The sequence below is a fragment of the Thalassospira sp. GB04J01 genome (assembly GCF_000751115.1).
In the GTDB taxonomy this organism is placed as follows: domain Bacteria; phylum Pseudomonadota; class Alphaproteobacteria; order Rhodospirillales; family Thalassospiraceae; genus Thalassospira; species Thalassospira lucentensis.
In genome coordinates this window covers 57,672-173,014 of sequence record NZ_CCDX020000005.1, presented here as the reverse complement: position 1 = coordinate 173,014, position 115,343 = coordinate 57,672, and the positions used below count along the sequence as shown (strand labels likewise).

Below are 115,343 nucleotides of genomic sequence, written 5' to 3'. Positions count from 1 at the left end.
AGATCAAGGCGTTCCTGAACCAGCGGGATGTGGGGAACCCAGCTCGAAAACGCAGCCCCATGCAAAAAGAAAATGGCGCGGACCCTGTTATGGGCTTTGGTGTAATCGTGCATGTCGTTTACGCCTGAATAACGTTAAGGCCGCGATCAGAATAATTGGCGAGGTACCCCGCCGAAAGTTTCCGCCCGGTCACAAGGTATGAAATCGCGTCAATGTCACATACGCGGTAAGGAAGGCTTGTTTCGAGTTTATCGGCCGTTGTGACGGCAATGATTTCAGCAGACTGGTTAATCATTGCGGCCTTGGTCGCGCGTTCTTCGGCCGTGGTGGTCGAAAGACCGGCTTCGGGGTGAAGTGCGCAGGTCCCCAAAAGGGCGATATCGGCATTGTAGTTACGAATTTCGTCAACCGTTGTCGGGCCGCTGACCACCATGTCGTTTTTCAGCAGCAGACCACCAATCATGATGACGTTGGCGTTGGGGTGCTTGGCCAGTTCAACCGCAACCATGGGGTTAACCGTAATGATCGTGCCGCGGCACGATGGTTTTAAATGCCGGGCGACCTCGCAGATGGTCGTGCCGCTGTCAAAAAAGAAAACACCGTGGTCGGGGATAAGGTCGTTTGCGGTTTTTTTTGCGATGGCCGCGCGTTCGGGCTGAAGTTCCTTGGCGCGTTCGTCATAGGTTGCTGTAGCGGTATTGGGCAGGATTGCCCCGCCGTGAATTCGGCGCAGGTGTCCTTCGTCTTCAAGTTGGCGCAAATCACGTCGGATCGTATCAAGGGATGCGTGAAACAAAGCGGCCAGATCATGGATATGGACGGTGCCATGGGCACGGACCAAAGTTTGTATTTCCTGTTGGCGGGTGGTGACGGACATGATCGTTTGCCTGTTGCGTAAATTGCACGTTTTGCATGTTTTGCCGATAATGCGCATTTACGGCGTTTGGGTAACGGGGTCAACAAAAAACCGGCCATGACATTTCATGGCCGGTCATGGTCTGATGCGATTGCTTTATCGTAACCGTGCAGATTGGTCAGGCTTTAGCAAGCGCCTGTGTCAGATCAGCAAGGATATCGTCAATATGCTCGATCCCAATGGAAAGGCGCACGTAGCCATCGGTCACACCCGATGAAAGACGATCTTCTTCTGAGAGCTGACTGTGAGTCGTTGTCGCCGGATGAATGGCGAGTGAGCGTGTGTCACCGATGTTTGCAACATGATAAAGAAGTTCCAGCGCATTGATAAACTTCTCACCGGCTTCCTTGCCGCCCGAAAGTTCAAAGCCCATCAAGGATCCGTAACCGCCCTTAAGATAAGTGTCCGCACGTTTGCGGCTTTCGCCATCTTGCTGGCTGGGATGAATGACCTTTGTGACCTTGGGGTGTTTGGACAGGAAGTCGGCAACCTTATTGGCGTTTTCGCAATGGCGTTCCATGCGTAGAGCCAAGGTTTCCATGCCCTGAATGGTCTGGAACGAATTGAACGGGGAGGCGGCGGCTCCAATGTCACGCAGCACGGTGCAGCGCAGTTTGATAGCATAGGCAACCGGGCCAATCGGTTTGACGGCCTGCGTCCAGACAGCCCCGTGATAACTGGGGTCGGGTTCGTTCAGAAGCGGGAAGCGGGTTGCATGTTTTTCCCAATCAAATTTACCGGAATCAACCACGATCCCGCCAACCGATGTGCCATGGCCAGCAATGAATTTGGTTGTTGAATACATAACAATACTCGCACCATGTTCAATCGGCTTACAGATCACAGGCGCGGCAGTATTATCGACAATCAACGGAATGCCGAGCTCATCGCCGATATTGGCGACATCACGGATCGGGAAAACGTGCAATTTCGGATTAGGCAGGGTTTCGGCGTAATAGGCACGTGTCTTGTCATCGGTCAGGCGGCGGAAGTTTTCAGGGTCAGACGGATCGGCAAAGCGGACCTCGATCCCCATCTGTTTAAAGGTATTGGCAAACAGGTTCCATGTGCCACCATAAAGGTCGGTGGAGCTGACAATATTGTCGCCAGCCTGGGCAATATTCAAAATCGAAAAGGTTGATGCGGCCTGGCCGGACGCCAGCGCCACGGCTGCAACACCACCATCAAGGGCGGCAACGCGTTGTTCAAGCACATCATTGGTCGGGTTCATCAGACGGGTATAGATATTGCCCAACTCTTTGAGCGCAAAAAGGTCCGCTGCGTGTTGTGTGTCACGGAACTGATAACTGGTGGTTTGATAAAGCGGTACGGCAACAGAACCAGTTGTCGGTTCGGCGCGGTATCCAGCATGGAGGACAATGGTTTCCGGTTTCATGGACGTCATGATGTCGTTTTCCCTGATTTATGATTTTTCTCTGAGGCAAAAAAGGTACGCGCACCGATAGGGCGTCAGCAAGAAACATTTGGTGATTTCGACAAATGTTTTGCACGTCGTTGGTGAGGCTGCGATGCATTGTGATAATTCGGTACTGTTATACCGAATGAATTGACAAACAGGCCGTTTCACGTTTACGTAAAGGGAAAATAGAAGAACATCAGAGGCGGCGATCCAATGGAATTCAACCTGACAGACGATCAGCAGGCTTTTGCTGATACTGCCCGCGATTTTGCCCAGAACGAAATGGCGCCAAATGCGGGTGAGTGGGACGCAAAACATATCTTTCCTGAAGAAACCCTACGCAAGGCGGCTGAGCTTGGCTTTGCCGCGATTTATACCCGTGATGAATATGGCGGGTCGGGCCTTGGGCGACATGACGCGGTTGTGATTTTTGAGGAACTGGCAGCGGCATGTCCGTCGACTGCGGCCTATATTTCCATTCACAATATGGCCTGCTGGATGATTGACAGCTTTGGGACGGATGCACAACGTGCCCGGTTCTTACCAAAGCTTGTCACCATGGAGCATTTTGCAAGCTATTGCCTGACCGAACCCGGTGCCGGGTCTGATGCGGGTGCCCTTCGGACCAGTGCGGTACGCGACGGCGACCACTATGTCCTAAATGGTGAGAAGGCGTTTATTTCCGGTGGATCGCGTAGCGATATCTATGTTGTCATGGCGCGTACCGGGGATGATGGTCCGGGCGGGATTTCGACCTTTATTGTCCCAAAGGACGCCGTGGGCCTGTCCTTTGGCAAGCTTGAAGAAAAGATGGGCTGGAACAGTCAGCCGACTTCGGCTGTTATTTTTAGCAATTGTAAGGTTCCAGCCGAAAACCGCCTTGGTGCCGAAGGCGAGGGGTTCAAGTTTGCCATGAAGGGGCTGGATGGCGGGCGCCTTAACATTGCTGCCTGCTCAATCGGTGGGGCGCGTGCCGCGATGGACCATGCGCGTGACCATATGAAAGTCAGAAAGCAATTTGGCCGTAGCCTTGATCAGTTTCAGGCGTTGCAGTTCAAATTTGCAGATATGGTAACCGAACTCGAAGCCGCCCGCTTGATGCTGCATAAAGCCGCATGGAAACTCGACCTTAAGGCCGATGACGCGACACAGTTTTGCGCCATGGCCAAACGGTTTGCGACCGATATCGGATTTCAGGTCTGTAACGAGGCCCTGCAACTGCATGGCGGATACGGCTATATTCGCGAATATCCGATTGAACGGTTGCTGCGCGATTTGCGGGTGCATCAAATTCTGGAAGGCACGAACGAAATCATGCGCCTGATCATATCGCGTGCCGCCCTAAAGGATTGAGAGATGACCAGCGAAAAAAACAACGATCAGAGCCAGCTGTCTGAAGTCCCCGTTTTGTTCAAAATGGACGGACCGGTTGGTCATATCCTGTTGAACCGTCCGCGCGCGCTGAATGCGCTAGATCTCGATATGGTGGACATGATGGCTGCCCAACTGAAATCGTGGGAAAATGATCCTGCGGTCAAGGTTGTTGTCGTCGAGGGGGCTGGCGAGAAGGCATTTTGTGCTGGTGGCGATATTCGCGGTCTTTATGATGCGCGCGCTGTCGATGATGAAGATATGCTCGATGCGTTCTATCGCCGTGAATATCATTTGAACCATGCCATCGCCAATTACCCAAAACCCTATGTCGCGATGATGGATGGCATCACGATGGGGGGCGGTGTCGGGGTTTCCATTCACGGTCGGTTCCGCGTTGTGACGGAACGCACCATGTTTGCAATGCCTGAAACCGGCATTGGCTTTTTCCCGGATGTTGGTGGTGGGTATTTCCTGTCGCGATGCCCCGGAGAAATCGGGATGTACCTTGGTTTGACCGGGGCGCGCCTTAAGGCGGCGGACTGTCTTTATGCAGGTCTTGCGACCCACGGTGTTCATGCCGATCAGGTCGCGGCAGTGAAAGCTGCGTTGGTGCAGGCCGATTACGGTTCGGATGCTTTTGCTGCAGTCACAGAGATTCTGACCGGGTTTCATGCCGACATGGGCGAGGCCAGCCTTGATGCGCAGCGTGATAAGATTGATCAGGCATTTTCTGCTGACAGTGTTGCGGCAATTTTTGATGCGTTGGGGCGTGAGGACACGGCGTTCAACGCAGATTGTCTTAAGACATTAAGTGGCAAGTCGCCAACAGCACTGTGCGTCAGTTTCGATCAAATCCGCCAAGGGCAGGATATGACGTTGGGCGAAGTGTTGAATATGGAGTTTCGCCTGTCACAGCGCATGGTCCGCAAGCCCGATTTGTTTGAAGGGGTGCGTGCCGTGATTATTGACAAGGATCATGCGCCGAAATGGCAGCATGGTGATGTTGGGCAGGTTGATCCGCGTGAAGTGGCCGAATATTTCGCGCCGTTGCCAGCAGATCGGGAACTGAACCTTTAAGTCACAGCGATCTGTGACGAATGTGATGCAAACAAAGTTCCGCAAACGGGACGTCAGAGGAGACTTCAAATGGCGAATATCGGTTTTATCGGCTTGGGTAATATGGGCGGGCCAATGGCGGAAAACCTGCTTAAGGCCGGTCATGCGCTGAAGGTCTATGACCTTTCTGCGGATGCGATCGCTAAGGCGGTGGATGCCGGTGCCACCAAGGCAGATACAGTTGCCCAGGCTGTTAGCAATGTGAACTTTGTTGTCACGGTCCTTCCGGCGGGCAAGCATGTTTTGTCGGTTTATGATGGGCCGGATGGGGTGGTTGCCAATGCGGCACCCGGAACGATCCTGATTGATAGCTCGACGATTGAAGTCGATGCCGCGCGCAAGGCCGCAGACTTGGCAAAGGCCAAGGGGTTTGGCGCTGTTGATGCACCTATATCGGGCGGAACGGCTGGGGCGGCTGCGGGGACGTTGACATTCATGGTTGGTGGCAGCGAAGCCGATTTCGCCAGTGCCGAGTCAATCCTTGATGCGATGGGCAGCAATATCATCCATGCGGGTGACAGTGGGGCCGGGCAGGCAGCCAAGATCTGTAATAACATGGTTCTTGGCGTGAATATGATTGCTGTGTCCGAGGCATTTATGTTGGCCAAGCGTCTTGGTCTTGATGCGCAGAAGCTGTTTGATGTTTCATCAAAGGCGTCAGGCCAGTGCTGGGCCTTGACGAGCTATTGCCCGGTGCCGGGGCCGGTGCCGACGTCACCGGCAAACCGGGACTATCAACCGGGCTTTGCGGTGGACATGATGCTTAAAGATTTGAAGCTGGCCCAGCAAGCATCGGCGGCATCGGGGGCAACAACCCCGATGGGGGCGCTGGCGGAAAGCCTTTATGCGCTTTATTCCAATGGTGGAAATGGCGGTATGGATTTCTCGGCGATTGTCAAAATGCTTGATGGTGAGAAGTAACGCATCATCTTGACGAGTTGTTACAACGGGTCCGGTTCGCCGGGCCCGTTTACGTTATAACTATTGCGTTGTCTGAAAATGCGCGCAAAATAGAGTGGTATTTTATCCCGAGTAAGGTTTTACGTTCGACATGAGCACGCGCCCAACCACGACCCGAGAGATTTATTTCGAACTGCGTCAGGTCGGAACCTATTTGCGGTGCACAGCGATTGACGGACAGACGGGAACAGAAGTGACTGTGGCAGGGCCGGTCAGCCGGAATCCGGAACAGTTGAAGCGGGTTGCTGCACGAAAACTTGAATACGTTCTCAACAAGGGATAATGTATACAATATAAAGAGCGGGTGGCGGTGTCGGTCAGTGTTTTATTCCAATTCCAAATCCGGATTTGGTGATTTCTGCTAAATTCCGAAAGCCGCTTGCAGCCTTTGAACACATGTGTCTAAGGTTTGCGCTCTAATCGCGTTCCCGGACGGAAGAGCCACAAAAAGAATGGCCGTCTCCGGGAGCTAAACGGGGTCCTACCCGATAACAATAAGACGGAGGCTTTGCGGGGTTTGCAAGGGGGCAAGGGGGAGACTATGTCTCATCCAATCAATACATATATCTATGACTTGATGCCTTCTGTTGATCAGGCGAAGACCTTGTTTGTCTGTGCCAAATCTAAGGTTGTGCAATGGATTGGGCTTATTTCCTACAACAATTGATCAACGGTCTGACGCTGGGAGCCATCTATGGTCTGATCGCCATCGGTTACACCATGGTGTATGGCATCATCGGCATGATCAACTTCGCGCACGGCGAGATCTATATGATCGGTGCGTTTCACTCCCTGATCACCTTCCTGATCTGTCAGGCAGCAGGGATTAGCGGTATTTTACCGCTCACACTTCTTTTGATGCTGTTCGTTTCAATGGTTCTGACCTCGATCTATGGTTGGGGCGTTGAACGGGTCGCATACCGGCCGCTGCGCGGATCATTCCGGCTTGCAGCGCTGATTTCTGCCATCGGCATGTCCATCTTCCTGCAGAACTTCGTTCAGATTTCTCAAGGTGCACGCGTTAAGCCGATGCAGCCGCTTATTGAAGGCGGCATCACCATGATGAAAAGTGCGAACTTCGATGTTCAGCTGAGCTATATGCAGATCATCATTATTGTTCTGACCTTTGTGCTGATGGTCGTGTTCTCTACACTGATTGCCAAAACATCACTGGGTCGTGCGCAGCGCGCTTGTGAACAGGATCGCACAATGGCGGGCCTTCTGGGCGTCAATGTCGACCGCACAATTTCGACAACCTTTGTCATGGGTGCTGCCCTGGCATCGGTCGCAGGGATGATGGTGACACTGTATTATGGTGTGATTGATTTCTACATCGGCTTTCTTGCTGGCGTGAAAGCCTTCACCGCCGCTGTTCTGGGCGGTATCGGTTCACTTCCAGGTGCGATGCTCGGCGGGCTCTTGATTGGTCTGATCGAGGCATTCTGGTCGGGGTATCTCACGATTGAATACAAGGACGTTGCGACGTTCGGTATTCTCGTTCTCGTGCTGATCTTCCGCCCTTGGGGTCTGCTTGGTAAGCCTGAGGTGGAGAAAGTCTGATGTCTTCTGCATTTGCTTCATCTCGTACCAGCGGCTCAGAGATCGTCAAGGAACTCGCGTTCTTTGCCGTGATTGCGCTGCTCATGTCGGTCATGATCCTTGGGGTCGAGACCGTTGACCGTCCTACTGGGCTTGAACTGGCTGTACGATGGGACCTTGTCCTGATCGCAATTGGGTCGACGGTTGTTGGCCGTCTTGCCCTGATCATTCGTCGTGAAGGTATTTCACGTCTGGTTCAGGCCCTCATGATTACGCTAGCTGCAGTTTGCGTTTTCGAAATGTTTGTGCGTTTCCGCGACATGGACGACCGTTGGGCATCGCCTGTGGTTCTCGACATGGCGGTTGGCAGCTTCACAAGTATTGTTGTGACGGTCTGTTTCCTCGCGATTGTTTTTGCCATCGCGTACTTCTCGATGAAGGAAAAGAGTGCTGTTGTCGTTGATGAAAGCACGAAAATTTCATCGAAAATTCAGGTTGCCTATCGGTCCAATACCAAAAAAATCGGTTTAATCGGGATTATCTTCTTCTTCATTTTCCCGTTGATCTTTGGTGAAAACCGTTCTGCGATCGACCTTGCAACCCTTGTTATGATTTACATCATGCTCGGTTGGGGGTTGAACATCGTGGTGGGGCTGGCCGGTCTTCTTGATCTTGGCTATGTGGCCTTCTACGCTGTTGGTGCATATTCCTATGCATTGCTGTCGCAGAACTTCGATCTGAGCTTCTGGCTGTGCCTGCCGCTTGCCGGTATCTTTGCCGCAAGCTTTGGCATTATTCTGGGCTTCCCGGTTCTACGGCTTCGGGGTGATTATCTGGCGATTGTGACCTTGGGCTTTGGTGAAATCATCCGTGTTATCTTGATCAACTGGTATGATTTGACCGGTGGCCCGGATGGCATTTCGTCCATTGAACGTCCGAGTTTCTTTGGACTGGCGGAATTTTCGCGCCGTGTTCCCGAAGGCTCCATCGGGTTTGGCGATTTGATGGGTATTGAATACTCATCCATGCATCGCCTGATCTTCCTGTACTACCTGATCCTTATTCTGGCGTTGGTTACGAACTTTGTAACCATGCGCTTGCGTAAATTGCCGATCGGGCGGGCGTGGGAAGCGTTGCGTGAAGACGAAATCGCCTGTCGTTCTCTTGGCATCAATCCAACCAACACCAAGCTGTCTGCATTTGCAATCGGCGCGATGTTTGGTGGTTTTGCTGGCGCGTTCTTTGCAACCCGTCAGGGCTTCATCAGTCCGGAAAGCTTCACCTTCCTTGAATCTGCTGTGATCCTGGCCATCGTTGTGATGGGTGGCATGGGCAGTCAGATTGGTGTGGTGCTTGCCGCGGTCGTGATGATTGGCTTCCCGGAAATGTTCCGTGAGCTTGCCGAGTATCGCATGCTGATCTTCGGGGCTGGTATGGTTGCCATCATGTTGTGGCGCCCACGTGGACTTTTGTCTTTCCGTGACCCGACCATCCTTTTGAATATGAGCAAGAAAGAAAAAGTTGCCGGAGAAGCCAAATGACCGACAACAACGTCCAACTTGAAGTCGAACACCTGACCATGCGCTTTGGCGGTCTGGTCGCCATTGATGATCTTTCTTTCACCGCGCGAAAGGGTGAGATCACGGCAATCATCGGCCCGAACGGGGCAGGGAAGACCACGGTCTTTAACTGTCTTACCGGTTTCTACGTTCCGACCGAAGGTCGTCTGACGCTTTATGCCAATGATGGGCCGCGTCTTTTGGAGCGTAGTGAAGGCTTTCGTATCCCACGCAACAATGGTGTGGCACGTACTTTCCAGAACATTCGCCTGTTTACCGGCATGACTGTTTTGGAAAACCTGATCGTGGCACAGCATAATGCCTTGATGGATGCATCGGCCTTTTCGCTGGCGGGTTTGTTCAATCTTGGTCGCTATGCCAAGGCAGAGAAAGAGGCGCTTGAAACCGCCAAATTCTGGCTGAACAAGGTTGGTCTGTATGATCAGGCCGACTGGAATGCCGGCAACCTGCCGTATGGGTCGCAGCGTCGCCTTGAGATTGCACGTGCGATGTGTGTGAACCCTTCACTGCTGTGTCTTGATGAACCGGCAGCTGGCCTTAACCCTCGAGAGTCTTCGGAGCTTAATGTTCTGTTGCAGAGCATCCGTGATGATCAGGGGATTGGTCTTTTGCTGATTGAACATGACATGAGCGTCGTCATGAAGATTTCCGATCATGTGATCGTGCTTGATTACGGTAAAAAGATCGCCGATGGCGATCCCGATGCCGTCAAGAATGATCCGGCTGTTATTCGTGCTTACCTCGGTGAGGATGAAGACGATGAATTGCCGCCGGAAGTCGCTGCCGACCTTCATCTTGATCCGAAAGCGCAGTGAGGGAGTAGATCGATATGTCCATGCTGAAAATTGAAGGTGTACATACCTTCTATGGCAATATCGAAGCCCTCCGGGGCGTCGATATGGAAGTCAACGAAGGTGAGATCGTTACACTGATCGGTGCCAATGGTGCTGGTAAGACGACTTTGCTGATGACGTGTTGCGGGTCACCGCAGGCCACCAAAGGACGCATTTTGTTCGAAGGTCAGGATATCAGTCGCATGCCAACGCATGAGATTTGCCATCTTGGTATTCAGCAGTCGCCCGAAGGTCGTCGCATTTTCCCGCGCATGTCTGTGCATGAAAACCTGCAGATGGGAGCTAACACCCAAGATCCGAAGTATTTTGAAGACGATCTTGAAATGGTGTTCGATTTGTTCCCGCGTCTGAAGGAACGTATCAACCAGCGTGCCGGGACGATGTCCGGTGGTGAGCAGCAAATGCTGGCGATTGGCCGTGCGCTTATGGGGCGTCCGCGTTTGTTGCTGCTTGATGAACCGTCGCTTGGCATTGCGCCGCTGGTCGTCAAGCAGATCTTTGAAACCATCAAAAAGATCAACCGTGAGAAGAAAGTTACGGTTTTCTTGGTCGAGCAGAACGCGTTCCATGCGCTTAAGCTTGCCCATCGCGGTTATGTGATGGTGAACGGCAACATTACCCTTTCGGGAACAGGTGCCGAACTTCTGGCCAATCCGGAAGTCCGCGCAGCTTATCTCGAGGGTGGCCACTAGGAGGGCGGATATGGAAGCGATTACAGGTACCAGTACTGGTGTCACGATCGGAATGACCGTCATCCTGATGGGGTTCTGTGCGTTCATGACCGGGCAGGCGATTGCCAATACGTGGCGTTCTGTCCATCAGCTCTATGCGTATTCATTGCTGCTGGGGCTGACTGACCGGTTTCTGACCTATGCGTTGTTCGAGGGCGAGTTGCTTTCGCTTTCGGGCTACATTTTTGACACGGTGATCATTTTTGCGATCATGTCGGCAGCCTTCCGCGTGACAAAGGTCAACAAGATGCTGTCGCAATATCCGTGGCTTTATGAGCGGGTCGGGCCGTTTGGGTTCCGCGCACGTGAAGGGGCGGACGTCTGATCATTCGATGGTGGCAGGGTGTTGCCACCATCACGTTGCTAAATTGTTGGCAGCGCATTGCTTTGTACTATTGCACACCAATTTATGGGTGTTAAAGTACACGGAGATGAAACCGGTAATCGGAAGATAAAACGAGCCGGTTTTGTGTCCAGAAAGACGGTTCTGTCATGGTGATGGAACCAACCTTTGGAACAGGGAGACTTCTCTAATGTCGAAAACCAAGCTCGGCCTTCTGGCAACTGCTTCTGCACTTGTACTTTCGATGGGTGTGGCAAAAGCAGACATCGTTATCGCGACCGTTGGTCCGATGACCGGCCCTTATGCCGCCTTTGGCGAACAGATGACCAAGGGCGCCGAGAAAGCTGTGGCGGACCTCAATGCTGCTGGTGGCGTTAACGGCGAAAAAGTCGTTCTCGAAATCGGCGATGACGCATGCGATCCGAAACAGGCTGTGGCTGTTGCCAACCAGCTCGTCAGCAAAAATGTTGCACTTGTTGCTGGCCACTTCTGCTCGGGTTCTTCGATCCCGGCTTCTGAAGTGTACTTCGAAGAAGGCATCGTTCAGATTTCTCCGGCTTCGACCAACCCGCAGCTCACCGAGCGTGACATGGACAACGTATTCCGTGTTTGCGGTCGTGATGACCAGCAGGGTGAAGTTGCTGGTAAATACTTGGCTGAAAACTATGGTGACAAGAAAATTGCCATCGTTCACGACAAGCAGGCTTATTCCAAAGGCCTGGCTGACGAGACCAAGAAAAACATGAACGCTGCTGGCGTTGAAGAAGTCATGTACGAAGCCATCACCCCGGGTGAAAAAGATTACTCGGCACTGGTGACCAAACTGAAATCTGAAGGCGTCGACGTCCTGTATTACGGTGGTTACCACACCGAGCTGGGCCTGATTGTTCGTCAGATGCGCAGCCAGGGCCTTGATACCCTTGCAATCTCCGGTGATGCACTGAACTCGCTTGAGTATTGGTCAATCACGGGTGATGCCGGTAAAGGCACGCTCTTCACCGCAGGTCCGGCTCTTGAAAAAGATCCGCGCAACGCTGAGCTCGTAAAATACTTCGAAGCTCAGAACTACAAGCCTGAAGGTTATACCCTTTACACCTATGGTGCGATCCAGGCTTGGGCACAGGCTGCAACCAAAGCCGGTACCACTGACTCCGAAGCTGTTATCGAAGCTCTGCACAGCGGCGATGCATTCGACACCGTTCTTGGCTCCATCTCGTTTGATGCCAAAGGTGATGTTGCTGCTCCGGGTTATGTTTTCTACGAATGGGAAAACGGTTCGTACGATTACGCAAAATAATCAAATCATCTGATTTGGGAAAAGCCCGGCGTCATGCCGGGCTTTTTTTATGGGTGGTTCAAGCAAAAACGCCGTTCTGAACAAACAGAACGGCGTTTTTGTTTTAGTCGTTTGGTGATCGGGCAGGGCGTGTTACTTCGCCTTGCGACCAAGACCGATTTTCTTGGCAAACTGCGAACGCTGTTTTGCATAGTTCGGCGCAACCATCGGGTAATCAGATGGCAGACCCCATTTCGCACGGTATTCTTCCGGCGTCAGGTTGTAGGTCGTGCGCAGATGGCGTTTCAGCATTTTCAGCTTTTTGCCGTCCTCAAGGCAGATGATGTAATCATCACCAACCGATTTGCGGATCGGAACAGCCGGTTTAAGCGGCTCTTGCTCTGGCTCGCTCTCGTCGGCGCGGATTTCGTCGAGCGAGCCAAAGACGGTCGAAATCAGTTCAGGGATTTGTGCCGCGGCAAGTGCGTTGTTACTCACATATGCAGAAACAATATCTACGGTCATCTGCAAGAGTTCGTCGCGATCAAGCACGCTATTATCGGCGTCAGCCATGAGTGACAGTTTCCTTTAGTTTGAAAATTACATAAAAATTAATGCACTAATTACCCGATATAGTCAAACAACAGAAAAGAGCAAGAGGATTTAATAATAAAATGGTTTAATCAAAGTACATTCGATTACATCAGTGGCACCCAATTGTCTGTTGTCATTAAAAGGCGGTCATGTCCGAAAAACTAATATTGTGGGCTGCGAATAATCGTGCTGGGTGTGCTTAATGGTGTTTCTTTAAGTTCATCACGCTTTGATCATTTGCGCGTATGTGGGGGCAATAATAATATTACAGCGTGTGTGAAGCGTCACAACATGACTGGCGCAACGATTTCTGTTGTTGGGGCGCATATCTGGTCTTCGTAAAACTTGCAGATCAGGGTGTCCTGCACGTTGGCAGTTTGCGTCCTATATGCTACAAGGCGCTCAAATTTAATCACTGACTTCGTTCAAGGGCGCGCCGATGACTGTAAAGACCATTGCCATTGCTGCCGATCATGGTGGCGTCGAACTTAAATCTGCAATTATCAGTGTTCTTAAGGATCGCGGCATTGAAGTTTTCGATTTTGGAACGAATGGCTCCGATTCTGTTGATTATCCGGACTATGCACAAGCCGTTGCCAAATCGATTATTGATGGTCAATCCGAAGCGGGCATTCTTGTATGTGGCTCTGGGATCGGCATGAGCATTGCCGCCAACCGTTTCCCGGAAGTGCGCGCTGCCTTGGCGCATGATCGCCTTTCGGCCGAGCTTTGCCGTCAGCATAACAACGCGAATGTTTTGTGTCTCGGCGCGCGCATCGTGGGTGACGCGAAGGCACTTGATTGCGTGGATGCGTTTATTTCGACCGAGTTTGAAGGCGGTCGGCACGCGCTTCGTGTTGCGAAGATGTCTTAATCCTACCAATTACACCGCCATCTGGCATCAACCAGACCGGGTTGGTTCGCTTCGGTTCGCACCAACCCGTCATATTGCATTGAGAGAGGCCCCAGCATGTCGTTCAAAGGCTTTTTCACGACCAGCTTGTCCGACGCCGATCCGGCATTGTTCAAATCCGTCACCGATGAACAGGATCGTCAGCAAAACCAGATCGAGATGATTGCTTCGGAAAACATTGTTTCCAAAGCCGTGATCGAAGCTCAGGGAACGGTTCTGACGAACAAATATGCCGAAGGTTATCCTTCGCGTCGTTATTACGGCGGGTGCGAATTTGTTGATGTTGCCGAGCAGCTTGCGATTGACCGCGCCAAAGAACTGTTTGGCTGTGAATTTGTCAACGTTCAGCCGCATTCCGGTGCACAGGCGAATGGTGCGGTTATGCTGGCACTGTGCAAGCCGGGCGATACTATTCTGGGGATGTCGCTTGATGCCGGCGGCCATCTGACCCATGGCGCACGTCCGGCCCTGTCAGGGAAATGGTTCAATGCCATCCAGTACGGTGTACGTGAAGATGACCTGACCCTTGATTACGATCAGGTCGAAGCCCTTGCTGTTGAACACAAGCCTGCCTTGATCATTGCAGGTGGTTCTGCCATTCCGCGCCAGATTGATTTCAAACGGTTCCGTGAAATCGCCGATAAAGTCGGTGCTCTTTTGATGGTTGATATGGCGCATTTTGCTGGTCTGGTTGCCGGTGGTGTGCATCCGAGCCCGCTTCCGTATGCTGATGTTGTAACCACCACCACGCATAAAACCCTTCGTGGTCCGCGTGGGGGCATGATCCTGTCGAACAATCTTGATATCGGCAAAAAGATCAACTCGGCTGTGTTCCCAGGCTTGCAGGGTGGTCCGTTGATGCACGTGATCGCCGCAAAAGCTGTTGCCTTTGGCGAAGCATTGCGTCCGGAATTCAAAGATTACACGCAGCAGATCATCGACAATGCCAAAGCGCTGGCAGAAGTTCTGGTGAAACGCGGTTTTGATATCGTGACCGGTGGCACGGATACCCATCTGATGCTGGTTGATCTTCGTCCTAAGGGCCTGAAAGGCAACACAGCAGAAGTCGCACTTGAGCGTGCGGGCATCACGTGCAACAAAAACGGCATTCCGTTTGATACCGAAAAACCAACCATCACCTCGGGTATCCGTCTGGGTACACCAGCCGGTACGACGCGCGGGTTTGGTGTTGAGGAATTCAAACAGATCGGTGAGCTGATCGGTGATGTTCTTGACGCAATGGTCGATAGCCCGGAAGGCAATTCCGAGGTTGAAGCCGCTGCGCGTGCGAAGGTCGAAGACCTTTGCAAACGCTTCCCGATCTATTCCTGATCGCGCCAAGAGCGAGTAAAGAAAATGCGTTGCCCGTTTTGCGGACATACTGACACACAGGTCAAGGATTCCCGTCCGACCGAAGAGCATCATGCTATTCGCCGTCGCCGGTTTTGTCCTGCATGCGGATCACGTTTTACGACATTTGAACGTGTTCAACTGCGTGAACTGATGGTTGTCAAAACCGACGGGCAACGCGAATTGTTCGACCGCGACAAACTGGCGCGGTCGATCTTTCTGGCCTGTCGTAAACGCCCGATCGAGGACGAGCGTGTTGAAAAGGCCTTAAATGGCATTCAACGACGCCTCGAAAGCAGCGGTGAAAGTGACATTACCACTGATACCATCGGTGAAATGGTGATGGAGGCGTTAAACGCACTCGATCAGGTGGCCTATGTGCGCTACGCTTCAGTGTATAAAAACTTCCGCGAAGCCCGTGATTTCGAACAATTCGTGGAAAACATGCAGGACGGGGAAGAAGAGGCGGACGCAGAGTAATGACAGCCCCCGCGTTAACAGAAGACGACCGGCATTTCATGCGGGTCGCGTTAAGCCTGTCTAAACGCGGTTTGGGAAATGTCTGGCCAAACCCGGCTGTTGGGTGCGTTCTTGTTTCTCCTGACGGTGTGGTTGTCGGGCGTGGTCATACCCGACCCGGTGGTCGTCCGCACGCTGAACGTGTTGCACTTGATATGGCAGGCAGCCTCGCAAAGGGGACTACGGCCTATGTCACTCTTGAGCCCTGTAGTCATTTTGGCAAATCTCCACCATGCGTATCAGGTTTGATTGATGCGGGTGTTTCCCGTGTTGTCAGTGCGCTTGAGGACCCCGATGCCCGTGTATCGGGGCGGGGCCACCAAATGCTGCGGGACGCAGGGATAAGTGTTGATGTTGGCCTTCTGGGCGATGAAGCACGCCGCTTGAACGAAGGGTTCTTGTCACGGGTTGAGCGTCATCGTCCTTTCGTGACGCTGAAACTGGCATCTACCCTTGATGCACGTTCGGCGACCGCGCACGGTGAAAGTCAGTGGATCACTGGAACAGAGGCACGCGCGCAGGGGCATCTTCTGCGGGCCAATCATGATGCAATCCTTGTTGGTGCCAGCACCGTTGTTGCCGATGACCCGACCCTGACATGTCGTCTTGCCGGGCGGGAGCATCAATCGCCTGTGCGCGTCATTCTTGATCGCACAGGGGCTGTGCCAGCATCAGCGAAACTTGTTCAAACCGCGAATGAAGTTCCTACCTGGCTTGTCGTATCAGACGATCACTTTGCCGAACTATCGGAAAAATTTGAAAAAACTTCGGTAAAAGTGATCGCTGTGGGATGCGTTGACGATCATTTAAACCTACATGACGTCATGCGAAAGTTGGCTGATCTGGGACTAACGCGTGTTCTGGTCGAAAGTGGCGGGAACCTGGCGGCCGGGCTGATCAAAGCGGACTGTGTTGATCGGGTCGTTCATTTTACGGCCCCGTTGATGATGGGCGATGATGGCAAGGCAATGGTCGCGGCACTGGGTGTCAAACAGCTTTCAGATATGCCACGGTTCGAACGTGTTTCGGTTCGCGAAATAGGTGAAGATATCGTGATAACTTACGACAATAAAACGGATTAAGTGCATGTTTACTGGCATTATCACCGATATTGCAAACGTTCGCGCAATTGAGAAAACGGGCGATACCCGTTTTGAATTCACCACATCATTTGATACGTCCAAGATCGTTTTGGGAGCATCAATTGCGTGCAATGGCGCGTGCATGACCGTGATTGAAACCGGCGACAACTGGTTTGCGATCGAAGCGTCTGCCGAAAGTCTTGACCGGACCACGCTTGGCGATCTGTCGACGGGATCGAAAGTTAATCTTGAACAAGCGACACGTGTTGGCGACGAACTGGGCGGGCATATCGTGTCGGGTCATGTGGACGGTGTCGCGATACTGACCAAACGTGTTCCTGAAGGCGATTCCTTGCGTCTGACCTTTGAAGTGCCGGAAACCTTTGCCAAATATATCGCATCAAAGGGGTCTGTGACCCTTGAAGGTGTATCTTTGACGGTCAATGAGGTTGACGGAAACACTTTCGGTATCAATCTGATACCTCATACACAGATACACACCACGTTGGGTTCGAAGCAGCCGGGTGACCGGATCAATTTCGAAATCGACATGCTTGCACGCTACGTTGCGCGCATGCTGGGCAAGGATTGATCACAGATGCCAAACAATTATCTTTCGCCGATTGAAGACGTCATCGAAGAAGCCCGCAATGGTCGGATGTTTATTCTGGTCGATGATGAAGACCGCGAAAACGAAGGCGACCTTGTCATTCCCGCTCAGATGGCAACTCCGGATGCCATTAACTTCATGGCGACCCACGGGCGCGGGTTGATCTGTTTGACCCTTGAGAACGAGCGGTGCGACGAATTGGGTCTGACAATGATGAGTGCCCATAACGGCACGCGTCACGAAACGGCCTTTACCGTGTCGATTGAGGCAAAAACAGGTGTCACCACCGGGATTTCTGCACCGGACCGTGCGCGTACGGTGGCGGTTGCCATTGATCCGAACGCGGGGCGGCATGATATCGTGACACCAGGCCATGTGTTTCCGCTGCGTGCGCGGGCAGGCGGGGTGCTTGTTCGGGCTGGTCATACCGAGGCATCGGTTGATATTGCGCGTCTTGCCGGATTGAATGCATCGGGCGTGATTTGCGAAATCATGAGCGATTCCGGCGAAATGGCGCGCCTGCCGGAACTTGTTGAATTTGCCAAGAAACACGACCTTAAAATCGCACAGATTGCCGATTTGATCCGGTATCGCCGCAAGCACGAGAAAGTCGTGCAGCGCAAGGCAACGACGAAGATCAAAAGTTCCAATGGCGGCGAGTTTGACCTTCATCTGTATGTCAACAACGTCACCTATGCCGAACATATCGCGCTTGTAAAAGGCGACATCAGCGATGACGCGCCAGTCTTGACCCGTGTGCATGCGCTTAATGTTCTTGATGATGTGTTGGGCGATACCCAGTCGGGTCATCATGGCCATTTGGCAGCCGCAATGCGGCAGATTGGCGATGAGGGACGGGGCGTCGTTGTCCTGATCCGTGAGCCGCGGCCCAACAGCCTGTCTTCTTCTGTTGCAAAACTGATTGAGATGAATGGCGGAGACGGCGAAGCCCTGCGTCAGGAATTGGCACAGGAAACTGGTGAAACAGATTTGCGCGATTATGGTGTTGGCGCGCAAATCTTGCATGACCTGGGCATTCGCGACATGATTCTGCTTTCAAATACCAAACGCCACATTGTAGGACTTGACGGCTTCGGCCTAAATCTGGTTGATCAGCGTCCGCTTGTCGTCTCGGAGGAATAAAACCATGAAAAACGCCCCCCACATTTTGATTGTGGATGCGCCGTATTACACGCATATCGTTGAAGACCTCGTGAAGGGGGCTGCATCTACTTTGGAAGCTGGTGGCGCAACGTGGGACCGTATTTCGGTATCAGGCGCGTTCGAAGTGCCAATTGCCATCCGTTATGCGGTACAATCGATGCAAGAGCTTGCAACTGGTCCACGCTATGACGGGTATCTTGCTCTTGGTTGTGTTATCCGTGGCGAAACGACCCATTACGATCATATCTGCGAAGAAGCCAACCGTGCTCTGATGCAGCTTTGCCTTGATCTTCGACTGGCGATCGGGAACGGTATCCTGACCGTTGAGGATGAGGCACAGGCAATCGCACGCTGTAAGGCCGATCAGAAGAACAAGGGTGGCGAAGCTGCCAAAGCTGTTCTGCGGATGATCGAAGTTCAAAACCATTTTGGAATCCATCACAAGTAATGACTGATAAACCAAAGGCATCTGCCGCACAGCGGCGCAGCGCAGCGCGTTTTTCCGCCATTCAGGCACTTTACCAGGCCGAATTGTCGCAGCTTTCGGCCGGTGACATCGTTCGGGAATATTCCGATTTTCGTCTTGATGGCGAAGGTGGACGTGATCTTGATATCACCAATGACGATTTGATTGATCCGGATCGCGGCTTCTTTGCCGATCTGGTTCAGGGGGTCGCGGCCCGCATGGTTGATATCGATGCCTTGATCGATGGCGCGCTTGAAAAAGGCTGGACAACCAAACGTTTAGAGACGGTTCTGCGCTGCATCATGCGTGCAGGCACCTATGAACTTATGGCGCGTGAAGACGTTCCGATGCGCGTTGTCATCACCGAATATGTCGATGCAGCACATTCATTCTTTGATGAGAATGAACCGAAACTTGTCAATGCGGTGCTTGACCGTATTGGCAAAACGCTGCGTGCCGGTGAAGCCGGGAACAGCTGATATGGCAGCGCGGTCAGGGGAATTTGATCTGATCGCGCGCCATTTTGCGCCTATTGCACTGCGTGATCCTGCGGCATTGTCGCTTAAAGATGATGCCGCAGTCTTTACACCGCCAACCGGCTGTGAAGTTGTCGTCACCACCGACGCGTTGGTTTCCGACGTCCATTTCCGCAATCTTGATGCCCCTGAGTTGATCGCCAAGAAGGTTCTGCGTGTGAACCTTTCGGATCTGGCCGCGATGGGCGCGACCCCGCTTGGCGTGGTTCTGACGGCAGGATATGGCCCCGATGTGTCCGAAGACTGGATAGAATGTTTTGCCAAAGGTTTTGGCGAAGATTGTGCGGCCTATTCGGTTGCGTTGATGGGTGGGGATACGGTCGGAACACCCGGTCCAACATTTTTCAGTCTGACGGCATTCGGATATGTCGCGACGGGCAGGGCTTTGCGACGCGATCAGGCGCGGCCCGGCGACCTTTTGGCCGTTACCGGTACGTTGGGTGACGCGGCGATTGGTTTGGCCGTCCTGGCGGAGGACTGTAATGACCTTGATGACGTGGCGCGCGATCACTTAAAAGACCGCTATTGGTTGCCTCGTCCACGCATTGACATCGCGAAATCCTGCGTTGCATTGGGAAAACGGTTTGCTGCGATGGATATATCGGATGGGTTGGCGGGGGATTGTCGCAAGATTTGTGCTGCATCAAACGTTGGCATGACGATTGATCGAATGAAAATCCCGCTGTCAAATGCCGCGTTGCAAGCCGTTGAGCATGATGAAAACCGATGGCAGAACGTTTTGGCTGGCGGCGACGACTATGAATTGCTGATCGCGGGCGCGCCAGATGACGTGGCCGCATTGGGGGATCAGGTGACGGTTATCGGCACGGTTACCGATAAGGTTGGACAAGTCGAATTGATCGGGCCAGATGGCAAAATGGCCGAACTCGCACCGGGCGGGTTCGACCATTTTCGATAAAGCCTGAATATTTTATCAGGATGCTGTTCTATTTGCCTTCACTGAAACGACCAAGGTTGCCAAACAGCTGTTGCAGAATGGTCATTTCACGACCTTCGGTCGGCGTGACACGATCTGATGGAATAACTGGTTTGCCGTCTTCAAGATCATATTCGCTTAGGATGTCGACACGGTTTGCCTTGTCAAAGCTGATCAGGACCACTTTTTGCTCAACGGTTTCGGGGGCAAAAAAGGCGACGGTTTCCGTCCTGCGCGAAATATAAAGCCATACATTTTCGTCGAACGCGGCGACGGTGGATGGGGAGCCCAAAATATCGGTGACGTCGCCCTTGGTCGATTCTCCGATTGTGATCTGTTCAAGCATTTCTGGTTCCGGCGCGTTACCGCGCGACGCGACCCGGGGACTGCAAGCCGATACATACAGGACGGCCAGTCCTGCCAGCATCATCAGGGGAATGCGTGTAGTTTTATTGTGCATGAAGCTCACCAGAGCGACCCTCTTATTGAAACCAAACCGGAATTGCCTTGAGTTTCTGCGCGATGCGCATGATATTGCCGGGCAATGTTTGGGGCAGATGCGCCCCTGAAGATTTACGGCATTCTGCGTGCCACGACAGGAATGTCAACGAAGGAGTGTTACTGTTGTTTGGATGGCTTAAGAAAAAAGACCGCAACCAGTCGGCTGCGTTCGATCTTTACACCGCAATGGTCACCCAGGCGCGCCAGCCCGTATTCTATTCAAAGCTGGGCGTTGCCGATACGCTGGAGGGCAGATTTGACCTTATTCTGGTCCATGCCTTCATCCTGTTTCGCCGCTTGAAAACCGAAAATGGTGACAAAGATCTGGCGCAGAAGGTATTTGACGTGATGTTTGCTGATCTTGATCAAAACATGCGTGAAATGGGCATTGGCGACGTTGGAATTTTAAAGCGCATTCGTAAAATGTCGGAATCCTACCACGGTCGGATCGTTGCATATGAAGAAGGTGTGCAAAGTGGTGCTGCCGAACTTGCCGCTGCCTTGAGCCGCAATCTTTATGCCGATACCGAAGTCCGTGACGAACAACTGATGGCATTGGTTGGCTATGTGCATGACGCACTGACCATGCTTGAAAAACAGCCAGTCTCAGAAATACAAAACGGCGATGTGCGTTTCCCGGCTGTGCCGGTGCCCGCCGTAACCGCAAACTAATTGAAAAAAGAGTCCACCCATGTCTAAAAAATATACCCCGGAATTTTCCCGCATCGTCAACACTGAAGAACAGGTCAGTAAAAAAGAGAAAATCATCCTTGAAGCCAGCGCACAGGAACGTGCGGCCTTGGCCAAACGGTTTGAGTTGGTCTCGATTGACAGCCTGACGGCTGAACTGACAATCATTGCGGCATCAAATGGCGAAGTAACGGTGCGCGGCCCAATGCATGCGCAGATCGTACAGAGCTGTGTGACGACACTTGAACCTGTGCCTGAAATGGTTGAAGACGAGGTCAAAGTACTGTTCTCACCGCACGTGTCAGAAGAAGACATGCCGTCAAACCCTGATGACCTTGAAGACCTGTCGGAAGATGAACTGATGGCGCTTCTTGATCAGCCAGAACCGCTTGTTGATGGCAAAATTGATGTGGGTGAGGTCGTTTCGCAATTTTTGGCCGTCGCAATGAACCCGTATCCGCGCAAAGATGGCGCAGAACTTCCTGAGGCTGCTTTGATCGAAGAAGAAGCTGATGAAGAACGCCCGAACCCGTTTGCCAAGCTTGCTGGTCTCAAAGAGCAGCTTGAAAAGAAGAAGTAAGCCGGTTTCGGCTTGAAAATTTGACACGATGTGTCAGGTGGGATGCCGGTCTTTACCGGCATTTCACTTTTATGGAATACAGTGCGGGTCGGTTACACTGGTAAGGTTGGTTCGGTTCGTGTGCTTTACCTTGTATCTGGTCGAGAATTCCGGTAATTACGGGCGTTCCGGCCAATAGATGACAGGTGACGGTCCAAAGGGCTACCTGCCGGAAATCCGGTTCAGATGTTTTAGAACAACCATAAGAGAAGACGTTGCCTGAACAGGTTTGCATATCACTTGACGCGATGGGAGGAGACCACGCGCCAGAGATGGTCGTAGCTGGTGCCGAGATCGCACTTAAGAGGCTCCCCCATCTCAAGTTTTTGATGTTTGGCGATGAAGCGCGACTTACGCCGCTGCTTGCCAAATACCCAGCATTGAAAGCGGTGAGCGAGGTTCGCCACGCTTCGCAAGAAGTCACGATGGACGACAAGCCTTCTGTCGCGCTGCGTCAGCGCCGTGACTCCAGCATGCGTCTGGCGATCAATGCGGTCAAAGACGGTAGCGCACAGGGTGTTATATCGGCCGGGAATACCGGCGCGTTGATGGCGATGGCAAAATTCGTTCTGAAAACCGTGCGCGGTATCGATCGTCCCGCCATTGCGACATATATGCCAACCCAGCGTGGCGAAACCGTCATGCTTGATCTTGGTGCCAACATTGAATGTGATGAAAACAATCTGGTGCAGTTCGCCCTGATGGGAGAAGTATTTACCCGCATTCTGTTTGGCCTTGAAAAACCGTCGGTTGGCTTGCTTAACGTTGGCATTGAAGAGCTTAAAGGCAACGAATCGGTCAAGAAGGCTGCGGTGATCCTGCGCGAAATTGATTTGCCGATCCGCTTTGCTGGTTTTGTCGAGGGCGATGATCTTGCAAAAGGTACGGTCGATGTGATCGTCACCGATGGTTTTACCGGCAACGTTGCCCTTAAAACAGCAGAAGGCACAGCACGACTTCTTGTGCATTTTCTGCGTGAAACCTTCAAAAGTTCATTCTTTGCCAAACTTGGCTATCTTCTTGCGCGTCGTTCGCTTCAGCGTTTTCGCGACCGTATGGATCCGCGCCGCTACAACGGTGCGATGTTGCTTGGCCTTAACGGTATAGCTGTTAAAAGCCACGGCGGCACGGATGCTCTTGGGTTCTCAAATGCGATTGGCGTTTGCCATGATCTGATTGTGAATAATCTCAATGACAGCATCAAAAATGAACTTGCTGCCTTTGAACAGGCCATGTCGGGTAAAACAGTAGAAGAAATTGCTGTTTCTGCCGGTCAGGCCGACTGATAAATTCAACAAAATACTAGAAAACTGGCGGTCTTCACATCATGACAGTTCGTTCTCGCATTATTGGTTGCGGCTCCTACCTTCCTGCAAATGTCGTAACCAATGACGAGTTGGCAAAGCGCGTCGATACATCCGATGAATGGATTGTTGCGCGCACAGGTATTCGTCAACGTCACATTGCAGCCGACGACCAGACCACCAGTGATCTGGCGGTTGAGGCGGCAAAAAAGGCGATGGAACATGCCGGTGTTACTGCTGCTGATATTGATCTGATTATTGTTGCGACTGCTACACCTGATAATACATTCCCGGCGACCGCGACCAAGGTTCAACACCGTCTTGGTGTTACCGGCTTTGCCTTTGACGTTCAGGCGGTATGTTCTGGCTTCATCTACGGTTTGACGACAGCTGATATGTATATCCGTAACGGTCAGGCCAAAACCGCCCTTGTGATTGGTGCCGAAACATTTTCGCGTATCCTTGACTGGGAAGACCGCCGGACCTGTGTTCTGTTTGGTGACGGGGCAGGGGCTGTTGTCGTTCAGGGATTTGAAGGTACCGGAACGCTCGAAGATCAGGGCATCCATGCCAGCCGTTTGCATTCAGACGGCAGTAAGTATGAACTTCTTTATGTTGACGGCGGCCCATCTGCCACCCAGACCGTTGGACATCTGCGGATGGAAGGCAAAGAAGTCTTCCGTCATGCCGTAACCAATTTGGCCGGTGTGATTCGTGAAGTTCTTGCTGATACCGGGCTTGAGGCCGCTGACATTGACTGGCTGGTTCCCCATCAGGCGAACCGTCGCATCCTTGACAGTACGGCCAAGAAATTCGGAATTTCGCCAGACAAGGTTGTGGTGACTGTTGATCGTCACGCCAATACGTCGGCTGCGTCGATTCCCCTGGCATTGGCAGAAGCCGTGCATGACGGACGCATTAAACGCGGCGATATCGTTATTCTTGAAGCGATGGGTGGTGGTTTTACCTGGGGTGCGTCGCTCGTTCGCTGGTAAAATGACGGCAGTTATCTTTGCTGTTAGGCAGAAAAGAACGCCATTTCCTTAAAAATCACAACATTCCGCCATAAAGCAGTGTATCCTGTTGATATTGACTGATTTCGCCACCAGATATAGCCTTGTGTATATAGTCCCGAAATAAGGAGGCGGCCTGTTATGTCGGAAACAACGATTACCCGTGCGGATCTCGCTGAAGCCGTTTACCAGGAAGTAGGTCTGTCGCGGAACGAGTCCGCCCAGCTACTTGAAACTGTTCTTGATGAAATTTCGACCGCGTTGATCAAAGACGAAGTGGTGAAGATTTCCTCGTTTGGAAGCTTCTCTGTGCGTCAGAAAGGCCAGCGTATCGGACGGAATCCTAAAACGGGTGACGAAGTGCCCATCTTGCCGCGGAAGGTTCTTGTGTTCCGACCGTCGCAGGTGCTGAAAGCCCGCATTAACGCTTAAGAAAAGAAGTCATGAAAACGAACTTGGGGGCTGCGGCGGGACCATCCCGCCGGACAGCAAAGTCTGATTCTGCCTTTCGCACAATTAGCGAGGCAGCAAAAGAACTTGGTCTTCAACAGCATGTGCTGCGGTTTTGGGAATCCAAGTTTCCTCAGATCCAGCCAATGAAACGGGCTGGCGGGCGGCGCTATTATCGTCCGGAGGATATCGAATTCCTCGCCAGTATTCGAACACTGTTGCATGATCAGGGTTTCACCATCAAAGGTGTCCAGAAGCTGCTTGATCAGAACAAGGGCAAACTTCCCGGTGAAATCACGGTAAATGCCAGTGATGTTGATCAGGGTTCTGTTGGCGGTTTTGCATCAAGTGTTTCAAGCAATACCGGCTTGAATAAAGCTGCGGTTGAGACTGTTCTTGGTGAATTACAGGAACTGCAGGACATCCTTCGTGCCAGCTTGCGGGACATCAAAAAAAATCCATAAAAACCATTTGCGTCTTTGGCGCCGCGCGGCTATTTATCGAGCCGCGCTAAAGAGCGCAAACATACGGTCGGAGCGTGGCGCAGCCTGGTAGCGCACCTGCATGGGGTGCAGGGGGTCGGAGGTTCGAATCCTCTCGCTCCGACCAATTTATTTCCCCTTACAGATAAATCCCACATCAGGTGCCTTGTAATGCGTCAGGTATCAGGCGTCCGACAGTTGTGATGTCGCCATCATCCGTGACACGGATCAGAATAATTTCGCCAGACTGTGGGTAAATCCCGGTCAGTGCTGTGATATTCACCTGATGGGTAACCATTAAGGCCTTCATGCCGGTCGGAAGACTGCCAAGGCGTTCAATCGTCTGATTGGTTTGGCGGTTTTGCAGACCACGGTCCGAGAAAAACGAATTAAGTGCTGGTTCTTCCTGAACGGCCCCCAGATCAAGCAGTGCTGCGGTTTCAAGGCACCGACACCACTGACTGCTTAGCACGATATCAATCGCAATGCCCTGCACGCGGATAAGTGCCCCTGTGGTGCGTGCCTGACTTTTTCCGGTGTCATCAAGATTACGCTGGGTGCTGCAATCGCCCAATTTAAATTCGGCGGGATCACCGGTTCCCGGCGCAATTGCATGGCGCATCAAGGCATGAACGCCCGGTTCGGCCAGTATTTCCCATGAGTCTTGTGGGGATGATTGCGCATTGGCAGGTATTCGTCCGAGCGTTAGTGCAACACAGACAGATACTACTGTGATGAGGATGGATCGCATGACACTTCACTTTCGTCGGTGACAAGGAGGTCTCCTTGATACCCGATGATCTGTCATACGGATCAGTTTGTATGCGTTGTCGCAAGTGAGCAGGATCGTCAGATCACAGGTTTTGCACAACGACTTGCCAGCAAGCAGGCCGTCCTGCGCATTGTAAAGTGCCCTATGGCCTATGCCAAAGGGTCACGCCTTTGCATTAGTCGTAGAAACACGGCGACCTTCGTCGGTCAGTTTGCAGATCAGCCAATCGGGCTTGATCGGATTGTCGAACCAGGGGGCCGCCCAGCCATGATCAATGCAGCTTTGGACTGTCTTGTCGCTGATCTGTTTGCCATTTTTGTCAAACAGTGGCAGTTTTCCGCCCGGTTGGCTCAGGCCCCGACGTAGCCATTCAAGCTGAACGTCGGTTGGTTTTGAATGTTTTTTACCCGTCATCGGTACTCCCTGCACCGTTATGGTATCAGTGATATATTCAACATTGGATGCCATCAGTGTGGCGGATAATCAACTTTGGAGCAATCGCAATGACAGCAGATCACTTTCAGCCAAGCGAAATGTCATTTTTATATGTTACCGTTCCGGATATGGACACGGCGCGTGTGATTGCAGGCGGTGCCATTGGCGAAAAATTGGCCGCATGCGCAAACGTGTTGCCCCAAATGACGGCTATTTACGAATGGGATGGGGATGTCGAAGAGGAAAGCGAACTTATTGTGATCCTTAAGACTGCAAAATCATCCGCATCTGCACTGGCAAAATGGATCGAAGACAATCACCCGTATGAGGTGCCTTGTATTCTTGAAATACCGCTTGGCCGGGGGAACCACGACTATGTCAACTGGTTGCAAAAGCAGATGGGATCAAGATCACGGTTGATGTGATTGCATCGCAGCGATTTGCCCCCTAGGATGGCGCAAATTTAATCCATTAGGTGACGTTTTTTAATGAACCAGTTTACTAAAATGGCCCTTGAAATGGGGCCTTTGATTTTATTCTTTGCCGCCAATGCGACAACCAATCTGATGACGGCAACGGCTGTGTTCGTTGCCGCTACGGTTGTCGCCCTTAGCGTATCTTACATCATCGCGCGCACCATCCCGATTATGCCGCTTATTGGTGGTGCTTTCGTGATCGTGTTTGGTGGATTGACCCTTTATCTTGATGACGATCTGTTTATCAAAATCAAGCCGACGATTGTGAACCTGTTGTTTGCAGCAATCCTGTTTGGTGGCCTGATGGCCGGAAAGCTTTTTCTCAAGCTGGTTTTGGAAAGCGCGTTCAAGGCAACCGATGAAGGTTGGCGTATCCTGACGTGGCGCTGGGCGATCTTTTTCGTTGTTCTTGCGGTGATCAACGAAGTGGTCTGGCGTAACTTTTCGACCGACACATGGGTTGCGTTCAAGGTTTGGGGCATCATGCCGCTCACCATGGTCTTTGGCATGGCGCAAGTGCCGGTGCTGATGAAATATCAGTTACCAGAAGAAGAGGGCGGCCCAGCGGCTTCCTGATCGACCGGACATAAAAATAGACAAAGGGGCAGGATATAAATCCTGCCCCTTTGTTGTTCAGCGAAAGGTGCTACGCGCGAACCCGGATGATTATGTGATCGGGAGTGCGATGCTGGCCGCTGCCTGTGCTGCGATGCCTTCTTCGCGACCGGTAAAGCCAAGTTTTTCGGTGGTGGTGGCTTTGACATTGACCCGGTCGATATCAATCGCAAGGATTTCTGCGACTTTCTGGCGCATCGCGCTTGTATGCGGTCCGATTTTAGGCCGTTCGCAAATCAACGTCAGATCGACATTCACAATCCTGCCGCCGCGTTGACGGACAAGGTCTGCGGCATGCTTAAGAAAGATATCGGACGCCGCACCTTTCCATTTCATATCGCTAGGAGGGAAATGCTGGCCAATATCGCCCGCACCAATCGCACCAAGGATCGCATCGGTTAAGGTATGTAGTCCTACATCGGCATCGGAATGCCCCTCAAGGCGGGCTGTGTGCGGCACTTTAACGCCACACAGGATACAATGGTCGCCCGGCGCAAACCGATGCACGTCAAAGCCGGTTCCCGCACGGTATTCTTCCTGTGGCATTGCCGTATCTTCCATTTTTTTCATTTCAGTGGGGGCGATCCAGTTTTGTGCCCGGCCAAAATCATCGCGCAGGGTGATCTTGTCATTCGCAGTTGCACCTTCGACGCAGACCACGTCCAGACCAAGTTGCTCGAGAAGGGACGCGTCATCGGTCTGTTCTTGACCCTCGAACTGCGAATGGGCATCCAAAATGGTCTTGAAGATAAACCCTTGCGGGGTCTGGGCACGGCGAAGGCTATCGCGCGAAATGGTGCGCAAAATGATGTTGTTTTCATCTGTTTGCTTGATCGTATCCGCGACGGGCAGGGTGGGTATGGCCCCGGCATGGGTTTCAAGGGCATGAAGAACCCGCGAAATAACCGCATCGGAAACTCCCGGCCGGGCGGCGTCATGGATCAAAACAACATCAGGCGATTTGCCCGCCAGTGCCCGCAAACCATTTAAAACGGATTGCTGGCGGGTTTGGCCACCGTTAACCGGTATTGGGATATCGGCCTTGCAGGCAACTTCGGACATCGCATCCTCGTACCAATCCTGATGGATTGGATTATATACGATTTGAATAAGGTCTGCGGATGTATGACCGACAAAGCAATCAACGCAGTGAGCCAGCAGGCTTTTGCCGCCAAGTTGGTGATATTGTTTTGGTAATGGGTCACCAAATCTGCTACCGCTGCCCGCAGCAACGATGACAACCCCGATTTTTTGGGTCATAAATATTGTGCCGTCGCTTGTCTGAATTGCGCCGCAGGCTATCTTTATGCGGAGAATTTGCCAAGTCGGCATTTTGCCTATCGAGATCTTTCGATCAAGACAAACGGATCAACGGACCTTCCTATGCTGGCTGCATACATTCATATCTTGGCGTTGTTACCGCTGACCGCGCAGATTTTGCGTCAGGAGCCGCGTCGCGACATATGGCTGTATGGATCGATTTTCCTGGCCGCGATCGGGACAATGGTTTTGCTTGGCGTGACCGGTGAAGAAGTGCAGTCACGCGGATTTGCCGCAGCCCTGCACTGGTCCGAGCTTACCGTTATTGTGATATTCGGCGGATTGGTGATTTGCAAGGGGCCGCAACAGGTTTGGCGACTGGCGGGCTATATCGGCGGGTATTTGTTGCTGTTTGCGGTGTTGGCGGCTGTTTTCAGTGTGTTGTTGTATCGCCATGAGCCGGCAACTGTTCACGGTCCGGCTTTATATTCTGGCTGGCTGTGGGCGCATATCGGCAGCTCGCTTGTAACCTATGCCCTTGTGACCTTGGCAGCGATTGCGGCAATGGCCTATGTTGTGCAGGAACATGCTCTCAAACATCGAAAGCCGACACGATGGAGCCGTCGCTTGCCACCGCTTCGCGATAGTGAATACATGTTGGTTGGCTTTTTGAAATGGTCGGCATGGGTGTTGGTGATCGGCATTGTATCGGGCTTTGCGCTTCGTTATGTCGAAGGCAGCCCCATTTGGTCGATTGACCATAAAATGCTTTTGACACTTCTGGGTTTTGCCACCATCTGCACGCTTATCTTTATCCATGAAAAGTCTACCTTGCGCGGTAGAATGGCTGTGCGCTTTGTTCTTGGGGCTTGGTTGCTGCTGACGCTGGCATTTCCGGGCGTTCGGTTTGTTACTGGTTATATCGTCGGCTGATCAGTGCGTAATTGCTGATCAGTGTGCGGTGCGATATGTCTTCGCCTTAAGTCGACACCCCTTAAAACATCCCCTGTTTTCAGTATATTCCTGATCGTTTACGTGCTTTCGCACAACGTTATTTCAGATGATACGCTTAGAGTTGTTGCAACTGGGGGCCAGTTTTATTAATCTGCCCAAGTTTTAGGCAATCGGAATTCCTTCATGTCATTGCAGATTGGTTCTGTACACGTGCCAGAGAATGTCATTCTGGCACCCATGTCAGGTGTGACTGACCTTCCATTTCGACAGCAGGTCCGCCAGTTTGGCGGTCACCTTGTTGTGTCTGAAATGATTGCGTCAGACGCCATGATTCGCATCCAGCGCCACGATAAGGAAGTGCGCAAGATGCATGGAGATTGTGCAGCCGAAAGCCCGCTTTCCGTTCAACTGGCCGGGACAGAGCCCGAAGAAATGGCGCAAGCCGCCAAGATGAATGAAGCACGCGGTGCCATGATCATTGATATCAACATGGGCTGCCCGGCAAAGAAAGTGACCAAGGGATACGCGGGTTCGGCCTTGATGCGCGATGAATGCCTTGCAGCTGATATCATCAAGGCCACCGTGGATGCGGTGTCTGTTCCAGTGACGCTTAAAATGCGGTTGGGCTGGGACGATGATTGCCGGAATGCACCGGCTCTTGCCAAAATTGCCGAAGACCTCGGTATTGCGATGCTGACCATTCATGGTCGTACTCGGTGCCAGTTTTACAAAGGCGAAGCGGATTGGGACGCTATTTCGCTGGTCAAGGATACAGTTTCCATTCCTGTTATCGGCAATGGGGACGTTAACAGCGAAGAAGACGCTGCTGAACTTTTGAAACGCTCAGGGGCCGATGGTGTTATGATTGGGCGCGGTGCGCAGGGGCGGCCTTGGTTCCTTGAACAAGTTTCACATTATTTGAAAACCGGCGAGAAGCTGGCTGCACCATCACTGGCAGTCCAGCTTGAAACCATCCTGCGTCACTATGACGCGATGATTGCCCATCATGGTCGTCAGGGTGTCCGGATCGCGCGCAAACATCTGGCCTGGTATTGCAATAGCCTTCGCAACGCGACGGAATTTCGGCGTGTTGTCAATGTATTGGATGATCCAGATAAGGTGAAAGATCAAATCCGCGCTTTTTACGAACCGCTGGTAGAAAACGAAATCAAACTCGATCGGCAAGCAGCCTGATCGTATTATAACAATAAAATGACGATGAAAATCGTTGGGGAAGAATTGAATGAGACTGGGATTTGGAAAAGGCAACGGGGTTGACCCGACGGGCGTATTGAACGCCATTGCGAGTGCCGTCGTCGTTGCCAACCGAGATGGTAATATCCGTTTTGTCAATCAGGCGACGGAACAGCTGTTTAACACCAGTGCAAGTGTTCTGTGCCGCACTAATCTGACGGACTATATCCCCGGTGATAGCCCGGTTTTTTCTTTGATCAGGCAGGCAATTGATGGCGCAACTTTGGTTGCAGACCACAACCTGATGATCGAAAGCCCGAAAATCGGTAAGCACACAGTCAATCTGACTGTCGGTTCGATGCCAGATGAAAGTGACTGTGCTGTTCTGACATTTGAACCGCGCTCTATCGCGCAAAAAATTGACAATCAGCTGCTGAGCCGAAATTCTGCCCGCTCTGTCAGTGCCATGGCGGCCATCCTTGCCCACGAAATCAAAAACCCGCTTTCGGGTATTCGTGGTGCAGCACAACTGCTTGAACAGACAAGCAATGAGGATGACCGGGTTTTGACGCGTCTGATTTGCGATGAAGCCGACCGGATTGTTGACCTTGTCGACCGGATGGAGATTTTCTCTGACAAACCGCTCGAACGTGGGGCTGTGAATATTCATACGGTTCTTGAGCACGTGCGTCGCCTGGCTGAAAATGGTTTTGGTAAACATCTGGTTTTCGAAGAGGTATATGATCCATCCTTGCCGCCGGTGTTTGGCAACCGCGATCAGCTCATTCAGGTGTTTCTCAATCTTTTGAAAAATGCTGGTGAGGCGGTCGATGCCGACGATGGTACGATCATCATTTCTACCCGCTATCAACACGGTGTCCGTCTTGCGGTTGCAGGTGCGGATGCGCGGGTGCATTTGCCGCTTGTCGTGTCGGTCCGCGACAATGGTCCGGGGATTTCGCCAGATATGCGCGAAAGCCTGTTTGACCCATTTGTGACAACAAAACCAACTGGTACGGGGCTTGGCCTTGCACTGGTGGCGAAAATTATTAATGACCATGGCGGCGTGATTGAGGTCAAGGATGTGCCGGGGGGCGGCGCTGAATTCCAGATCATGCTGCCGATATATAACCGTGCGCTGGCCGAAGATGTCGACGAGGGGGAAACAATGAAGAACAGGGGTGAAACCGTATGACCACGCGCCCGGCAAGAATTCTTGTAGCCGATGATGATCGTGCGATCCGTACAGTACTGACACAGGCGTTGTCCCGTCAGGGGCATGAAGTCCGCAGCACCGGCCATGGCCGCACACTTTGGGACTGGATTGCCGATGGGGATGGCGATCTAGTAATCACGGATGTGATGATGCCTGATGAAAACGGGCTGGATATGGTTCCGCGTATTCGCAAACTGCGCCCGGATCTGCGCGTGATTGTTATGAGCGCACAAAACACGCTTATGACTGCGGTTAAAGCCGCCCAGCGTGGTGCGTTTGAATACCTTCCAAAACCATTTGATCTCAATGAGTTGATAAGTATTGTTGATCGGGCACTCGAAACACCGCAGCAAGACGAAAAACGTGCCGCCACAGATGAAGAAGGCGATGACCGACTGCCGTTGATCGGCCGTTCAGCCGCAATGCAGGAAATTTATCGTGCGCTGGCGCGCTTGATGAATACCGACCTAACTGTGATGGTGACCGGTGAAAGTGGGACGGGGAAGGAACTTGTTGCACGCGCGTTGCATGAATACGGCGGGCGCCGTCATGGACCGTTTGTTGCGATTAACATGGCGGCCATTCCGCGTGAATTGATCGAAAGCGAACTGTTTGGGCATGAAAAGGGTGCCTTTACTGGCGCCAACGAACGCAAGGTTGGTCGATTTGAACAGGCCGAGGGTGGGACATTATTCCTTGATGAAATCGGCGACATGCCGCTCGAAGCACAGACCCGGCTTTTGCGTGTTTTGCAGGAAGGCGAATATACCCGTGTGGGTGGTCGTACGCCGATCCGGGTTAACGTGCGCATTGTCGCGGCAACCCACCGTGATTTGCGCAAATTGATCCGCGAAGGGACCTTCCGCGAAGATTTGTTCTATCGCTTGAACGTTGTGCCGATCCGTCTGCCGTCTTTGCGCGAACGTCTGGAAGATATCCCGGAATTGGTTAATCACTTCCTGATGCAAGCCAGCGAAGAGGGACTTCCGCGTAAAACACTGTCATCAGATGCGATGGCAAGGCTTAAGGCGCATCGGTGGCCGGGTAATATTCGTGAACTGGAAAACATGGTTCGCCGTCTTACCGCTCTTTACTCGCATGACGTGATCGGCGTTGATGTGATCGAGACCGAGTTCTCAGAAAACAGCATCAATGACGCGGCACCAAGTGCCGAGCCACAGTCACTGTCGGAATCGATCGAACGCCATGTCCGTGAGTATTTTGATGCCCATGATGAAGACTTGCCGTCTGCCGGGCTGTATGATCGCATCTTGCGCGAAATGGAACGCCCACTTTTGAATATCACCCTTGAAGCGACCCGGGGAAATCAGGTCAAGGCGGCCGAAGTTCTTGGGTTGAACCGTAATACCCTGCGTAAGAAAATTCGTGATCTTGGGCTGGAAGTCGTCAGAGGCACGAAATGAATAATACCGACCGTTCGATCTCCAACCGGTTTTTGCGGTCGGGCTTTGTACGGTTTCTGGGGCGGTTGGGCCAGTCGCGCAGGTTTGCGTTTGGCTTGGTCGCAGCTGCACTCATATCGGTAACTGCAACCTATCTTGCGATGACGGGGACGGCGCCATTCCAGCCCGATCCGCGTTTGATCCTGTTGCTGTTAAATGCCGATCTGGTTCTGGTTTTGCTGCTAGCAACACTGGTGGCCCGGAAACTGGTGCAGATTTGGGTCGAACGTCGGCGTGGTGTCGCGGGCGCAAAGCTTCACACCCGTATGGTTCTGATGTTTTCGTTGGTGGCGGTGACGCCGGCGATTGTGGTGGCTGTCTTTTCGGCCTTGTTCCTGCATTTCGGGATTCAGGGCTGGTTCAGTGACCGGATCAGAACGGCGGTCGAAGAAAGCATGGTGATTGCTGATGCGTACCTTAAAGAGCATCAGGAATTGATCCGTGCAGACGTCCTGGCGACGACCAACGATCTTCAACGGTTTGGCGTGAATTTCTCGACCAATGCGGATCGAATTTCCGACATTCTAACCGATCAGGCGCTGGCGCGTGGGTTGCCGGAAGTCTTGATGATTGATGGTTCTGGGCAGATTATTGCTCAGTCGGATTACAGTTTTTCGAATGATTTTGAACTAAAGAATATCCCGCCGGAAGTTTTTGACGACGCACGGATCAAGGATGTAGTCCTGATGATCGGGTCGTCTGATAACCGGATCCGGGCGTTGGCAAAAATCCCAAGTTTCGTTGATGCATATTTGCTGGTCGGCCGGTTTGTTGATCCCAACGTTCTGGACCGCATTGACAAGGCACGTCGCGCTGTTGATGCCTATGAAAGTCTCGAAGGTGAACGATCAGGGATTGTCATCACCTTTGTGATGATCTTTGTGTTGATTTCGGTTGTGTTGTTGCTGGCCGCGGTGACCCTTGGTCTTATGGTTGCGACGCGATTGGTGCAGCCGGTGTCCCAGTTGATCATTGCTGCTGAGCGCGTGCGCGATGGTGATCTGACGTACCGTGTACCGCTGGACGGGCAGGGTGACGAACTTGAAGCGTTGTCGCGTGCCTTTAACCGAATGACCGCACAGCTTGATACGCAACGCAATGAGTTGGTCGCGGCAAACCGGCTCAATGATGAGCGACGACGCTTTACCGAAGCGATCCTTGGCGGGGTAACTGCGGGTGTAATTGGCCTGGACCCTGAAAGCAATATCGAGCTGCCGAACCGCAGTGCATCCGATTTGCTGGGCGTGGACCTCGAAGATTATCTCGGTCAGAAACTAAGCACTGTTATCCCCGAGTTTGCGCCGCTATTTGGCGATCTGACCCGTGATGGAGACCGCAGCAAGCCGCGCCAGATCGAAATTCGCCGAAATGGCGTCAATTTGACTCTTCTGGCACGTGTTACCGCAGAATGGGCGGACGATGGTGCTGTTTTCGGTTACGTCGTCACATTCGATGATGTCACTGAGTTGCAAACTGCCCAGCGGATGGCTGCCTGGGCCGATGTTGCACGCCGTATCGCCCATGAGATCAAAAACCCGCTTACCCCGATCCAGCTTTCTGCTGAACGGCTTAAGCGGCGTTATCTCAAGCAGATTGGCGACGACAAGGAAGTGTTCCAAACCTGTACCGACACGATCATTCGTCAGGTATCAGACATCGGTCGTATGGTTGACGAGTTTTCAAGCTTCGCCCGGATGCCATCCCCCAAAATGCGTTCAGAGAAAATAACCGATCTTGTTAAGAGCGCTATTTTTCTTCAAAAACAGGCGCATACAAAGATTACGTATGACTTTGATTCAAATGCGTTTCGCGATCTGAAAATCTCATGTGATTCGCGTCAGGTTAATCAATGTCTGACAAATACGCTGAAGAATGCGGCTGAGGCAATTGATGGTCGCGATGGAGATCCCGGTGACTTGCCACCGGGGCGGATCGAAGTATCGATCACGCAATCGGATGAAACAAAACGCGTGTTTGTTGCGGTTTCCGATAATGGCCGTGGGCTTCCGGTTGAACATCGTGAACGTCTCACCGAACCGTATGTTACGACCCGTGCTAAGGGAACCGGACTTGGATTGGCGATCGTCAAGAAAATCATGGAAGATCATGGTGGAGAACTGATACTGTCTGACGGTGTTGAAGCGGGGGCAACGGTTACGCTTTCCTTCCCGCTGGTTGTTGATCTTGCAACGGACGATCCAGCGGACGACACACATTCCTAAGGCAGTTGATCCAATTGCCTGCCTTACAATGAAAACAGAAAATTGATTTGGTCACGATATGGCGCACGACATTCTGATTGTCGATGATGAACAAGATATCCGGGCACTTATTTCCGGTATTTTGGAAGACGAGGGCTATACCACACGACAAGCGGGTTCGAGTCAGGAAGCGCTGTCGCAGGTTTCTGCGCGCCGCCCCAGTCTGGTTGTGCTCGATATCTGGATGGATCAAAGCGACCACGATGGTATTGAGACGCTTAAGCTGATCAAACGTGAACACAGCGAAGTTCCTGTTGTGATGATTTCAGGCCACGGCAACATTGAAACAGCTCTCGAAGCATCGCGTAGCGGTGCCTATGACTTCATTGAGAAGCCGTTTAATACGGATCGTCTGTTGCTGGTTGTCGAACGCGCCATTGATGATGCGCGCCTGCGTCGTGAAAACCGTGAACTCACCCTTAAGGCTGGCGGTGATAACGAACTGATTGGCAAGTCTTCTGCGGTTAATAACTTACGTCAGGCGGCCGAACGTGTTGCCAGAACGGGCAGTCGCGTCCTGATCAATGGACCAGCAGGGTCGGGCAAGGAAGTCATTGCGCGGCTTATCCATAAAAAATCAGCACGGTCAGAAGCCCCGTTTGTTGTATTGAACTGTGCAAATATTTCGCCTGAAACCATGGAAGAATCCCTGTTTGGTGCGGAGGCATCCTCAGATCGCGATGCGCGCACCGGTGTGCTTGAACTGGCGCATGGCGGCACGCTTTTGCTTGATGAAGTGGCTGATATGCCCTTGGAAACGCAAGGGAAAATTGTCCGTGTTTTACAAGACCAGACGTTTGAACGTGTCGGTGGTGCGCTTCCGGTAAGTGTCGATGTCCGTGTGATTGCGACAACCGCGCGTGATCTTGAAGCCCGGATTGCCGAGCAAACATTCCGTCAGGATCTTTATTACCGCTTGAACGTGGTTCCGCTTGAGGTGCCATCACTTCAGCAACGTCGCGATGATATCCCCGAACTCGCCGAACGGTTTCTGGTACGCTATGCAGAGGCCACTGGCCTTCCGCAACGTAAACTGTCGCCAGAAGCCATGGCGACCCTTCACGCATATGACTGGCCGGGGAATGTTCGCCAGCTTCGCAACGTCATTGAACGTTTGATGATCATGGCGCCGGACGACAATACAACCGATATCATCACGGGCAAGATGCTGCCGTCTGAACTGTTTTCGGACATGCCGACATCGCTAAGTTTTGACAAGACCAGTGAAATCATGGCATTGCCGCTGCGCGAAGCACGCGAGATGTTTGAAAAAGAATATCTGCAGACACAGATCGACCGGTTTGCGGGCAACATTTCCAAAACAGCGGCCTTTGTCGGAATGGAGCGTTCCGCATTGCATCGCAAGCTTAAAAGCCTAGGTGTTGGCGGCTGATTATCAGCCAATTGATATCAGTCTTAGGACAACTCTGATTACCAGTCGCGACATCGCAGGCTGCTGTGAACGGGAGAATACACGATGAAGGTCATCATTTGCGGGGCCGGGCAGGTGGGTTTCCACATTGCCAAATATCTGTCGGCAGAAAACAATGATGTAACCGTGATCGACCAGTCCGAAGAACTGGTGCGGAAGATCTCTGACACACTAGAGGTCAAAGGCATCATCGGGTTTGGCTCACACCCCGATATTCTCCAGCAGGCAGGCGCAGAAGAAGCCGACATGCTGATTGCGGTGACCTTTGCTGACGAAGTCAACATGACAGCCTGTCAGGTCGCGCATTCATTGTTCAACGTACCGACCAAGATCGCCCGTATCCGAAGCCAGACCTATTTGCAGCCGGAATGGGCCAGCTTGTTTGGCCGTGAAAAGTTGCCAATTGATGTGGTGATTTCCCCGGAAATGGAAGTGGCCCGTGCTGTTGCACGCCGACTGCAGGCGCCCGGTGCGTTCGATATGATCCCGTTTGCCGATGACAAGGTCAAAATCCTTGGCCTGCGGTGTAGCGAAGATTGCCCGGTGATCAATACGCCCCTGCGTCAGCTTCATCAGCTGTTCCCGGATTTGAATATTTCGATCCTTGGCATGATCCGAAACGACAAGCCGGTTTATCCCAAGGGCGATGATCAGATGCTGGCCGGTGACCTTGTGTATCTTGCTGTATCAAGCGATCAGGTGGATCGGGCAATGTCCGCATTCGGGCACGAAGACCCCGAAGCACGCCGTATTGTCATCTTTGGTGGGGGGAATATTGCGCTGTTCCTGGCTGAGGAAATCAACAAGAACTTCCCGGGCGTGACCACGCGCCTTGTCGAGGCCGACGCCGAGCGCGCGCGCTATGTCGCACAGAAGTTGCCAAAGAAAAGCGTGGTTTTGCACGGTGACGTGCTTGATCCAGAATTGCTTGAAGAAGCAAACGTTGGCAATGCCGAGGCCGTGGTAGCGCTTACCAACGATGACGAAACCAACATTCTGGCATCTTTGCTCGCAAAGCGGTATGGCTGCCCGCGTGCTCTGACGCTGATTAATAAAAGCACCTATAACTCGCTGGTGTCCGAACTGGGCGTTGATGTTGTCATCAGCCCGCGCATGACGACGGTCTCGACGATCCTGCATCACGTCCGCCGTGGGCGTATCCGTGCGGTTCATAGCCTGTCAGAGGGCTTTGGCGAGGTGCTTGAGGCTGAGGCACTTGAAACAGCACCGATTGTCGGTAAGGCAATTAAGGATATTGCCATGCCAGCCAGTGTGGTGTTTGGCGCAATCTTGCGAAATGGCGAAGTTGTCATGCCGCGTGCCAATACCGTGATCGAAGCAAATGATCGCATTGTTGTCTTTGCCGGGTCTGAGCAGATCAAAAAGGTCGAGAAAATGTTTGCTGTGCGTCTCGAATACTTCTGATCTGCGTCGGGATTTCTATAATCCTCATACAAATCATATCCACCCAAGCCACCGGATTTCGTTATGTCTGACCAATTGCCCCATCGACCAAATGCCGTCCTGTTTGACTGGGACAACACCCTTGTTGATAGTTGGGGCACCATTCAGGCAGCCCTGAACATGACATTTGAAGAGTTCGACAAACCCAAATGGTCGCTTGATGAAACCAAGCAACGGGTTGCCCGATCACTTCGTGACAGTTTCCCTGTTTTGTTTGGCGAAGATCGCTGGGAAGCGGCCAAGGATAGTTTCTACGCGCATTTTCGCAGCATTCACCTTGAAACGCTGACACCTTTGACCGGTGCCTATGATCTTTTGTGTGCGCTGCGTGAAAACGGGACCTACATCGGTGTCGTCAGCAACAAGAACGGCGACTTCTTGCGCAAAGAGGTTGAACATCTTGGCTGGACCGCGTTTTTTGGTCAAATTGTCGGGGCGACAGATGCCGCAAATGATAAACCTGCTGCCGATCCGGTGCATATGGCAATGGGCGACTCTTCGGCGCCGCAATATGAGAATCTCTGGTTTGTAGGGGATAGTGTTGTCGATATTCAATGCGCGCGCAACGTCGGGGCAACTGCAATCCTAATCGGGGATGAAATTACCGGACACAGTGATGCGCAGAATTCCGCGAATCTCGAACCTGATTGGCATTTCGCTGATTGCGAAGCGCTTGTAAGGGTTGTAAAAACCTTTACGAAAGTCTTATAGTTCAGGTTGGTCATTAAGATGGGGCTGGAACCGTGACGAACTTGACGTCGATGGTTCCGCATTTTGCTTGGCCGCCCGAAACTAAAAAAACGCTCATAAAAGAAGGCTAGGTCTAACCAATGGCGGAAAAATCACAAAATGTTCAGGACGTTTTCCTGAATTATTGCCGTAAAAACAAAACGCCGGTTACCGTGTTTCTGGTCAACGGAGTCAAATTGCAGGGGATTATCACCTGGTTTGACAATTTCTCTGTTTTGCTGCGGCGCGATGCTCACACCCAGCTCGTGTACAAACACGCGATCTCGACGGTAATGCCGACGACACCGATCAAACTGTTTGATCCGAGCCAGCCAGCAACGGAAGAAGAAAATAGCTGAAGAATCTCTGACGTCGGGGGGAGGCACTGAGCCGGAAGCCCCCCGAGTCCTCGTTTTCCACCCGGAACTAAAACGCGCGGACCAGAAAGCGTCCTGGCGCGACGCGTCGTCGCGTCTGGCCGAGTCAATCAGTTTGACTGGCGCGTTGGATTTTGAAGTGGTGGGCGCAGATATTGTGCCCATCGCAAAAGTACGTCCTTCTACCTTATTCGGGAAGGGCGTTACTGAACGGCTCGGTCTGCAGATCAAGGCAGAAGAAGCCGACATCGTTATGATCAATGGCCAACTTACCCCGATCCAGCAGCGTAATCTGGAGAAAGAGTGGAAGTGTAAGGTTATTGACCGTACCGGTCTGATCCTTGAGATTTTTGCTGACCGTGCGCGGACCCGTGAGGGACGCTTGCAGGTACAATTGGCATTGCTGAGTTATCAGCGGTCACGACTGGTTCGGACCTGGACCCACCTTGAGCGTCAGCGAGGTGGTCGCGGCTTCCTTGCCGGCCCGGGTGAACGTCAGATTGAGATTGACCGTCGTTTGATCGGTGACAAACTTGCCAAACTTCGGCGTGAGCTTGAGGAAGTTAAAAGAACACGTGAGCTTCACCGCGAAGCACGTCGCCGTGTGCCATATCCTATTGTGGCCTTGGTGGGTTATACCAACTCCGGAAAATCGACGCTGTTTAATCAGCTGACCACGTCCGAGGTGTTTGCCGAGGACATGCTGTTTGCAACTCTTGATCCGACCATGCGCGGTCTGATCTTGCCAAGTGGACGTAAGGTCATTCTGTCTGACACTGTCGGATTTGTTTCCGATTTGCCGCACGATCTGGTGGCAGCATTCCGTGCAACACTTGAAGAAGTGCTTGAAGCGGATTTGATTGTCCATGTCCGTGATGTGGCTTCGGCAGAAACCGAAGAGCAAAGGCTTGATGTGCTTGAAGTTCTTAAGGAACTTGGACTGCAAAAGGCAATTGACGGTGAAGAACTTGTTGAAGCGCTTAACAAGATTGACCAGCTTAAGGGTGATGACCTGCTGGCGGTGAACGAGTCAGCGGCGCGCCACGACAACACGATCGCCATTTCGGCCATCAAGGGCACGAATTGCGATGCGCTTCTGGGCTTGGTTGAAGACCGGCTTACGGAACATATGCCGGTGTTTGAGCTGTGTGTGCCGTATTCGGATGGCAAATCGCTGGCACGTCTTTATGAGCATGGTGAAGTTCTTCAGCGCACAGAAGGCGATGACGGCATTGCCATTCAGGTGCGGATTGATTCTACGCGGGTGGGGCGTTTTGAAGACTGGTGTGCTAAATCTGGTTTTGAAATACACGTTGTCTGATTGTCGTTAAACGCCAGAAGGAGAAATTGCGTGGTGGTGAAAGTCGATATTGAAAAAGTAACCGGTATCATCCGGGACGTATCGGCTGCTGAAATTGCCCCGCGCTTTGGCCAACTGGCCGATGAAGATATCGAGGCTAAAACCCACGCGCTTGATCTGGTGACCATCGCTGACACAGAAGCCGAACGCGTTTTAACTGCCCGGTTAACCGACCTGTTACCGGGCAGTATCGCCTTGGGCGAAGAGGCCGCACATGCCGATCCGAAATTGCAGGACCGTGCATTTGCGGCATCCGATCCCGTCTGGATCATTGATCCGGTCGATGGCACCAAAAACTTTGCCCACAATCGTCAACCGTTTCGCTGCATGGTTGGTCTGTATGTTGCGGGCGAAACAGTTGCGGCATGGATTGTTGACCCGATTGAGGGAACCGCAACCGTGGCCGAAAAGGGTGCTGGGACGCGCTATCAGGATAATCCTGTTTCGGTGCGATCTCACATCACAAAAGCCGGCGATGCCAAAGGATTTCTGATTTCCTATGCGCGTGACCGTCTTGTAAGTCATTACGGACATATGGATTTCTTTGACACCGTTGCGCATTATTCATGCTGCGGTGCTGAGTATGAAGAATTGGCACGTGGTGATTTCGATTTTTGTGCCTATCGGACTCTAAAGCCTTGGGACCACGCGCCGGGCACGCTTTTGGTGCGCGAAGCTGGTGGGCATGCCCGCTATATTACCGAAGACCGTAATAATGAATATAACGCCAATGCAGAGGCCCCCGGACTTTTGTGTGCCAGTTCCGAAGACCTGTGGTCTGAGATGAATGAAATTCTTCTGCCGCTGTTTTCGTAAGTCGATCCGAGCCACGGCTTGACGCAAGATCGCAGGATTTGTCAAATCGACGCGTGTTAGCGTTTTCAAAGTGCACAACAAATTGCATGAGAGAACGATGAACAAATTACATGCCCAACGCTCCTACCAAGACCGACTTGCGCGCGTGCAGGCCCACATCCATGACCATCTTTCTGACGAACTTGATTTAAATCGACTGGCCGACATTGCCTGCATGTCGCCAACGCATTGGCATCGCATTTATCACGGTGTGTTTGGCGAAACGGTGGCCGCGACGGTAAAGCGCGTTCGCCTTCATAGCGCGGCCGGGATGCTGGCAAACAGTGCAATTCAGATTGATGAGATCGCCAAACGATGTGGCTATCCCAATCTACAATCTTTCACCCGAATATTCTCTGACAGCTATGGGATGCCACCGGCGCGCTATCGCAAGGAAGGCAGCCATCGCCAATTCCATGACGCCCTTGAAGAGCAGGGTGAAAGCGTCTGTGGTCCTTGGACTGTCGAAATACGCGACGTGCCTGAAATGTCGCTTTTGACCATCGATCACCACGGATCATTCATGCAAATTGGCGAGGCATTTGATCGCCTGTTTGGGTGGCTTGCGGTGCGTGACCTGATTGAGCCAAATGTCAGACTTATTGGCGTGTATCACACCGACCCAGATTCCTTTGCCGAAAACGATCTGTTCTCAAAGGCGGGTGCGCTACTTGATCAGACGGAAACAATTACGATTGAGGCGCCGGTTGAACGCACAGTGGTGGAGGCCGGAAGATACGCATGCCTGCGGTATAAGGGACCATATGCTGATATGAAATCAGCTTATTTATGGTTATTTGGCAAATGGTTGCCGCAGTCTGGTGAAGAAGTACGCGAAGGCCCCGTGTTCGAGGAATATTTGAACAACCCGCGTGAAACGGCACCAACCGAGTTTTTGACCGAGATTTATATGCCGCTTGAAGGTTGACGCACATTTTATATGAAGGGGCAGGTGTCGTGCCGGTGCACTTATGCCTGACCCCGTTCAACCTTCTTGGCCTTATTCCAAAGCACGTCCATTTCTTGCAAATCGGACTGTGACGCGGTGCGGCTGTCTTTCGCCAGTTCATCTTCAATGAAGTGGAAGCGACGGGTGAATTTATGGTTCGCATGCCGCAGGGCGACTTCGGGATCAACGCCAAGCTTACGGCCAAGGTTCGCCATGACAAACAACATGTCGCCCAATTCATCCTCGATACGGTCTTGATCGGGGTTTTCGGTCATTTCGGCTTTGAGCTCGTCAATTTCTTCATGAAGCTTGTCAAACACTTCATCCGTACTTGGCCAGTCAAAGCCAACACGTGCAGCACGTTTGGTCAGCTTTTCAGCCCGCATGAGTGCGGGGAGGGCGCTGGCAACACCGTCAAGCGCGCTGTGACGGTCGTGACCCTTTGTTTCGGCCTTTTGCGCCCGTTCAGAAGCCTTGATTTTCTCCCATGTCTGGTTGACGCCATCGGTTGTGGTGGCGTCCCCATCGCCAAATACATGTGGATGACGGCTGACCATTTTCGCATTGATGCTGTTGGCGACATCTTCGAAGGTAAAATGGCCTTCTTCCTGTGCCATCTGCGCATGGAAAACCACCTGCAGAAGCAAATCCCCCAACTCATCGCGAAGTTCGTTCATATCACCATCGGCAATGGCGTCGGCAACTTCATAGGCTTCTTCGATGGTGTAGGGGGCGATGGTCGAAAAATCCTGTTCCAGATCCCAAGGACACCCGCCATCCGGGTCGCGCAGCTTGGCCATAATATCAAGAAGGTCGTTAATCGCTTTGCTGTTATGGGTGCTCATGCGGGCTTTCCTGAGAAACGGGCGTTGGACTAGAATAGACAGATAAGTCCTATCGCGACGCACCATCTCTGACAATGACAAGTATGGGGTTGGCGCAAAACAAAACCCGCAGGCTTTTGCAAGCACTGCGGGTTCTGATGTGATGTTAGGATGCCTTAAGGCTTATGCAGCCTTAAGCTTGTCCTGTTTGTTAGCGCTATCATTCTTGGTCTTTTTGTCTGATGCGCCTTCTTCTTTTTTACCTTCAACAAGACCGCGATGCAGGGCAACGATTGCCTTGTTGAAATCGCCTTCTGCCACAACAAACTGCAGATCGACGCGACGGCTCGGGAAGTGCGAGGCAACCAATTCAACGCCGGCCTCATCAAGGACTGTCACAGCACGTGCAAACAGACCAGGCTGATCGATGTTGGCGCCAATTACCGAAACAATCGCGACCTTACGGGTCTGAACGGTTGCTTCAGGGTGCTTTTCCTCGATCTCGTCAACACAACGACGAATCTGTTTCAGCGGTGCTGATACATAATGCGTAATTGTATTGGCGTTCAGGTTCTTGGTAACGGTCGGAACCTTATAACGTTTAAGCACGCTAAGGATTGATTCTTCGCTGCCCGGAATACCCACCATATCCTGATTGAAGACCTCAATCTCGAACGCAGTCGGAACGCCAGTGACTATCTCAACCCGGCTGTTTTCCGGATCCCAATGATCGTCAATGACCGTACCGGGATGTTCCGGTTCAAAGGTATTGGCGATACGCAGCGGAATGTCGTTCTGACGCAAGCCCTTGGCTGCACGCGGGTGGATGGCTTCCATCCCCATGTTTGACAGCTGATCAGCCACGTCATAGCTCGTGCGGCCAATCGGGCGCACGGCATCTTCGCCGACGATGCGCGGATCAGCGCTTGAGAGGTGGAATTCCTTGTGAATGATCGCTTCGCGCGCCTGTGTCAGGCATGCAATGCGCGAGAAGGTGACTTCACTATAGCCGCGGCCATAGATGCTCATCAGGCCTTCGCTGCACTGGGCATAGCCAGTTGCAATCGCAAGCTGACTGCTAAGGTCAATGTCGTCGAAGACTTTTGAAATGCGACCATCAAGGGTTGATGCTTCTGGCTCACGCCACCCCGAAAGATCGGCGAATACCGCATTTACGCCCTTGGCGCGCAGCAGCAACATGGTGTTGTGCGCGCTATGGGACTCACCAATGGCAGACAGCATTTCACGAACGGTCAGCAGGTGCTTTTCAAGTTTGAAATGCCCAAAGCTGCACAGGCGATGGAGGTCCATCAAGCAGCTGCGTGTACCTTCAACGCGTTCCTGAACAAAGGCATTGGCCAGTTTCAGTTCGGGTGCATCACCAAAGATTTCCTCGTTGATGGCACACATCTTGTCGGCAACTTTGGTCAGGGCATCGCCCCAAGCCCAATCGGTTTCCGATCCGGCATAAAGCTGATAGACGCCTGCTTCACCGGTTTTCTTGTTTTCCAGCAGAAGGTCGGTGAACCCGCCATAAGCTGAAACGACAAAGACCCGATTATACAGTTCTTCTTCGCTGCGATTGCCGACCAGAATGTTGTCCATGACCGCTTCAACCTGGGTCATCGACGTACCACCGATCTTGTGAACGCTATGCCCAGCGTCCGTTTTTTTCTGGGCTGAAAGCATGTTGCCTCCTTTGGGGGCGTATCCTTGAAAACTATTATTTCTTAAAGTCTGGGGCGGTTTTATCCCCCGCCCCAAACCAAAAGCTTAGCTGGCGAGTGCGTCGCCATCGAGCGGGTAAACCCCGTTCTCGTCATGGACTTCGCGGCCATTGAGCGGCGGGTTGAACGCGCATGCGACAACCATATCCTCGGTGCCGCCGCGCAGATAATGGCGGTCGTGCTTATCTAGGATGTAAACCGTTCCTGGCTCAATTTTGTATTTTTTGCCATCGGCAATGGTTTCGACTTCGCCGTTGCCTGAGATGCAATAGACGGTCTCGAAATGATTGGCATAGCAAATTTCGGTTTCGGTACCGGCATAGATGGTGGTGATATGGAAAGAGAAGCCCATACCATCTTCAGCAAGCGACATACGCGTGCTTTCCCAGTTGTCGGAAACCACACGGCGACCGGATGCTTCACATTCTTTCAGGGTGCGAACAATCATTTTTAACTCTTTGAATTATTTAAGGTGTGGGGCTATCTAGGTGGTAGGGAAGGGCGACACCCAATGGCATCGCCCAACCTTATTATTCCGCAGCGGCTTTGGCTGCAACAACGTCCTTGCCCATGGCTTTTGCAGTTGCCAGCTCAAGGATGTCAAGGCCGTGCCCCAAATCCTGCTTGGAGATGATCAAAGGCACAAGGCATTTGACAACTTCATCTTCCGGGCCGCTGGTTTCAATGATCAGATTGTGTTTGAAGCATTCCTTGGTAACCTTCGATGCGAGTTCACCGCTTTCAAAGCAGATACCCTGCATCAGGCCGCGCCCTTTGCGATAGATTTTTCCGTCGCCATAGCGTTCGGAAATTTCTTCGAGACGCTTGCCAAGGAATTCAGCCTTGTCAGACACTTCGGATGCGAACTTATCATCTGACCAGAAGTGATCAAGGGCTGCTGCGGCTGTTACAAACGCATGGTTGTTACCACGGAAGGTGCCGTTATGTTCGCCCGGATGCCAAACGTCAAACTCCGGCTTCATCAGAAGAACGGCAAACGGCAGGCCATAAGCTGACAGCGATTTCGAAAGCGTAACCATATCAGGCTTGATACCAGCGGGTTCAAAGCTAAAGAACGTGCCAGTACGGCCGCAGCCTGCCTGAATGTCATCGACGATCAGCAGAATGTCGTGCTTACGACAGGTCTGTTCGAGCTTTCTCAGCCAGCCAAAGTCAGCCGCGTTCAAGCCACCTTCACCCTGAACTGCTTCAACGATCACAGCTGCAGGAAGTGACACACCGCTTGAGTTGTCGGACAGAACACGATCAAGATAGTCGACGGTATCAACACTGTCGCCCATGTAGCCGTCAAACGGAACGGCAACGGCGTTGTCAAGCGATACGCCAGCAGCGCCGCGGTGATGCTCGTTACCGGTGATGGCGAGCGCACCCAAGGTGCAGCCATGGAAGCCGTTGGTGAATGAGATCACCGTTTCGCGGCCCTTAACACGACGTGCAAGTTTCAAAGCGGCTTCAACAGCATTGGTGCCGGTTGGACCGGTAAACTGAACCTTGTATTCCATGTCGCGCGGCTTGAGGATTTTGTCTTCAAGCGCGGTCAGGAAGGCTTCCTTGGCCTTGGTGTGCATGTCCAGACCATGGGTAATGCCGTTTGATTTGATGTAATCAATCAGCTTTTCCTGCAGAACAGGATGGTTATGGCCATAGTTCAGGCTGCCGGCACCGGCAAGGAAATCGAGGTAACGGTTGCCGTTCTCATCGGTGAGCCAGGCGCCTTCGGCTTTTTCAAACGTAACGGGGAAGGAGCGTGCATAGCTCTGAACTTCCGATTCAAGGCGATCAAATACAGTCATGGTTCCCTCTTTCAGATTGGGAAAAGTCAAGTCCACTTGTCATGTCAAACGCCCCGGCGAACGGGATGTTCCCAATAACGGCTTTTGCCGTTTTGAGGCATGAAAGCAGTGAAAATGGTTGTTGAGGATTCAGGCCGCGACGCGTTCGACGTCTTCACGTTCAAACGGCCCAATCTGCCACAGGATTTCACTGGCAGCCGCGCCGTCAAAATGCGTTTCGCGTTCAAACTGAACTTTGCGTTTGACGTCGGCGCCGAGCTCGCGTGCGACTGAACGGAACACACCCTGAGACGGCGCATTGGTTGACGTGATCGTCGTGTTCAGTTGCGACACATTGTAGCATGCCGGGCGATCCAGAATATCAAGGATCAAACGTTTCGCCAGACGAAGGCCACGGGCCTTCGGGGAAACGGCAACCTGCCAGATAAAGAGCTGCTCAGTACTTGGAACGATGTAACCGGAAACAAAGCCCACGGCTTCGCCATCGAGTTCCGCAATCGCGCATGTGTCGCCAAAGTGCGAGCACTGCAGCAAGTTGCAATACATCGAATTTTCATCCAAAGGCTTACAATCGGCGATCAACGCATTGACCGTTGCGCCGTCGGTGGCCTTCGGTTTTCGGATAATCAGGTTGGCTTTGCGGCCGGTGTTGCCTTGATTGTTGGCAATTTTCATCGGTCTGCCTGCTCTGTTATTTCGATATGCGATCATTCATGTCGCGAGAGATGTATAGAATAACGATACAAATTGATCAACCCTTTCTCGATGAAAATAACGTGAAACCATTTAAGACATTGATGTAAAAGAAAACATAAATTAATCGGTCTTCGATATTGATGGATCGATGTCGCTGACATATTTTCGTCACGAAATACCGAAAATCGATGAAATAAAATATCATATATCGATGGAAGATCGTCTTAAACCGTTGCGGTTTCCCGGTTCTGGGGCTAAAACATCTTTTGTAGCAGGACAACAATTGACGCCCGGAAATTCAAATGGACAAATTGCATGAAGCGTTGATCTCCATTCGCCGCATTCTACGTGCGAGCGATATTCACGCTAAAAAACTTGGTAAAATCACCGGGTTAAAGACATCGCAGCTTCTGGTTTTGCAATCACTGGAAGAATACGGCGAGATGACGGTTGGCCAGATTGCCGCCAAGGTGAACTTGGCACAGGCATCAACAACCTCACTGGTTGATAAGCTTCAGGCGATGGAGCTTGTCTTGCGTGCGCGTGGTGACACGGATAAGCGCAAAGTGTTTGTCCGCTTAACGGATCAAGGACGTTCCATCCTTGATCGGGCTCCCATGGCACTGCATGACAGATTTTCAGATAACTTCAATGATCTTGAAGAATGGGAACAGACGTTCCTGATCGCTGCCTTGCAACGTGTGTCCGGCATGATGGATGCAAGCGACATCGATGTCGCACCACTGCTTGATCATGATGTAATTGTCGATAAAAACTGACGGTTAGGCGTCATCCCGTCTTTTTTGATTCCCGGAAATCTTAGTACTTAAAGGCGGAAAAATTCCTTCGGTGCAGAACGCTTACCGGATAGGGGTGTTATTCTGCGCGTTCTTGCGCTGCATATGGCGCTGGAACCACTTGGCCATGATCGGCGCAAGTAAAACGATTTCAAATATCCGCACGATGTGGTGGAACGCAACGAAGCTTGGCTCGACATTCAGCGCCAGTGCGATTAGCGACATCTCAGCCACGCCCCCCGGCGCAAACGCCAACAACACAGCAATGAAATCAAGATCAAGCCACTGCGATACCATCCAGGCAACGCCGCCGGTAAAAGCCAAAATCACCAGCGTTGCAAAGATCGAATAACCGGCAAGCCGCGCCAGAAATGATAATTTCACGCCGGCAAAACGGCTCCCGATGGCCGAGCCAAGGATCAAAAGGCTTCCAGCCAAAAGCCAATCAGGCAAATTACCTTCAACGATCCCGGTGACGTGCAGAACCATGCTGGCAAGCATTGCACCTGTCATATAGGCAGCCGGGACGCGAAGTTTGCGAAACAGCAATACAGTGAGAAGGGCGGCACCACCTGTCAAAAGACCTTCTGACAGTGTCATATAGACCGCTTCACCATCGCCATGACCGCTGGCAACGACACCCGTAATCATTAAAACGATCAAGGGAGCGGACATGACCAATAACAGAACGCGCAAGCCTTGCGTTAAGGCGATTTCCTGTTCGTTTCCGCCGGCAGCAGCGCCAAGGACAACCATAGGCGTCAAACCACCTGGCGTTGCAGAAAACAGGGCCGTTGCGGGGTCAAGCCGGGCGATTTTGGTATAGAACCACGTCACAAGAACCGTCACGACGGGCACATAAATCAGCACCGCAATCATACTGATTGGCCAGCGGGCCGCCTGATTAAGGGTTTCAGGGGTAAAAGACGCGCCAAGAAAGATGCCGATCACACCCAAAATGACCGAACGAAACTCCATCGGAATGCCCATCTGAACGCGCATCAAGCTTGCCACAAAAGTTGCAAGCATCGGTCCCATCATCCATGCGAGCGGCATGTTTAGGCTATGTGCGATCAATCCTCCAACAAGGCCGATACCAAGGGCAATAGAGAGTCTTTTGAAAAAGCGCGGTGTCATTACACCCGAAATACGGTTGATCCAACTGGACGTGGCTGGATCTTCGGGTGATCTGCTCATTATGCGCTGGCCTTGTTCTTGTTGATCTGTTCGAGGAACCCATCAATCGCATCGCGCAGTCGCGATGCTTCGGTATTAAGTGTGTTGGTTGCGCGCGTGACATTTTCCGAACCGTTGTGAACGCGGGCGGTTTCGGTATCAAGAGCGCCAACCGCCTCAGCCACCGTGCGCATCCCGCCATTGGCATCATCAATGCTATCGGAAATACCAGCCGTCGATGCCTGTTGTTCTTCCACAGCTGCGGCAATCGCCGCGGCCGATTGATCAACCTCACCAATCACATTTGCAACACTTTGCAGTGCGCCGACGACATTGTCTGTCAGGCCACGGATCTCATCGACCTGATTGGAAATATCTTCGGTCGCGCGTGCGGTCTGCGATGCAAGATTTTTAACCTCACCGGCAACGACGGCAAAGCCCTTGCCAGCGTCCCCTGCACGGGCCGCTTCGATGGTAGCATTCAGGGCCAGTAGGTTAGTCTGGCTTGCGATGTCTTCGATCAGGCCGACAATATCGCCAATCCGCTGTGTCGCGTTGGTCAGCTGTTCAAACAGGGCGCGGGACTGTTCACTTTCCGAGCGTGCCTTGCCAGCGATTTCGGCCGAATTCTGTGCCTGATGGCCGATTTCGGCAATGGCTTCGGACAGGCTTGCCGTGGTTTGCGATACGGCTTCGATATGATGGAGAACTTGTTCGGAATGTTGATTGGCATCAGCAGAACGTGCGCTTGCCGAAGTTGCGATCTGTTCCATTTCGCTTGCCGATCCGTTCAGTGAACCAAATTCACGGTCAAACCCGGAAAGGGCATCCTGAACAGTGCGTTGGAAGTGATCGGTAGCGCGGATCAGGTCCTGCTGGCGTTCGCCTTCTATTGTTCGGACGCGTTCGCGTTCCTTGCGTAGGCTTTCGGCTTCTTTGGACTGATCGCGCAAAACGGTAACAGATCGTGCAACAGTGCCGATTTCATCACGGCGTTGAACGCCACGAACATCAATGTCCAGATCGCCATTGGCGATTTGTTCGATCAGATGTGAAAGATCTGTCATGGGGCGTGAAATGCGCCGTGAAACGAACACAGAAACCACCCCGGCAATAAACACAACAAGGACGGCAACAATCACGAACACTCGTTGCAAGGCTTCTGCCTGTGACGATGCATTGGCAAAGGATGTTTGGGCCAGTTCGTGGGTCTGTACCAGAATTTGATTAAGCGGCACCTGAAGGGCACGGAATGTTTCATCGGCCTGCGCAATGACTTCGAGTGCGCCGTAGATGTTCATTTCGCTTTCAACTAGGAACTGGTCAACCTGTTCGATGTATTTCTCATAGTTGCTGGTGAACTCGTCGCCACCAACAACCGCAAGCCGTTGTGCGAGCGGGGCAAGGTCTTCTGAAATATGGCTAACCTGTTCGCGCAACTCCGGAACAGTCGCGGCATTAATGCCGTTGGAATCCCATGTTAGGATACGAAACAGCGATCCATGCACCTCGTTCAGTGCGTTGCTGAGTGTGAGTGCGTCAGACCGCCGTTCATAGGCTTCGACGCGAAGGCTGGTGAGAGTGTTTTTCTCGCTTTCAAGTGTGGCGACCGTTGCAATCCCCATTGCAACGATCACAACCATCAGAAAGACCGGGACCAAAAGTGTTTTTGGCCCAATCGCCAAATTATCAAGAAAGCGCATTCATCCAATTCCTTCGCGTCGGAAGCTTTTCAGGTCTTAGAATTCACCGTCGTTTGGCACCGCTTTGCGGTTTTTTACCCATTGGCGCAGGTTGCCGACCAAAGGTGCTGACAGGAACAGGGCACTGAGCAGAAGGATGACAAGCGTGATCGGACGTTCCCAAAGGAAGGCCAGCGAGCCATCACTGATCATCAATGCACGGCGCAGGTTTTCTTCCATCATGCTGCCCAAAATGAAGCCCAGCAGCATCGGCGCCATCGGATAGTTCAAAAGACGCAAACCAATGGCGATTGCTGCGGCAATAACCATCATGTGAATATCAAAGGCGTTAAAGGTCACCAGATAAACACCGATCAGCGAGAAGAACAGCACGAACGGGACCAACAATTGCTGTGGCAAAGCCAAAAGGCGCGAGATGTAAGGGATCAGCGGCAGGTTCAACACCAGAAGAACAATGTTGCCGATATACATCGAAATAATAACCGACCAGAAGACTTCCGGCTGTTCAACAAACAGACGCGGCCCCGGCTGGACGCCATAGGAAATCAGCGCTCCCATCATGACCGCCGTCGTACCAGACCCCGGAATACCAAGGGTCAAAAGCGGGACGAACGAGCCAGAACAAGCAGCATTGTTAGCGGTTTCAGGGGCAGTAAGACCACGAATGGACCCCTTGCCGAACTGAAGCTTTTCCTTGGCAGATGCAATGTTGCGTTCCATGCCATAGGCAAGGAAGGATGCAATTGTCGCACCGGCACCGGGCAGAACGCCGGTAAAGAAGCCAAGCACCGAGGATCGACCGATCACCGGGATCATGGTTTTGACTTCTTCTTTGGACAGCTTCATTGAGCCAAGGTTTTTAAGCGCCCGTTCTTCGTCGGTGCGTGTGTCCTTGGTCGGACGCAGGATCGACAGAAGGGCTTCGGAGAGTGCGAAGGTCGACATGGCAAGCAACAGGAAGCTGATGCCGTCAATAAGGTCCATGTTGCCAAAGGTAAAGCGCGCAACACCCGCTGCTGGGTCGGTTCCAATCGTTGATAACATGATGCCAAACAGCGTCATGGTGATGGCCTTGAGAACCTGACCTTTACCGGCAAAGGCCGATACCGCCGTTAGGCCCAATACCATCAGGGCGAAATAATCACTCGACTGGAACGATAGCGAAACAGAAGCAAGAACAGGGGCCGCAACCAGCAAGAAGATCGCCGCAATCGTGCCGCCGGAAAATGACGAGTAGGCGGCAATTGCCAGTGCTTTGCCAGCCTGACCTCTTTGGGCCATTGGGTAACCATCAAAGGCAGTCGCAACGGTGCCGGCAACGCCGGGTGCGTTAATCAGGATTGACGATGTCGAACCGCCAAAGATGGCACCGTAATAGACACCGGCCATCAGGATCAGGCCGGTAGATGGATCAAAGCCGTAGGTGATCGGGATCATCAGCGCAATTGCGGTGATCGGACCGAGCCCCGGCAACATGCCGATAAAGGTCCCGGCGAAACAGCCGACAGCAACCATCAGAAGGTTGATCGGCATGACTGCGGTCGAAAGACCGGAGAAAATTCCTTCAAGCATTTCTTTCGCCCTAACCCAGCATTTCGAAGATGTCACCCGGTGCCAGATAAATGCCCATCAGTTGGGTCAGCAGGTACCAGAAAATGAAAACAACGGGGATGGATGCACCCAGCAAAACCTTGATCCGGCGTTCGCCAAGAACGGCAAAGCCACCGACCAAAAAGATCGTGGTTGAGATCAGGAAGCCGAGATAGCGAATGGTAAATCCATAAAAGACCATCAGCACACCAAGCTGAACAACACGGCCCCATTTCAAACCGCGGAAGGCGGCCGAAAGGTTGCCGGCCTCTTGATTGGCCGGCATGACCAGTTGGATGAAGGAAACCAAACCTAATATCCACGCAAGCGCATTAGGAAGGGTTTGAGCATTAAACGGCGCATCTTCGTCGCCAAACAGCAACGGGATATCATCGACATAAAACCCGTAGATCAGCGCAAGGCATAGAAAAAGCAGTGCGCCGAATTTGTCACGATTGATGGACATGGCGTGGTTTCCTTCGGAAGTCTTTTTATCGGTTTTCTAATGGCTTATTTCAGGAAGCCAAGATCGCGCATCAGGTCGCCAACGACCTTTTCCTGATTTTCCATAAAGGTGGAAAACTCTGCACGACCTTTATAGATTTTTTCCCAGCCGTTACGTTTGCGCACGGTGTCCCACTCCGGGGTTGCCTGCACGTCTTTGAGAAGTGCTGCATACGCATCCGCTTTGTCAGCCGACAGGGAAGGTGAGCCAAAGTAACCGCGCCAGTTGACGAATTCTGCATCAATGCCGAGTTCGCCGAGTGCCGGAACTTCCGGAGCTGCTTCGATACGTTCGTTCGAGGTCACTGCGAGAATGCGAATCTGACCTGCTTTGGCGAGTTCAAGAAGTTCACCAAGACCGGTCGACAGAACGTCGGTTTCGCCCGACAAAAGACCTGCAATTGCTTTGCCGCCGGCATCATACGGAATGTATTTTACCTGTTTGGCATCGCCGCCACCCTGCTGCACAGCATAGGCTGCAACAATGTGGTCCATGCCGCCACGGACCGAGCCACCACCAAATTTGACCGATGACGGGTCAGATTTGACAGATGCAACAACGTCGGTGAAAGATTCGAATTTGCTGTCTGCCGGTACGGCAAAGGCCGCATATTCAGCAACAACAGCAGCAATCGGGGTCAGATCGCGGAACGACTGCGGGAAGACCCCGGTCAGCGAACGCACGATGATCGGAGTGGAGTTGACCATCAAGGTGTTATCAAGGCGATCAGCAGCTTCGATCATGTAAGCAATGGCTTTACCGCCGCCGCCGCCAGACATGTTTTCATAAGATGCGGTGCCAACCAGACCAGATTTGGTCAGGGCTTCACCTGTACCACGTGCGGTACCGTCCCAGCCGCCGCCTGCGCCGCCCGGAATGATGAAGTGAACTTCATCCATTTCTGCAGCTTTGGCAGTCGTAACAGCAAAAGCAGCCGTTGAAACAGCGACAGCAGTTGCTGCAACCATAAATCCGCGACGCGAGAACATCGTCAGCTTGTTCATCAGGGTCTCCTCCAGACACTAAAGCATTTTCCCAAGCCACCAAAACGGTGGCGCGCCGATCATTAAGGACAGAACTTCAGCAACGGAGAACGATCACGACCTTTCAGGTGTGCAAACGCAACCTGACTGTCGAATTGAAAGTAAGTCCTCCCTTGCCGATATTCTTGTTTTTGATCCTTGGGCGGTTTTACCCCCTGATCGGCAGTGGCAGGACGTTAACAGCCAAACCTGTCACCAACCTGTCATTGCCAACAATCAGGTGAAAAAAAGGCATATGTTTTATGAAGCTGTGGCATAGACGGTGCTGAATATGGCGGGAAAGTGGGCCTTACGCTGAAAGAGAGCGGCCACATTCAAGGGCATGAGATTTCAATAAAGACAATACGCTCTGGCGTTTTTCTGCTGTAAACCGGCTGCCCGGACCCGACAATGACAAAACACCCAACATTTGTTTGTGTCGGTCAAGAACCGGAACAGCGATGGCTGAAATATCAGGGTCGCGTTCACCGTGGCTTTGCGCAAAACCGTGTTCAAGGACTTCTAGCGCCCGATCATCAACGCCGTTGCCCCACGCACGAATAACATGTCCGGCGGCCCCACGGTCACAGGGTAGGATGGCACCTTCTTCAAGATGATGGCGCAGGCTGCGCGATGAGTTTTCGCGAAACAGGCACAGGCGGTTTGACCCTTCCGGGACATAGAAAGAGGCTGTTTCACCACTTTGATCAACAAGTGCGCTTAGATGTGGGCGGACAACGTCATCCATCCTAAATGATCGCCGATAAATGGACCCCAATCGCCATAAGGCCGGGCCCAATCGATATCGCCCACGCCCCGAAATCATCAGAAAACCATTCGACTCTAATGTTCCGGCCAGTCTTGAGATGGTGCTTTTGTACATTCCGGTGCGTTCAGAGAGGTCCTTAAGCGACAGATCGGCATCCTGATCGGTGAAGACATCAAGGATCATAAGTGCGCGTTCAACAGCGCTAACATTCTGTTCTGACATGGTCTTTCCAAATTCCGAGGGTCCGCATCGTGATCGCTGACTAATTGAACCGTTTTGCGAGGACTGTAAATTCTATATAATAGAACATAATTCTACTAGGCAGAATATTAGGAAATAGCATGCAAAATACCAAACCGCTTCATGGTGTCACGGTTTTGGACCTGACCAATGTGCTTGCCGGACCGTTTTGTTGTCATCAACTGGCACATCTTGGCGCAACAGTGATTAAGGTCGAAGCTCCTGGGCGCGGTGATTTGGCCCGGCAACTGGGTGCGGATGCCGGTTTGAATGAAAAACTGATGGGGGTTTCGTTCCTCGCCCAGAATGCCGGGAAGAAATCGATCACACTTAATCTGAAAGACCCGCGCGGCAAGGATATCCTTAAAAAACTGGTCAAGCAGGCCGACGTTTTAGTTGAGAATTTTCGGCCCGGCGTGATGGATCGGCTTGAGCTTGATTATGACGTGTTGTCCAAAGTGAACCCGGCTTTGATCTATTGTGCGATATCCGGGTTCGGGCAAAGTGGTCCGATGAAAAAGCTGCCAGCTTATGATCAAATCGTGCAGGGCCTTTCTGGTATCATGACCATCACGGGTGAAGAAGATAAGGAAACCTATCGGGTCGGGTATCCGGTTGCCGATACCATTGGTGGTCTCACGGCAGCTTGTGCGATCAGTTCAGCACTTGCGGGTAGGGCTCTTGGCAATAATGAGGGCAAGGGCAGCTTTATCGATATTTCGATGCTGGAATCGGTCGTTGCGACCATGGGCTGGGTTGTTTCGAACTTCCTTATTGCCGGGCAGCAACCGACCGCAAACGGCAATGACAATTTCACGTCATCCCCGTCCGGAGCGTTTCGTACTGCAGATGGTCAAATCAACATTGCGGCGAATAAGCAGGAACAGTTTGAAGCCGTGTGTGATGTGCTTGAACTAGACACGCTTAAAGCCGACCCTCGCTTTCTGACCCGTTCTAATCGTCTTTCAAACCGCAAAGAATTGGCCGGGTTGCTTGAGAGGGTACTTCAAACAGGTCGTACCGATGACTGGGTGCTGGCATTTAATGCGGTTGGTGTTCCCGCCGGTGCGGTTCTAACAGTGCCACAGGCACTTTCATTGCCACAAATCGCCGATCGCGGAATGATCGCCGATTTTGCAAGCGTGCCGGGTGTTGAGCGTGACATTCGCGTCTTGCGCACGGGCATGAAGCTTAATGGCGAAGCCCCAAGTGTCGATGCGCCGCCGCCCGTTTTGGGACAGGACAATGAAACCATTTTGGCCGGGCTTGGATTGTCGGCCGATGAGATCAAAACGCTGAAAGCGGAGGGCGTATTGTGAGCGAGAAAACAGCACGTGATGTCGAACACGAAGTATCGGACTGGTGGCAAAGCTCGATCATCGATATGAAGCCCGGCGAAATTCGCTATTCAGGGTATGCCATCGAAGATTTGATCGGAAATGTCAGCTTTCCGGCAATGATCTGGTTGATGACACGGGGTGATTTGCCCAATCCCAAGCAGGCAAAACTGCTTGAGGCAGCATTGGTGGCTGCTGTTGATCACGGCCCACAAGCTCCAAGCATTGCTATTGCCCGCATGGCGGCAACCTGTGGCGTTGGACTTAACAATGCAATGGCAAGTGCCGTAAATGTGCTGGGCGACGTTCATGGTGGTGCGGGCGAGCAAGCGGTTGCCTTATATCGCGATATTGCACGACGTATTGATGATGGCGTATCCGTCGCGCAGGCGGTTTCGGACGGGCTTGATCACCAGATTTCCGAACATGGCAAGCATATCCCCGGATTTGGGCATCGTTTCCATCCAACCGACCCGCGTGCGCCGCGTTTGTTGGGGCTGGTGGAGGATGCGGCCAAAGACGGCATTGTTGAGGGGCATTTTGGCATGGTTGCCCGTGAAGTCGAAAAGACGCTTGAGGCGCGTAAGGGCAAAAAAATTCCGATGAACATAGATGGTGCGACGGCGGTTATTTATGCCGAGTTGGGATTTGATGCGCCCCTGGCACGTGGGTTGTTTTGCCTGTCACGGTCGGTGGGCATTCTTGCCCATGCGTGGGAGCAAACTCAGCAAGGTGGCCGCAACAAAGGCCCAATCCCGCGTCGCATGATCTGGAACTATACCGGGCATGAACCGCGCCTCGTGCCTGTTGAAAATCAGGAAGGTTGATCATTATCAAATACTTGGCAGGATGTATTTTAACGTCGGTTTAAAAGTGCATCCTGCCATCGACGAATAAACCGCTGACGTTTTGCCTGATCAAGATACACCAGCAAGCCGGGACCAACCGGAAAGGAGCGTACACGTTCTCCGTAGCGGTCAAATATCAATGAGGAAAATGGACTTTGCGGAACATCGGCGCGCACCGGGTTAAAATTACCTGCGTCCTGCAGAACGGTCTGTCCTTCGATTGATAGCATGTAATCAAGGAAACGTGCGCCGAGGTTCGGATTGCGCGCCCCGCGCGGGATGATGGCAATACGCGAATAAACCACAATGAAATCATCGGGAAGGATGACGCCAAGGTTGGGTGTTCTGTGGCTGAAGGTTTCCGCATAGGATCCTAGAAGGTTATAGCCAAGGACGACCTGACCGTCGGCGATTTTTTCCAGCATGGGTGAGGTGTTTGAATACAGCTTTACCTTGGATTGACCCAGTTGCCGGATAAAATCCCAGATACCGGGGAAAAATCGTTCATCACGGGCAAGAAAGAGAAAGCCAACGCCGCTGCGCTCGATATCGTAGGTTGTTACTTTTTCGCTGAGTAAATCATCATTGGCACGCAGCAGTTCAAGGAATGCTTCGCGTGTGCGTGGTGGTTCCAGTTCATTTTCGCGGAAAAATTCCCGATTATAGGCAATTACGGCGGGTTCCTGCGTTACGGCGAATGCTTCGTTGCGCCAACGCGCCCAATTGGGCAGGGCATCCGTTTGCGTACTTTGGTGGGCGATTGCGTATCCGTCATTTGCCAGCTTCATCTGCAAATCCATGGATGAACTAATGATCAGATCGGCATTGGCGGCACCACTGGCGCGTTCCTTGATCGTCATGTCATACATTTCAAGTGTCTGAAGCTGATGATATTCAATGCCAACCTGTGGGTTGTTCTGCTGAAATGCTTCGATGGCGGGGCTAAAAGCGCCAATGTCGGCAGAGCCGTATATAACGGCCACCTGATTGTAATCGGTCAGAAGGGCTTGTTCTGGGTCGGCGGGCTGGCTTGCGTGCAGGGCAGGGAACTGAAACACCTCGGCAAACGCAGAAGATGCTTGCATCGCGACGGCAATGACACATAAACGAATACAGGAACGTCCCAAGGTCATAGTGTACTATCCTAAGCGGGCTTCGATTGTCGATTTCATCGGCCAGAACTACCGACTTGGTATGATGCACCAAATCTGCGGAACCCGATTATCGGTTTATCAGGGAAGAGTACGACAAACAATGAGAGTCCTCGTCGTCGAAGATCATGCCGCACTGGCGGACGGCATAGCCAGATCGCTTCGGCAATCTGGCTATGCCGTTGATGTGATCGCAGATGGTGAAGAAGCCGATGATATCCTGCGCACGCAGGAATACGGGTTGGTCGTGCTTGATCTTAATTTGCCAAAGCTTGACGGGCTTGAAATTCTGCGCCGGTTGCGTCATCGCGGTGCCGAAAGTGCTGTTTTGATCCTGACCGCGCGCGGAGATATCGAAGATCGGGTCAAGGGTCTTGATCTTGGCGCGGATGATTATCTGGCAAAGCCGTTTGAACTGGTCGAGCTTGAAGCCCGCGTACGGGCATTGATGCGGCGTAATGCCGGCACGCACAACACCCAGATCAGATGCGGTCAACTGGTATTTGATACGGTGGCACGGCGCGTCATGATCCATGGCGATGACATTGAAATTCCACGCCGCGAGCTTAATATCCTTGAAATTCTGCTGTTGCGGCTGGGGCATGTTCTGAGCAAGGAGCAGATTGCCGATCAGTTGGCCGGGTTTGAGGACGATATCAGTGCGAACGCGGTAGAGCTTTATATCAGTCGTTTACGCAAACGCGTTGAAGCGGCTGAGGTCAAAATTCAGACGGTACGCGGACTTGGTTATTTGTTGAAAAAGACATGAAATGGCGTAACGGATCACTCAGGCGACGGCTGATTATCTGGCTTCTGATCCCGCTTTTGGTGATCAGTTCTTTAATGCTTCTTGAAGTGCGAAGCAATGCTGTTCGCTCGACAAATCAAGCATTTGACCGCGCACTTTTAAGTTCTGCATTGGCGATTGCCGACCGTGTTGTCCTGATCGGAGGCAAGATAGAAGTTGATGTACCGTATGTCGCACTTGAGATGCTGACAAGTTCGGCCGAAGACCGCGTGTTTTATCAAGTTGGCACCATACAGGGTGAATTTATCACCGGGTACGAAGATTTGCCGCCGGTACCAGACGCGTTATTGCCACTGCGCGAAAATCCGGTGTTTTATGATGCGGTGTATAACGGCGAAAATGTTCGCATTGGCGCGTTGTCGCGCTATGTCGCCAGCGTTCGAAAGGCAACACGTTTTCAGGTACTTGTTGCTGAAACCATGGGTACCAGAACAAGTCTGAGCGAAGATATCCTTGCCAGTGCGGCTGCGCGTCAGATTGCACTGATTGTGATTGCGGCTGTTATTGTCTGGTTTGGTATCGGGCAGGGGCTCAAACCGCTCACACGCCTTGAAGAGGCACTTAACCGTCGATCGCCAACCGATTTGAGGCCGATTGAGCATGATGTTCCCAATGAAGTGCGGCACCTCGTCGGCGCGATTAATCATCTTTTTCAACGCCTTGGCAACAGTTTGGCAACCATGCAGCGCTTTACAGCGGATGCCGCACATCAGTTGCGCACGCCACTTGCCGCATTGCGCACGCAGTCTGAGTTGGGCCTTCGTGAAGATGATCCGGAGAAACTACACCAGATCATGGCAACGATTGCGACGTCCACCCAGCAAACGTCGCATTTGGCCAATCAGTTGCTGGCATCGGCCCGTGCCGCACCGGAAGGCCTTGCCGGTCGACCGTTTGAGAAGATTGATCTGTGTGACATCACCAGAACAGTGACAGCATCAAAAGTCATGACGGCCATCGAAAGCGGCATTGATCTTGGATATGAAGGCATCACAGAGCCCACCGTGATCATGGGCAATGCCACTTTGATTGAGGAGCTTTTAAAGAACCTTGTGCACAATGCGCTGACATATTGCCCGGAAGGAAGTGCAGTCACAGTCCGACTGGAAGATGACGTGGTGCGCAACAGTGTGATCTTGACGGTCGAAGACAACGGTCCGGGAATTTCATCGAAATACCATAAGGATGTTTTCAAACGGTTTTATCGTATAGCCGAGAACGGAGAGGACGGGTGTGGGCTTGGATTATCGATCGTCCGTGAAATTGCGCTGCGTCACCATACGACTGTGAAGCTGACAAAACCTGATGATCACAACGGATGTGTCTTTACCGTTCAGTTCGAGCGGGCGGACGCAGCAAGCGATACATCTGCCTAAAAAGCTGACCGAATGGTCGTAGAGAAATTATAGAATGGCGCGCGTGGCGACCGCAGTACAATACAGTTCCGCAAATTCAGGATCGACAGTCGCCAATTTCAAAGTCGCTCATTAGCGTATGGATCGGAATCTTGCGATCAAACACAGCTCGTGTCGCTTTGTCTTTTCGGCCAGATACCCGTAGTATGTTGAGTCATATCAGATTACAGACACCTAATTTGTGGAGTTCCGAATCTGACTTTACCTGCTTTAGGCGGTTTCTGAGGACTTTACGACAGAATCGCGCTCTACCAATAGGCACTCGACTTTGATTTGGTTGGGGTTTGCGAGTAAGCCGCCAACGCTATCAATCAGGAGTTCCGCGCCAATTTCCCCCATTTCGTAGTGTGGTAAGATCAGCGTGGTAAGAGACGGGTGGGTGTGCTGCGCAATTTCCCGGTCATCGAAGCCGATCACAGCGACGTCTTCCGGAACGCTAAGGCCCAGTTCGCGCAAGGCATCAAAACACCCAAGTGCCATCAAATCATTGGCGCAAAAAATCGCATCCGGCGGATTATCCAAAGCCATAAGTTCGTGTGTCATTGAGTAGCCTGTTGAAGGCTCCCAATTGCCCGGACGAACGAGTTCCGGGTGGAATGGCATATCGTTGCTCGCAAGTGCCTGTTTGTATCCTTTAAGCCGGTCTCGCGATGCGTCGACACCTTTTTGGCCGTTAATGATAGCAACGCGTTTACGTCCTGCGCTGATCAGTCGTTCTGTCGCTGCACGTCCCCCGACAAGGTCACCTGGTAAAACCGACGGTAGTGTGCGTGTGCTATCGTAGCAATTAACGAGAACGGTTGGCTTTTTTGACAGTGCTGGCGGCAACTCTACCAGTCGGGTGAGGATCGTACCGTAGAGAAAGCCAATGACATTTGAATCTGCCATCTGATTAACGATACTGGCTTCGATGTTGGCATTGCCATGGCTAACGGCCAGACAGACATTAATCCCGTATTCCAGTGCCTTATTGTGCGCGCCTTCAAAGGCGAGGGCCATCCAGGGGTCTGTGCTGATTTCATCTACGATGAAGATAATCGTAGAGCGGACTTTACTGCTTGGCGCCATTTGGCTTTCTCGACGAACAAGCTGGTAACCAACGTCGTTGGCAGAATCGATCACGCGCTGTCGGGTTGCTTCGGTTAATTTGGCAGGGCTACCGTTTAGCACAAGCGATACCGTCGCCTGCGACACGCCGGCCATTGTCGCCACATCCATCATCGTAGGACGGTTTTTGCCACCGTAGTGTTTCTTTTCCGACATTGACTTGTTCTGCCTCTGGTCTTTTGGCCAAGCACTATTCTTGAGCGGTTGCATCAGGTGTCCCGAAACGGACTGACAAATTCAGCCGTTAATTCGGCGACTTGATCGATTTGGCGCGGGGTAGGTCACCAAAGCGCCAATGGTAATACCTTTTCGGTTGTATCAAGACAACCCGTCAGGCGGGAGAAAGATAATAATTATTAATTGGTCCGAATCATGAATTTATCCGGTTCATTTATCGCAAGGTTACTTGACTCATTATTATTAATAAATATTATTAATTCAACAGGGAGAAAAATTAATGAAGATTCTGATTACGGGCACAACCGGAAAGGTTGGCAAGGCGTTCTTGCCAGCATTCCTTGAAAAACCACAATTTTCATCCGCGGAGGTCGTGGCACTGTGTCACAACCGTCGAATTGAGGCGGGTGAACGGGTGGAGGTCGTGACCGGATCGCTTGCAGATTCGCAAGCTGTTGCATCGGCAATGGACGGTGTGACCCACGTGCTTCACATGGCTGCAGTGAAAGAAAGCCCCGATCTGGTGATTGATGTGGCGATCAAGGGAATGTTCCTGTTGCTTGAGGAAGCCCGCCAGTCAGCGACACTAAAGCAATTCATCCTGATCGGAGGGGATTGCAGTGTCGGGCATATTTTCAAGAACTATCCAGCACCTATTACTGAAAACTCGCCGCGGAAAGCATACAGCGGGTGCTATGCGCTGACCAAGGTGCTTGAGGAAGTCATGATCGAGCAATATCAGATCCAGTATGGCCTGAACGGCACTGTTTTACGTGCGCCCTGGATCATGGAAAAAGATGATTTCAAACACGCGCTCTCATTCGGTCCAGACCAATTTGGTGGGCCAATCTGGAGTGATTTGATGAGTGCGGACAAGGCAGCGCGCCTTGGTCACGGGGGATTTGTTCCGTTAATGCGCGACAGCACCGGGGCGTCGCTTAAACGCAACTTTGTCCATGTTGATGATCTGGTTGCTGCCTTGCTGGCGGCACTGGATAACCCGCATGCAAAGCAGGAGCTTTTTAATATAGCGATGGATGAGCCGGTCGATTACGCGTCGGTGGCTGAATATCTTCTGCGGACGCGGGGGATGGAGATTGTTGAAATACCTACGCCATTTCATAGCAACTGGCTGGACAACACAAAGGCGCGTCAGGCGCTTGGTTGGCGGCCGCAAGTCGATTTCGAGGGGATGATCGAGCGCGCCTGGTCTTATGAAAGGAAGCCGAACGATCCTCGGACAATCTGGTATCCGGGGTAATCAACTCCGGGCCAGACCAACTAGGGAGAGCGAAACGTGAAAAATAAGATGTTATTAACTCTCACATCTGCGTTGATTCTTGCGACAGGTGTTGGTGCCGCAAATGCCAATGATAAAAAGACATTGGCCATTGTAGTTAAAGGCTTGGATAACCCTTTTTTCGAACAGATTAATCTGGGGTGTCAGAAGTGGATGTCCGAAAACAAAGACTCGGAATATGAGTGCCTGTACACAGGGCCCGCTTCAAGTGCTGACGAGGCAGGTGAAGTTCAGATCGTCGACGATCTGCTGACCCGTGGTGTTGCCGCAATTGCAATCTCACCTTCAAATGCGCCGGCAATGGCAAACCGCATCCGTCAGATCAATCCGGATGTGCCGGTGATGACGATCGATGCTGATTTCCTTGAAAAAGATCGCGATTTGCGTGCGACCTATCTGGGGACGGACAACTACCTAATGGGTGTTAAAATGGCCGAAGAAGCCATGACATTAAAACCGTCTGGTGGGTCTGTGTGTCTTCAACTGGGGAATGTTGCCGCAGACAATATTAATGCGCGTGCCGCCGGCTTCCGGGACACGATTGCCGGCACCAAAGGCATTGAGCGCCTTGAAAGCACCAATGGCTGGACGGAAATCGAGGGTTGCCCTGTATTTACAAATGACCAGGTCGATCTGGCCAATCAGCAGATGGCAGATACCTTTACCACAAATCCAGATTTAGACGCCTTTATTCTGATTGGCGGCTGGGCCCAGTTTGCACCACAAGCCTATGCGCAAGTAACCGACCAGGTGATGGATCGTCTGAAATCCAAAGACATGATTTTGATTGCAGGCGATACGCTTCCTCCGCAGACGCAGGCTTTCCGTGATGGGCGTAGCCATGCTCAGGTCGGACAGCGTCCGTTTGAAATGGGCTACCGCGCGCCAGACGTCATGATCGAGTTGATCAACGGAAAATCAGTCGATGATCCACTGTTCACCGGGCTTGATGTTTGCAATCAGTTTGACCCGGGTTTCTGCGCGGACAACTAACATCGAGAAATCATGAGCTGGGCCGGGTCTGTTTTCCAGATCCGGCCCAATTTTTATCAACTTATGGCAAGGCAGGCAGCAGGCGTGGCAACAAGAAAAATCAACTGGGGCATTCTTTCGACAGCCAATATTGGGCTGGAGAAAGTGATACCCGCAATCCAGAACTCGGCTTCTTCGAATGTTTTGGGGATTGCATCGCGGAACGCTGAGCGTGCAGCGCAGGCGGCTAAGGATCTTGGGATTCAAAAAACATATACCTCGTATGAGGCGTTGATTGCGGACCCGGAAATTGACGCGATCTATAACCCGCTACCAAACGATATGCATGTAGACTGGACAATAGCCGCAGCGAAAGCCGGCAAGCATGTGCTGTGTGAAAAACCTATCGGACTAAACGCCCAAGATGCCGAACGGCTTCGCAGTTGCCCAAAAGATGTAATGGTCACCGAGGCTTTTATGGTTCGCTACCATCCGCAATGGCTTCGTCTTCGTGAAATGGTCCGAAGCGGTGAGTTGGGGCAGGTGCGCGCCATTCAGGCGGCCTTTAGTTACTTTAATGATGATAAGAATAACATTCGCAATCGTCCGGAAAACGGGGGCGGTGCGATGATGGATATCGGGTGTTATCCAATCACTGCCGGCCGTTTCCTGTTCGAAACGGAACCCCTGCGGGTAACCGCGCTGATCGAGCGCGACCCGCAGTTTAAGACCGATCGCACTGCGAGTGTCGTTGCGGATTTTGGGGGCGGCCGACAATTGTCCTTCGTTGTATCGACGCAATTGTGCCCGTACCAGACATTAAATGTGTTCGGAACGAAGGCCCGTGCTGAGGTCATGATTCCCTATAACGCGCCAGCAGGTGAGGAAACAGTCGTAATCGTTGATCACGGTGAAAGTTTCGATGGCAGCATGGCGGGGTGCGAGATCATACCGCCATGTGATCAATACACCGAGCAGGCTGAACAATTTGCCCAAGCAATTCTGACGCAAACACCATTGCCACACGGGATTGACGATTCCATTGCCTCCATGCGCGTCCTTGACGCGATTTTCGCAAGCGAAGTCCAACAAAAATGGGTCAATGTCTGAGATGAGATATCAACTTACGGTTTTTTGGCGAAAAGAGCTTGATCCAATATTATTAATTATATTATTAATTAATCAGCACGAAGATAATTTATAAACACAGATGTGCTGGCAATTTATCGGGAGGACTAACAATGAAAATTGCATCAACAGTTGCGGCGTTCAGTTTGTCGATGGTTTTGGCAGGCGGAGCATTCGCACAAGAAAAACAACAACTGGCTTTTGTGGTTAATGCTGCATCTGACTTTTGGAAACTTGCCGAAGCGGGGGTTGAAGCTGCACAGGCTGAACTGCCGGAGTACGAGTTGCAGTTTCGCTATCCTGCACAGGGGACCGCTGCGCTCCAAAACGCATTGATGGATGATTTGGTTGCGGGCGGGACCGATGCGATCATGATTTCATCGGCAGATCCGAAGAACTCTATCGATGCGTTTAACCGCATTGCAGCCCAAGTTCCGCTGTTCACCACAGATAGTGATGCGCCGCAAAGCGACCGTATTTCCTATTTGGGGTCGTCGAACGTCGCTGCTGGTGTTCAAGCTGGTGAAATTGCGGTGCAATCTATGCCAGACGGTGGAAAATGCATGGGTTTTGTCGGTTTCCTTGGTGCGGATAACGCCATCGAACGTATTGCAGGGTTCCGTCAGGCAGTCGAAGGGGCAGGCATCGAGCTCATTGACGTTCGTGGCGATGATGTTGACTTTGCCCGCGCGCGTTCAAACGTCGATGATGTACTTGCGGCCAGCCCGGACATCAACTGCATGGTCGGGTTCTATTCCTACAACCCGCCTAAAATTTATGAAGCATTGCAGGCTGCCGGAAAATTGGGGCAGGTCACAGTTATTGCGTTTGACGAAGACCCTGTAACCCTTGGGGCTGTGCGTGAGGGCAGTTTTGCAGGCACGGTTGTTCAGGATCCCTATCAGTGGGGGTATCAGGGCATGCACCTGATGGCTGATTATCTGGAAGGTGATACGTCACAGGTTCCAGATGATGGTCTTATTATTGTGCCCACCAAAGTGATCGATAAATCCAATGTCGATGCATTCGAAGCAATCGTTAAGGAAAGAATAGGCGGGTAATTTCTTCCCCCTGCCTAGCGAGTGGGTGTGTGCGGATATGAGACTGCGGGCGTGCCCACTCGCACCTTTTGTTGTTATCGAAGACATTGGGAAGCCGAATGTAATGAGTGCAGTGCAGAGGCTTGATCTGAGACTTGAGGGTGTCACCAAGGTGTACCCGGGCGTCGTCGCATTGAACGACGTGTCTTTGCAGATCAAAGCTGGTGAAGTGGTTGGCCTGCTTGGGGAAAACGGGGCGGGAAAATCAACCCTCATGAAAATTCTAGGCGGTTTGATTGCGCCAACTTCGGGACGGATCATACTGGATGGTCAAGAGCATCGCAGGTTCGATGTTCAACAATCACAGCAAGCAGGTATCGCTTTCGTTCATCAGGAACTGAATGTTTTCGATAACATGGATGTTGCGGCAAACATCTTTTTGGGGCGTGAAAAGGTTCGTGGGCCACTGCGTCTTACTGATAGAAAACGCATGAATGAATTGGCGCAACCGCTCCTTGATCGTGTGGGCGCACAGTTTCATTCAGACACACCGGTTTCGACGTTGTCGCTGGCGGAATGCCAGTTGCTTGAGATTGCCAAAGCTTTATCGATGAATGCGCGGTTGGTCATTATGGACGAACCGACGTCAAGTCTTACCCTGTCTGAAACCAACATGCTGTTAAAGGTGATCGCGGATCTAAAGGCGGAAGGGATTGCAGTTGTCTATATTTCCCATCGGCTGAGTGAGGTTGAGGAATGTGTCGACCGTGCAGTTGTTTTGCGCGATGGCCATAATGTCGGAACGCTAGAGCGTGAAGACGTTACCCATGACGCCATGATCCACATGATGATTGGACGTGATCTTAAGGCGCTTTACACACCTCCTGCACAAATGTCGTCCAAACCAATTTTATCCGTCAGAAACTTTTGCATCAAAAGCAAACCTGATCGTCCTGCAAGCTTCGACCTGATGGCAGGAGAAATCCTTGGTGTCGCCGGACTGATTGGCGCCGGACGTACGGAGCTGGCCGAGGCCATCTTTGGTGTTGGTCAAAAACTTGACGGAGAGGTGTTGATAGATGGTGAGCACCTAAACACGAAATCGCCGGCCGATGCGATTGCCGCCGGGCTTTATCTTGTTCCGGAAGATCGTAAACGTGCTGGCCTAATTCTGGATTTTCCAACGGTCGAGAATATTACGATGGCCAGTCTTTCGGCCTTTACGTCGCACGGGCTGGTTTCGCAAAAACGCCAGATTGAAGTGGCCGAAGTGCAGCGGAGTTCTTTGTCGATCAAGACACATGATGTTTGCCGCGCTGCCAATGAAATGTCAGGCGGAAATCAACAAAAAGTCGTTCTGGCAAAGTGGCTTTCGATGGATCCGAAGGTCATCATTTTCGATGAACCAACCCGCGGGATCGATGTGGGGGCGAAAGCCGAGATTTACAGTTTGATGCGATCTCTGGCTGATCGTGGAGTAGGGGTGATGATGATATCGAGTGATATGGAAGAGGTGATCGGTGTGTCTGACAGGATTGTCGTAATGAAAGACGGAGTGATCACTGGGGAATTGCCACGCCTGAAATTTTCCGAAAGTAACGTCCTTAATCTTGCCGTCGGCAGGGTACTGGAAGAGGCCTGAAAAATGCAAAAAAAAGACATCGGTTTGGCGGTTCTGATTATCGTTGTGGGTATCATCGTTTACATGCGAAACCCACTTTTTCTCTCGCCAATTAACCTTGGCAACACTGCAAACCTGATTGGGTTGTTTGGGTTGTTCGCCATTGGGCAGGGTTTTGTCATCATGACGGGCGGCATTGATCTTTCTGTTGGATCGGTCATTGCCCTGCTTGGCGTCCTGTTTGTCGATATGGTCGGTAAATTTGGCGTTCCATGGCCCTTGGCCGTCACACTGATGATTGTCTTGGGGGTGGCAATTGGTTTAGCACACGGCGTTTTAATAACCCGGTTTAAACTGCAGCCATTTGTCGTGACGCTATGCGGGTTGCTGATTTATCGCGGGATCGCCCGGGGATATACGGCGGAATCTACTGCTGGTTTCCCATTCGGGTCGAGCTATCCGCAATTAGAATGGCTAACAATCGGGCGCAGCTTTGGTGTGCCACATTCATTTGTTGCGATGCTGATCGTTGCTGCAATCATGTGGGTTGTTTTGCACCATACCGTCTTTGGCAGGCACCTTTGCGCAGTCGGCAAGAATGAAGAAGCGGCACGTTTCTCAGGGATCAATACCCGGTTTGTGACCATCGCGGCTTACGTAATATGTGCGGTGTTGGCGTCTATCGCGGCGATCTATTTCGCAATGTTCACCAAGTCTGTTCAGCCGTCATCTCATGGCAACTTTTATGAATTGTACGCGATTGCCGCGGCTGTATTGGGCGGATGTTCGCTTCGTGGCGGCGAAGGCTCAGTGATTGGTATTGTTCTTGGTGCCGTGCTGCTGCAGGAGCTGCAAAATCTTGTCAACCTGTTGGGAATTCCGTCTTCACTGAACTTCGCAGTGATGGGCGCTGTTATCCTGCTTGGCGTTTTGGCAGATCAGCAATTTGCGGCCTATCGCAACAGAAAGAACACTGAGCGCGCTTTGGGTTTGCTGCAAAAATCATAAATCACAATAAGAAGCACTCTGTGCATTGCCTGATAAATCGGTACTGCGGCAGAGGAGGGGGGATTAATGAACGTTCTGGAATTAAAAAACATATCCAAAAGCTATGGGGCTATTCAGGCACTTAGAGACGTTTCATTGGCGATTGAACCCGGGGAAGTTGTCGGTCTAATGGGCGATAATGGTGCTGGGAAATCCACGTTGGTCAAAGTCATTGCGGGCAATTTCGCACCAAGTTCTGGTGATATTTTGATCTCTGATCAAAAAACGGTATTTCACAAGCCATTGGATGCCCAAAAAGCTGGTATCGAGGTCGTCTATCAGGATCTTGCAATCTGCAACAATATGACGGCCGCTTCGAACGTATTTTTGGGGCGCGAACCGACCCGTAAAATCGGGCCGATAAAAATCGTCGACTATGCATTCATGCGTAAACGGTCTGCTGAGTTGTTTGCACGTCTGAAATCAGAAACCCGACCACGTGATTTGGTGCACAGAATGTCTGGTGGACAGCGTCAGGCAGTTGCAATTGCCAGAACGCTTTTGAGTGATGCAAAGATCGTTCTGATGGATGAGCCAACAGCGGCGATTTCCGTTCGTCAGGTCGCAGAGGTTCTTAATCTGATCCGGCAATTGAGTGATCATGGGATCGCAGTGGTTTTAATAAGCCATCGCATGCCCGATGTATTTGAAGTTGCTCATAAAGTTGTTGTGTTGCGGCGTGGGGAACTTGTGGCCGACAAAAAAGCGTCAGACTCGTCGCCAGAAGAAATCACAGGCCTGATTACCGGGGCAATTGAAACAGCATGAGTGGAAATGAAAAAGGAACAATGAGCATGTCAGATCCTACTCTTGCTGATGCCATTAACCGTTCACAGCATCACGGATTGATCGCGCGCATTACTAGTCAGCAGATTTTCTGGGTGTTTATGGCTGCTGTGTTTGCCTGTCTTGCATTAACTATTCTCACAGACAGCTTTGCCACGGAACGTAATCTTTTCAATGTCACACGCAACTTTGCGTTTGTCGGGATTGTTGCGCTCGGCATGACAGCGGTCATTGCCTCGGGCGGCATTGATTTATCGGTTGGCTCGACCTTGGTGATTTCTGCGATGACTGTAAGCGTCATAATGTCTGCAGGAATGCCGTTCTGGGTAGGGTGTCTCGCAGCACTTTCGGTTTCAATGCTTGTGGGCGCCATAAATGGCGTTTTGATCGCATATGCCAAGATGCCACCATTTGTCGTCACGCTTGGTATGCTGTCTATTGCGCGTAGTCTGGCCATGGTGTTGTCGGACAACAAGATGATTTATGAATTTGGTCCTGATCATGACTTTTTGCTGTGGCTTGGCGGCGGCGCGACATTTGGTTTGCCACATCCGCTGATCATTTTGATCATTCTGGCGGTTACAACGGCTTTCGCGTTCCGTCAACTGCGCTGGGGGCAGCATTTATTCGCAATTGGTGGCAATGAGAATGCGGCTGTTCTGACCGGTATCCCAGTCGCGCGGATAAAAGTCAGCGTCTATATGTTTTCTGGCCTGATGGCCGGTATTGCAGGTGTTCTTGAAGTGGGCTGGCTTGGTGGTGTTACGACCAATCTGGGGCAAGCTATGGAGTTGACCGTGATTGCTGCGGCTGTGATTGGTGGGGCTAATTTAGCTGGCGGCGGCGGCACTGCATTCGGTGCTGTGATCGGGGCACTATTAATTGAAGTGATCCGCAACAGCCTCATTCTGTTAGGCATCAGTACATTCTGGCAAGGAACATTCGTTGGGGCATTTATTGTCATTGCTGTTGCGTTTGATCGCTTCAGGCAGGAGAAAACATAATAGTATCAATCGATAGGTGGTGTGAGTTGATATATGACATTTAGTGTAGGGTTTGGGGCGCACTGAAACTATAGCTGGTTATTATTTGTCATAATATATATTATAGAACTAATTGGCATAGGAGAACGGAGCCCTTTTTCCTCTAACAATTCGCGGCCTCGTCGTGAGATGCTCGATCTGATCAATTCACATTAATAACAAGCCCGTCATACGCAGGTTCAACATTGTGCGGTGTATCCGCCATCGCCTTCGCGTAATCAAACTGGATGCTCATGTGGGTCATATAGACCTGCTTGGGTTTGAACTCCTCAACCCAGCCCAACAGCTTTGCAACATGGGCATGTGTGTTGTGCGGTTTATGGCGCAGGCAATCGACGACCCAGACATCAAGATCATAGAGGTGTTGTTTGGACGCCTCGGGGAAATCAACCACGTCGGTCGAATAGGCAAACTTCCCGATCTTAAAGCCCAGCGTCTCGCAGTAGCCGTGGTCCTGAGAGAAAACTGTTATTGGCACCCCTGCTGCCTCAAACGGTCCAGAGATCACATGCGGGACCAGCACCGGTTTAAAAAAGAACTCAACGCCGTCAGGAAGTGGCGTAAAGACATAAGCAAACCGATGATCAATGTCCGAGATTGTCTGCGCCGATGCGTAAATGTCGATCGGTTGTCCCATTGCAACATTGAGCCAACGCACATCGTCAATACCGTGGACGTGGTCGGCATGCGCATGTGTAAACAGGATTGCGTCAAGATGATTGATATCGTGAGACAATGCTTGCTGGCGAAAATCCGGCGTCACGTCGACAAGAATCTTCTTGCCAGCTTCCTCGATCAGGATCGAGCTTCTTAAACGCCGGTTTTTGGGGTTTTTCGGGTCACAATTGCCCCATCCAAGGCCAACAGATGGCACACCATTTGATGATCCACAGCCCAGAATGGTTACCTTCGTCACCGTGCGCCATCCCCCAGCGCCAGAAGGTTGTTACGATCAGCCTTGGTAAACAGATTAAAGAAATTGTCCGTCGTGATCCGGGCGATTTCTTCGACGCTGACACCTTTAATTTCCGCCAATTTTGCCGCCGTATAGGCGACATAACTGGGTTCATTGGGTTTGCCACGTTTTGGTACAGGTGCCAGATATGGCGCATCTGTCTCAACCAGCAACCGATCCAGCGGCACATCTTCAAGAGCGGCACGAATTTCCTTGGCGGAGTTAAACGTGATGATGCCCGAACACGAAATGTAAAATCCGATTTTCAAGGCTCGCTGCGCCAAGGCCGCAGAACTTGAAAAACAATGGATAAGTCCGGGAAACGGCCCCTTTTCATATTCTTCTTCAAGAATATCCATCGTGTCATCATCCGCGTCCCGGGTGTGAACGATCAAGGGCAACCCGGTTTCACGACAGGCCGCGATATGCGCACGGAAGCTTTCCTGCTGTGCATCGCGCGGGGCATTATCATAGAAATAATCAAGGCCGCTTTCACCGATACCAATGATTTTGGGATCAGACGCCTTTTCGATCAGGGCGTCGGGGGTTGATATCCCCTCCTCGCCCGCCTCGTGCGGATGAACCCCGATCGTGCAATAAATATGGTCTGCCTGCGCGGCAACCGCACGAACCTGATCGAACGTTGTCAGTTTCACGCCGATGCTGACCATCATGCCAACACCGGCATTTTTCGCACGCGCGACGGTTCCGGCAAAATCATCGGCAAATTGCGGGTAGTCTAGATGGCAGTGGCTGTCGACTAAAGCGACATTCATGCCTTCTCTCCTTCGGCTTCCGGGTCAACAAAGCGTGGGAAGACGCCTTCGGGTTTGGGCAACTCGGTGCCAACTGCCAATGCGTGATCAGGACCAAGGGTTTCAAAGCCGCGTTTGTCATCGGCAAGAACCAGAAGATCAAGAATCTTTGCTGCGGAATCTGGCATGATGGGTTGAACAAGGATCCCGACATGGCGGATGACTTCGGCCAGAACATAAAGAACCGTTTCCATGCGTGCCGGATCGGTTTTCTTTAAGCCCCAAGGCGCCATTTCATCTACATAACGGTTGGCATCGCCCACCAGGCTCCAGATTGCTTCAAGTGCCTTGTGGAAGGCCTGTTCGTTAAACAGCGGACGCACGGTATCGAGCATTCCGTATGCTTTACCAAGAATATCCTTGTCGGCATCTGTGAATTCGCCCGGCGTCGGAACCGCTGCATTGCAGTTTTTATGGATCATCGACAGTACACGTTGGCACATATTGCCAAGGTCGTTGGCCAATTCACTGTTCATCCGGCTGACCATGGCGCGATGGCCAAAATCACCATCATTGCCAAACGGGACTTCGCGCAGCAGGAAATAACGGGTTTGATCAAGGCCATAGCGTTCCGTCAGATCATAAGGATCAATGACGTTGCCGATTGATTTCGAAATCTTCTGACCTTCGTTGGTCCACCAGCCGTGCGCAAACACACGCTTGGGCGGCGCGATGCCTGCTGCAAGCAGGAATGCCGGCCAATAAACAGCGTGAAAGCGCAAGATGTCTTTTCCAACCATATGCAGGTCCGCTGGCCAGAATTTTTCAAGTTTGGCCGGATCGACGTCTGGATAGCCAATAGCCGTCAAATAGTTGGTCAGCGCATCAAGCCAGACATACATGACGTGATCTTCATCATTCGGTACCGGTACACCCCATTTAAAGCTGGTGCGTGATACCGAAAGATCGTGCATGCCACCCTTAACAAAGCTGATGACTTCGTTACGACGTGATGGTGGTGCGATGAAATCGGGGTTGTCGTCATAGAACTTCAAAAGACGATCACCCCAAGCCGACAGCTTGAAGAAGTAGCTCGGTTCCGACACCCATTCGACGGGAGCTCCCGTCGGTGCGATTTTTTCACCGTCTTTTTCGATCAGTTCTTTTTCGGCGTAGAATGCTTCGTCGCGGACCGAATACCAGCCGTCATAGGAGCCAAGATAAATCTCGCCCTTTTCAAGCAACGTCTTCCACAATGCCTGACATGCTTTCTTATGACGTTCTTCCGTGGTGCGGATGAAATCGTCATTGGAAAAATTCATGTGTCCGGCCAGATCGCGGAAGTTTTGCGATACCTGATCGGTAAATGTTTGCGGATCAATGCCTTTGGCCGCAGCAGATTTATCGACTTTCTGACCGTGTTCATCAGTACCGGTCAGGAACATCACATCAAAACCGTCAAGGCGCTTAAAGCGGGCCAATACGTCACATGCCAAGGTGGTATAGGCATGGCCAATATGTGGCTTGTCATTGACGTAATAGATCGGTGTCGTGATGTAATAGGGCTGTTTGTGCCCGGTCATGGCCGCAAATCCTTCGCGCAAGTCGTGAAACAAAACGGCCCAATTGGGCCGTGATGATCGAAATTTCGATTATTGGTCGTTGATGTCAGTTTCGCATGGTTTCTTCAAGCATGAAGAATGCATTCAGCAAGGCTTGTTTACGATCAAGATGCAAACCACGGGTCGCGCCCATCAATTCGTTGATCTTTTCCCATACCTCTAGCCATTGATCAAGCGGTTGCGATGCTGCCATACGCTGCATGGCTGGCAATTCACCGTCAACAATCTCACGTGGGGCTTGGCCAGTCGCGGCAAACCGGATCATTCGTGCCAGCCACCAATGCAAAAGTTCGGTGATTGTCGCGAACGATGCATCCTTATCGGCGGCGGAAAAACGTTCGGCAAACTTGTGTTGTCCGGCGACATCAGCATTGGGGAGTGCAGCAATAAGGGTGACCAACTCGGTATAAAGCTCAAGCCCGCCAACTTCGTGAAGCTGTAAGGCGCGGCCGACACTGCCTTCGGCCAGACCAGACAATGCATCGCGATCGCCAAGATCCATGTCCGGGCAATAACGCCCCAAAAGGTCAACAACTTGATGTTCTTCAAGTGCCCCAAGATTAAGACGGCGACAGCGTGACCGGATTGTCGGCAACAACCGGCCCGGATGATGCGCAACCAGGATCATCAGGGCGTTGGCAGGCGGTTCTTCCAGAACCTTCAAGATCGCATTGGCGGCATTTCGGTTTAGCTCGTCTGCCGCATCGACAATGACAACACGCCACCCGCCCTCGGCCGAGGTTTTAGACATGAAATTGCCAACTGTCCGCACACTGTCGACCGTGATTTCGCCCTGTAGACGCTTTTTCTTTTCATCATATTTGCGTTCAATGACCTTAAGGTCACCGTGCCCACCACCTGCGATACGGCGAAAAACCGGATTTTCCGGATCGACGTAAAGACCATTTGGGCTGTCACCAAATAACCCTGCACCACCGTCAGCCTCGCCGCCCGAAAGGATAAAGCGCGCCATTCGGTAAGCAAGTGTCGCTTTGCCAACCCCACGCGGGCCACACAACAGCCACGCATGATGCATGCGCTTGCTGTTCCATGCATCCAGAATGGTTTTCTCGGCCTCTTCGTGGCCCAGAAAGGCATCGTTTTTGCGTGGGGAGAAAATGTCGTCTTCGGTTTCCGTCTCGTCAGCACGGGCCATAAGGTTAGCTCCCCTGCCCGGTTAGGCCGTTTTTCACCGCGGAAATCATTCGTTCGGCGACAGTATCTATGTCACTATTGGCATCAATCATGCGGCAGCGATCCGCATCAGTTTGCGAAATTTCCTTGAACCCGTCACGCAAACGCTGATGAAATTCGACGCCCATGCGCTCAAACCGATCTTCGGCAGCGCTGACATTGGCAAACCGTGCCCCTGCCCGGCCAAGACCGACTTCAATTGGCAGATCAAAGATCAAGGTAAGGTCCGGCTTGAAATCGCCAATGGCCAAAGCCCAGAGATTGCGGATGTACTCAGCCCCTAAGCCATGGCCATAGCCCTGATAGGCAACTGATGAGTCGGCAAATCGATCACACAGAACAACTTTACCATCGGCCAAGGCCGGTCGAATGGTGCGTTCAACATGATCACGGCGTGAAGCAAACATCAAAAAAGCTTCAGTCACGGCATCCCAGCGACCGGGATCGCCGGTGAGCAGCAGGTTACGGATTTCCTCAGCACCAGGAGCCCCACCCGGTTCGCGGGTGACGACGACATCGCGTCCCTGATGGCGGAACCATTCTTCAAGACGTCGAATTTGAGTGGTTTTTCCGCTGCCTTCGCCGCCTTCAAAACTGATGAAAAGGCCGGGCTTTTCACTCACCCGTTCGCTCCCCACAGCAGATATTTGATCGCAGCCCCAATGCGGCCAATGAACCCAAGGCGACCAACATCATGTGCGGCATAGAGCGGGAATTCACGGGTTTCCTGATCAGCCATTTCGACTTTCAACGACGCGACTTGTGCGCCCTTGGTAATCGGTGCGGGGATCGGTCCCTCGTAAACAACGGAAACTTTCATGTCATTACGCGCACTGCGTGGCAAGGTCAGAAGAATGTCCTTATCCGAAACAAGGTCAACTTTTGTTTCCGCACCAAGCCAGACATTGGCCGAACCAACTGTTTCGTCCTTGGCAAACAGATCGTAATTGTCAAACTCACGGAAACCCCAATCAAGCAGTTTCTGTGATTCGGTACGGCGTTCTCGCACCGACCCAAGACCATTCACGACAAGGATCAAACGACGACCATCGCGCTCAGCTGACGCGGTCAGGCCGTACCCCGCCGTTTCAGTATGGCCGGTCTTAAGGCCGTCAACACCTGCACTGGTTCCCAAAAGCGGGTTGCGGTTGGGTTGACGGATGCCGTTATAGGTAAATTCTTTAACTGAATAGAGTTTGTAGAGTTCCGGGAAATCGCGAATTGTATCGCGCGCCAGTGTGGCAAGGTCATGAACGGTGACAAGATGCCCTTCTGCCGGCCAGCCTGTCGCATTTTTAAACACCGACTTGGTCATGCCGATGTTGCGGGCTTCTTCGGTCATTTCCGTGGCAAAGGCATCTTCTGTCCCGGCCAGCCCCTCTGCAACGACGATGGCGGCATCATTTCCCGATTGAACAATAATCCCGTGAAGCAGGTCGGAAACAGAGACGTCGGAGTTTACCTCAACAAACATCTTGGAACCGCCCTTGCGCCAGGCTTTTTCGCTGACGTGGAACGTATCATCCATCGATACACTGCCGTCCTTGATATGCTTAAACAGCATATGGACAGTCATCATTTTGGTCATGGAGGCCGGTTCGGTCAGCGTATCGCCTTCCTTGTCCAACAGAACAGTACCGGTATCAAAGTCCATGATAAAGGCTTCACGCGCATTGGTCTCAAGGGCATGGGCGCTGGTCATTGACATCGCCATGATAGACCCAAGTATCGCGGCACCTGCCACTACTCGGTTCAGACGTTTCTTGAACGGAATTGGCGGCATCAAAGTCATAGCGTCCTAACCTTGTAAACTAGAATTCAGTTGTACCGGGCGACCGGCGTCTTCAAGCTGTTGCTTATGTCGCAAATCCGGCAAAATTGTGCAACAGTCTGAGAGTTTTCTCATAAAACAAAAATCTGTTTGGCGCATAGACTTCTGAGCCTGTGCCATTCGCAAACAGATCAAAAACCATAAACGATGTTTAGCAAACCGAACTTGATTTCGGCGCCCCACCCACGTTTTCTGCACATTCGACCACAACTTTTGCACCGTTCTGGCCTGTTGCAATCACCCGTTCGAGCAAAATGTCTGCTTCGGGAACGGTATTAAGCGGACCTAATCGAACACGGTAGAATGTCGTCCCTTTAACCTCAATCGGTTCTATCTTGCTTGGGCCCATGTCATACAGACGATTGCGCAGATTAAGCGCATTGTCATAGATCGAAAAGGCCCCTGCCTGAACATAGATCGCCGATGTCGTCACCGGCTCCACGCTAATGACGGCCGCTTCTTCGATTGTACCTTCAAGGGAGTTTTGTTCAACACTGGCCTGCGTGCTTGGTGGTGGTGTCAGGATAATTTTAGATGTGGTTGGCTCGCCACTATCCGTGATTGGACCATCATCAAGACGCACCGTTTCCACGGTATCCCGCGGTGCCGCCGTGACCGTTTTCTGCTCGGCGGCTGAGACTGCAACTGTTGGTGCGGCTTCGCCTTTTGCAATGGCGGCCATCTGTTTGCTGTCGAGTTCGACCACTTCTACAAGGACTTTGGCAGTGCCCTTTTTCTCAAACCCGAGCAATTGGGCTGCACGGCGCGACATATCGATGATCCGGCTATGAGCAAATGGACCACGATCATTAACACGCACTTTTAGCGAACGTCCGTTTTCAAGGTTGGTAACACGCACGACACTTGGCAAAGGTAGGGTTCTGTGGGCCGCTGAAATTTCATACTGGTCGAAAGTTTCACCATTCGCCGTTTTCTTGCCATGGAATTTTGGCCCATACCAAGAAGCAATGCCGGTCTCGCTATATTCATAATCGACTGCCGGATAGTACCACTGCCCTGCAATCTCATAGGGGTTGCCAATTTTATAGTGCCCAACCTGGGTTGGCTGTGACTGACCACCCCCGAGGCGTTTTGCCCCGTGAACTGCAAGCTGGGTTTCGGCACAACCTGAAAGCAGCACCCCCAAGGCAACAGCAGTGATACCAATGCGTCCTTTGGTAAACATCCGTCTAAACGCACTGTTATTCGTATCTGGCATCAAGGTGTCCCCGCTTAAAGATGCTCTGTTCTTTGTAACATCCGGCACTGAATATCACATAGCGTATGCTTGGTCTTAGTACCCGGCGATTGCATCGGCCAAGGTGCCAACAGCAATGGCAAAGTATGTCGACCGGTTCCAATGCATGATGGTGTGGAAATTGTTATAAACCATATATGCGGGACCTTCACCGTCATTTACGATGATAATCGATGCATCCATATCTGCTTTGGGAAGATCACCGCCATTTGGCATTCTAACGCCAACTTTTTGCCATTCGCTGATCGGTTTGCGAATATCACGTCCTTCGAGTTCCTTGTCGAAATCCTTGGGAAGCGTAATTTCACGACCCCAGCGCTCATCAGCATTCCAACCAACCGTTGAAAGGTAGTTCGCTGCGGATGCAAAGACATCTTCCTTTGCGCCCCAGAGGTCAATCTTTCCGTCGTCGTTCCCGTCACGGGCATAGTTCAGGAAGGTCGATGGCATGAATTGGGCTTGCCCCATTGCACCGGCCCATGATCCGGTCATGTCCTCAGCCGCAATATGTCCGGCATCAATGATCGTCAGCGCATTCATAAGCTCTTTGCGGAAGTATTCCGCCCGCCGACCTTCGAACGCCAGAGTGGCGAGTGAATCGACCACCGAGTAACCACCCGTATGGCGGCCAAACCCGGTTTCAATCCCCCAGAACGCCGTCAGATATTGACCCGGCACCCCATATTTCTTGGCGGCGGCATCAATGACGGCGCGGTTCTCTGCATATTTCGCGCGGCCTTCGTTAACACGTGATTGTGGCACGACACGCTGGAGGTATTGCTCGAACGTCAGTTTGAATTCAGGTTGGCTGCGGTCATATTCGATGACCTTCGGGATCGGTTTCGTGTCGGCGAACGCGATTTCAAGCGTCGGTTCTGAAATGCCCTTGGCAGCAGCTTCTTTTTTAAAGGCGACAAGCCAGTCTTCGAACCCTTCAGTGGTGAATTCCGGAAGCTTTTCGTCAGTCTGCGCAAAGGCAGGCGCGCTTGCGGTGATTACCGCAAGTGCGGAAGCGGCAGTCAGGAGTTTCCAGAATTTCATCAAAAGCCTCATCCAAGATATCAGTTACCAGCCTCCTTAGGCATCGGCCCAGGAAACCATTCATCTGTTCGCCCGGTCCAGTAATAGGCGGTCAATCCAGCCCATTCACGCAGACCACGGCTTAGGGATTTGATACCGCCTGAGACGTTAAGACTTGCTAAATGAAGGTCATCAGAAGTGAATCTTCCGACCGGATAGGCAATAATTTTCCATCCTGCTTGGCGGAAAACACCAACAGCGCGTGGCATATGATCCGCTGAAGTCACCAAGACCCAAGGCTTTTGTGATTTTTCCGGCCAACGGCCAAAGACCAATGTGCGCGTGTTCACAGCATTCTCATGTGTGTTACGTGCTTCGGTCTCAAAATACATGTTCGGGGTTCGCAGGCGCGAATCGCTTAGCCATTTTTGCAAGACTTCCGCTTCACTAAACCCTCGATCGACCAATGCGCCGTCCTTTCCCGTAAAAATCACCGGTTTGTCAGGATGACGATGGGCAAGGCGCAACATCGTAAACACCCGGTCCGGGGCGCTTAAAAACTGCACATCGCCACGATCTAGGTAGCTGGCGGGATCAATAGTGCCAGACAATGTAATAACGCCAGCAAACTCGGTATGATCAAGGTCTGGCTTGGCAAACCGTGTTTCAAGCGTATGTGACAGAAATCCCCCAACGGGGATGATTGTGATCAACACCGTAATGACGGTAACGCCAATCAACGACATAACGGCAAATCGGCGGGTTCGCTTCAGGCATATCAACAGCACAAGCAGCAACAGAACAACGCCATGGACCAATCCAATATTGATCAGATAGCCAACAGTTTTGGATAAAAAATAAAACACGAGAAATCAGCCTGATGAAAGTCGATCCAGAGTTGCGGTCACCATACTGTATCGATGCTTTTTAACCAGCTTTTGATACAATACGCGATTGCCCTATTGACAGTAAGGCACTGCCAATTTATTGAAAGCGCCCAGAGCGATATGCTCCAACCGATTTTGCGGAGAGGTGGCAGAGCGGTTGAATGCAACGGTCTTGAAAACCGTCGTGCCTTTACGGGTACCGTGGGTTCGAATCCCACCCTCTCCGCCATTCCTTCCGGCTCAGATCAAACGTCTATAATGCCTTACAGGCCAAACAGCCTGAAAGATGCCGGGCTGTGTTCGTAGCAACGCAAACCACATCACAAAGGCCCAAGATATGAGCGAATTACCACCCTGCCCTAAATGCCAGTCAGCTTACACCTATGAAGATGGTGAATTGTTGATTTGTCCAGAATGCGCACATGAATGGTCTGCAAGCGGTGATGCGGCATCGGAAAATGTCATTCGCGATTCCAACGGCACCCCCCTTGCGGATGGCGATACTGTTTCTGTAATAAAGGACCTCAAGGTCAAGGGATCTTCGTCCGTTGTCAAAGTTGGCACCAAGGTGAAGAATATCCGCCTTGTCGGTGGCGATCACGATATCGATTGCAAGATACCGGGAATCGGGCAAATGGGACTGAAATCAGAGTTTGTAAAAAAGGTCGTGGAATAACACCGATTGATCATTACAGCCTTGATCTCCAAAGAAAAAGCGCACCAGATTTTGGTGCGCTTTTGTCGTTCAGGGTGCTTTGACGGAGGTTAGTCCGCACCACCTGTTCGGAACGTCGTTCCCGGTTTTGGGTTAACGATCCGTTGGATGAAGAAGGTCGCAATGGCAATCCCGATACCGATCAGATCGGTCAGAATGCCGCCTTCGATCATGAACAGGGCAGCTGCCACCAACGCAATACGCAGGAACCAGACCGCGGTTCTACCAAGGAACCAGCCCTGCACGCCAGAAGACAATAAGAACACGCCGACAATGGCCGTTACCAGCGCCTGGCCGATCTGCAGATAGGTACCGTCCATCAAAATGGCGGAGTTATAGAAGAACATGAACGGCACGATAAAGGCAGCAATGCCGATCTTGAAAGATGCCATCGATGTTTCCATCGGATTGGCACCGGATATACCGGCCGCCGCATAAGACGCGAGTGCCACGGGCGGAGTAATTGCCGAAACAACCGCAAAGTAAAACACGAAGAAATGTGCTGTAAGCGGTTCAATTCCAAGTTCAATTAACCCTGGCGCAACCACAGATGCCGCAACCGCATACGCCGCCGTTGTTGGCATCCCCATCCCTAAAAGAATGGCAATCATCATCGCAAACACTAGCGCCAATAGCTGAGATGCTTCGGCCAAACCAAGCAGGAGGTTAGAGAACCGCGCGCCAACACCGGTCAGGGCGATAACCCCGACAATGATACCAGCACAGGCACAAACTGCGATGATCTGGATCGACATTGCCCCGGCCAGCTCGAATGCCTTGGCAACCGATTTAATGCCAACCCTATGGGGTGTCAGCCAGCTGACAACGACCGCTGCCACGGTGGCCAAAGTACCCGCACGAATGACCGAATAGCCCATGAAAAGGGCGATGATCAGGATGATGATCGGAAGGAAGAGAAATACCTTTTTGACCATTTGGTTAAAGCGCGGCAACTCGTCTTCTCTCATGCCGCGCATACCAAGCTTGGCGGCTTCGAAATCGACCATGAAATAGATCGAAACGAAATAAAGGATGGCTGGAATAACGGCGGCAATCGCGATCTCGGTATAGGGAATACCGGTGATCTCGGCCATGATGAAGGCACCTGCCCCCATGATCGGCGGCATGATCTGCCCGCCGGTCGAGGCCGCAGCTTCAATCGCACCAGCTGTTTTCTTGTGGTAACCTACCTTTTTCATCAAAGGAATGGTCAGCGACCCGGTTGCAACGACGTTGCCAGCCGACGTACCATTGATCATGCCCATCAAACCCGAAGCAAAAATCGCAACCTTTGCCGGGCCGCCCCGTGCCCGCCCCGCAACTGAGAAAGCAAAGTTGACGAAATAATCGCCTACCTTTGAAGCCTGAAGGAAGGCTGCAAAGATGATGAACAGAATGATGTAAGTCGATGAAACGGCCGTTGTTGGGCCAAGGATACCTGCATCGGTGTAAACCTGACTAAAGAAACGCTGCCACGTGATGGCAGGTGATTGCAGGAACCCCGGTAGAAATTCACCAACGAAGACGTAACACAAAAAGATCGTCGCAATGATCACAAGTGCAAGACCCGCAACCCGGCGGGTTAGCTCCATGATCAAAAGTGTTCCCGATACCGCCGCAATCGATATGCCGATCGGGGCAAACGGCGTGCCGGTCGAGTTGCGCATCAATGTGCCGTAAATCGTAATCAAATAGAGCGCTACAGCCAGACCACAGACGGTCAGCACGAAATCTGGTGGGGAATATTTTTCGCGACTGGTTTTATGTAACCATGAAAGGACAATGCCCCCAATGGTCGCTACCATCAATGGCGCGCCAAACAGCCATGTTTCATTAAATTTAATGCCTGCATCAATGCCATTCCACATGACCCCATTGTCAATTTGAAAGGCAAAACTGACGGCGGTTCCAACAGCAACAAATGCGGGTACCAGCAAGACATAGGAAAGATACCCCAGGAGCGGTGTCTCACTGGTACTATCTTCGACAAAACTGTTTGCCGAATACCACAGAAAACCAAGTGCCAGCGCACCAGCCACATGAACTATGCGGAAATTCCATGTTTCAAGTGGGAAATCGGGCAAGAATGCAAGATCAACCAAGCCGCCTGTCATGCCTGACAAAGACACCCCATTCAGGGCAAGCATATGAAAGGCCGCATAGATCGCAGCGGCCAGGGTGATGAAGGTTAGCCCCCTGCCCTCAAAAAGACGGCGATTGCTTTCAACCGGTTCATCATCAACGCCTTCAGCGATGAGAGGTTCGTCTTCAACCTGGCTGTTTTCGGTCATCAGGTTTCCCCACACTCTTGGTTCATTGTTTTTGGCCACTTCATGCGGCAATTGAAGAAAAGCGGGCCGCCATCCTTTGACGGCCCGCTTTATCGACATGCTTAGGCGTGATTTAGTTGATCATGTCGGCGGGAATGCTCGCACCATTTTCGTTAAACCACTTCGCAGCACCCGGATGCCACTTCATGACTTTGTTTTTGTTCCAGTTGGCAGGAACAGTCGAACGTGCCGCACGGTGAATTGACACCATGCGATCGTTGTCCGACATCACAACGTCGGTTGCGGCATAGACAAAGCTTTCCGGGAGATCACAATTGGCAATTGCGAAGTTCCACATCGACACTGAACGTGCCGGTGCCGTCAGCGTGGTATAGGTGTCTGCTGCAATATCAAACTCAGATACCGGGAATGCATCCATGATCTTTTGCTGCTCATCAGCAGTGAACTCGATGATGTTTACATCAGTCTGAACTTCAAGCTGGCTCACGGCCGGAACCGGGACACCGGCTGCGAACGCGATCACGTCAAGCAACCCATCCTGAAGCTGACCGCCAAGATCTGACCAGCCCCCATTGCGGCGTTCGAAGTCAACACCGAGTTCTTCCAGCATCCGTGGGAAATAGGTGTCCGAGGTCGAGCCTGCTGGACCAAAACCAATTTTTGCACCAGCCGGAATTTCGGCAACGGACTTAATCCCCGAAGACGAAAGTGCGGTGATCGAGAACGGTGTCTGGTACATCGGGAACATTGCACATGCGTTGGTCATCTGAACGCCCGGTGCAATCGGATTGGTCCCGGCAAGTGATTCTGCCGCTGGGCCCATTGTGGTCATACCAAAAGCCGCTTCGCCGGTGTGAACCAGTGCCATGTTCTGCATTGGGCCACCGGTGACTTCACCACCACCGGAAATGCCAAGCTCTTCGGCAACAAGGTTTGCCCAGCCAGAACCATATGCGAAATACGTTCCGCCCTGTGAAGCGGTGCCGACAGTAAAGCTGTCAGGCCAACCTGCACGATCCTGTGCCACGGCTGCGGTGCTCCCGAACGCGAACGCGACAGCCATCCCTGCAAATAATGCGCGTTTCATTTATTTCCTCCGATTGACGGTAATTTTTAAGACTTTGCCCCCAAAGCCATTTCCTCATATGGGGAAACCAAAGGTTGAAGGCAATGAGCCATATTATCAATAGGTAAAACGCCTCATTTGAAAAGTGATGTCGATCTCTGCGCCCCTGATACTTTGGTCGTACGTCTCGTGTTTCTTGGGGCACACACACCTCATTCTTTTCTTATGTAGCTTTCAAATCAGCCGATTAATGGCTTGCAAAGCCCTGTAATCGACCCAGCCTGAAGAAGAATTGGCATTTTCAAAAGGTTTGGGCGATAGGGTTGAATATTGTTGCCGCCGTCGAACAACAAGGGGCGGTGCCCCAGGAAATCGCCAGTAGTGTATCGCGTGCGGCATCGGGAACGCAGGAAGTCTCGCAAAATGTCGCCGCCGCATCGGATGCATCGACGATGGTCAGTGAAGAAGCTAATTCCCTATTGCCGTCATCAAACGAAATGTGCGAGCAACCTCATCGAATGCATGATGAAGTTCTTCGCTTCTTGCAATCGGTGCTTCCCAATCAGTGATATGTTTAAAGTCAGAACAGGTCAGAGTTCACCAAGCCCTACCCACCTTTAGATAGTGCCGGGTTTGAGATAACGAAGAGGAATTACACGGTATGGACGTTTCGAGGACGGAAAATACCCGTGATATTTAGCCCCCTGTCAAACAATCCAATATTTTTAAGTGGTTTTTTATTGCGTAAAAACACGTACTGATGCACGATTTTTGCGGGAAGATTGCGCAAAGTGCTTATAAAGCAGGCAAAGTCGTAGATTTCTTCATAAAACTGCAAAAACCTGTGGAAATACCTGCGACCGACAGGCAATTATTTACCCCACAAGGAACGCTACTGCGTGAATTGTAGGGGGACATCCGTTTGCAGATGTTAAAGACGAATTCGAATTTCAGAACTTTCAACAGGGGAAATTTTAACTCGATATGAGCAAAAACATACCCGCCTTGCAGGTTGAAGGGATGTTCAAAAGTTTTGGGGACCACGAAGTTCTCAAGGGCATTGATTTGACAGCCAACACCGGCGATGTAATTTCCATTATTGGTTCTTCAGGCTCAGGCAAAAGTACATTTTTGCGCTGCATCAACCTTCTTGAGACCCCGAACGCGGGGAACGTCCATGTTCATGGGGAATTGATCCGCATGCGCACCCTCAAGGACGGCAGTCAGGATGCGGCCGACAAAAAACAACTCCAACGTATTCGCACCAAATTGGCGATGGTGTTTCAGAGCTTTAACCTCTGGAGCCATCTGACCATTCTGGAAAACGTGATCGAAGCACCTGTACATGTTCTGGGCATTCCGAAAAAGGAAGCCATCGAACGCGCGGATGCGCTGCTGCATAAAGTCGGCATGTACGAGCGTCGCGATTACTATCCGGGGCATGTTTCTGGTGGACAGCAACAGCGCGCGGCCATTGCACGCGCACTTGCCATTGAGCCCGAAGTTCTTTTGTTTGATGAACCAACATCCGCACTCGACCCGGAACTGGTTGGCGAAGTTTTACGTGTCATGACAGATCTGGCAGAAGAGGGTCGCACAATGCTTGTGGTGACCCACGAAATGGGATTTGCCAAAGGGGTATCGAGCCACGTGATGTATCTGCATCAAGGATGCGTTGAAGAGTTCGGCGACCCGAAAGAAGTTTTCGAGAATCCAAAATCAGACCGCATGAAACAATTTCTTCAGCGTGATTTCTGATCTGGGGTGACAGCTGCATTGATATGCAGCTGTCCAAGAATAGCCGTAAGAATTGCGTGCTGTTCCAATCAACAAGGGAGACTATGAATGAAAAAATGGATCAAGGTTGCAACCGCTGCTGCGCTTGGCGTGGCAATGAGTGCTTCTGCGGCAAATGCTGCATGGGAAAAAGTGGTTATTGCGACCGAGGGTGCTTACCCCCCGTTCAACGAGATTGATGCCAACGGCAAGGCCATCGGTTTTGATGTTGATATTGCAAATGCTCTTTGTGAATCAGCTGGCTTAACCTGCGAAATTGTCACGCAGGATTGGGACGGCATGATTCCTGGCCTGTTGGCTAAAAAGTACGATGCCATTATCGCCCAGATGTCGATCACCGAAGAACGGAAACGTTCGATCGATTTCACCAACTATTATAGTGCCAGCCCGGCCGTTTTCGTTGGTAAGGAAGGCATGGAAGTCAATGCCTATGCCGATGGCGAAGTTGTTGAAGATGCACTCGATGGCATGGTCGTTGGTGTCCAGCGTTCGACCACGCATTCTTCGTTCCTCGAAGATAACTTCCCGGGCGTTGAAATCCGTCTTTATGACACCCAGGATAACGCGTTGCTCGATCTGGTTGCTGGTCGTATCGACGTGACCCTGGCTGATTCCGGCGTACTTTTGAAATGGGTAGAGTCTGATGACGCCGCCGGATATGCATTCGTATCGGATGCATTTGCACCGGAAGAATGGTTTGGTGCTGGCGAAGGTATTGGTATCCGTAAGGAAGATCAGGATTTGAAAGAAATCTTCAACAAGGCGCTGGCGGACATTCTTGCCGACGGCACCTATGAAGAAATCAACAAAAAATATTTCACATCCGTCAACCTGCATTCGCGTTGATCAACGGATATTTCGGGGCGGCACATAGTTGCCGCCCTTTTCCGTTTCTGTTGGTTCAGGTCATCGCACACGAATGATATCGATGGGCATCAAGGTTTGCTGGAGAAACCATGTTTGATTTATACGGCCGCGGCTGGCAAATGCTTGAAGGGGGATTTGTCACGATTCAGCTTTGCCTATCTGTGTTGCCTTTTATGATCATTATCGGGTTGCTGGGGGCATCGGCGAAATTGTCGTCGTTCCGCCTGCTGCGTATTATAGGTGAAAGTTACACTGTCATTATCCGTGGAATTCCCGAACTTCTTGTTATTTTGTTGATTTATTTTGGTGGTACCATTGCCATTCAGAATCTTGCTGAGTGGCTGTCGGGCGAAGAAACCCGCGTTGATATTCCAGCATTCTGGTCAGGGGTCGCGGCCTTGGCATTGGTTCAGGGCGCGTTTGCGTCTGAAGTCTTCCGCGCAGCCATACAATCCATCCCGGTCGGTCAGATTGAAGCAGCAACCGCATGTGGCATGACACCCCGCCAAATATTCCTGCGTATCAAGCTTCCACAACTATGGCGGTTTGCCCTGCCCGGTTTGAATAATCTGTTTCAGGTTTTGATCAAGGATACGGCCCTTATTTCTGTGGTCGGTGTTGAGGAAATCATGCGCAAGGCCGCAATCGGCGCCGGAACCGAAAAAGCACCCTTTACCTTCTATCTTGTTGCGATGTTGATGTTCCTGGCCTTTACGACGATTTCTCTTTTCGTTTTCAACCGACTTGAAAAGCGGGCTGCCCGCGGGATCGCGAGGGCCTGATAGATGTTTGAAGATTTTATTTATGTTCTGACAAAATATGATGTCTGGTTGTGGCGCGGATTCTTGCTGACAGCGCAGCTTTTGGTGATTTCTGTTGCCTTTGGCACCGTTCTGGCCATTCCGCTTGCGGTGGCCCGGGTGTCCAAGAAAGTCTGGATACAGGCCGTTCCCTTTGCGTTCATCTATATGTTCCGCGGCACCCCCCTGATCGGGCAGTTGTTCATGATGTATTACGGGGTCGGTCAGCTGGTTGCCAACATTGATGGCATTCAGGACCATTGGACGTGGACATATCTGCGCGATCCATACTGGTACTGTCTTCTGACATTTGTTCTCAATACCGCGGCCTACGTCGCCGAAATCATGCGCGGTGGCATTCAAAACGTTCCGAGCGGTGAAATCGAAGCAGCACGCGCATGCGGGATGACTCCGTTCACCACCTACCGCCGCATTATTTTCCCGCGTATGTGGCAGATGATCTGGCCTGCCTATACCAATGACGTCATTTTCACCCTTAAAGCCACATCGCTGGCATCGACGGTGACCTTGATTGAATTAACCGGTGCCGCCCGCAAGATTGTTGCCCGCACCGCCCTGCCCTATGAGGCGTTTATTTCCGCTGGTCTGATTTATCTGATCATTGTGTATGTCCTGACACTTGGCTTTAAGATGATCGAGCGGTACTTACGGCGAAGCGAAAAACGTAAGGATAAACTGCCCGGTAAAATCAAACCCATGGGGGTCTGATTTGAATGTTTTTGGTCAACATGTGCTGTCGACAACGCAGTATTGATATCAAAAAATTGTATAGTTTCATCACGTCATATCGTTGCCAACGCAGGACCAGAAAATGCAAGAAGACCGCATTAACCTTGTGCGTCCGCAGATGGGGACATCCAGAGCACTGACCGTGCGCCGCTATGGCAAGGTCGGCAGTGGGCCGAAAGCCTATTTTCAGGCTGCCTTGCATGCCGATGAACTTCCCGGTGTCATTACCCTTCATCACCTTGAAGCCTTGCTTAAAGAAGCCGACGCCAAAGCTGAAATCACCGGCGAAATCGTTATTGTTCCGTTCGCCAACCCAATCGGCTTTACCCAGTATGTCGATATGAAACCACTTGGCCGGTTTGAAATGCGCAGTGGTCAAAACTTTAACCGGCATTATCCGGATTTAAGCCCGGCCCTGATTGAGGCGGCAGCATCCAAGCTGACGCAGGATGCCGATCAGAATGTTGCAATTATTCGTAGCGAATTGCGACGCCTGATTGCCCTGCACCGCAAAGACAGTGCACCGCTAACCGATCTTGTTGATTTGCGTCTGACCCTTGCGGAACTGGCGATTGATGCAGATTATGTGATGGATTTGCATTGTGACTGGGAAGCCCCGATGCATCTTTACATCAGCGATCACAACTGGCCAGATGCGGCTGACCTCTCAGCCCAGATTGGCTCGGAATGCAGTTTGATTGCCGAAATCAGCGGCGACAATCCGTTTGACGAGGCTTTCAGCCGTCCATGGGTCGAGTTGCGCCGGGTCTATGGCGATAAATTCCCCATTCCAATGGCGACCCTTGCCACAACGATTGAGCTTCGCGGCGACCGCGATGTCTATGATGACTATGCCATCAAGGATGCCGACAATCTGTTTAAGTTCCTGCAGCGTCGCGGCCTGATCAAAGGCGATCCGGGAGCGCTTCCTGATGCGAAATGTGATGCCACGCCTCTTTCGGGTGTTGACCGTGTGATGGCACCGCATGGCGGCATGGTGGTTTTTGGCATTGATGCAGGAGCAATCGTCAAGGCGGGTCAAGAACTTGGATATGTTCTTGATTGCGAAACCGGTCAGAGAACCACATTTTCAAGCCGGACCAACGGCGTTCTTTATTCGCGCATTGGCATTCGCCTGATCGTTCCGGGTGGGTATTTGTGTTCTGTCGCTGGCGCAGAACCATTACCGGGCCGCGAAGGGCAACTTTTACTGTCAAAATAATCCATCAGACGGGTCATTGGCAGGTTCTGATTGAAACTGTGTTTTGGGACGGATTGATTGATTGCTTGGCCAAGGTTGGATACCTTTGTCGCCGGTATTCAGTCTCGATTAGACCGTGATTGAAACCGTCTTTCGTCATCATCGTTAAATGGTGATGCACACCAGAATAATTTGCGTTCTACGCGTTGCAAGGATGACCTGATGTTCGACCCGAAAACCGTTCCCGACGTTATTAAAATGGCCGCGAAAAAGGCCGTTTCTGACGCCGAAACCGCGCGTCGCGCCATTTCCGTTCTGGATCTGACCAGCTTGAATGATGACGATACGCCCGAGGTAATTGAGGCCCTGTGCAAACGCGCGCAAACGCCTGCGGGCAATACAGCTGCGGTTTGTGTGTTCTCACCGTTCGTTGAAACGTCATGGCGGGCACTGGGCCAAAGCGGGGTTAAAACCGCGACAGTGGTTAACTTCCCCGAAGGCGGCACCAATGCCCAGCGCGTTGGCGATGAAACAGCCGACTGCGTTGCCAAGGGTGCCGATGAAGTTGATCTGGTTCTTCCCTATAAGGCGTTTCTGTCGGGTGACTTGGCAAGTGTGGTTGATGTTCTTGACGCAACACGCACGGCCTGCGGCCCCATGACCACCATGAAAGTCATCCTTGAAACTGGTGAATTTGATGACTTGTCAAAGATTTATGACGCCGCACGCCTTGCGATCAAACATGGTGCGAATTTTGTCAAAACCTCAACCGGGAAAGTTCCGGTTGGTGCCACACCGGAATCAGCTGTTGCCATGCTGACAGCCATCCGTGATGCGCGCGATGAAGATGGTGCTATTGCTGGTTTCAAGGCATCTGGCGGGGTGAAAACCACCGATGACGCGGTCCTTTATCTTGCAATTGCTGATGAGATCATGGGCGACGGCTGGGCAACACCGCAAACCTTCCGGTTTGGGGCAAGTGGCGTTTTAACCCCCCTGCTGGAAACCTGCGGCCTTGATCAGAACAATGCACCTGCGGCGACTGGCAACTACTAGAAAAAATTACTATCTGCCAGACAGAATAAGACGGCAGAACATGGTTAAAGGACAACATTAATGGCACGTGCCATCATCATCGTGGCAGACAGCTTTGGCATTGGCAGCGCACCGGATGCGGCCAAATTCGGTGATCAGGGTTCTGATACTCTTGGTCATATTGCCGAACATTGTGCACAGGGCCTTGCTGATAACGATCAACGCAGTGGGCCATTGCATATTCCAAACATGGTCGCACTTGGTCTGGGCGAAGCCGCAAAGGACGCCACTGGTCGCGTTCCACCGGGATTGGATCATGGCGGTGCGATCCTTGGGGCGTTTGGCCATGCCAAGGAACTGTCACGCGGCAAAGACACCCCAAGTGGTCATTGGGAAATTGCCGGTGTGCCCGTCGATTTCGATTGGGGCTATTTCCCGCAAACGGTTCCGACGTTTCCAACGGAATTGACCGATGCCTTTATCAAACAGGCAAAGCTGCCCGGGATTCTTGGTAATTGCCATGCATCTGGCACAAACATCATTGCCGATCTTGGTCAGGAACATATCAAAACCGGCATGCCGATTTGCTATACATCGGCCGATAGCGTGTTTCAGATTGCCGCACACGAAGAACATTTCGGTCTTGATCGGCTTTATGACATCTGCGAAATCGCCTTCAAACTGGTCGAGCCGTATAACATTGGCCGTGTGATTGCCCGCCCGTTCATAGGCGAAAGCCCGGCGGATTTCAAACGTACTGCAAACCGTCGTGATTTGGCCATCCCGCCGCACAAACCCACTTTGCTTGATCTGTTCAGCGATGCGGGCGGTACGGTTATTTCGGTTGGCAAAATCGCTGATATCTATGCCCACCGTGGGATTGCGAAAAAGGTCAAGGCATCGGGCAATATGGCCCTGTTTGACGCCATGATGAGTGAAATCGCCGAAGCACCTGATAACAGCATTGTGTTTACCAACCTTGTCGACTTTGACATGGAATTCGGCCATCGTCGCGATGTGCCGGGCTATGCCAATGCACTTGAAGAGTTTGATGTCCGTATCCCGGAATTGCGCAACGCCCTGAAACCGGGTGATCTAGTGATTGTGACGGCAGATCATGGGTGTGATCCGACCTGGCGTGGGAATGATCACACGCGTGAGTTTGTGCCGGTACTGGCCTTTGGTCCTGCAATTGCGCCCGGCCCGTTTGGAATGCGCGAAACCTTTGCGGATATTGGCCAAACGGTCGCCGATCATTTAGGGATTGCGCCGCTTGCAACAGGCACGTCTTTTTTAAACGGATAACGCAATGAATTGGCATGCTGGACAAAACGAAACATCATTGATGCCGATCCGTATCGAGGCAATCGTCGATACGATTTGTCCATGGTGCTACATCGGTAAAAAGCGCCTTGAAAAGGCATTGTCGCGCGAACAGCTTGATAACCTGATTATCAACTGGCGGCCTTTCCTGCTTAACCCGGACATGCCAAATGGCGGCATTGACCGGAAACTTTATCTGTCGGCCAAGTTTGGCGGGGCTGAAAGTGCCACGCGCGTTTATAAGGCCATCGAAACGGCCGGGGCAGCCGTTGGCATTGATTTTAAGTTCGACGACATCAAAATCACACCGGATTCAACAGACTCACATCGCCTGATTTTCAAGGTGTGCTCAGAACGCCCTGCCGTTGGCAATGCCTTGGTCGAGGACCTGTTTGTGGCCTATTTCCTTGAAGGTCAAAACATTGGCGACCTTGATATTCTGGCGGAAATTGCCGTAACACACGGCGAAGACCGAAATGAAATCCTGGATTACCTTGCCGGCGATATGGACCGTGATTTCGTTGGACAGGAAAACCGGGTTGCACATCAGATGGGTGTGACCGGTGTTCCGTGCTTTGTCTTTAACGGTCGTCATGCACTGTCGGGCGCACAGGAACCTGAAATTCTTCAGCGCATGGTGCGGCTTGCCCGACAAGAAGAAACACCCGCATTATAAAGGTGGATCGATAAAGAAAAAAGGCGGAATAACAATTTTTTACCCGCCTTTTCTTTATGTTTTTTCTGCGATATCCGAAAGCCGTTTCATTAAGCGTTTCAGACCTTCCAACCGATCGGTCGGTCCATCCCAACCCGCGGCATAGACGATCTTATGGTCGGGACGCAATCGGGCAACACCGACCTGTTGCTGAATAAAGCCGACCAGTCCGCCCGGATTTGGGAATTCATTGTTACGCAGGGTAATCAATGCCCCTTTTGGCCCGGCATCAAGCTTTTCAATATTGGCAACACGACACCATTGTTTGATGGTCACAACATCCAGAAGGTTCTCCACCTCTTTGGGGAGTTTGCCGAACCGGTCAATCATTTCTGCTGCAAACTGATCGACTTCTTCCCGTGATCGCAATTCAGAAATCCGCCGATACAGCCCCAGACGCACGCCCAAATCAGGCACATAGCGATCCGGGATCAGAACCGGCATACCGATATTGATCTGTGGAATGAAGCTTGCCTCGTCAGAGGCCTCGATCTCACCCTTGGCTTCGGCCACAGCTTCTTCGATCATTTGCTGATAAAGTTCGATCCCGACTTCCTTGATATGGCCGGATTGTTCTTCGCCCAAAAGGTTCCCGGCCCCACGAATATCAAGATCGTGGCTGGCAAGGTTAAAGCCAGCACCCAAGCTATCAAGGGTCTGCATGACCTCAAGCCGCTTAAGCGCTGTTGCGGTCAGTTTCTTGCCATTCGGCAGTGTCAGATAGGCATACGCACGTTGTTTTGACCGCCCAATCCGACCGCGCAGCTGATAAAGCTGAGCCAGACCAAACATATCCGCACGGTGAATGATCATGGTGTTGGCGTTGGGCACATCAATGCCCGATTCAATAATGTTGGTCGCCAGCAACAAATCAAACTTGCGATCGGTAAAGTCGGTCATCACCTGTTCAAGGTCACGTGCACCCATTCGACCATGGGCAACATCAAACTTGATTTCCGGAACAAGCGCTTCGAGTTCCTTGGCAACACGCGAAAGCTCATTGACCCGTGGGCAAACATAAAACACCTGCCCGCCACGATGGCGCTCGCGCAAAATTGCCTCACGGACAACCACCGGATCGTACGGTGTGATGTATGTCCGCACGGCAAGACGGTCTACCGGCGGTGTCGCAATGATCGACAGTTCCTTAACCCCGGTCAGAGCGAGTTGCAGGGTGCGCGGGATAGGTGTAGCCGTCAGGGTCAGAACATGGACGTCAGATTTAAGTTCTTTCAGACGCTCTTTATGTTTAACGCCAAAGTGCTGTTCTTCATCGACGATCAAAAGACCAAGGTCTTTGAAATGAACACCATTGCCAAGCAAAGCATGCGTGCCGCAGACGATATCAACATGTCCGCTTTCAAGGTTGTCCTTGACCAGCTTGGCGTTTTTACCGGTCACAAGACGCGACAGTTGCTCAACACGCACAGGGAGCCCGTCAAAGCGTTCCTTGAAGTTCAGGTAATGTTGACGACACAACAGTGTTGTCGGGGCGACGATGGCAACTTGTTTGCCTGACATCACGGCTGTAAAGGCGGCCCGCATGGCGACCTCGGTCTTGCCAAAGCCGACATCGCCACAGACAAGACGATCCATCGGCTTTCCTGCCGCAAGGTCGTCGAGCGTATCGACAATTGCACGTGCCTGGTCTTCGGTTTCGGCAAAAGGGAACCCGGCACAGAATTCGTCATAGCTGCCTTCAGGCGCGCTGAGTACGGCACTTTTGCGCAAATGACGTTCAGCCGCGACCTTGATCAGTTTGGCCGCCATATCGCGAATACGTTCGCGCAGCTTGGCCTTACGCGCCTGCCAGGCAACGCCGCCCAGCTTATCAAGGATTGAAAGCCCCTCGTCCGAGCCATAGCGCGACAGGACTTCGATATTTTCCACCGGAACGAACAGCTTGTCACCGCCGTCATATTCCAGCTCTAGACAGTCGTGCGGTGCACCACCAGCCGTAACGGTCTTTAGGCCAAGATACCGTCCGATCCCATGTTCAAGATGAACCACAAGATCGCCTTCGGAAATCTCGGAGGCCTCACGCAGGAAATTATCAGCCTTGCGACGGCGCCCACCCGGGCGGCTCATCCGGTCGCCAAGGATATCCTGCTCGGTGACGAACCAAAAACCTTCTCGGCGAAAACCGCGTTCCATATCAAGGATAACAACCGCAACCTGCTCAAATGTCAGATCATCGGTAATGTCTTCCCAGCATTCTGCGGTAACGACTTTACCAACACCATGTTCACGCAAAAGCGAAACCATACGATCACGCGATCCATCAGAATAGGCCGCAATGGCGATCTGGTTTTCTTTGCCACGTTGTTCGGTAATGAAGTCCCGCAACGCTTCGTAAAGGTTGGTATCGGCCCGTGCGCGCACATCACCAAAATCACGCCCTGCACGCGCGCCAATGTCGTAAATCCCGCGTTCGGGATCTTCGGCCTCGTAATAAGGGGAAAATTCAAGGACAACCCGGTCCGACAGCATACGGTCAAATTCGGCCTGATCCAGATACAGCCGTTCGGTTGGTACCGGTTTATAGACGTTGTCGCCCGAAAGTCCACCACCCTTGATGTTCAAGCGCGCCTGATAGTAGTCATCGATCATCTCAAGACGGTTTTCAAGGACTTCGCCGTATTGGTAATCAAGGCTAATGACAGTACCGGGCAGATAGGCGAAAATCGTATCAAGCCCATCATGAAACAGCGGCAACCAATGTTCCATGCCGCCATATTTCAGGCCGTTACTGATCGATTCATACAGCGGATCAGTTTGCGAAACCGCGCCAAACAATTCGCGATAATTGCTGCGAAACCGTGAAATGCTTTCGGGGTCGAGAAACACTTCACCAACCGGCATAAGAGCGATTTCCTTGACCTTGCCAATCGTGCGTTGGCTTTCAACGTCAAAACGCCGGATGCTTTCGATCTCATCGCCAAAGAAATCAAGCCGCACTGGTTCATTCATGCCCGGTGCGAAAATATCGACGATATCACCACGCACGGCATAGTCGCCCGGCTCCATCACCTGTTCCGACCGGTTGTAGCCCATCCGCTCGAAATAAGCGGTCAGTTCCGCGCGGTCATATTCCGCCCCTGCCTTAAAGGCCAGTTTTCCGGCACGCATAACATCAACGCGCGGTACGCGCTGCAGGATCGCAGCCGCCGTTGTCAGGACAATTCGCCCGTGTCCGGCTTTGGGGGCGTCCCCTTCGGCCAAAATGGTCAGTGTTTCCACGCGACGTGCGGTGACTTCCGAAATCGGCGAGACACGGTCATACGGCAGGCAATCCCACGCAGGCAGTGTCAGGACTTCCACCTCACCAGCGAAAAAGCGTAATGCTTCTGCCAGCTGCGCCATGCGTTTGTCATCGCTTACAACATGCAAGATCGTGCTGTTCGATGCCTTGGCATCAAGCAGTTCACGCAAAACAAGTGCGTCCGCACCTTCGGGGACACCACCAACGCGTTTTCGGCCTTTGGATGATAAGATTTCTTTGATTTTTTTCAATGTTTTATCAGGCGTTGCTCAAATCCTGAATCATATGCAGCACATCGGTATCATACTCCGCCGGTGCTGCTTCCTTACGCGTCGCCCATTTGAAAAAATCAGCATCGGGAACGTCCACAATCAGGGCTTCAAATGTATCAAGCTGTTCTGCGGTCAACGTCGCAAGATGCTCGTCCATAAAGCGACCGATCAGGATATCGTTTTCCTTGGTACCACGATGACCACCACGGAACAGCAGCTTCTTGCGCCGCATTTCAAGTTCCGAAATGTTATCTGTCATAATCGATCTCCTGACTTAATTCTGCACAGCAGCCTTTTGCACGGCGCTATATGATATTCTGTGGCATGGTTTGTACGGTAAAATACGCTTTTGGTCCATGCCGTGATCAGGTGATTTTGCATCAAAGGGTGACTTGATGGTTGTTGCGCGATAATTTTGTTGTATACCCGTCCGGTAAACCTATTTGTTCTATTAACGTTCTCGTCGAAAGTTGCAACGAAAACCGACATGCGCCCGGAAATTTTATTCCCGCTTTTTGCCGAAATCGAAACCCTGCCCGGTATCGGGCCGCGGTTAAAGCCACTGGTCGTGCGCTTGATCGGTGGTGAACATGTTGCCGATTTACTCTGGCACCTGCCATCGGGGATCATTGACCGTCGTTTTTCGCCACCACTTGATGAAACAATCGATGGTTCGGTTGTGACCATGGATGTCTGGGTCGAACGCCACGAGCCATCCCCAAACCGGCGCCGGCCCTATCGCGTGATTTGCAAAACGCTCAGCGGTACTCTGGTCCTGTCATTTTTTAATGCGCGGGCCAAATACCTCAATGATGTGCTTCCCGTCGGGGAAAAGCGCATCGTGTCGGGCAAGGTCGATCATTATCGTAACGAATATCAGATCACCCACCCCGATCGGATTGGCACAGAAGCCGAGCGCGCGGAAATTCAAACCGTCGAGCCGGTCTATCCGATGTCTGCCGGTGTGACGGGCAAAACCCTGACCAAGGCAATGCGTGCCGCCCTTCAATTGGTTCCAGAACTTCCGGAATGGCACGACCCGGCATTGGTTGCGCGTCATAAATGGCCTGATCTCGCCAGTGCGCTTCGCACAATTCATAACCCCGAAGACGCCGCTGATCTATCGCCTGATCATCCGGCCCGCCAACGGCTTGCCTATGACGAATTGCTCGCCAATCAACTGGCCTTGTCGCTGATCCGGGCAAAAATGCGCAAGCTTGGTGGGCGCGTGACCAATGGTGCGGGTGATTTGCGACAAAAGCTTGCCGCGAACCTGCCCTTTGCCATGACAGGCGCACAACAACGTGCACTGGCCGATATCTATGACGATATGGCCAGTGAAGGCCGGATGTTGCGCCTTTTGCAAGGCGATGTTGGTTCGGGCAAGACCGTTGTTGCGCTGATGGCCATGCTCAATGCTGTGGAATGCGGCCGCCAAGCAGCCATAATGGCACCGACCGAAATCCTGGCCCGTCAGCACTTTGAAACGATAGGTCCATTACTCGAACAAATCGGGATTAAATGTGCGATCCTAACCGGGCGTGACAAGGGTAAAGCCCGCAAGGCAACTCTTGAAGGGTTTGCCAATGGTGATGTGCAGATTGCCGTCGGTACCCACGCGCTATTTCAGGATGATGTTGTTTTTTCTGACCTTGCATTTGCCGTTGTAGATGAACAGCACCGATTTGGCGTTCATCAACGTTTGATGCTGGCTGGCAAAGGCCAAGCTGTCGATGTTCTGGTCATGACCGCGACCCCGATCCCACGCACCCTGACCTTGACCGCATTTGGCGATATGGAAGTATCGCGGCTTGATGAAAAGCCACCGGGACGAAAACCGGTAGATACCCGCGTTTTGCCGATTGATAAGGTCGATGACGTCATTTCGGGCATAGGGCGCGCTATGCGCACAGGCACCAAAATCTATTGGGTCTGCCCGTTGGTCGAAGATTCAGAAATTCTCGACCTTCAGGCTGCCGAGGAACGCTATCGCATCTTGGTTGAGTTGTTCGGTGACGCCCGCGTCGGGCTTGTGCATGGCAAAATGAAGGCTAAGGAAAAAGATGAAGTCATGGAGCGCTTTGCCCATGGCGATACATCGGTCCTTGTTGCGACCACCGTTATTGAAGTCGGCGTCAATGTACCTGATGCCACCATCATGGTGATTGAGCACTCCGAACGATTTGGCCTGGCCCAGCTTCATCAGTTGCGCGGGCGTATTGGTCGTGGGGATGCGGCGTCCACCTGCCTGCTGCTTTATGGCAGCCCGTTGGGACAGGTTTCCAAGGCGCGCCTTAAGATCATGCGCGAAACAGAGGACGGCTTTATCATCGCCGAAGAAGACTTGAAACTTCGCGGTGCGGGCGAAGTTCTTGGTACGCGTCAAAGCGGACTTCAGGAATATCGCTTGGCCAATCTGGAGTTACACGGCGATTTATTGGCAATTGCCCGCGATGATGCCCGTCTGATTGTGGATCGTGATCCAGATTTACAAAAAACACGTGGCGAAGCGTTACGTTTGTTGCTGTATCTGTTCGAACGCGATGAGGCCGTGCGATACTTCCGGTCCGGATAAAAAGACGCCGCGAGTAAGAACCGTATAGACAGACACAACAAAGGACGCAGCCAGCTTGGCATGCGCCCTTGTTTTAACTGTTAGTCACCGGCAACGGCCAAGTGATCACGCGTCTTCGCGATGTTTGTCATCTTCGCCCTGCCCGGCCTTCCCGGTATCTTCGGTACTATCGGACTTTTGACGGGGGGCAATGTCACGCGAAACCAAAATGGGGCTGTTTTCTTTTTCGCGCAGCACATCAAGGTCTTCGTAGGTTTTCGACGAAACCCGCGGCTGTTTCTGTTCTTCGGGCGAACGGCGATCCGGTGGGGTTACAATACCGCCAGACATCACCATCTTGATGGCCTCTTCGACCGACATATCAAGAATGACGACATCCTGACGCGGCACAAACAACAGGAAACCCGATGTCGGATTTGGCGTTGTCGGCAAAAAGATGTTGATGACCGTATCTTCGGTAAGGTGTTGAACCTCGCCCTTGGTTTCACCAGTAATGAACCCAATCGCCCACATGCCGCGGCGTGGATACTCAAGCAACACCGCCTGGCGGAATGCATTGGACTGATTGGCCAGAACCGTTTCAAGAATTTGTTTGATCGCACCATAGATGCTGCGCACTGCCGGAATACGGCCCAGAATGCGCTCATACAGCTTAATCAAAGCACGACCGGCAAAGTTGGTGGTAAACCAGCCAACCATGGTGATGAACACCAGCATAACCAGAAGACCAAATCCCGGAATACCGTATTCCTGGTAGCCGTCAGGAAGATATGCTTCGGGATTGTAATGTGCCGGGATCAGCGGCATCACCTTGCTGTCGACAAACTCAATAAACCACCAAGCCAGTCCAAAGGTAATCGCAAGTGGTGTACTGATCAGAACACCGGTCAGGAAATAGGCGCGCACACGCGCAAAGAAACCCGGGCTCGGCAGTGCGGAGCCGTGCTTGTCCGCGTCATGTTTATCGTCGCGCTTGGCGTTCATTGGTCACCTGTGCTGATAAGCCGCATTAGAATACCCAAACCGTAAGAATAGCTTTTGGCATTCACCATTTATCAGTATGAATATGGTACTACTGCGACATTGGATCAGGGATAACTCCCTATTTTTAAGTGATACCAGCATTCAAGATTGCGGTGCAACCAAACAAACAGCAAATCATCAAATAGCAGCCCGATGGAGTTATTTTGAAGGTCTGGATTGTCGAATACATATACGACGACAATGGGTCAGTCGGCATCAAAACATCCAAAGTACGCGCACCTGACTATGAAACAGCGCGTCAATTTGCGGTTGGAGATGCCCCGGCGGTTGATTTTGTCATGTCGTTGCGTCCTGAATCAGAAGAACAGTTTTTGGGCACCCCAACCATTCGCGCCCGCGAAATGACCGGGAAAATCGTTCACGAGGTCCCCGACCCCGATGATGATCTTGAAGACGATGAAGACGATGAAGACGATGAAGACGATGTCTGACCCCGATGTTCGTACATTCCTGCCGCGCCCCATCATCGGTGTCGGGGCTGTGGTCTGGCATGACGATCATGTCTTGCTGATCAAACGGGGCAAAGAACCCAACATTGGTAGCTGGAGCCTTCCTGGCGGGGCTCAGGAACTTGGCGAAACGCTTGAACAAGCGGTCAGGCGTGAAATTCTTGAAGAAACTGGCATCGAAATATCCCCCCCGGTTCTTGTCGACACGGTGGACCTGATTTCACCCGCACCGGATGGCATCATCCAGTATCATTATACCCTGATTGATTTTACTGCCGAGGCCGTTGGTGCGGATTTATGTGCCGGCGGAGATGCCGCCGACGCGCAATGGGCCGATGCAACAAGACTTGCCCCGTATAAGCTTTGGAACAAGACGATTGAAATGATCGAAAAGGCAAGACGTGTTCGCGGTAATGCGCAGCCGCGCTAAAGGCTCACGTCATGAGACCATAATGCGCCCGACCAAAGCGACCTGTGCTGATACCAGCAATGCCCCTATTCCTCATACAAAAAGGCGACACCCATTGGATGTCGCCTGATTTTGTCGGATGATTGAACTGATCACGCTGCGGCGTGTTGGCTCAGAACGCTTTCCTGAATTTTCTTAAAGGCACGGGCCTCAAGCTGGCGGACACGTTCACGGCTAACACCGAAACGTTCGCCGAGTTTCTCAAGCGTAATCGGATCGTCGCTGAGGAAACGGGCTTTGATGATTTCCTGTTCACGTTCCGGGAGTTCACCCATCGCGTTTTTCAGCATACCATTATTAAGCACGCGTTCTTCTTCGTTTCCGACCAAGGCTTCCGGGCTTGGCGCATCCGATGACAGGGTATCGAGATACTCCATGCCTTCGTCTTTGGGCATCGGCGTATTGAGCGAGAAATCACGCGCCGCAAGACGGCGGTTCATATCAAGCGCTTCACGATCCGTAACGCCAAGGCGTTCGGCAACCTGAGATGCCTGTTCTGGCGACAATTCACCATTGTCATAGATGTTAAGCTGACGTTTGGCTTTGCGCAGGCTGAAGAACAGCTTTTTCTGTGCAGCCATCGTGCCAAGCTTAACCATCGACCAGCTTTGCAGGACGTATTCAGTTACGGCAGCACGGATCCACCACATCGCATAAGTCGACAGGCGGAAACCACGTTCCGGGTCAAATTTCTGAACCGCACGCATCAGGCCGGTATTGCCCTCTGCCACAAGATCAGCCATCGGCAGGCCATAGCCGCGATACCCGAATGCGATTTTGGCAACAAGGCGTAAGTGACTGGTGACAAGCTTGTGCGCAGCAGCAGTATCGTCATGATCCTGATAACGGTGCGCAAGCATGTATTCTTCGTCCACGGTCAGCATTGGAAACTTCCAAACTTCGCGGAGATATCCCGAGAAACCATCTTCCTGGGAAACAGCTGGTAATTTAATGGCGCTCATTTTCTGTCCTCCTGAGAGGTTAACGCGTCGACACCTGTATATGCATACGGAGCCAGTCAGAATTTAGATGACGCGCAAACACTGTCGTTTGTGAACTTATTCACGTGGATGACCGGATTAAGACCAAGAAGGCCAAAGTCGTCCGGTCGCATTTTCATCCCATTGAAAGGTCTATGGGAGAGGACAGCTGATGCGAAAAGAGTCTGTATTCATGGTGTCTCATCCTTACTTGAAGCAAATCGACAATTTCATTGTCCGCCAATAGGCCGGACTTCGATCCGGCGGTGCCTTTGGGCCCCCACCCGCACAATTAATATATCTAAACCCGACCAAATCCGTCAAGAACTTCTGACCAGCGTTTCAGTTATATTAATCACTCGATATCAGCGTTTTAATTTCTATACCCGACTTTTCCTGTCGGGAATGAAAAGCGCCAATAACTCACGGTATAAACGATATAAGGCGAAACAAAGGCAAACGACCCAAATTGCGCAGCAGAGTTGACCATCAGTCACGTACTAGGGTTTCCAACGATCCTGACACAGAAAATGTTCCCCCCGAGCTGGAAATCACTACGATGGCGCGATACCATTATGTTCGCCCGCAAACGATCAAGACCGGAAGCCAAACCATGCCCGATTCCTCAGAAACAGACCTTTGCCCGTGCGGCAGCTCACGCAGATTTGATCACTGCTGCGGTCGGTTTCTATCCGGCGCAGATTATCCGAGCACAGCGGAAGAATTGATGCGATCCCGCTATTGTGCCTTTGTTCTGCGCAATGGCGCCTATTTGTCCGATACCATCGCCGCTGAAAAGCGCGGTGCGTTCGATGCAAAAAGCATTGAACACGATCAAACTGATTGGATCGGGCTTGAGATCATTGACCGCAAAGCAGGTGGATTGCTCGATCAGACGGGACAGGTCGAATTCATTGCCCGATTTAATGAAAACGGGCAGCACCATCACCTCCATGAACGGTCAAACTTTGAACGCCGTGCCGGTAAATGGGTGTATGTCGATGGTGATTTCCCAAATGCGAATGGTATCAAACCGAGCGCAGCGCCCCATCGGGCCGGACGTAATGATCCCTGCCCGTGTGGATCTGGCAAGAAATTTAAAAAATGCTGTGGATAAATATACACTGGCTGAGAAACTGAGGGTTCGTCAGCTTTTCCCGACGACTTCGAGTGCCCATTGGTGAAATAGCCTTATAAGCTGGCTGTGCGCGTCGTGATAGGACAGCCAAATCAGTTCATGATCATCTTCAAGTGGCGGCCCAATACGTTCGACCATTTCACATTGAAAAAACGTCGCGCGCTTTAGTCGGTAACGGCCCTTGCCGGGATTATTAATATACTGGGATGCAAAGCCAATCCGGGACAGGATCCGAACCCGATAGCCAGATTCTTCATAGGCTTCACGGTGAAGGGCATCACGTTCGCTTTCGCCCGGCTCAACCCCGCCACCAATCAGGACCACACCCTTTGGCGTTTTGGCCACGGCAACCCTGCCCTGATCATCCTTGATGACCGCATAGGCACAATCCTGGACTGTGTAACTTTGCCCCATGCGCGGGGTTCCAAATATCGGAGCGACCAAAATGGGCAACCTTGCCTTCGACCTGTGGGTGCGAACCCTGCTGCGCAGGATCGTATAATTGTTTTATATCGCAATAGCGCGATCAAGCATTCCTTGGCAACGAGTGACATCAAACCGCAATGACGTTTCTCGTGCATTATCGAAATACGAATGTAATTCCGCGTCGCTTGCCGGGGTTACACACGCCCCACATTCAGCGACAAGTTTTTCATGGTATGGCGTCGGTAGCTCAAGCGCCTTGCGTTTGTTCCTGAACAGGAATTTCTCGGATAATGCAAAATCATACTGCATGTTGCGGTACAAAATTGTCTGGTAGTTCGCATGCAGGCCGATATTCCCGTCTGGCGTAATCAGGAATAACGGAAACATCACGGCAAGATCCGGAAACACGCGATTTGGGTAAACCTGCCCTTTCCAGTATTTCTCAGCCAAATCCGTGTAGCCATCATAATCGTTAATCGGAAACACTCTGGCTTTGGAAAGTGGCAATATTTCCACTTTATCCTTGCGGATGTCGACCGTGTCATTTGAGACATCGACATATAGACTGCCAAACTGAAAAGCGTTCTGAAAATACTGATTTCGCAGATTACCCCAGACACGTTTTGCCAAGCCACCGTTGCGTACAAAGTCACGTATTGCAACTAGTCCGGGACTTGTTGCAGAATCAACCTTTTGCTCAAGAAGGCTTTTAACCCCAAGGGTGATTTCCTGACAAAACCCTTCCGGGTACGATTTGCCGCCCTTGTTGAGCGACACATCAAAACTTTGGTCATACTGCTGGCGCAGCAAAAGCATATCGTTATGCAATTCCTTGATCCGCGGCAGAAGGTATTTCTTGGTTAATTTGACCTGCTTGAAATTGACGGGTGATATCTGTTCGTCTTCTGCCCGTGCGGTGATGTCTTCAAGCGTAAGCTTTTGAGGTGTCGTCATTATGTGATCTTCTTATTCCAACGTTGGATCGCATTAAAATGGCATTGGATCGGCATAAAGAAAACACCCCAAAACACAGATCGCGTTTTGGGGTGCCTGAAAAATAACTTTGGAGTCTGACTTAGAACGGAATTTCGTCATCAAGGTCCGGGGCGCCAGTCGGGGCAGAACCGCCACCAGAGGACGAACCACCGTTGCCCCAACCTGCGTCAGAACCGCCGCCACCGAAGTTGCCGCCGTTGTCCTGTCCGCCGCCGCCATAGCCGCCGCCAGACGACGATCCACTACCCATTCCGCCACCTTCACCGCCACGACTATCAAGCATGGTCAGGTTGGAGTTGAAGCCTTCCAGGACAATTTCAGTGGTGTAATTGTCTTTGCCGTCCTGCCCCTGCCATTTGCGGGTCCGAAGAACGCCTTCGATGTAAAGCTTGCTGCCTTTTTTAACAAAGCGCTCCACGACATCTGCAAGACCTTCGTTGAACACAACAATACGGTGCCATTCGGTACGCTCGCGACGCTCACCAGACTGACGATCTCGCCACTGTTCGGAGGTCGCAATACTGAAATTGGCGATTTTCTTGCCAGCCTGGGTGAACCGAATTTCAGGGTCGCGGCCGAGGTTTCCGACGAGAATGACTTTATTGACACTGCCAGCCATGGGTTATCTTCCAAAGTTTGTGTTTGTCCGTGGCCCTGTATGCACAGGACTTGTGAGTTATCATTGCGCAAAAATGCGCTGCATTAAAGTTTCAAGTTCGACGCGGTCTATTTCATCAAATGAATTGAGTTCGACACTATCGACGTCGAGCACAGCAATCAACTGCCCATCCGCATTAACAACCGGCACGACGATTTCCGAATTGGACCGACTGTCGCACGCGATGTGTCCCGGAAAGGCATGCACATCGGCAACCAATTGCGTTTCGAGCGTTGACGCGGCTGTCCCACAGACACCACGCCCAATCGGGATGCGTAAACAGCCAAGCGTGCCTTGATACGGCCCGACAACCAGTTCATTTTGTTTATTGGGATCAACAACATAAAATCCCGTCCAAAAGTAATAGTCGAACTTTTCGGACAAGATGCAAGACACTGTTGCCATCAACGCAGTGACGTTTGTTTCGCCTTCGGTGATGCTAACCAGTTCTTTTGTCGCCTCTTCATAAAGCGCCTTTTTCTGATCTGCCTGCATGATGGTCTCCTGAATTCTGAGAGACTACGAACTACCCGCTCGTCAGGCTTGAGACAAGGTTAAATTGATCCATATCCCAAAACAAAAGCACCCCCGACGACAGATCATCGCCGGGGGTTCATCAGGCACAAATTAGATATGTTCAAATACGCTTGCCGGTTTCGGAGTCAAACAGATGGATCATGTCTGGGGTAATGGACAACGTAAGCACCGTGCCCTTGGCGAACTGATGCGTTCCCTGAACACGCAATGTCACGTTTTCATTCCCGATGCCAAAATCAAGATACACAAGCGTTTCCGCACCAAGCGATTCGACCATCCGCACAGAGGCGCTTACCGGCCCGGCATCATCGCCACACAGGCGGAAATGCTCGGGACGAATGCCAACCGTCACATTGCGTCCGGCCTCGACATCGTGATCAAGGTCAAGTTTGACCTTATCACCGACAACAACATGCGTGCGATCATCTGATACTTTGCCGGGCAGGAAATTCATCGCAGGTGACCCGATGAAGCCCGCAACAAACAGGGTTTCGGGCTTTTCGTAAATATCGATCGGGCTTCCGATCTGTTCGGCAACACCCCCATTCATGACGATCAGGCGATCCGCCAGTGTCATGGCCTCGACCTGATCGTGGGTTACGTAAACCGATGTAATCCCAAGGCGTTGCTGAAGATTTTTGATTTCAAGGCGCATATCAACGCGCAGTTTGGCATCAAGGTTGGACAATGGTTCGTCAAACAGGAAAACCTTTGGTTGCCGGACAATGGCACGCCCCATAGCCACACGCTGGCGCTGGCCACCCGAAAGCTGGCTTGGTTTACGCTCAAGATGGTCTTCAAGTTGCAGGATGCGCGCAGCTTCACGCACTTTGCTGTCGATTTCCGACTTGCTATGGCCCCGGTTGCGAAGACCATAGGCCATGTTGTTGTAATTGCTCATGTGTGGATAGAGCGCATAGTTCTGGAAAACCATCGCGATATCGCGATCGGCTGGCGCAACCTTGTTGACGACCTTGTCATCAATGCTGATCTCGCCGTCCGAAATGCTTTCAAGACCGGCAATCATGCGCAGCAAGGTGGACTTGCCACATCCTGACGGCCCGACAAGTACAGTAAATTCACCGTGCTGAATCTCAAGATTAATCCCATGGATCGCCTTGTAGCCATTCGCGTAAGTTTTTTCGGCCTGATTAAGTGTAACAGTTGCCATCGTAGTATCCTGTATGCGGACAAGTTATTTTCAATTCTGAGGATCAAGGGAGACAGAGCTTATTTTTCTGTCTCGACCAGACCTTTGACGAACATGCGTTGAAAGACCACCACCACCAGAACCGGCGGAATGGTTGCCATGATTGTCAGTGCGAATGCCTTGGGGAATTGCGGAATCTGCCCGCCTTCATAAAGCGAGTTATAGACCTGCTTGATCCCGATCACGATGGTGTAAAGCTGATCATCGGTGGTCATCAAAAGCGGCCAGAGATACTGGTTCCACCCAACAACGAACATGATGATAAAGATCGCCGCAATCATCGTGACCGATAACGGCACAAGAATATCGATGAAAAATCGAATGGGCCCTGCTCCATCCAAACGGGCTGCTTCAAGCAACTCATCTGGCACCGAACGGTAAAATTGCCGGAAGAAAAATGTCCCGGTTGCTGACGCAATCAACGGCAATATCAATCCCGTATAGGTGTTCAGCAAACCAAGGCTTGCGACGACTTCATATGACGGTACGATACGCACTTCGAGCGGCAATAAAAGGGTTGAGAAAACCACCCAAAACAGCGGAACAGCGAGCTTAAAGCGGAAGTAAACAATGGCATAAGCCGCCATCATCGAGATGATGACCTTGCCAATGGCAAAGCCAAGGCCAAGCACCATGCTGTTAAACAGCATCTCAAGGGCGGTCACCCTGCCCTTTGTTGCTGAGGGATCAAACAGGATTGCACCATAGTTTTCAAAAAAGTGCTCCCCCGGCCAAAACTGTAATCCGTTTTGAAAAACAAATTCACGGGTGTGGGTGGAAGACGCAAACGCAATCCAGACGGGCATGATCATAAAGAGCGCGCCGAGGATCAAAATTGCGTGGTTGGTAAATATACGCCATTTCGACTGATACATGACGGCCCCCCCTAGTAATGAACTTTGCGTTCGATGAAGCGGAACTGGAACACGGTCAAAACACTGACCATGATCATCAGCAAGACCGACTGGGCCGAACTGCCGCCCAAGTCCGCACCAAGGAACCCGTCGACATAGACCTTGTAGACAAGCGTTGCGGTCGCCCCGCCGGGCGATCCTTTGGTCGATACGTCAATGATGCCGAACGTTTCAAAGAAGGCGTACGTCAGATTGATCACCAGCAAGAAGAAGGTGGTTGGCGCCAGTAATGGGAACGTAATTGTCCAGAACCGGCGTTCCGGGCTTTTGCAATCAAGTGTGGCTGCTTCCTGCACGGATTTGGGAATGCCCTGAAGCCCGGACAGGAAAAAGATGAAGTTCACGCTGACCTGTTTCCAGACGGCAATCAGAATGACGACAAATGCTGCGTCATTGGCATTCTCGATATGATTGAACTCAAAGCCAAAGCTGTTGAACGCCATATAAAGGTCCCCCATCAGGGGATTAAACAGCATGTTACCCAGCAAGCCGGCCACCGGTGGTGCAATCGCATAGCCCCACATCAAAAGGGTTTTGTATGATTTGGCACCGCGCACAACTTCGTCGGCGCGTACCGCCAAAAACAAGGAAATTGCGATTGATAAGACCGAGACAAGAACGGAAAAGACGACCGTAAAAATGGCCGACCGCGTCCATGAGCTGCTCGACAGGACGTCTTCAAAATTTCTGAACCAGACAAACTGCGAAGACATGCCAAACGCGTCTTCAAGCAGGAATGACTGATACACAGCCTGGGCCGCAGGCCACAGGAAGAATATGGAAATAATCAGAATTTGGGGTGCAACAAAAAGATAGGGCACCGCGCTATGTTCAAATTGTACGCGATTCATCGCCTACGCCACCTTCAAGCAAGTCCGGAAAATGCAAAACAGGGCGACCAACAAGGGCCGCCCCGCATTTGCGAAAAGTAGATTAGTTCGAATAGGTGTCGTTGAAACGCTTCAGAAGACCGTTTGCTTCTTCTTCAATCGTTGCAAAGGCTGCATCGATGGTTTCTTCACCGTTCATCATCTTGTCGACTTCGCGGTAAATAACTTCACGGATCTGAACATAGAAACCAAGGCGATAGCCTTTGGTCCACTCACCACCTTCTTCCGAAAGCTGCTGAATGCCAACTTCTGCATCCGGGCTTTCCGTGTAGTAGCCGTCTTTTTTCGCCAACTCATAAGCAGCGTTGGTGATCGGAACGTAACCGGTTTCTTTGTGCCAGTAGTACTGGGTTTCCGGTTTGGTCAGGAATTTAAAGAACTCAGCAACGCCGGCATCCTGTTCGGCACTATGACCGGCAAAGGCAAACAGTGCTGCACCACCGATAAAGGTGGATTTCGGCGCGTCGCCGACACCTTTCCAGTATGGAAGGGTCGAAGTACCAAAATCAAACTGTGCGGATTTGCGCAAACCACCGAATGAGCCGGAAGAACCGATCCACATTGCGACCTGCTGCTGAACGAACGCATCCTGGTTCGCACCCCATGCACGACCGTAGTAGCCGTAGTAGCCAGCATCTTTCCAATCCTTGACGTGCTGCCAGTGATCTTTGAGCGCGTCATTATTGTAAAGGACTTTGGCATCGGTGCTGTCGTAACCGTTGTTGGCGGTTGCCATCTGCAGGTTATGACGCGACATGAAGTTCTCAAAGAAAATCCATGGGCTGTGCGACTGCGCAAGGGCGGTATAACCGGCTTCTTTGAGCTTCGGTGCAGCCGCTTCGAATTCCTGCCAGGTTTTCGGAACATCTACGCCCGCTTTGGCCAACGCATCTTTGTTGTAATACAGAAGCGGGGTCGAGCTGTTGAACGGCATGCCGATCATTTTGCCGTCTGAATCGGCAAAGAAGTAACGCACACCCGGGATGTAGTCGTTGATGTCGAATTTGACATTGTTGGCTTCAAGCAGATCCTGAACTGGCTTAACCGCGCCCTTTGCATTGATGATGGTAGCGGCACCGGCATCAAAGATCTGGATGATGTTTGGCTGGTTTTTCGCGCGGAACGCTGCGATGCCAGCCGTCATGGTGTCTTCGTAACCGCCCTTGTTGACAGCCACGAGATGGTATTCATCCTGGCTTGCGTTGAAGTCTGCGGTGATCTGATCAACCACGCCACCAAGTGCCCCATCCATTGCGTGCCACCAGGTGATCTCGGTTGCGGCCTGTGCGGTGTTGCCAAGGGCAAACACTGCGGCAGCTGCCATTAGAGTTTTGCGAAACATGATTTGTTAGCTCCCAAATAAAAATACGTCTGCGTCAAACCGCCTGTTGTTCGGTTGAGCGCAACACGTCTTTTTTCTGTCGAGAACCGCATTTCCTCAAGTGACAGTTTTCGGAAATTTACTTTTTGAACTTATAAATACGCAATAATGACTATTTAACAGGGGTATTCTGCACGATATCCATAAACTAAAATGTTCAAGTGAACAGACATCAGAGCCATTTAGGTGTCCTTGATCACGAATACTTTGCCTTGAAACCAATACGGGTGAAGATATTTTATCGTTTTATATTTGATGCTTATGTTAAAAAACTATGACTCTGCAACATTGTAGAAACATACGCAGTGACGGCAAACAACAACTTGAACGTAAAGAAGGGCGGCAAATCTGCCGCCCTTCCAATAGTTTCATTTGTGAACATTAAGTGCGTTAAATGATCATGACGTCTTGTCGCGCTGCACAAACACCGACAGCAACGCAAGCCCGCCAGACACCACCATCAGCAACAACGACAATGCATTCAACACCGGCGTCGACCCTTGTTTTAACCGGTCAAACATCGCGATTGTCAGAGGGGCATCCGACCCCACCAGCATCAAGGTCGTGTTGAAATTCTCAAACGACATTAAGAACGCAACGATACCTGCCCCCACCAAGGCGGGTTTCAGGAACGGAATGGTCACTGTCCAAAGGGCTGCACGCCGGGACGCGCCAAGATTTAAGGCCGCCTCTTCGAGGCTGACGTCAAATTTGCGCAGGCGGGCTGAGATCACCAAGGTCGTGATCGTTGTGATAAAGGCAAACTGGCCAATAATCACAAGGAACAGCCCCGGACGCAGGAATTCAAGATCCCATCCAATAGCCTCCTCTACGCCATTGGCAATGGCATTGGAAAAGACAAGTATCGAGATGCCGAGAATAACCCCGGGAATGACCAGCGGTGACAGCGAAACAATATACAGCAGGTTCTTGCCCGGAAACTGGCTGCGTTCAAACAGGAACGCATTACATGTACCAACCGTGACCGACAGAACAGTCACCCAAAAGGCCACAAAGGCAGAGACACCAATACTTTCAAGCAACTTACTGTCGTTGAAAATCCCGATATACGGCCCTTCGGTTCCAAAGAACCATGCAAGTGTGGCTCCTTCCCATGGCATAGATGGGAACAGGCTATCATTAAACGCAAAAACACCAACAACAATCAGCGGTGCACTGAGATAGATGAAAAATAGGGTGATATAGCCCGAATAAAGACCCTTATAGAATTTGGGCTGCGGAATACTTGGAATCATGATGCGCCCCTAGCCCACGGTTTCTGAAAGTGTCTGTTTGCTGAGCTTCAACCCGACCCAGACAATCAATGAGGAAAGCACCAGCAACAAGAAGCCAAAGGCAGAACCCGATTCCCAGTTAAAGCGCGTGATGAACTGGGTGTAAATTTGCTCGGTGAACCACAGACTGTCTTTCCCGCCCAAAAGGTTCGGTGTCAGGTAATTGCCCAACGTCAACATAAAGACAACGATACAGCCCGATGCAATACCGGGCATTGCATGTGGGATGACGATGTCGCGGGTGACCGTAAAGCCATTGCCGCCAAGGTCATATCCCGCCTCGATCAGGCTATCATCGAGACTGTCGAGGACCGACACCAGCGGCACGATCATAAACAGCATGGATGTGTAAACCAGACCGACCATAATCGTCGCATCATTATACAGCATTTCAACCGGCCCATCGGCAATTCCGGACCACTGCAAGAAGTTGCTGACCACACCGCTTTCACGCAGCAGGATCATCCAACCGAATGTCCGGACAAGTTCTGACACCCAGAACGGAATCAAACACAGCAGGAACAAGACGTTCTTGCCTTTTCCCCGCATGAATTTTGCAATGTAGTAGGATACTGGAAAGCCGATTACCAACGTCAAAAAGGTCGCAAAGATCGACATGACGGCGGTGCGAACGTAGGTATTCCAATACAGCGGCTCTGAGAAGAACTCGATATAATTGATCAGGCTGAACTCGTATTTTCCATACGAAATGCGTTCGCGCATCGACACCAGAAACAAGTCGATGTGCGGCAGAACCACCAGCAGGAACAACCATAACAGCAACGGGAATGCTAATAATAGCAACCCAAAGCGAAATGTGCCGCCTCCTTTCACAGAAGTGCCATTGCTCATGCCGTTGCTCCACCATCTGACGCGGCAAAGCATCTGGTCTGCTCAAAGCTCCAGGACAGATTGATGTTATCGCCAGCCTTGACCGATGCGAACGCACCGGTTTGCGGCAATGCGACGGTCATCTCGTGACCTGTGGTGGTTTCGCGGACCTGAAGACTGCTGGCAGCACCATTAAACAGCACGTTCTCAACCTTGGCCGACAGAGTGTTATCAACCGCCCCTTCGCCGTCAATGGCGATGGCCTCAGGGCGGACAAAGACGTCAACCGCCTGCCCGTCTTTCAGGGCCGCATTCGCGTCGCGCTTGGCGACAACCTTGCCTCCAGCCGCCAGATTGATTTCGACTTGATGGTCATTCCCGCCACCGACAACACCGTGCCATCGGTTGCTTTCCCCAACAAATCCGGCAACAAACGCCGTTTGCGGATTGTAATAAAGATCTTGTGGCACACCGACCTGCTCAAACCGGCCCGCATTCATCACGGCAACCTGATCAGACATCACAAGTGCTTCGGACTGATCATGGGTGATGTAGACAAAGGTGGTGCCTATTTCGTGCTGCAATTGCTTGAGCTCAACCTTCATATGTTCACGAAGCTTTAAATCAAGTGCGCCAAGCGGTTCATCAAGCAACAGCACCGCAGGATCAAGCACAAGACAGCGCGCAATCGCAATACGCTGTTTCTGCCCCCCTGAAAGCTGGCTGATCTGTTTTGGACCGGAATCGGGCAACCCTACGCGTGCCAGTGTCTCATTGACCTTTTGCGCGATGGTGGCCTTGTTTACGCCGCGACGCTTTAAACCGTACGCCACGTTTTCCGCCACATTCATCATCGGAAACAGAGCCAGATGCTGGAAAACCATATTCACCGGGCGACGGTTTGGTGGAACGCCCAAAACCGATGCCCCCTTAATCAGAATATCGCCCGATGTCGGTGCCTGAAAACCGGCAAGCATTCGAAGCAACGTGGTTTTCCCACAGCCACTTGGTCCAAGAATGGAAAAGAACGACCCCTTGGGAATGGCAAGCGAGATGTCATCCACAGCAGTAAAGTCGTCAAATTTTTTGACCACATTGCGGCATTCAAGGTCAAACTGATCAGCCATGGGAGCCCTGTTCTCGTTATATTTTTTAATGAAATAACCATGACGGCAATTGCCATCGTAAAAAGCAGAATGTCCCCGGCATAAACCCATGCCGGGGACCAGAATATTGGCGTCGTCTCGGGTCTTAGTTCGACTGTGCGGCTTTCACACGATCAAGCGTCTTGCCTTCAAGCACTTCCAGACCCGCCGGAACGGTCGGATACCACTTGATGTTATCAAGGTCTTTTGCCGGGAAGCTGCCCTGGAACTGAGCTTTGAGCTTGTCATCAGCAAACTCGTCAGCTCCTTTGGACGCGGTGAAGTTGCCGACATCCGCCGTAATCATTGCGGCAATTTCTGGCTGCATCACAAAGTTGATCCACTTGTAAGCGGCATCTTCGTTCTTGGTTTTGCTCGGCAGAACAAAGGTATCGATCCAGCCAAGGGCACCCGATTTCGGGGCGACAAAGGTGATATCGGCATTGTCGTTGTTCAATTTCCACCCACCGGTATCCCAGGCCATGGCGGCAACAACTTCACCAGAACGCACAAGGTTCAGCAGCGCATCGTTGCCTTCCCAATAGGTTTTGACGTTTGATTTGCAATCGATCAGTTTGGCTTCAACCGCATCAAGGATTTCCTGATACTTTGCTTCGTCGCCGTAGGCCGCAAACGGATCAAGACCCATCGCGTAGGCGAACCCGATCAAGGTTGGACGTTTCAGGCGATAGGAAACCTTGCCCGCAAGATCATCCGCACAAAGATCGGTGTAATCGGCAACGTTTGCAGCCTTGGCTTTATCAACAATCAAACCGCTGGTGCCCCAAACGTGAGGCACGCCGTAGACTTCCCCATCAACCGTTGTGTTGGTCTTGGTCGCAGCAAGCATGGACGGAATGAATTTCGCGCTGTCGACTTTCGACAGGTCTATTGGTTTATAGATGCCGTATTCAAGTTGCGCGCCAGCAATACGATCCTGTGAAGGCTGCGCAAGGTCAAAGCCCCCGCCACCGGTGGCGCGAAGTTTGGAAATC

Annotated in this window: 114 protein-coding genes and 2 tRNA genes (2 of these 116 cut by a window edge); 68 read left to right on the top strand and 48 right to left on the bottom strand. The window is 51.8% G+C overall.

The window, feature by feature from the left end:
- The 3 genes from AMM48_RS02340 to AMM48_RS02330 form a co-directional block, all read right to left on the bottom strand.
- Window positions 1–113, bottom strand: partial view of an MFS transporter gene (locus AMM48_RS02340; protein ID WP_102782768.1) — the start only. Its footprint begins 1,084 nt before the window's first position; only the first 113 of its 1,197 coding nucleotides appear in the window; the start codon lies at window positions 111–113; the stop codon falls past the left edge of the window.
- A gap of 5 nt (window positions 114–118) precedes the next feature.
- Window positions 119–877, bottom strand: coding sequence for a DeoR/GlpR family DNA-binding transcription regulator (locus AMM48_RS02335; RefSeq protein WP_244271093.1), 759 nt, complete (start codon window positions 875–877; stop codon window positions 119–121).
- Window positions 878–1,034: 157 nt separating this feature from the next.
- Window positions 1,035–2,321, bottom strand: coding sequence for a PLP-dependent transferase (locus tag AMM48_RS02330; RefSeq protein WP_102782767.1), 1,287 nt, complete (start codon window positions 2,319–2,321; stop codon window positions 1,035–1,037).
- Window positions 2,322–2,549: 228 nt separating this feature from the next.
- Between AMM48_RS02330 and AMM48_RS02325 the strand changes: the two genes are divergently transcribed.
- The 10 genes from AMM48_RS02325 (at window position 2,550) to AMM48_RS02280 (ending at window position 12,130) form a co-directional block, all read left to right on the top strand.
- Complete coding sequence (locus tag AMM48_RS02325) at window positions 2,550–3,689, top strand: acyl-CoA dehydrogenase family protein (protein WP_102782766.1); 1,140 nt, start codon at window positions 2,550–2,552, stop codon at window positions 3,687–3,689.
- A gap of 3 nt (window positions 3,690–3,692) precedes the next feature.
- Window positions 3,693–4,787, top strand: coding sequence for an enoyl-CoA hydratase/isomerase family protein (locus AMM48_RS02320; protein WP_102782765.1), 1,095 nt, complete (start codon window positions 3,693–3,695; stop codon window positions 4,785–4,787).
- 69 nt (window positions 4,788–4,856) lie between these two features.
- The gene (gene mmsB, locus AMM48_RS02315; RefSeq protein ID WP_102782764.1) at window positions 4,857–5,747 is read left to right on the top strand and encodes a 3-hydroxyisobutyrate dehydrogenase; all 891 of its coding nucleotides are present in this window, start codon (window positions 4,857–4,859) and stop codon (window positions 5,745–5,747) included.
- 130 nt (window positions 5,748–5,877) lie between these two features.
- Window positions 5,878–6,069, top strand: a complete 192-nt coding sequence (locus AMM48_RS02310) for a hypothetical protein (RefSeq protein ID WP_081649506.1) — start codon at window positions 5,878–5,880, stop codon at window positions 6,067–6,069.
- Window positions 6,070–6,422: 353 nt separating this feature from the next.
- On the top strand, window positions 6,423–7,346 hold the full coding sequence (locus tag AMM48_RS02305; protein WP_022732285.1) for a branched-chain amino acid ABC transporter permease: 924 nt from the start codon (window positions 6,423–6,425) through the stop codon (window positions 7,344–7,346).
- The gene (gene livM / locus AMM48_RS02300) at window positions 7,346–8,866 is read left to right on the top strand and encodes a high-affinity branched-chain amino acid ABC transporter permease LivM (RefSeq protein ID WP_102782763.1); all 1,521 of its coding nucleotides are present in this window, start codon (window positions 7,346–7,348) and stop codon (window positions 8,864–8,866) included. The genes AMM48_RS02305 and livM overlap by 1 nt, the downstream gene beginning before the upstream one ends.
- Window positions 8,863–9,720, top strand: a complete 858-nt coding sequence (locus AMM48_RS02295) for an ABC transporter ATP-binding protein (RefSeq protein WP_022732283.1) — start codon at window positions 8,863–8,865, stop codon at window positions 9,718–9,720. Before livM ends, AMM48_RS02295 begins: the two co-directional genes overlap by 4 nt.
- Before the next feature lie 20 nt (window positions 9,721–9,740).
- Complete coding sequence (locus AMM48_RS02290; protein WP_028791542.1) at window positions 9,741–10,451, top strand: ABC transporter ATP-binding protein; 711 nt, start codon at window positions 9,741–9,743, stop codon at window positions 10,449–10,451.
- Window positions 10,452–10,461: 10 nt separating this feature from the next.
- Window positions 10,462–10,815 carry a DUF6867 family protein gene (locus AMM48_RS02285; protein ID WP_022732281.1) on the top strand — a complete coding sequence of 118 codons (354 nt, stop codon included), beginning with the start codon at window positions 10,462–10,464 and terminating at the stop codon, window positions 10,813–10,815.
- Window positions 10,816–11,023: 208 nt separating this feature from the next.
- Window positions 11,024–12,130, top strand: coding sequence for a branched-chain amino acid ABC transporter substrate-binding protein (locus tag AMM48_RS02280; RefSeq protein ID WP_022732280.1), 1,107 nt, complete (start codon window positions 11,024–11,026; stop codon window positions 12,128–12,130).
- 132 nt (window positions 12,131–12,262) lie between these two features.
- On the opposite strand, the gene AMM48_RS02275 is transcribed toward AMM48_RS02280, so the two are convergent.
- Window positions 12,263–12,682, bottom strand: coding sequence for a MucR family transcriptional regulator (locus AMM48_RS02275; protein ID WP_101300534.1), 420 nt, complete (start codon window positions 12,680–12,682; stop codon window positions 12,263–12,265).
- A 460-nt stretch (window positions 12,683–13,142) separates the two neighbouring features.
- On the opposite strand from AMM48_RS02275, the gene rpiB reads away from it, so the two are divergent.
- From rpiB to thiL, 9 genes are all read left to right on the top strand, one after another.
- Complete coding sequence (gene rpiB, locus AMM48_RS02270) at window positions 13,143–13,577, top strand: ribose 5-phosphate isomerase B (RefSeq protein WP_102782762.1); 435 nt, start codon at window positions 13,143–13,145, stop codon at window positions 13,575–13,577.
- Between the two features lie 96 nt (window positions 13,578–13,673).
- Complete coding sequence (glyA, locus tag AMM48_RS02265) at window positions 13,674–14,948, top strand: serine hydroxymethyltransferase (protein WP_101300531.1); 1,275 nt, start codon at window positions 13,674–13,676, stop codon at window positions 14,946–14,948.
- Window positions 14,949–14,972: 24 nt separating this feature from the next.
- Window positions 14,973–15,446 (top strand): transcriptional regulator NrdR, encoded by a 474-nt coding sequence (gene nrdR / locus AMM48_RS02260; RefSeq protein WP_022732276.1) that lies wholly within the window; start codon window positions 14,973–14,975, stop codon window positions 15,444–15,446.
- On the top strand, window positions 15,446–16,567 hold the full coding sequence (gene ribD / locus AMM48_RS02255; protein WP_102782761.1) for a bifunctional diaminohydroxyphosphoribosylaminopyrimidine deaminase/5-amino-6-(5-phosphoribosylamino)uracil reductase RibD: 1,122 nt from the start codon (window positions 15,446–15,448) through the stop codon (window positions 16,565–16,567). Before nrdR ends, ribD begins: the two co-directional genes overlap by 1 nt.
- A 4-nt stretch (window positions 16,568–16,571) precedes the next feature.
- Window positions 16,572–17,159, top strand: a complete 588-nt coding sequence (locus tag AMM48_RS02250) for a riboflavin synthase (protein ID WP_102782760.1) — start codon at window positions 16,572–16,574, stop codon at window positions 17,157–17,159.
- A 6-nt stretch (window positions 17,160–17,165) separates the two neighbouring features.
- On the top strand, window positions 17,166–18,320 hold the full coding sequence (gene ribB, locus AMM48_RS02245; RefSeq protein ID WP_102782759.1) for a 3,4-dihydroxy-2-butanone-4-phosphate synthase: 1,155 nt from the start codon (window positions 17,166–17,168) through the stop codon (window positions 18,318–18,320).
- Window positions 18,321–18,324: 4 nt separating this feature from the next.
- Window positions 18,325–18,789 (top strand): 6,7-dimethyl-8-ribityllumazine synthase, encoded by a 465-nt coding sequence (gene ribH, locus AMM48_RS02240; RefSeq protein WP_022732272.1) that lies wholly within the window; start codon window positions 18,325–18,327, stop codon window positions 18,787–18,789.
- Window positions 18,789–19,286 (top strand): transcription antitermination factor NusB, encoded by a 498-nt coding sequence (nusB, locus tag AMM48_RS02235; protein WP_102782758.1) that lies wholly within the window; start codon window positions 18,789–18,791, stop codon window positions 19,284–19,286. The genes ribH and nusB overlap by 1 nt, the downstream gene beginning before the upstream one ends.
- Window position 19,287: 1 nt before the next feature.
- Window positions 19,288–20,262, top strand: coding sequence for a thiamine-phosphate kinase (gene thiL, locus AMM48_RS02230; RefSeq protein WP_102782757.1), 975 nt, complete (start codon window positions 19,288–19,290; stop codon window positions 20,260–20,262).
- 28 nt (window positions 20,263–20,290) lie between these two features.
- On the opposite strand, the gene bamE is transcribed toward thiL, so the two are convergent.
- Window positions 20,291–20,740, bottom strand: coding sequence for an outer membrane protein assembly factor BamE (gene bamE / locus AMM48_RS02225; protein WP_022732269.1), 450 nt, complete (start codon window positions 20,738–20,740; stop codon window positions 20,291–20,293).
- Between the two features lie 155 nt (window positions 20,741–20,895).
- On the opposite strand from bamE, the gene AMM48_RS02220 reads away from it, so the two are divergent.
- From AMM48_RS02220 to AMM48_RS02190, 7 genes are all read left to right on the top strand, one after another.
- Window positions 20,896–21,453, top strand: coding sequence for a ubiquinol-cytochrome C chaperone family protein (locus AMM48_RS02220; RefSeq protein ID WP_244271092.1), 558 nt, complete (start codon window positions 20,896–20,898; stop codon window positions 21,451–21,453).
- Window positions 21,454–21,472: 19 nt separating this feature from the next.
- Complete coding sequence (locus AMM48_RS02215) at window positions 21,473–22,051, top strand: YceD family protein (RefSeq protein WP_022732268.1); 579 nt, start codon at window positions 21,473–21,475, stop codon at window positions 22,049–22,051.
- A 254-nt stretch (window positions 22,052–22,305) separates the two neighbouring features.
- Window positions 22,306–23,376: a phosphate acyltransferase PlsX gene (plsX, locus tag AMM48_RS02210; RefSeq protein ID WP_051145985.1), complete on the top strand. Its 1,071-nt coding sequence runs from the start codon at window positions 22,306–22,308 to the stop codon at window positions 23,374–23,376.
- A 41-nt stretch (window positions 23,377–23,417) separates the two neighbouring features.
- Window positions 23,418–24,389 (top strand): beta-ketoacyl-ACP synthase III, encoded by a 972-nt coding sequence (locus AMM48_RS02205; RefSeq protein ID WP_102782755.1) that lies wholly within the window; start codon window positions 23,418–23,420, stop codon window positions 24,387–24,389.
- Between the two features lie 159 nt (window positions 24,390–24,548).
- A complete protein-coding gene (locus tag AMM48_RS02200) occupies window positions 24,549–24,839 on the top strand; it encodes an integration host factor subunit alpha (RefSeq protein WP_101300519.1) in 291 nt (96 codons plus the stop codon).
- Window positions 24,840–24,850: 11 nt separating this feature from the next.
- On the top strand, window positions 24,851–25,321 hold the full coding sequence (locus AMM48_RS02195; RefSeq protein ID WP_102782754.1) for a MerR family transcriptional regulator: 471 nt from the start codon (window positions 24,851–24,853) through the stop codon (window positions 25,319–25,321).
- 68 nt (window positions 25,322–25,389) lie between these two features.
- A tRNA-Pro gene (locus tag AMM48_RS02190) sits at window positions 25,390–25,466 on the top strand.
- Window positions 25,467–25,496: 30 nt separating this feature from the next.
- Here AMM48_RS02190 and AMM48_RS02185 read toward each other — a convergent pair.
- Complete coding sequence (locus tag AMM48_RS02185) at window positions 25,497–26,090, bottom strand: histidine phosphatase family protein (protein WP_244271091.1); 594 nt, start codon at window positions 26,088–26,090, stop codon at window positions 25,497–25,499.
- Between the two features lie 183 nt (window positions 26,091–26,273).
- A complete protein-coding gene (locus AMM48_RS02180; RefSeq protein ID WP_102782752.1) occupies window positions 26,274–26,525 on the bottom strand; it encodes a hypothetical protein in 252 nt (83 codons plus the stop codon).
- Between the two features lie 89 nt (window positions 26,526–26,614).
- On the opposite strand from AMM48_RS02180, the gene cutA reads away from it, so the two are divergent.
- Both cutA and AMM48_RS02170 read left to right on the top strand, forming a co-directional pair.
- On the top strand, window positions 26,615–26,971 hold the full coding sequence (cutA, locus tag AMM48_RS02175; protein ID WP_102782751.1) for a divalent-cation tolerance protein CutA: 357 nt from the start codon (window positions 26,615–26,617) through the stop codon (window positions 26,969–26,971).
- A 63-nt stretch (window positions 26,972–27,034) separates the two neighbouring features.
- Window positions 27,035–27,598: a septation protein A gene (locus AMM48_RS02170; RefSeq protein ID WP_102782750.1), complete on the top strand. Its 564-nt coding sequence runs from the start codon at window positions 27,035–27,037 to the stop codon at window positions 27,596–27,598.
- A gap of 90 nt (window positions 27,599–27,688) precedes the next feature.
- Here the strand turns inward: AMM48_RS02170 and AMM48_RS02165 are convergent, their stop codons facing one another.
- Window positions 27,689–28,897 carry a bifunctional 2-C-methyl-D-erythritol 4-phosphate cytidylyltransferase/2-C-methyl-D-erythritol 2,4-cyclodiphosphate synthase gene (locus AMM48_RS02165; RefSeq protein ID WP_102782749.1) on the bottom strand — a complete coding sequence of 403 codons (1,209 nt, stop codon included), beginning with the start codon at window positions 28,895–28,897 and terminating at the stop codon, window positions 27,689–27,691.
- A 123-nt stretch (window positions 28,898–29,020) separates the two neighbouring features.
- On the opposite strand from AMM48_RS02165, the gene ccsA reads away from it, so the two are divergent.
- The 12 genes from ccsA (at window position 29,021) to AMM48_RS02105 (ending at window position 43,130) form a co-directional block, all read left to right on the top strand.
- Window positions 29,021–29,830, top strand: a complete 810-nt coding sequence (ccsA, locus tag AMM48_RS02160) for a cytochrome c biogenesis protein CcsA (protein WP_022732258.1) — start codon at window positions 29,021–29,023, stop codon at window positions 29,828–29,830.
- A 204-nt stretch (window positions 29,831–30,034) separates the two neighbouring features.
- Complete coding sequence (gene dusB / locus AMM48_RS02155; protein ID WP_102782748.1) at window positions 30,035–31,045, top strand: tRNA dihydrouridine synthase DusB; 1,011 nt, start codon at window positions 30,035–30,037, stop codon at window positions 31,043–31,045.
- A gap of 49 nt (window positions 31,046–31,094) precedes the next feature.
- Window positions 31,095–32,240, top strand: a complete 1,146-nt coding sequence (locus AMM48_RS02150) for an ATP-binding protein (protein WP_022732256.1) — start codon at window positions 31,095–31,097, stop codon at window positions 32,238–32,240.
- On the top strand, window positions 32,237–33,685 hold the full coding sequence (gene ntrC, locus AMM48_RS02145; RefSeq protein WP_102782747.1) for a nitrogen regulation protein NR(I): 1,449 nt from the start codon (window positions 32,237–32,239) through the stop codon (window positions 33,683–33,685). The genes AMM48_RS02150 and ntrC overlap by 4 nt, the downstream gene beginning before the upstream one ends.
- Window positions 33,682–35,946 carry a PAS domain-containing sensor histidine kinase gene (locus tag AMM48_RS02140; protein WP_102782746.1) on the top strand — a complete coding sequence of 755 codons (2,265 nt, stop codon included), beginning with the start codon at window positions 33,682–33,684 and terminating at the stop codon, window positions 35,944–35,946. Before ntrC ends, AMM48_RS02140 begins: the two co-directional genes overlap by 4 nt.
- 58 nt (window positions 35,947–36,004) lie before the next feature.
- Window positions 36,005–37,378 (top strand): sigma-54 dependent transcriptional regulator, encoded by a 1,374-nt coding sequence (locus AMM48_RS02135; RefSeq protein ID WP_101300509.1) that lies wholly within the window; start codon window positions 36,005–36,007, stop codon window positions 37,376–37,378.
- 84 nt (window positions 37,379–37,462) lie between these two features.
- Entirely contained in the window at window positions 37,463–38,842 is a 1,380-nt protein-coding gene (gene trkA, locus AMM48_RS02130; RefSeq protein WP_022732252.1) for a Trk system potassium transporter TrkA, read from the top strand.
- Window positions 38,843–38,905: 63 nt separating this feature from the next.
- Window positions 38,906–39,592, top strand: a complete 687-nt coding sequence (locus AMM48_RS02125) for an HAD family hydrolase (RefSeq protein ID WP_022732251.1) — start codon at window positions 38,906–38,908, stop codon at window positions 39,590–39,592.
- A 119-nt stretch (window positions 39,593–39,711) separates the two neighbouring features.
- On the top strand, window positions 39,712–39,969 hold the full coding sequence (hfq, locus tag AMM48_RS02120) for an RNA chaperone Hfq (RefSeq protein WP_008891082.1): 258 nt from the start codon (window positions 39,712–39,714) through the stop codon (window positions 39,967–39,969).
- A complete protein-coding gene (hflX, locus tag AMM48_RS02115; protein ID WP_102782745.1) occupies window positions 39,929–41,308 on the top strand; it encodes a GTPase HflX in 1,380 nt (459 codons plus the stop codon). Before hfq ends, hflX begins: the two co-directional genes overlap by 41 nt.
- A 30-nt stretch (window positions 41,309–41,338) precedes the next feature.
- Window positions 41,339–42,163: an inositol monophosphatase gene (locus AMM48_RS02110; protein ID WP_102782744.1), complete on the top strand. Its 825-nt coding sequence runs from the start codon at window positions 41,339–41,341 to the stop codon at window positions 42,161–42,163.
- Between the two features lie 97 nt (window positions 42,164–42,260).
- Window positions 42,261–43,130, top strand: coding sequence for an AraC family transcriptional regulator (locus AMM48_RS02105; protein ID WP_102782743.1), 870 nt, complete (start codon window positions 42,261–42,263; stop codon window positions 43,128–43,130).
- Between the two features lie 41 nt (window positions 43,131–43,171).
- On the opposite strand, the gene mazG is transcribed toward AMM48_RS02105, so the two are convergent.
- From mazG to ectA, 5 genes are all read right to left on the bottom strand, one after another.
- On the bottom strand, window positions 43,172–43,996 hold the full coding sequence (mazG, locus tag AMM48_RS02100) for a nucleoside triphosphate pyrophosphohydrolase (protein ID WP_102782742.1): 825 nt from the start codon (window positions 43,994–43,996) through the stop codon (window positions 43,172–43,174).
- Between the two features lie 162 nt (window positions 43,997–44,158).
- A complete protein-coding gene (locus AMM48_RS02095; protein WP_102782741.1) occupies window positions 44,159–45,664 on the bottom strand; it encodes an aspartate kinase in 1,506 nt (501 codons plus the stop codon).
- Window positions 45,665–45,748: 84 nt separating this feature from the next.
- Complete coding sequence (locus AMM48_RS02090) at window positions 45,749–46,150, bottom strand: ectoine synthase (protein WP_022732245.1); 402 nt, start codon at window positions 46,148–46,150, stop codon at window positions 45,749–45,751.
- A gap of 82 nt (window positions 46,151–46,232) precedes the next feature.
- On the bottom strand, window positions 46,233–47,516 hold the full coding sequence (gene ectB, locus AMM48_RS02085) for a diaminobutyrate--2-oxoglutarate transaminase (RefSeq protein WP_102782740.1): 1,284 nt from the start codon (window positions 47,514–47,516) through the stop codon (window positions 46,233–46,235).
- 129 nt (window positions 47,517–47,645) lie between these two features.
- On the bottom strand, window positions 47,646–48,191 hold the full coding sequence (ectA, locus tag AMM48_RS02080) for a diaminobutyrate acetyltransferase (protein ID WP_102782739.1): 546 nt from the start codon (window positions 48,189–48,191) through the stop codon (window positions 47,646–47,648).
- A gap of 323 nt (window positions 48,192–48,514) precedes the next feature.
- On the opposite strand from ectA, the gene AMM48_RS02075 reads away from it, so the two are divergent.
- Window positions 48,515–48,991: a MarR family transcriptional regulator gene (locus AMM48_RS02075; RefSeq protein ID WP_022732242.1), complete on the top strand. Its 477-nt coding sequence runs from the start codon at window positions 48,515–48,517 to the stop codon at window positions 48,989–48,991.
- Window positions 48,992–49,072: 81 nt separating this feature from the next.
- Here the strand turns inward: AMM48_RS02075 and AMM48_RS02070 are convergent, their stop codons facing one another.
- The 6 genes from AMM48_RS02070 to AMM48_RS02045 all read right to left on the bottom strand — a co-directional run bounded on the left by AMM48_RS02070 (window position 49,073) and on the right by AMM48_RS02045 (window position 55,996).
- A complete protein-coding gene (locus AMM48_RS02070) occupies window positions 49,073–50,206 on the bottom strand; it encodes an AbrB family transcriptional regulator (protein WP_102782738.1) in 1,134 nt (377 codons plus the stop codon).
- On the bottom strand, window positions 50,206–51,888 hold the full coding sequence (locus AMM48_RS02065) for a HAMP domain-containing methyl-accepting chemotaxis protein (RefSeq protein ID WP_102782737.1): 1,683 nt from the start codon (window positions 51,886–51,888) through the stop codon (window positions 50,206–50,208). Before AMM48_RS02065 ends, AMM48_RS02070 begins: the two co-directional genes overlap by 1 nt.
- 36 nt (window positions 51,889–51,924) lie before the next feature.
- The gene (locus AMM48_RS02060) at window positions 51,925–53,460 is read right to left on the bottom strand and encodes a tripartite tricarboxylate transporter permease (RefSeq protein ID WP_102782736.1); all 1,536 of its coding nucleotides are present in this window, start codon (window positions 53,458–53,460) and stop codon (window positions 51,925–51,927) included.
- Window positions 53,461–53,470: 10 nt separating this feature from the next.
- Complete coding sequence (locus AMM48_RS02055) at window positions 53,471–53,944, bottom strand: tripartite tricarboxylate transporter TctB family protein (RefSeq protein ID WP_102782735.1); 474 nt, start codon at window positions 53,942–53,944, stop codon at window positions 53,471–53,473.
- A 44-nt stretch (window positions 53,945–53,988) separates the two neighbouring features.
- Window positions 53,989–54,987, bottom strand: a complete 999-nt coding sequence (locus AMM48_RS02050) for a tripartite tricarboxylate transporter substrate-binding protein (protein WP_022732237.1) — start codon at window positions 54,985–54,987, stop codon at window positions 53,989–53,991.
- A gap of 328 nt (window positions 54,988–55,315) precedes the next feature.
- Entirely contained in the window at window positions 55,316–55,996 is a 681-nt protein-coding gene (locus tag AMM48_RS02045; protein ID WP_102782734.1) for an IclR family transcriptional regulator, read from the bottom strand.
- A 119-nt stretch (window positions 55,997–56,115) separates the two neighbouring features.
- Here AMM48_RS02045 and AMM48_RS02040 point away from each other — a divergent pair, with 119 nt between their 5' ends.
- Window positions 56,116–57,333, top strand: coding sequence for a CaiB/BaiF CoA-transferase family protein (locus AMM48_RS02040; RefSeq protein ID WP_102782733.1), 1,218 nt, complete (start codon window positions 56,116–56,118; stop codon window positions 57,331–57,333).
- Window positions 57,330–58,178, top strand: coding sequence for a citryl-CoA lyase (locus tag AMM48_RS02035; protein ID WP_102782732.1), 849 nt, complete (start codon window positions 57,330–57,332; stop codon window positions 58,176–58,178). Before AMM48_RS02040 ends, AMM48_RS02035 begins: the two co-directional genes overlap by 4 nt.
- 29 nt (window positions 58,179–58,207) lie before the next feature.
- Here AMM48_RS02035 and AMM48_RS02030 read toward each other — a convergent pair whose 3' ends face one another.
- Window positions 58,208–59,332, bottom strand: coding sequence for an ABC transporter substrate-binding protein (locus AMM48_RS02030; protein WP_101300483.1), 1,125 nt, complete (start codon window positions 59,330–59,332; stop codon window positions 58,208–58,210).
- A 121-nt stretch (window positions 59,333–59,453) separates the two neighbouring features.
- Between AMM48_RS02030 and AMM48_RS02025 the strand changes: the two genes are divergently transcribed.
- Window positions 59,454–60,119 carry a response regulator transcription factor gene (locus AMM48_RS02025; RefSeq protein ID WP_101300482.1) on the top strand — a complete coding sequence of 222 codons (666 nt, stop codon included), beginning with the start codon at window positions 59,454–59,456 and terminating at the stop codon, window positions 60,117–60,119.
- Window positions 60,116–61,534, top strand: coding sequence for a sensor histidine kinase (locus tag AMM48_RS02020; RefSeq protein ID WP_102782731.1), 1,419 nt, complete (start codon window positions 60,116–60,118; stop codon window positions 61,532–61,534). Before AMM48_RS02025 ends, AMM48_RS02020 begins: the two co-directional genes overlap by 4 nt.
- 249 nt (window positions 61,535–61,783) lie before the next feature.
- Here the strand turns inward: AMM48_RS02020 and AMM48_RS02015 are convergent, their stop codons facing one another.
- Entirely contained in the window at window positions 61,784–62,890 is a 1,107-nt protein-coding gene (locus AMM48_RS02015) for a LacI family DNA-binding transcriptional regulator (RefSeq protein WP_198413492.1), read from the bottom strand.
- A gap of 247 nt (window positions 62,891–63,137) precedes the next feature.
- Here AMM48_RS02015 and AMM48_RS02010 point away from each other — a divergent pair, with 247 nt between their 5' ends.
- The 8 genes from AMM48_RS02010 to AMM48_RS01975 all read left to right on the top strand — a co-directional run bounded on the left by AMM48_RS02010 (window position 63,138) and on the right by AMM48_RS01975 (window position 71,755).
- Complete coding sequence (locus AMM48_RS02010) at window positions 63,138–64,118, top strand: NAD(P)-dependent oxidoreductase (protein WP_102782730.1); 981 nt, start codon at window positions 63,138–63,140, stop codon at window positions 64,116–64,118.
- A 48-nt stretch (window positions 64,119–64,166) separates the two neighbouring features.
- Window positions 64,167–65,150, top strand: a complete 984-nt coding sequence (locus AMM48_RS02005) for a substrate-binding domain-containing protein (protein WP_102782968.1) — start codon at window positions 64,167–64,169, stop codon at window positions 65,148–65,150.
- A gap of 12 nt (window positions 65,151–65,162) precedes the next feature.
- Complete coding sequence (locus tag AMM48_RS02000) at window positions 65,163–66,239, top strand: Gfo/Idh/MocA family oxidoreductase (protein WP_198413490.1); 1,077 nt, start codon at window positions 65,163–65,165, stop codon at window positions 66,237–66,239.
- Between the two features lie 131 nt (window positions 66,240–66,370).
- On the top strand, window positions 66,371–67,318 hold the full coding sequence (locus AMM48_RS01995; RefSeq protein ID WP_101300476.1) for a sugar-binding protein: 948 nt from the start codon (window positions 66,371–66,373) through the stop codon (window positions 67,316–67,318).
- 103 nt (window positions 67,319–67,421) lie between these two features.
- Window positions 67,422–68,939 carry a sugar ABC transporter ATP-binding protein gene (locus tag AMM48_RS01990; RefSeq protein WP_102782729.1) on the top strand — a complete coding sequence of 506 codons (1,518 nt, stop codon included), beginning with the start codon at window positions 67,422–67,424 and terminating at the stop codon, window positions 68,937–68,939.
- A gap of 3 nt (window positions 68,940–68,942) precedes the next feature.
- On the top strand, window positions 68,943–69,926 hold the full coding sequence (locus AMM48_RS01985; protein ID WP_102782728.1) for an ABC transporter permease: 984 nt from the start codon (window positions 68,943–68,945) through the stop codon (window positions 69,924–69,926).
- Between the two features lie 66 nt (window positions 69,927–69,992).
- The gene (locus AMM48_RS01980) at window positions 69,993–70,733 is read left to right on the top strand and encodes an ATP-binding cassette domain-containing protein (protein WP_101300471.1); all 741 of its coding nucleotides are present in this window, start codon (window positions 69,993–69,995) and stop codon (window positions 70,731–70,733) included.
- Window positions 70,730–71,755 (top strand): ABC transporter permease, encoded by a 1,026-nt coding sequence (locus AMM48_RS01975; protein WP_198413489.1) that lies wholly within the window; start codon window positions 70,730–70,732, stop codon window positions 71,753–71,755. Before AMM48_RS01980 ends, AMM48_RS01975 begins: the two co-directional genes overlap by 4 nt.
- Before the next feature lie 181 nt (window positions 71,756–71,936).
- Here the strand turns inward: AMM48_RS01975 and AMM48_RS01970 are convergent, their stop codons facing one another.
- The 9 genes from AMM48_RS01970 to AMM48_RS01930 all read right to left on the bottom strand — a co-directional run bounded on the left by AMM48_RS01970 (window position 71,937) and on the right by AMM48_RS01930 (window position 81,295).
- Window positions 71,937–72,710: an MBL fold metallo-hydrolase gene (locus tag AMM48_RS01970; RefSeq protein ID WP_102782726.1), complete on the bottom strand. Its 774-nt coding sequence runs from the start codon at window positions 72,708–72,710 to the stop codon at window positions 71,937–71,939.
- On the bottom strand, window positions 72,707–73,525 hold the full coding sequence (locus AMM48_RS01965; protein ID WP_102782725.1) for a TatD family hydrolase: 819 nt from the start codon (window positions 73,523–73,525) through the stop codon (window positions 72,707–72,709). Before AMM48_RS01965 ends, AMM48_RS01970 begins: the two co-directional genes overlap by 4 nt.
- Window positions 73,522–75,087, bottom strand: coding sequence for a methionine--tRNA ligase (gene metG / locus AMM48_RS01960; protein WP_102782724.1), 1,566 nt, complete (start codon window positions 75,085–75,087; stop codon window positions 73,522–73,524). Before metG ends, AMM48_RS01965 begins: the two co-directional genes overlap by 4 nt.
- Before the next feature lie 85 nt (window positions 75,088–75,172).
- Window positions 75,173–76,282, bottom strand: coding sequence for a DNA polymerase III subunit delta' (locus AMM48_RS01955; RefSeq protein ID WP_102782723.1), 1,110 nt, complete (start codon window positions 76,280–76,282; stop codon window positions 75,173–75,175).
- A gap of 4 nt (window positions 76,283–76,286) precedes the next feature.
- Window positions 76,287–76,943 carry a dTMP kinase gene (tmk, locus tag AMM48_RS01950; RefSeq protein WP_102782722.1) on the bottom strand — a complete coding sequence of 219 codons (657 nt, stop codon included), beginning with the start codon at window positions 76,941–76,943 and terminating at the stop codon, window positions 76,287–76,289.
- Window positions 76,940–78,022, bottom strand: a complete 1,083-nt coding sequence (locus AMM48_RS01945; RefSeq protein WP_244271089.1) for a D-alanyl-D-alanine carboxypeptidase family protein — start codon at window positions 78,020–78,022, stop codon at window positions 76,940–76,942. Before AMM48_RS01945 ends, tmk begins: the two co-directional genes overlap by 4 nt.
- Window positions 78,023–78,302: 280 nt before the next feature.
- Window positions 78,303–79,370 carry a septal ring lytic transglycosylase RlpA family protein gene (locus AMM48_RS01940; protein ID WP_028791303.1) on the bottom strand — a complete coding sequence of 356 codons (1,068 nt, stop codon included), beginning with the start codon at window positions 79,368–79,370 and terminating at the stop codon, window positions 78,303–78,305.
- Window positions 79,371–79,445: 75 nt separating this feature from the next.
- On the bottom strand, window positions 79,446–80,450 hold the full coding sequence (locus AMM48_RS01935; RefSeq protein WP_102782721.1) for a lytic murein transglycosylase: 1,005 nt from the start codon (window positions 80,448–80,450) through the stop codon (window positions 79,446–79,448).
- A gap of 20 nt (window positions 80,451–80,470) precedes the next feature.
- Complete coding sequence (locus tag AMM48_RS01930; protein WP_102782720.1) at window positions 80,471–81,295, bottom strand: YdcF family protein; 825 nt, start codon at window positions 81,293–81,295, stop codon at window positions 80,471–80,473.
- Window positions 81,296–81,455: 160 nt separating this feature from the next.
- Between AMM48_RS01930 and AMM48_RS01925 the strand changes: the two genes are divergently transcribed.
- Both AMM48_RS01925 and AMM48_RS01920 read left to right on the top strand, forming a co-directional pair.
- Window positions 81,456–81,545: transfer RNA gene (locus AMM48_RS01925), tRNA-Ser, on the top strand.
- A 108-nt stretch (window positions 81,546–81,653) separates the two neighbouring features.
- Window positions 81,654–81,992 carry a zinc ribbon domain-containing protein YjdM gene (locus AMM48_RS01920; protein ID WP_028791302.1) on the top strand — a complete coding sequence of 113 codons (339 nt, stop codon included), beginning with the start codon at window positions 81,654–81,656 and terminating at the stop codon, window positions 81,990–81,992.
- Between the two features lie 89 nt (window positions 81,993–82,081).
- Here the strand turns inward: AMM48_RS01920 and AMM48_RS01915 are convergent, their stop codons facing one another.
- Both AMM48_RS01915 and AMM48_RS01910 read right to left on the bottom strand, forming a co-directional pair.
- Window positions 82,082–84,322, bottom strand: a complete 2,241-nt coding sequence (locus AMM48_RS01915) for a TRAP transporter fused permease subunit (RefSeq protein WP_102782966.1) — start codon at window positions 84,320–84,322, stop codon at window positions 82,082–82,084.
- 112 nt (window positions 84,323–84,434) lie between these two features.
- A complete protein-coding gene (locus AMM48_RS01910; protein ID WP_102782719.1) occupies window positions 84,435–85,409 on the bottom strand; it encodes a TAXI family TRAP transporter solute-binding subunit in 975 nt (324 codons plus the stop codon).
- A 302-nt stretch (window positions 85,410–85,711) separates the two neighbouring features.
- On the opposite strand from AMM48_RS01910, the gene AMM48_RS01905 reads away from it, so the two are divergent.
- The 9 genes from AMM48_RS01905 (at window position 85,712) to AMM48_RS01865 (ending at window position 93,837) form a co-directional block, all read left to right on the top strand.
- Window positions 85,712–85,957, top strand: a complete 246-nt coding sequence (locus tag AMM48_RS01905) for a hypothetical protein (RefSeq protein WP_102782718.1) — start codon at window positions 85,712–85,714, stop codon at window positions 85,955–85,957.
- A 427-nt stretch (window positions 85,958–86,384) separates the two neighbouring features.
- On the top strand, window positions 86,385–87,146 hold the full coding sequence (locus AMM48_RS01900; protein WP_199287111.1) for an ATP-binding cassette domain-containing protein: 762 nt from the start codon (window positions 86,385–86,387) through the stop codon (window positions 87,144–87,146).
- An 87-nt stretch (window positions 87,147–87,233) separates the two neighbouring features.
- Window positions 87,234–88,031, top strand: a complete 798-nt coding sequence (locus tag AMM48_RS01895; protein ID WP_102782717.1) for a lysine/arginine/ornithine ABC transporter substrate-binding protein — start codon at window positions 87,234–87,236, stop codon at window positions 88,029–88,031.
- Window positions 88,032–88,141: 110 nt separating this feature from the next.
- Window positions 88,142–88,834 carry an ABC transporter permease gene (locus AMM48_RS01890; RefSeq protein WP_102782716.1) on the top strand — a complete coding sequence of 231 codons (693 nt, stop codon included), beginning with the start codon at window positions 88,142–88,144 and terminating at the stop codon, window positions 88,832–88,834.
- A 3-nt stretch (window positions 88,835–88,837) separates the two neighbouring features.
- Window positions 88,838–89,581 carry an ABC transporter permease subunit gene (locus tag AMM48_RS01885; RefSeq protein WP_102782715.1) on the top strand — a complete coding sequence of 248 codons (744 nt, stop codon included), beginning with the start codon at window positions 88,838–88,840 and terminating at the stop codon, window positions 89,579–89,581.
- A 103-nt stretch (window positions 89,582–89,684) separates the two neighbouring features.
- The gene (locus AMM48_RS01880; protein ID WP_102782714.1) at window positions 89,685–90,824 is read left to right on the top strand and encodes a succinylglutamate desuccinylase/aspartoacylase family protein; all 1,140 of its coding nucleotides are present in this window, start codon (window positions 89,685–89,687) and stop codon (window positions 90,822–90,824) included.
- A gap of 201 nt (window positions 90,825–91,025) precedes the next feature.
- Window positions 91,026–91,859 (top strand): deoxyribose-phosphate aldolase, encoded by an 834-nt coding sequence (gene deoC / locus AMM48_RS01875; RefSeq protein ID WP_102782713.1) that lies wholly within the window; start codon window positions 91,026–91,028, stop codon window positions 91,857–91,859.
- A 60-nt stretch (window positions 91,860–91,919) separates the two neighbouring features.
- Window positions 91,920–93,143 (top strand): phosphopentomutase, encoded by a 1,224-nt coding sequence (locus tag AMM48_RS01870; protein WP_102782712.1) that lies wholly within the window; start codon window positions 91,920–91,922, stop codon window positions 93,141–93,143.
- Between the two features lie 4 nt (window positions 93,144–93,147).
- Window positions 93,148–93,837, top strand: a complete 690-nt coding sequence (locus AMM48_RS01865; protein WP_102782711.1) for a DsbA family oxidoreductase — start codon at window positions 93,148–93,150, stop codon at window positions 93,835–93,837.
- 54 nt (window positions 93,838–93,891) lie between these two features.
- Here AMM48_RS01865 and mfd read toward each other — a convergent pair whose 3' ends face one another.
- Window positions 93,892–97,389: a transcription-repair coupling factor gene (gene mfd / locus AMM48_RS01860; protein WP_102782710.1), complete on the bottom strand. Its 3,498-nt coding sequence runs from the start codon at window positions 97,387–97,389 to the stop codon at window positions 93,892–93,894.
- Between the two features lie 7 nt (window positions 97,390–97,396).
- Window positions 97,397–97,669, bottom strand: a complete 273-nt coding sequence (locus AMM48_RS01855; RefSeq protein WP_022730814.1) for a succinate dehydrogenase assembly factor 2 — start codon at window positions 97,667–97,669, stop codon at window positions 97,397–97,399.
- A 228-nt stretch (window positions 97,670–97,897) separates the two neighbouring features.
- Between AMM48_RS01855 and recG the strand changes: the two genes are divergently transcribed.
- The gene (recG, locus tag AMM48_RS01850) at window positions 97,898–99,985 is read left to right on the top strand and encodes an ATP-dependent DNA helicase RecG (RefSeq protein ID WP_102782709.1); all 2,088 of its coding nucleotides are present in this window, start codon (window positions 97,898–97,900) and stop codon (window positions 99,983–99,985) included.
- Window positions 99,986–100,090: 105 nt separating this feature from the next.
- Here the strand turns inward: recG and AMM48_RS01845 are convergent, their stop codons facing one another.
- Window positions 100,091–100,969 carry a DUF502 domain-containing protein gene (locus AMM48_RS01845; protein ID WP_102782708.1) on the bottom strand — a complete coding sequence of 293 codons (879 nt, stop codon included), beginning with the start codon at window positions 100,967–100,969 and terminating at the stop codon, window positions 100,091–100,093.
- A 203-nt stretch (window positions 100,970–101,172) separates the two neighbouring features.
- Between AMM48_RS01845 and AMM48_RS01840 the strand changes: the two genes are divergently transcribed.
- Window positions 101,173–101,460 carry a hypothetical protein gene (locus AMM48_RS01840; RefSeq protein ID WP_102782707.1) on the top strand — a complete coding sequence of 96 codons (288 nt, stop codon included), beginning with the start codon at window positions 101,173–101,175 and terminating at the stop codon, window positions 101,458–101,460.
- Window positions 101,444–101,908, top strand: coding sequence for an NUDIX hydrolase (locus tag AMM48_RS01835; RefSeq protein WP_102782706.1), 465 nt, complete (start codon window positions 101,444–101,446; stop codon window positions 101,906–101,908). The genes AMM48_RS01840 and AMM48_RS01835 overlap by 17 nt, the downstream gene beginning before the upstream one ends.
- 131 nt (window positions 101,909–102,039) lie before the next feature.
- Here the strand turns inward: AMM48_RS01835 and rpoH are convergent, their stop codons facing one another.
- Window positions 102,040–102,909, bottom strand: coding sequence for an RNA polymerase sigma factor RpoH (gene rpoH, locus AMM48_RS01830; RefSeq protein WP_022730809.1), 870 nt, complete (start codon window positions 102,907–102,909; stop codon window positions 102,040–102,042).
- 577 nt (window positions 102,910–103,486) lie between these two features.
- On the opposite strand from rpoH, the gene AMM48_RS01825 reads away from it, so the two are divergent.
- A complete protein-coding gene (locus tag AMM48_RS01825) occupies window positions 103,487–104,044 on the top strand; it encodes a YchJ family metal-binding protein (protein ID WP_347876269.1) in 558 nt (185 codons plus the stop codon).
- Between the two features lie 30 nt (window positions 104,045–104,074).
- Here AMM48_RS01825 and AMM48_RS01820 read toward each other — a convergent pair whose 3' ends face one another.
- From AMM48_RS01820 to AMM48_RS01765, 12 genes are all read right to left on the bottom strand, one after another.
- On the bottom strand, window positions 104,075–104,479 hold the full coding sequence (locus AMM48_RS01820) for an NUDIX domain-containing protein (protein WP_244271088.1): 405 nt from the start codon (window positions 104,477–104,479) through the stop codon (window positions 104,075–104,077).
- Window positions 104,480–104,572: 93 nt separating this feature from the next.
- A complete protein-coding gene (locus tag AMM48_RS01815) occupies window positions 104,573–105,445 on the bottom strand; it encodes a hypothetical protein (RefSeq protein WP_102782705.1) in 873 nt (290 codons plus the stop codon).
- Window positions 105,446–105,566: 121 nt separating this feature from the next.
- Window positions 105,567–106,106: a single-stranded DNA-binding protein gene (gene ssb, locus AMM48_RS01810; RefSeq protein ID WP_102782704.1), complete on the bottom strand. Its 540-nt coding sequence runs from the start codon at window positions 106,104–106,106 to the stop codon at window positions 105,567–105,569.
- Window positions 106,107–106,166: 60 nt separating this feature from the next.
- Window positions 106,167–106,640, bottom strand: coding sequence for a GAF domain-containing protein (locus AMM48_RS01805; RefSeq protein ID WP_102782703.1), 474 nt, complete (start codon window positions 106,638–106,640; stop codon window positions 106,167–106,169).
- A 142-nt stretch (window positions 106,641–106,782) separates the two neighbouring features.
- Window positions 106,783–107,853: a sn-glycerol-3-phosphate import ATP-binding protein UgpC gene (locus tag AMM48_RS01800; RefSeq protein ID WP_102782702.1), complete on the bottom strand. Its 1,071-nt coding sequence runs from the start codon at window positions 107,851–107,853 to the stop codon at window positions 106,783–106,785.
- 59 nt (window positions 107,854–107,912) lie between these two features.
- Entirely contained in the window at window positions 107,913–108,767 is an 855-nt protein-coding gene (gene ugpE, locus AMM48_RS01795; protein ID WP_102782701.1) for a sn-glycerol-3-phosphate ABC transporter permease UgpE, read from the bottom strand.
- An 11-nt stretch (window positions 108,768–108,778) separates the two neighbouring features.
- Complete coding sequence (locus AMM48_RS01790) at window positions 108,779–109,657, bottom strand: ABC transporter permease subunit (protein WP_102782700.1); 879 nt, start codon at window positions 109,655–109,657, stop codon at window positions 108,779–108,781.
- Window positions 109,658–109,739: 82 nt separating this feature from the next.
- Window positions 109,740–111,038, bottom strand: coding sequence for an extracellular solute-binding protein (locus AMM48_RS01785; protein WP_102782699.1), 1,299 nt, complete (start codon window positions 111,036–111,038; stop codon window positions 109,740–109,742).
- A gap of 437 nt (window positions 111,039–111,475) precedes the next feature.
- The gene (locus AMM48_RS01780; protein WP_102782698.1) at window positions 111,476–112,333 is read right to left on the bottom strand and encodes an ABC transporter permease; all 858 of its coding nucleotides are present in this window, start codon (window positions 112,331–112,333) and stop codon (window positions 111,476–111,478) included.
- Window positions 112,334–112,342: 9 nt separating this feature from the next.
- On the bottom strand, window positions 112,343–113,224 hold the full coding sequence (locus AMM48_RS01775) for an ABC transporter permease (protein WP_102782697.1): 882 nt from the start codon (window positions 113,222–113,224) through the stop codon (window positions 112,343–112,345).
- On the bottom strand, window positions 113,221–114,330 hold the full coding sequence (locus AMM48_RS01770; protein ID WP_102782696.1) for an ABC transporter ATP-binding protein: 1,110 nt from the start codon (window positions 114,328–114,330) through the stop codon (window positions 113,221–113,223). The genes AMM48_RS01775 and AMM48_RS01770 overlap by 4 nt, the downstream gene beginning before the upstream one ends.
- Window positions 114,331–114,454: 124 nt before the next feature.
- Window positions 114,455–115,343, bottom strand: the 3' portion of a protein-coding gene (locus AMM48_RS01765) for an extracellular solute-binding protein (protein WP_102782695.1). The gene runs 203 nt beyond the window's last position; the window shows 889 of its 1,092 coding nt (coding positions 204–1,092); the start codon falls outside the window, past its right edge — the gene reads right to left on this strand; its stop codon occupies window positions 114,455–114,457.

Excerpts from the sequence above, each read along its gene's own strand:
- AMM48_RS02335 (WP_244271093.1), bottom strand. The coding sequence starts at position 877 with ATGTCCGTCACCACCCGCCAACAGGAAATACAAACTTTGGTCCGTGCC.
- AMM48_RS02330 (WP_102782767.1), bottom strand. The coding sequence starts at position 2,321 with ATGACGTCCATGAAACCGGAAACCATTGTCCTCCATGCTGGATACCGC.
- AMM48_RS02325 (WP_102782766.1), top strand. The coding sequence starts at position 2,550 with ATGGAATTCAACCTGACAGACGATCAGCAGGCTTTTGCTGATACTGCC.
- AMM48_RS02320 (WP_102782765.1), top strand. The coding sequence starts at position 3,693 with ATGACCAGCGAAAAAAACAACGATCAGAGCCAGCTGTCTGAAGTCCCC.
- mmsB (WP_102782764.1), top strand. The coding sequence starts at position 4,857 with ATGGCGAATATCGGTTTTATCGGCTTGGGTAATATGGGCGGGCCAATG.
- AMM48_RS02310 (WP_081649506.1), top strand. The coding sequence starts at position 5,878 with ATGAGCACGCGCCCAACCACGACCCGAGAGATTTATTTCGAACTGCGT.
- AMM48_RS02305 (WP_022732285.1), top strand. The coding sequence starts at position 6,423 with ATGGATTGGGCTTATTTCCTACAACAATTGATCAACGGTCTGACGCTG.
- livM (WP_102782763.1), top strand. The coding sequence starts at position 7,346 with ATGTCTTCTGCATTTGCTTCATCTCGTACCAGCGGCTCAGAGATCGTC.
- AMM48_RS02295 (WP_022732283.1), top strand. The coding sequence starts at position 8,863 with ATGACCGACAACAACGTCCAACTTGAAGTCGAACACCTGACCATGCGC.
- AMM48_RS02290 (WP_028791542.1), top strand. The coding sequence starts at position 9,741 with ATGCTGAAAATTGAAGGTGTACATACCTTCTATGGCAATATCGAAGCC.
- AMM48_RS02285 (WP_022732281.1), top strand. The coding sequence starts at position 10,462 with ATGGAAGCGATTACAGGTACCAGTACTGGTGTCACGATCGGAATGACC.
- AMM48_RS02280 (WP_022732280.1), top strand. The coding sequence starts at position 11,024 with ATGTCGAAAACCAAGCTCGGCCTTCTGGCAACTGCTTCTGCACTTGTA.
- AMM48_RS02275 (WP_101300534.1), bottom strand. The coding sequence starts at position 12,682 with ATGGCTGACGCCGATAATAGCGTGCTTGATCGCGACGAACTCTTGCAG.
- rpiB (WP_102782762.1), top strand. The coding sequence starts at position 13,143 with ATGACTGTAAAGACCATTGCCATTGCTGCCGATCATGGTGGCGTCGAA.
- glyA (WP_101300531.1), top strand. The coding sequence starts at position 13,674 with ATGTCGTTCAAAGGCTTTTTCACGACCAGCTTGTCCGACGCCGATCCG.
- nrdR (WP_022732276.1), top strand. The coding sequence starts at position 14,973 with ATGCGTTGCCCGTTTTGCGGACATACTGACACACAGGTCAAGGATTCC.
- ribD (WP_102782761.1), top strand. The coding sequence starts at position 15,446 with ATGACAGCCCCCGCGTTAACAGAAGACGACCGGCATTTCATGCGGGTC.
- AMM48_RS02250 (WP_102782760.1), top strand. The coding sequence starts at position 16,572 with ATGTTTACTGGCATTATCACCGATATTGCAAACGTTCGCGCAATTGAG.
- ribB (WP_102782759.1), top strand. The coding sequence starts at position 17,166 with ATGCCAAACAATTATCTTTCGCCGATTGAAGACGTCATCGAAGAAGCC.
- ribH (WP_022732272.1), top strand. The coding sequence starts at position 18,325 with ATGAAAAACGCCCCCCACATTTTGATTGTGGATGCGCCGTATTACACG.
- nusB (WP_102782758.1), top strand. The coding sequence starts at position 18,789 with ATGACTGATAAACCAAAGGCATCTGCCGCACAGCGGCGCAGCGCAGCG.
- thiL (WP_102782757.1), top strand. The coding sequence starts at position 19,288 with ATGGCAGCGCGGTCAGGGGAATTTGATCTGATCGCGCGCCATTTTGCG.
- bamE (WP_022732269.1), bottom strand. The coding sequence starts at position 20,740 with ATGCACAATAAAACTACACGCATTCCCCTGATGATGCTGGCAGGACTG.
- AMM48_RS02215 (WP_022732268.1), top strand. The coding sequence starts at position 21,473 with ATGTCTAAAAAATATACCCCGGAATTTTCCCGCATCGTCAACACTGAA.
- AMM48_RS02205 (WP_102782755.1), top strand. The coding sequence starts at position 23,418 with ATGACAGTTCGTTCTCGCATTATTGGTTGCGGCTCCTACCTTCCTGCA.
- AMM48_RS02200 (WP_101300519.1), top strand. The coding sequence starts at position 24,549 with ATGTCGGAAACAACGATTACCCGTGCGGATCTCGCTGAAGCCGTTTAC.
- AMM48_RS02195 (WP_102782754.1), top strand. The coding sequence starts at position 24,851 with ATGAAAACGAACTTGGGGGCTGCGGCGGGACCATCCCGCCGGACAGCA.
- AMM48_RS02185 (WP_244271091.1), bottom strand. The coding sequence starts at position 26,090 with ATGCGATCCATCCTCATCACAGTAGTATCTGTCTGTGTTGCACTAACG.
- AMM48_RS02180 (WP_102782752.1), bottom strand. The coding sequence starts at position 26,525 with ATGACGGGTAAAAAACATTCAAAACCAACCGACGTTCAGCTTGAATGG.
- cutA (WP_102782751.1), top strand. The coding sequence starts at position 26,615 with ATGACAGCAGATCACTTTCAGCCAAGCGAAATGTCATTTTTATATGTT.
- AMM48_RS02170 (WP_102782750.1), top strand. The coding sequence starts at position 27,035 with ATGAACCAGTTTACTAAAATGGCCCTTGAAATGGGGCCTTTGATTTTA.
- AMM48_RS02165 (WP_102782749.1), bottom strand. The coding sequence starts at position 28,897 with ATGACCCAAAAAATCGGGGTTGTCATCGTTGCTGCGGGCAGCGGTAGC.
- ccsA (WP_022732258.1), top strand. The coding sequence starts at position 29,021 with ATGCTGGCTGCATACATTCATATCTTGGCGTTGTTACCGCTGACCGCG.
- dusB (WP_102782748.1), top strand. The coding sequence starts at position 30,035 with ATGTCATTGCAGATTGGTTCTGTACACGTGCCAGAGAATGTCATTCTG.
- AMM48_RS02150 (WP_022732256.1), top strand. The coding sequence starts at position 31,095 with ATGAGACTGGGATTTGGAAAAGGCAACGGGGTTGACCCGACGGGCGTA.
- ntrC (WP_102782747.1), top strand. The coding sequence starts at position 32,237 with ATGACCACGCGCCCGGCAAGAATTCTTGTAGCCGATGATGATCGTGCG.
- AMM48_RS02140 (WP_102782746.1), top strand. The coding sequence starts at position 33,682 with ATGAATAATACCGACCGTTCGATCTCCAACCGGTTTTTGCGGTCGGGC.
- AMM48_RS02135 (WP_101300509.1), top strand. The coding sequence starts at position 36,005 with ATGGCGCACGACATTCTGATTGTCGATGATGAACAAGATATCCGGGCA.
- trkA (WP_022732252.1), top strand. The coding sequence starts at position 37,463 with ATGAAGGTCATCATTTGCGGGGCCGGGCAGGTGGGTTTCCACATTGCC.
- AMM48_RS02125 (WP_022732251.1), top strand. The coding sequence starts at position 38,906 with ATGTCTGACCAATTGCCCCATCGACCAAATGCCGTCCTGTTTGACTGG.
- hfq (WP_008891082.1), top strand. The coding sequence starts at position 39,712 with ATGGCGGAAAAATCACAAAATGTTCAGGACGTTTTCCTGAATTATTGC.
- AMM48_RS02105 (WP_102782743.1), top strand. The coding sequence starts at position 42,261 with ATGAACAAATTACATGCCCAACGCTCCTACCAAGACCGACTTGCGCGC.
- mazG (WP_102782742.1), bottom strand. The coding sequence starts at position 43,996 with ATGAGCACCCATAACAGCAAAGCGATTAACGACCTTCTTGATATTATG.
- AMM48_RS02095 (WP_102782741.1), bottom strand. The coding sequence starts at position 45,664 with ATGCTTTCAGCCCAGAAAAAAACGGACGCTGGGCATAGCGTTCACAAG.
- AMM48_RS02090 (WP_022732245.1), bottom strand. The coding sequence starts at position 46,150 with ATGATTGTTCGCACCCTGAAAGAATGTGAAGCATCCGGTCGCCGTGTG.
- ectB (WP_102782740.1), bottom strand. The coding sequence starts at position 47,516 with ATGACTGTATTTGATCGCCTTGAATCGGAAGTTCAGAGCTATGCACGC.
- ectA (WP_102782739.1), bottom strand. The coding sequence starts at position 48,191 with ATGAAAATTGCCAACAATCAAGGCAACACCGGCCGCAAAGCCAACCTG.
- AMM48_RS02075 (WP_022732242.1), top strand. The coding sequence starts at position 48,515 with ATGGACAAATTGCATGAAGCGTTGATCTCCATTCGCCGCATTCTACGT.
- AMM48_RS02070 (WP_102782738.1), bottom strand. The coding sequence starts at position 50,206 with ATGAGCAGATCACCCGAAGATCCAGCCACGTCCAGTTGGATCAACCGT.
- AMM48_RS02065 (WP_102782737.1), bottom strand. The coding sequence starts at position 51,888 with ATGCGCTTTCTTGATAATTTGGCGATTGGGCCAAAAACACTTTTGGTC.
- AMM48_RS02060 (WP_102782736.1), bottom strand. The coding sequence starts at position 53,460 with ATGCTTGAAGGAATTTTCTCCGGTCTTTCGACCGCAGTCATGCCGATC.
- AMM48_RS02055 (WP_102782735.1), bottom strand. The coding sequence starts at position 53,944 with ATGTCCATCAATCGTGACAAATTCGGCGCACTGCTTTTTCTATGCCTT.
- AMM48_RS02050 (WP_022732237.1), bottom strand. The coding sequence starts at position 54,987 with ATGAACAAGCTGACGATGTTCTCGCGTCGCGGATTTATGGTTGCAGCA.
- AMM48_RS02045 (WP_102782734.1), bottom strand. The coding sequence starts at position 55,996 with ATGTCAGAACAGAATGTTAGCGCTGTTGAACGCGCACTTATGATCCTT.
- AMM48_RS02040 (WP_102782733.1), top strand. The coding sequence starts at position 56,116 with ATGCAAAATACCAAACCGCTTCATGGTGTCACGGTTTTGGACCTGACC.
- AMM48_RS02030 (WP_101300483.1), bottom strand. The coding sequence starts at position 59,332 with ATGACCTTGGGACGTTCCTGTATTCGTTTATGTGTCATTGCCGTCGCG.
- AMM48_RS02025 (WP_101300482.1), top strand. The coding sequence starts at position 59,454 with ATGAGAGTCCTCGTCGTCGAAGATCATGCCGCACTGGCGGACGGCATA.
- AMM48_RS02020 (WP_102782731.1), top strand. The coding sequence starts at position 60,116 with ATGAAATGGCGTAACGGATCACTCAGGCGACGGCTGATTATCTGGCTT.
- AMM48_RS02015 (WP_198413492.1), bottom strand. The coding sequence starts at position 62,890 with ATGCAACCGCTCAAGAATAGTGCTTGGCCAAAAGACCAGAGGCAGAAC.
- AMM48_RS02010 (WP_102782730.1), top strand. The coding sequence starts at position 63,138 with ATGAAGATTCTGATTACGGGCACAACCGGAAAGGTTGGCAAGGCGTTC.
- AMM48_RS02005 (WP_102782968.1), top strand. The coding sequence starts at position 64,167 with ATGTTATTAACTCTCACATCTGCGTTGATTCTTGCGACAGGTGTTGGT.
- AMM48_RS02000 (WP_198413490.1), top strand. The coding sequence starts at position 65,163 with ATGAGCTGGGCCGGGTCTGTTTTCCAGATCCGGCCCAATTTTTATCAA.
- AMM48_RS01995 (WP_101300476.1), top strand. The coding sequence starts at position 66,371 with ATGAAAATTGCATCAACAGTTGCGGCGTTCAGTTTGTCGATGGTTTTG.
- AMM48_RS01990 (WP_102782729.1), top strand. The coding sequence starts at position 67,422 with ATGAGTGCAGTGCAGAGGCTTGATCTGAGACTTGAGGGTGTCACCAAG.
- AMM48_RS01985 (WP_102782728.1), top strand. The coding sequence starts at position 68,943 with ATGCAAAAAAAAGACATCGGTTTGGCGGTTCTGATTATCGTTGTGGGT.
- AMM48_RS01980 (WP_101300471.1), top strand. The coding sequence starts at position 69,993 with ATGAACGTTCTGGAATTAAAAAACATATCCAAAAGCTATGGGGCTATT.
- AMM48_RS01975 (WP_198413489.1), top strand. The coding sequence starts at position 70,730 with ATGAGTGGAAATGAAAAAGGAACAATGAGCATGTCAGATCCTACTCTT.
- AMM48_RS01965 (WP_102782725.1), bottom strand. The coding sequence starts at position 73,525 with ATGAATGTCGCTTTAGTCGACAGCCACTGCCATCTAGACTACCCGCAA.
- metG (WP_102782724.1), bottom strand. The coding sequence starts at position 75,087 with ATGACCGGGCACAAACAGCCCTATTACATCACGACACCGATCTATTAC.
- AMM48_RS01955 (WP_102782723.1), bottom strand. The coding sequence starts at position 76,282 with ATGGCCCGTGCTGACGAGACGGAAACCGAAGACGACATTTTCTCCCCA.
- AMM48_RS01945 (WP_244271089.1), bottom strand. The coding sequence starts at position 78,022 with ATGACCAGCGCCCATGCCCTTGAGACCAATGCGCGTGAAGCCTTTATC.
- AMM48_RS01940 (WP_028791303.1), bottom strand. The coding sequence starts at position 79,370 with ATGCCAGATACGAATAACAGTGCGTTTAGACGGATGTTTACCAAAGGA.
- AMM48_RS01935 (WP_102782721.1), bottom strand. The coding sequence starts at position 80,450 with ATGAAATTCTGGAAACTCCTGACTGCCGCTTCCGCACTTGCGGTAATC.
- AMM48_RS01920 (WP_028791302.1), top strand. The coding sequence starts at position 81,654 with ATGAGCGAATTACCACCCTGCCCTAAATGCCAGTCAGCTTACACCTAT.
- AMM48_RS01915 (WP_102782966.1), bottom strand. The coding sequence starts at position 84,322 with ATGACCGAAAACAGCCAGGTTGAAGACGAACCTCTCATCGCTGAAGGC.
- AMM48_RS01910 (WP_102782719.1), bottom strand. The coding sequence starts at position 85,409 with ATGAAACGCGCATTATTTGCAGGGATGGCTGTCGCGTTCGCGTTCGGG.
- AMM48_RS01895 (WP_102782717.1), top strand. The coding sequence starts at position 87,234 with ATGAAAAAATGGATCAAGGTTGCAACCGCTGCTGCGCTTGGCGTGGCA.
- AMM48_RS01890 (WP_102782716.1), top strand. The coding sequence starts at position 88,142 with ATGTTTGATTTATACGGCCGCGGCTGGCAAATGCTTGAAGGGGGATTT.
- AMM48_RS01885 (WP_102782715.1), top strand. The coding sequence starts at position 88,838 with ATGTTTGAAGATTTTATTTATGTTCTGACAAAATATGATGTCTGGTTG.
- AMM48_RS01880 (WP_102782714.1), top strand. The coding sequence starts at position 89,685 with ATGCAAGAAGACCGCATTAACCTTGTGCGTCCGCAGATGGGGACATCC.
- deoC (WP_102782713.1), top strand. The coding sequence starts at position 91,026 with ATGTTCGACCCGAAAACCGTTCCCGACGTTATTAAAATGGCCGCGAAA.
- AMM48_RS01870 (WP_102782712.1), top strand. The coding sequence starts at position 91,920 with ATGGCACGTGCCATCATCATCGTGGCAGACAGCTTTGGCATTGGCAGC.
- AMM48_RS01865 (WP_102782711.1), top strand. The coding sequence starts at position 93,148 with ATGAATTGGCATGCTGGACAAAACGAAACATCATTGATGCCGATCCGT.
- AMM48_RS01855 (WP_022730814.1), bottom strand. The coding sequence starts at position 97,669 with ATGACAGATAACATTTCGGAACTTGAAATGCGGCGCAAGAAGCTGCTG.
- recG (WP_102782709.1), top strand. The coding sequence starts at position 97,898 with ATGCGCCCGGAAATTTTATTCCCGCTTTTTGCCGAAATCGAAACCCTG.
- AMM48_RS01845 (WP_102782708.1), bottom strand. The coding sequence starts at position 100,969 with ATGAACGCCAAGCGCGACGATAAACATGACGCGGACAAGCACGGCTCC.
- AMM48_RS01835 (WP_102782706.1), top strand. The coding sequence starts at position 101,444 with ATGAAGACGATGTCTGACCCCGATGTTCGTACATTCCTGCCGCGCCCC.
- rpoH (WP_022730809.1), bottom strand. The coding sequence starts at position 102,909 with ATGAGCGCCATTAAATTACCAGCTGTTTCCCAGGAAGATGGTTTCTCG.
- AMM48_RS01825 (WP_347876269.1), top strand. The coding sequence starts at position 103,487 with ATGGCGCGATACCATTATGTTCGCCCGCAAACGATCAAGACCGGAAGC.
- AMM48_RS01820 (WP_244271088.1), bottom strand. The coding sequence starts at position 104,479 with ATGGGGCAAAGTTACACAGTCCAGGATTGTGCCTATGCGGTCATCAAG.
- AMM48_RS01815 (WP_102782705.1), bottom strand. The coding sequence starts at position 105,445 with ATGACGACACCTCAAAAGCTTACGCTTGAAGACATCACCGCACGGGCA.
- ssb (WP_102782704.1), bottom strand. The coding sequence starts at position 106,106 with ATGGCTGGCAGTGTCAATAAAGTCATTCTCGTCGGAAACCTCGGCCGC.
- AMM48_RS01805 (WP_102782703.1), bottom strand. The coding sequence starts at position 106,640 with ATGCAGGCAGATCAGAAAAAGGCGCTTTATGAAGAGGCGACAAAAGAA.
- AMM48_RS01800 (WP_102782702.1), bottom strand. The coding sequence starts at position 107,853 with ATGGCAACTGTTACACTTAATCAGGCCGAAAAAACTTACGCGAATGGC.
- ugpE (WP_102782701.1), bottom strand. The coding sequence starts at position 108,767 with ATGTATCAGTCGAAATGGCGTATATTTACCAACCACGCAATTTTGATC.
- AMM48_RS01790 (WP_102782700.1), bottom strand. The coding sequence starts at position 109,657 with ATGAATCGCGTACAATTTGAACATAGCGCGGTGCCCTATCTTTTTGTT.
- AMM48_RS01785 (WP_102782699.1), bottom strand. The coding sequence starts at position 111,038 with ATGTTTCGCAAAACTCTAATGGCAGCTGCCGCAGTGTTTGCCCTTGGC.
- AMM48_RS01780 (WP_102782698.1), bottom strand. The coding sequence starts at position 112,333 with ATGATTCCAAGTATTCCGCAGCCCAAATTCTATAAGGGTCTTTATTCG.
- AMM48_RS01775 (WP_102782697.1), bottom strand. The coding sequence starts at position 113,224 with ATGAGCAATGGCACTTCTGTGAAAGGAGGCGGCACATTTCGCTTTGGG.
- AMM48_RS01770 (WP_102782696.1), bottom strand. The coding sequence starts at position 114,330 with ATGGCTGATCAGTTTGACCTTGAATGCCGCAATGTGGTCAAAAAATTT.